The following is a 115,343-nucleotide window of genomic DNA, read 5'->3' as shown; positions in this document are numbered from 1 at the left end:
TTCCAGAAACCATTGCACCGTTAACGTTAAGCGCTGTACGGCCCATATCAATCAAGGCCTCGACAGAAATTAACAAACCAGCAAGTGCTACAGGCATATTCATGGACGATAGTACAATTAAAGCAGCAAATGTTGCTCCACCACCGACTCCAGCGATACCAAATGAACTAATACCTATAATTAACACAAGTTGCAGGATGAACATCGGATCTAGTGGATCGATTCCCACAGTCGGCGCAATCATAACAGCAAGCATGGCAGGGTATACACCAGCACAACCATTTTGCCCCATTGTTGCCCCGAAGGATGCCGACATGTTTGCTACCCCTTCATTTACACCAAGCGAGTTTCTTTGGGCCTGAATATTTAATGGAATCGTACCAGCACTTGAACGGGAAGTGAAGGCAAACCCTAATACAGGTATTACTTTTCGTAAATAAACCATAGGATTTAATCCAAATACACCAACAAGTACGAGGTGAATGATGAACATGACAGCTAATGCGACATATGAAGCTATAACAAATTTACCTAACTCTACTATGCCTGCAAAGTCTGTACTTGCCACCGTATTTGCCATTAATGCAAGAATACCAAATGGCGTAAGACGTAAAATCAATGTAACGATACGCATCACGACTGCGTAGAACGAATTAACAATTTTCGTAAATGTTTCAGCTTGCTCCGGATTCTTTCTTCTTACACCGAGCACCGCAATTCCTACAAGAAGCGAGAAGATTACCACAGCAATAACGGAAGTGGAACGTTCCCCTGTCATATCAAGGAAGATATTTGATGGGATAAAGTTAAGAATTTTATCTGGAGTTGACTGGGCCTCTACATCACCAAGTCTATCTTCAAGCATAGAACCACGTTCGCTCTCTGCCTGACCTGCTTCAATTTGTTCAGCACTAAGATCAAAAACTGTCGCTGTTAAAATTCCGACCAATGCTGCAACCATGGTTAAAGAAATTAAAGTCCCGATAATCCAAGCAGACATCTTACCAAGCTCTGCTGTTTTTTCCAGATTAATAATGGACTGAATGATGGAAACCATAACGAGTGGAACAACGATCATCATTAGTAATCGTACATATCCACTACCTACAATGCTGTACCAATTCGTTGTTTCGGTAAGTACCTCCGATCCAGCACCATAAATTAATTGCAACACCGTACCTAGCACTATTCCTAATCCCAAACCAGTAAATACACGCTTTGTAAAAGAAAAATGCTTTTTTTGCATCCAAATAAGTAAACCGATGATTGCTAATAACACGACAATGTTTAATACAATATATAAAACATCCATTTTATTGCCTCCTTTTTCTCCTTTTTTAGTGTCTACATTCTAGCCTGGTTTATCCCACACCAAAATAAGTCCATATATTTGGGTGACCACCTAACCTAGTCTATGCAACGACACTTTCTATCGTACGTTATATTATATATAATTCCGATAAAATTAGTATGCTTTAATAAGATACAATGCATCAATACAAAGTGTCAAGAAATTAATTTCACTGATAAAACGCATAAAGGGAGAGTGAGAAAAATATTGAACAAATAGTATTTTAATCAAGCAAAAACCGTACGAACAGTCGAATATTACGAGGTATTCGAAATCGTACGGTTTATATTTCATTTCTAACCTAACCTTGGTTCTACCTCTACGACTACATTCCCTTTTATTGCACGGGAGATCATACAGCTTTCTTCTGCTTTATTAACCAGCTTTTTAAGCTTAACGTGCTCTCTTTCTGTTGCATTCGTATTCAAACATACGGTTGGTTTATGTACAATTTTCTTATACGTTATCACACCATCCGTAACATCGACATGCCCAACAGACTCAAGCTCCATGTGTTCTAATGGAAGATGCGAGCGTTCTATCATGGCGGCGAGCGTTATAATATAGCAGGTAGACGCTGCACCTAATAGCATCTCATCAGGGTTGGTTCCAATTCCTGGGCCATCCATTTCCTTAGGTATTGAAATTTTTGTTTTTAGATTACCCGCTTCTATAAACCCTTCACTATTTCTTCCACCAGGCCAATCGGCTTTCAAGTTAAAAAGATGTGTTGCCATGTAATCACCTCATTCCCATACTACCAAATTAACATGTCGTAAATGCAATAATATGCTTATAGGATACCAAGTAACAACTCGCCACCTAGTACACCAATTAGTACAATTGCCCATGCAGGGACCTTCCAAAAATGAAGCATAGAAAATAAAATGATTGCTAAGGCAAAATGATTTCCACTTAAAATGGCACTTGTAAATACTGGGTCATATAAAGCTGCAAGTAATATTCCCACAACACTAGCATTTACACCGACTAATATTCCTTGAAACGCTTTTCTCCCTCTAAGCTCACTTAAAAATGGCAAAGCCCCGATAATAAGTAAAAAGGAGGGCAGAAATATGGCTACGGTCGCTATTGTTGCACCTAGAACTCCTTCCATCATCGCACCAATGTATGAAGAAAAAGTAAATAAAGGACCCGGAACCGCTTGAGCCATTCCATACCCTGCAAGAAATTCACTACTTGATAGAAATCCAGGTGGAACAATTTCTTGTTCTAATAGTGGTAATACGACATGTCCACCACCAAACACTAAGGACCCAACTCGGAAAAATGTATCAGCAATTTGGATATAGGTGTTTGATACAGTTTGAGCCAAGATTGGTAAGGAAACAAGTAGAAAACTCAGGAGTCCAAGGGATAGGATACCCTGTCTCTTCGTTATAGAGATAGAAAATGTAGAAAGTGAAGATTCCTGTCCTTTCCTAAACCATACATATCCAATGAATGCAGCGGCTAAAATGATACCTATTTGCACCCAAGCTGACGGAAAAAGTAGCATTATTAAAGACGCGCCTAGAGCGATAGCAATTCTTGGTCGATCTGGGGCCAGTTTTTTTCCTAAACCAATAACCGCATGGGCTACTACTGCTACTGCCACAACTTTCAGACTGGCAATCCACGTCATGTCACCTAGTTGGAAATTTTGGTAAAACATCGCAAATAAAACGAGAATGACAACAGATGGAAGGGTAAAACCTAGCCAGGAGATAATTCCACCAAGTAAGCCACCACGCATCATTCCAATTGCAATTCCTACTTGACTACTGGCAGGTCCAGGAAGAAACTGACATAACGCAATAATGTCCGCATATAGCTTTTCATTTAACCATTTACGCCTATCTATATACTCTGCTTTAAAATAAGCCAAATGCGCCACTGGACCACCAAAGGATGTTAATCCAAGTTTTAAAGAGGACCTCATTATTTCCCCGTATCGATTTTTCTTTAGCATACATACCTCCTGCAAAAATAGTTAGAATAAAAATAACATACTTTATTAGACAGATGAATAAAATTTACATTTTCTTTACACTACAGGTTTGTTGGCACTATAGAGTGGGTAATGTTATACTAAAAAATAGGGAAAGCAATATGATGTGTCTTCCTCTAAAAAGAAGGATGGAACGAATGGAAAAAACGTTAGAAACCACTTTAGCCAGCACAGCTGGCAAACTACTTCGTGATAACTTTGGGAAGGGACCTGGCTCGATATACGTTAGCATCGGCAACCCCTTTATTACGATGTATTTAAGAGATTTTTTAGCACCAATGGAAAAGGTTTTATTAGATCAAGGCAACCCATTACGTGTACAAGAAACACGTGATGCATTAATGAAAAAACTTATTCCAGAGATTCAAAACATTATTGTTTCGGAAACAAATGAACAAGTTAAAGGCATTTATTATGACTGGTGCTTAGATAAAAAGACTGGCGTTATCTTCGCAGAATTTGTTTCTAATGATTATGAACGTAATATACTTGAAGACTATCCAGAAAAGGATGACATACACGAAGAAATTAACAGATTTACAGAACAAGCACAGAAAACACCAGGCTTTATCCACTCTTATAAATTAAATACAAGAACAATTGTATCGAAACGTGATAAAATTTTCGTGGAAATTGAACAGGAGTTAATACGTTCTGGTTTCAATGAACAGCTTCGCTTAGCTAAAAGGAAGCTAGAAAAAAGCCTAATTAACAAACCATACTTGGAAGATGTGCTTGGTTTAACAATAGATGACATATTTGTCGATTGGGATTTTTCAGATGACGCAGGATACGTCATATTAATATTAAATCCAACTAAATAATGGTGGGAATGTCTGGACAATAGTGCCAAGAGATAAGCCGAAAAGGAATCTTTCTTCCTTCTCGGCTTTTTTATTTTCATTTAGATAGCAGTGATATACAGAAAAATATTCATCGGCGTCTGACTGAAAGTGCTTACGTGTTTTAGGAAGGACTAATCAGGAGGGATACAAAATGTTCAAAGTGATGGTAATTGGAAGAAACCGAATTCGTGCATACCTCGCAGAGAACGACAAAATCATAACATTCTCAAGTTATAAGACTGCCGAGAGTTATATGGAGAGTATATTACAAGCAAATATTTTACCAGAGAACTATTTCTTACAGATAGAGAAAATAAGTAGTTAGACGATCTAAAGTACAGACCAGAGTCCAGAGAATTAAAAAGAAGTACCAGTCTCAAAAAAGAGCAATCATCCCATTATAGAGGATGATTGCTCGTGCCACTAGCTATTTGTATTGTCCTTTACTCTTTTAACGGTTCGTCCAGAAACGAACCATCCAATAACCGCTATACCTACCAATACTATATAGAAAATTGCTTTCCAAAGGGTTGAATGAGGGAAATCATGTGGAATCCACGCAATATCTTCATGTGCAAGCACGATAAGTGCCAACTTTACTCCAACCCATCCAACAATAATGAATGCTGCAATTTCCAAGCCAGGACGCTTGTTGAGTAAATCCACAAAAATATTAGCGGCAAAACGCATGATGATGAGCCCAATCATCCCACCAGCAAATATCACAAAGAATTGGCCAGTGTCCAGACTCCCAATCGTTCCCAAGCCTGTCGGTGGAAGTGCTACAGCTAACGCAACTGCTGCCAGAATGGAATCCACAGCGAACGCCAAGTCAGCAAATTCTACTTTAAGAACCGTCATCCAGAACCCGCTGCCTTTTGCCTTTTCTGAATCTTCCTTTTCCTGAACCTCTCGCACTGGCTTCAGCTTGTCATAAAGATGTTTCGCTGACATAAACAATAGGTATAATGCACCTAGTGCTTGTACCTGCCAAACATCAACCAAAAATGAAATAACGAATAGTGAGCCAAACCGAAGAATAAACGCTCCAGCTAACCCATAAAATAATGCTTTTTTCCTTTGCTTTTCCGGAAGATGCTTAACCATAATTGCAAGCACCAATGCGTTATCGGCAGCTAATAACCCTTCAAGTCCAATCAAAACTACGAGTACCCATAAATATTCTAATAATAAATCTACCGGCATGCTTTTTCTCTCCTTTTTTTTATGATCCTTCTAACAGATAAGACCATAAAAAGACCTTTACCTGTTAGTGGTAAAGGTCTCGCAAACAACGTCCCGTTGCCAAAATAAGCCGGAGAATATTTCTCGTAATGACGACTTAAATTGTACAGCTACTCCCCTTTAGGAATATTACTTACTTTTATTAAAACGTTTTAAAACTAAAAAGTCAATATTAAGTGACCCTACCGTATCTAATTATGAAACTATATTAAGCAAGGCCTATCACCTGGCAGCCAACACTTAAAGGCTCTTCTACGATTTTAAGCGTTACATCTAACGACCACTTTAAGTTTTTAGTAATGGCAATAAAGGTATAAACCAGAGCTAGATATATAATAATGTGCCCTATTAGGCGCCCTCTATTCCATTTTACTCCGTATTTCCATCTAGAATGGCCTTTATTTTGTTGTCCATTGTTTCTTTTAATGCTGCTAATTTAGTTTCACTTTTTTCTTTACTGTCTGTACAAACACCATAATAACACTTAATTTTGGGCTCTGTCCCTGAAGGTCTTAGTGTTACCCAGCTATCGTTAGGAAGGATGAATTTAAGCATATTCTCTCTTGGAAGTTCGATTGTTTCTGTCTTCTTTTCACCTTCAAAAATGGTGCGCTCACTTACTAAATAGTCTTCTATCTTTTCAACTTTGAACGACGCAATTTCGTTCATTGAAGTTTTTCTAAAGCTTTCCATTATCGAAGCGATTTGGTCTGTACCTGCTTTTCCTTTCAAGGTCAGGGAAGACATGCCTTCAAGGAAATAACCATGCTGTTCGTAAAGGACATCCAATGCCTCTAACAACGTTTTTCCTTGTTGTTTCCAATAGGAAGCCATTTCACAAGCCATCACAGCTGCCTGCACCGCATCTTTATCCCTGCTTATACTGCTAATTAAATAGCCATAGCTCTCTTCATAACCAAAGATAAAAGTTTCCCCAGTTGCATCAAACTGATGAATCTTTTCTCCAATATATTTAAAGCCAGTCAGCGTATTAATTGTTTTTACACCATACGCATCAGCAACAGCTCTGCCAAGCTCTGAAGTTACTACAGTTTTGAGCATACGTGCACTCTTTAAAACTGTTGGATTACTGTGAGACAAAATGTAATCGAGAAGTAATGCTCCTAGTTGATTACCCGTTAATACTCGGTACTCTCCATCTGCTCCCTTAGCAGCCACACCTAGACGGTCTCCATCCGGGTCTGTCCCAAGTAAAATATCGGCGCCCATTTCCTTACCTTGAGCGATTGCCATCGTAAATGCCTGGTGTTCTTCTGGATTAGGTGAATCCACTGTGGAAAATTCCGGATCAGGAACCGCCTGCTCTTCCACCACCTCTAATTGATTAAAATGTAATTGTTGTAACCCATTGAGAACCAGGTCATTTGCTGCACCATGTAATGGCGTGAAGACGATCTTTAAATCTTTCTCCCTATCCTGTTCCTCTAAGCTTAATTTGGAAATAAGCTTTAATTGCTCCAAATAGGCATTATCCACTTCCTTGCCAATCCAATCTAACAATTCTTCCTGTTCTATGTATTCTTTTTCCAATACGGGAACAAGTAACTCATCCCCTGTCTGTTGGATTTCCTCAATAATTTGTTCAGCTTGTGAAGGTGTGATCTGCCCACCATCTTCATTATATACCTTAAATCCGTTATATTCTGGTGGGTTGTGACTTGCTGTTATCATCACACCACCTACTGTCCCAAGATAACGTACTGCATAAGAAAGTAGTGGTGTTGGTCTTAGTGATTCAAATACATATGTTTTAATCCCATATGCACCAAGCACCTTTGCCGTTTCAACAGCAAATTCCTGAGACATATAACGAGAATCATATGCTACTACAACACCGCGATCCTTTACATTTACAGTATTCTTTAAGAGGTAATTCGCAAGGCCATTTACCGCTTTACGTACTACATATATATTCATCCGATTTGTTCCAGGCCCTAAAACACCACGCATTCCGCCTGTGCCAAAGGTTAATTCTTTATAAAACGCATCCTCCAAGGCTACTGGATCGTCCTGCAATTTGGTTAGCTCCTCCTGCAAAGATGAATCTAGGCTTTGAAAAGAACGCCATTTTTGAAAACTTTTTTCCCAGTTAAACATGCACTTTTCCCCCAACATATGTATAGATGTTCAAATTCTAGCATACTTTTACCGATTATTCTATATCTATAAGCCGTGTGTTTAACCTTTGGAGAATAAGGTTAAACTAATACTTATATACCGCTTCCTATTTCATTTTAAAAACGGTAAACTAAAGCTATATATTAGATTAAGAGAGTAGGGTTAGATTTGGTAAATAAACGTTGGTTTCAGGTTTTGGTATTCTTCATATTAGTATTTCTCCTCATTCTTTTAATTTCCGAAACGAATTTTGTATTTGATCCTGTTATCAAATATTTGGGTGCTGTGGCATTACCTCTAATCGGGGCAGGAATTCTATATTACCTGACAAAACCTTTAATGCATTTGTTTGAACGGTTTCGTATTAATCGAATTGTATCTATCTTTCTAGTATTCATTGTTCTCATTTTACTGGGATATCTCGTGTGGATCTACATAGCTCCCATAGCGCAAAACCAGTTTAAGAACTTGATAGACAATATTCCAAAAATGGTAAATTGGGCACAAGACCTGATCACATATTGGCAATCCAACCAAACGATGATTCCTGAACAAGTGGATACAGCCATTAGCAATTTTACCGATAATCTTCAATCCCATATTGAAAATGTGTTAAATTATTTGTTTGGTTTTATCGGACAATTAATTTCGGTTATTGCAGCACTCGTATTGGTACCATTCTTCCTGTTCTTTATGCTAAAAGATGGGGATCGACTCGTACCATTCGTTACACAAATTTTTTCGAGGGAAAAAGCGAAGAATCTTCGTAGCCTGCTTGGTAAAATTGATGATACCTTGACCGCTTTTATCCAAGGTCAGCTGATAGTCAGCTTTGCTGTTGGTGTTCTATTATTTATCGGCTATCTCATTATTAGATTAGACTATTCCTTGACGCTTGCTTTATTCGCTATGGTGATGAACGTGATTCCGTTTATTGGTCCATTTATAGCAGTAGTGCCTGCCCTCATCGTTGGTGCTTTCCAGGATCCTTTTATGGTTGTTTGGGTTTCGATCGTGATGCTAGTAGTACAGCAATTTGAGAGTAACTTTATTTCTCCAAACGTTATGGGCCGTGCACTTGATTTGCATCCATTAACAGTTATTACGGTTATTCTTGCTGCAGGTAGTATTGCTGGATTTGTAGGCATTTTGTTCGCGGTACCTTTCTACGCGGTAATTAAAACGATCATCGTGCATTTCTACAAGACTTATCAACGCTCTAAGGATACAAAAGAAGACTCACTTATATAGAGTGAAACTTTAATCAGTGGGCGTTTTCATTCTCCCCCCATTGATTGTTAGTTGGTTGAACGAATCAGGGCACCGATAAAATTGACATTGCCTGTTTATCCAATCAAGAAAAACGTCTTCCTTCATTAGATTTCACCTTGTTATTTAGAGGGGAAATCAGCTACACTTGTATTAGAGGTGATTCGGAATGGGCAAACAAGCTTTAGAAGCTAAATTAGAGGAGTTAAAGTCCGATTACGTACGGATTCAAAGCGATTTGGACAAACTGGAGTATGTCCGTGGGCGTGTCTCATCTGCTGAGGAGCAACTAATCAGATTAGAAAAAGAAATAGCACAGCTTCGCAAGCAATTGGATGAAGCTTAGACAAAAGAAAGAGCGGGTACCTTTTTACGGCACCCGCTCTTTTCATTTAGCTTTAATTCCCATTATTAAGGTTGTTCGTACGGTTTGTTTCTATTTTAGCCTGTATTTTAGCTTTTTCTTTATTCGGAGGAGTTAAGCTTACAATGGTATCTCCCACTACTGGAACAGTACGCATCTCTTCTGAATAAAACTTAAGCTGGCCAGAAGGCTTTATTAAATATAGGAATACAGTAGACGGATCCTTATCCGCTACATACTGTTTATAATTATATTGTGCCGTTAATGTAGTCTGGCGGAAAATATAATGGTTATTCATTTTATCTGTGAGATCATCCATTGAGAATTTCTTATCGAACAGAATTCTCCCCCCTACCTTCGAAACAATCTCTGCGTTCGTACTTTTCCCTTCAACAAAAGGACTTACTTTAAAGACATTCGTCCTTCCATACTCAGGCATAAACGTGGTACAGATGAGAGAATTATATGCACGGTCGTCTGTGGCCGCAAGCAAATATTCATATGGTATGGTATCAAGGTTGTATTCCGTTTGCTCTGAAAGCATATTACCATGGTAGAAATTCAGTCCAGATTCTCTAACCTTACGTAATCTCTCCCATGAAGAGTCTACAATAATAACGGGTAGACCTGCTTTTTGTAATGACTTACCAAGCTCCACCGTAAACTTGTTGGCACCTACGATTAAAGTACCAGGCTTTCCTTCCATCGAAAGGTTGAGTTTCTTCGCAAGCCAGCCAATTGAAAAACCATGGGCCAGAACGGTAAAGAATACAAGACCAAAGGTGAGCGTTGTTAAAATTTCAGCATCTTGATACCCAGCTTCCTGTAAAACTCCCGCAAAGTAACCCGATACTGTAAGAGCCACAATCCCTCTTGGCGCAATCCAACCTACGAGCGCCTTCTCATTGAAGGATAATCCTGTACCAATGGTCGAGAGAAAGATTGATAATGGTCTAACAATAAACATCATAAGAATGACATACCCAATGATATTCGGGCTAAATATTTGCAGAAGTGTCTCCAACTGCAACGACGCTGTTAACATGATAAAAATCGTTGAAATTAATAAGATGGATATGTTCTCTTTAAAGTGACGCATATCCGAAATAGAGCTTATTCCCATATTTGCTAAGGTAATACCCATTGCTGTAACGGACAGTAAGCCCGTTTCATGCATGATTTCATCTGCTCCAGTGAAACAGAGAATAACGACAATGACGACAGCAGGTGACTTAAGGAATTCTGGAATATGTCCTGTCTCAAACATCCAGCCTATTCCTCGCCCACATGCCCAACCAAACAAAATAGCGAATATGGAAGCTGCAAAGAATAGTAGAAGTTTTGTGCCATCAGGATCAGCAGCAGTCATAAAGGATATAATCTCAAAGGCAAACACCGCCAGCAATGCACCGATTGGATCTACAATAATTCCTTCCCACTTGAGAATCTTCGCAGGCCGCGGTTTAAGTTTCGATTGACGGAGTAACGGCATAATAACTGTTGGACCTGTTACAATGAATAAGCCACCAATGACAAAAGCTACAGCCCAAGATAGCCCTGCTATATAATGCGCAGTTAGTGAACCGAGAATCCATGCAATAAATGCCCCAACAGTAGAAATGCGGAATACTGGTTTACCCAGATCCCGAAGCTCTTTAAAGCTAAGATTCAAACTACCTTCAAACAGGATGATTGCTACTGCCACGGAAATAATGGGACTATATAACGTGCCGAAATCTTCCTCAGGATTTAATATTCCAAATATCGGACCTGCTAGCAGGCCGGTAATAGACATGACTACGATTGCTGGCATGCGATAACGCCATGCAAGCCACTGTGATCCTATCCCGAGAAGACCTATCAGCATAACTTCAAATAATAGTGATGAAACCATTTCTTACCCCCCTATATGATAACGTGAATAATGTGTAATTTATTATTCCACATTAGGTATTCTATATTAATAAGGACATTTTATAGGTCTACTAGGAGAAAGTAAACAATTTTAAACTTATATTTATTCGCCAATACAATGTATGCGTTTCCATCCTTTCAGAAATAGTTGTCAAAACTAGCCATTGACAGCGGGTTTCCCTTCTTGTTACGATTAAGCTTGTTTTGCTATCCAAAGTCGGAGAGCATTTTTCGTTTAAAGTCTATTGGCATGAAATGACTTTTTTTGTCAGATAATACAGATTAGAAAAACTAGTGTTCAATCGCCTTTTTAGGGAGTGTTCACGTTTTTCTTCAGATTAGGATATCAATATTTTGATTCTTCCTTTATTGTTTCTAAGCTAGATTTTATACTTTCTTAAAGTAAAATAAAGACAAATTGAGTTCTTACTGGATGCCCTTTTCTCAGAGGTTCGATACTGTCCTCCTCTTGAGGACGGGGCAAAACCTATTTTTATCCCAAGGAGTTATTTTTAATGAATAAGGATAATATTATCATTGGTTTCATGTTGTTTGCTTTATTTTTTGGTGCGGGGAATTTAATTTACCCTCCTGTTCTCGGAATAGAAGCGGGCACATCTTATTTTATTGCCATGAGCGGATTTGTTATCACTGGGGTCGGACTTCCACTACTTGCTGTGACCGCCATATCCTATGTTAAAAATGATGCAAGGGAACTTGCAGACAAGGTACATCCCTTATTCGGTCTGATATTTACATCCTTAGTTTATTTAGCAATTGGACCCTTTTTTGGTATTCCTCGTGCTGCGACCGTAGGATATGAAATGTCTATCGAGCCATTTAATTCTAGCTCCCTTTCATTATTAATCTTTACTACTTTCTTTTTTATACTCGTATTTATATTTAGCCTTAACCCTTCGAAAGTGGTAGATCAGATTGGCAAATACCTTACACCACTGTTACTTTTGGTTATTACTGCTCTCATAGTTGGTGGGTTCTTTTTATTAAAAGAACCACTTGGCGAACCTAGTGTTAGTTATAAGAGCAATCCTTTTTTTAATGGGTTTGTAGAAGGTTACCTTACAATGGATGCTATCGCTGCACTTGCCTTTGGTATCATTGTGGTTAATGCTTACAGGGAAAGAGGGATCCATAGTAGTCAAGCAATTGTAAAGGAAACCTTGAAGTCTGGTTTGGTAACGGGAATTGGCTTAATAGCAGTTTACGGATCAATTGGCTGGGTAGGCGCTAAAGTGGGACAGCATGGTTCTTTTGAAAATGGCGGAGAAATCCTTTCTTTTGCTGCTAATACCATTTTCGGTGAATACGGTGTTATTCTTTTAGGTATTATTGTAACCTTAGCCTGCTTCACCACTTCAATAGGTTTAGTTGTTGCATGTGGCCAATTTTTTTCCAAGGTTACGACCATCCCTTACAAATGGCTTGTATTCATAGTAACGTTTGTTAGCTATATTATCGCCAACCAAGGATTAAACACGATTCTAAGTTTCTCTGTCCCAGTGTTGGTATTTATTTATCCAATTGCAATTGTGTTGATTATCCTTACTTTCTTAAATAAATTGTTTCACGGTTCTCCTTATGTGTATCGATTCGCCATTCTTTTTACAGCCTTCACAAGTCTTTACGATGGCTTGAAGGAGCTTGGTATCCCATTAACCTGGGCAAACACGTATGTTGCAAAACTACCCTTTTTCAGTATTGGACTGGGTTGGATATTACCGGCAATTGTTGGTGTAATCTTAGGCTTAATAATCACACAAGTTAAAAAGCAAAATCGCTAAAATAACAGGCTGCTTGATTAATTAAAACGCACAATTTGTCAATTGACCGAACGATCGGTCAATTTTATTATTTATTCACGAATATATGATAGGATATTTTTAGAGGAGGAGCGATATGATGGCAAAAGAACAAGAAATTCTGCAGTCTTATTTTGGTTATGAATTCTTTCGTCCTGGGCAAAAGGAAACGATCCAACATGTATTGCAGCAAAGTAGCACCCTGGCTGTCATGCCTACCGGCGGCGGGAAATCCCTTTGTTATCAGGTTCCCGGAATGGTTCTCAACGGGACAGCCATTATTATTTCCCCATTAATCTCTTTAATGAAGGACCAGGTAGATGCCCTCCAATCACTAGGGATCCCTGCTACATATATTAATAGCTCGTTAACCACTGAGGAACAGCAGCAACGCATGCGGGATATTGCTGCAAAGCGTTATAAATTTGTTTATGTGGCCCCAGAACGTTTTGAATCGTCCTTTTTCATCAATGTCATACAAAGAATTCCTTTATCCCTTATCGCCTTTGATGAAGCACATTGTATTTCCCAATGGGGGCACGACTTCAGGCCAAGCTATCGTTCCATTGTACCTAACCTTAGAAAGTTACATTCCGTCCCTGTTCTAATCGCCCTAACAGCCACCGCAACGGGCGAAGTGATTAAGGATATTCAGCAGTTGCTACAGATGGATCATGTTATTAATACAGGATTTGAACGAGCAAACCTGAACTTTCATATTATCAAAGGGAAGGACAAGGCTACCTATATACGCTCGTTTATTAAAAAACACGAGGACGAATCTGGAATTATTTATACGGCAACCCGAAAACAAGCAGACGCCCTATATGATCAATTGACCAAACGAGGCGTTTCTGTATCAAAATATCATGCAGGTTTAAGTGAGGCAGAGCGGAAACAAGCTCAGGCTGCCTTTATTCATGATGAAACAACCGTCATGATTGCGACAAATGCCTTTGGGATGGGTATTGATAAATCAAATGTCCGTTACGTTATTCACTATGCCATGCCTATGAATATAGAATCCTACTACCAAGAGGCAGGAAGAGCTGGACGGGATGGAGAGATGAGTGAGTGTATTCTACTCTTTTCCCCTCAAGACATTCAATTGCAGAAATTCCTGATTGAGCAGTCGCAAATGGAAGAAGCAGCAAAGCAAGGTGAATACAAAAAGCTACAGGCAATGATTAATTATTGTCACACTCACAGCTGCCTGACTAACTTTATATTAGACTACTTTTCCGATATGCCTTCACGCGAAGGATGTGGTCGCTGCAGTAATTGTTTAGAGCGCCAAGAGAAAAGTGATATTACAGAGGAAGCTCAAAAAATTCTATCTTGCGTAAAACGTATGGGAGAACGATTTGGTGTAGGGATGACTGCCAAAGTGTTAAAGGGATCCAAAGATAAAAAGATAAGCCAATTTCAACTTACCTCGATCTCAACTTATGGCATCCTTTCATCTTATACTGAAAAAGAACTGACCGAGTGGATCCACTTTTTGATTGCAGAGCAATTGCTTGCTACAGAAGAAGGGAAATTTCCGGTGTTAAAACTCAATCAGCAATCCGTTGAGGTGCTGAAAGGGAAACGACAGGTATGGATGTTTACTGCACCTATTCCTCAATCTGAGGAGACTGACTATCATGAAGATTTATTTACAGCGTTAAGAGCGCGACGGAAAGAATTAGCGGATGAAAAGAACGTTCCACCATACGTCCTCTTTTCTGATGCTACTCTGAAGGAACTAAGTCGTTACTTCCCTGTTACGAAAGAAGATATGCTAACCATTAAAGGAATTGGTGAGAAAAAATACGAGCAATATGGAGAAATCTTCCTCCAAGTTATACAGGAATGGCGCCAAGGAAATCAGGACGTAACAGAACGCGTACGCATTTCTGACACTCCTCGAGCAAAGCCACGCAAGGAGAGTGAGGAAGGCCCTAGTCATCTTGTTAGTTATAAATTGTTCCAATCTGGCAAATCTATAAAAGATATTGCCGCTATGAGAGACCTTTCTAAGCAAACTGTAGAAAGCCATTTATTTAAAGCTTACAAAGATGGGCACCCCCTCTTATGGCAAATATTTTTCAATGAAGAGGAAGAAGAAAAAGTCCTCGCAGCACATCAACAATTAGAAGACCCCAAACTTAAAGAGATAAAAGAAATGCTTGGAGATAGCTTCGACTATACCAAAATTAAAGCAGCCCTTGTAAAAAATGACAGAATGTAATCCTAAGAGAAAAAGGCCATACTTCGAATTAACGAAGTATGACCTCTTTTTTAAAATGAAAAAGGAAAGCATAGGATCTTGGTCTCATTGCCGTTCATTAACAGGAACAGCCACGTCCAGCTCCAGCACCCAGAAACGGGCGCTTGCGCTTTTGTTTACTATTTTACATTTAATGCCCATGTACCATTACGGAACACGGATTCTGTAGTTCCATCAGCAAGAACACCATCAATATCTAATTTTTCTGACCCGATCATAAAGTCAACATGTGTAAGGCTATCGTTTACACCATGCTTATCCAACTGCTCTTCGTCCATTGCAGAGCCTCCCTTCAGGTTTGTCGGATAGGCTTTACCTAACGCAATGTGACAAGACGCATTTTCATCAAACAGCGTGTTATAAAAAATTAGCCCAGACTGGGAAACTGGTGATTCATGTGGTACTAACGCAATCTCACCAAAACGCGTTGCCCCTTCATCTGTATCAAGTAAATGCTTTAGTGTGTCTTCCCCTTGTTCTGCTTTAAAGTCGACAACTTTTCCATCTTTTAATGTTAAGCTAAAATTATTGATCAGGCTACCACCATAGTTCAATGGCTTCGTGCTAGAAACTGTACCATTAACACCATATTTATGCGGCATAGAGAATACTTCTTCTGTTGGCATATTCGGATTGAACGTAGTTCCGCCTTCTGTTACAGCAGATCCACCCTTCCAAATGTGTCCTTCCGGAAGCTCCATTTCTAAGTCCGTTCCAGGCGCTCTAAATAAGAGTTTTTTATAATCCTTTTTATTTAGAATTTCTCTTGCTGTTCTCAAGGTTTCATTATGGGCATCCCAAGCGGCGGCTGGATCTTCTTGATCGACTCTAACAATCTTCACAATAGCATCCCAAAGGGCCTCTACGGCATCCTCTTTTGTTTTGTCAGGGAAGATTTTTTGAGCCCAATCGCCGGTTGGGATAGAGATAATAGACCAAGCAATTCGATCGTTCATTGTATATTTACGGAAGTTTTTCATAGCTTGTGCTGCAGCCTTATTTGCTTTTGCCACTCTTGTTGGATCAATATCTTTAAGTAGATCAGGATTAGTAGAACGGATGTTTAAAACTGCTGCTCCATCTTCAGCAAAACTGTCATGTAATTGAACCTTCCAATCAGGATAGGACGCAATTACTTCATCTGGTGCATTTTCATATTTTAACAAGGTCAGTTCATCATCTACCCAGTTAATATGTACATCTTTGGCACCCATTTCGTAGGCTTTACGGACAACAATTTTAGTGAAATCCGCTCCTTCTAGTGGTGCGTTGACCATTAACGCTTGGTTCTTTTGCAAATTGACTCCTTTACGAAGCGCAAGCTCTGCATACTTTTCTTTTGTTTGTTGACTAACCATCCTTATACCCCCAAAAAATAAATTTCGTATACCGTTATTATTTCACAAATTGAATGAAATTACCAAAATAACTTTTCAAATAGTGCGACTATATATCAGCGCTCGTGACGCTATTTACGGGTCATAGGACTTATGTTATGATAGAGAGAAGATAGTTACTTTTTGTAATTAATGGTGTCGTATAAGTTTTAGGCTTATTGTCATAGAGTGAGGTGATGATCATGGAGAAATTATGTCCACGTTTTGAAAAAGCAATGGGACTACTCAGCACGCGTTGGGTTGGTTTAATATTATCTGATTTGCTCGGTGGGACAAAGCGTTTCTCGGAGATGGAATCCGACTTGCCCATTAGCGGACGATTACTCTCTGATCGATTAAAAATGCTCGAAAAAGAAGGAATCGTAGAGCGCAATATTTATTCAGAATTCCCTGTTAGAATAGAGTATTCCCTTTCAGATAAAGGAAGAGCTCTTGAGCCAGTAATACAAGAAATTCAATGCTGGGCCGACAATCATGTTACCGAAGAAGAATTGAACACAGAATGTGAGTAAACTGGACGGCATACGCCGCCCTTTTTTTATGCATTATATGACTACTTCCTAAACATTTTTTAATACAAAAAAGAAAAAGCCAATTACCTTCGACTTTATTCGAAAGGCAATTGGCTCTTGCTTCATAAACTAACGGCTACTATTCTTCTTTATAGGCACTCTGATCTCTACCCCAGTAGTCAATCCCGTCTTCATCTTCAAGGGTATCTCGGTAAAAAACCGGGTCCTTGCCAGCTTTACGTTGCTGTACATAATCTTGAAGTACACGATTGGCGATTTTAAATAGACGGGTAATAGCATAAAGGTTAATTAATGCCATTACGGCCATTGCTAAATCTGCCATCGACCATACTAGGTCAAATGCGGCAACCGCTCCAAACACTACCATGGCTAGCACGGCAAAACGATAGAGAAGCATGATTACTCGACTATTTTTAATATAGGCGATATTACTTTCTCCATAATAATAATTCCCCAAAATCGAGCTATAACCAAACAACAGAATAGCGATGGCAATAAATGTACTTGCCCAATCACCAATATGGAAAGCAAAGGCATTCTGGGTCAACTGAATTCCATCAAGATCTCCCTGCCCCTCATAACCACCTGCTGTAATAAGAATAAAACCTGTAGCACTACAAATAAGGATGGTATCAACGAACACACCAAATGCTTGAATAAGTCCTTGCTTGGCCGGGTGTGTTACTTCTGCTGTGGCTGCTGCGTTTGGCACACTACCCATACCAGCTTCATTGGAGAATAGCCCCCTTTTGATACCCCACATAATAGCGGCACCAAATCCACCACCAGCAACTTCACGAATACCAAATGCATTAGTAAATATGAGCGAAATCATATCAGGTATTGCTGTAAAATTAGTTAAAAGTATATAGATAGAAATAAAAATATAAAGAATGGCCATTACTGGCACGATGACCTGCGTCACATTCGCAATCCTTTTAATACCCCCGAATATGACGATTGCTGTGAAAATGAACAATATAACTGCAAGCCAGCCTTTATTTAAATCGTATTGTTCTGAAAAGGCTAAACTGATCGTATTAGATTGTACCGAATTAAAAACAAGACCGTAAGTAATTGTAATAATAATTGCAAAAGCTACAGCCAGCTTACGATTTTTTAAGCCTTTTTCCATGTAATACGCTGGGCCACCCCGGTACTGATTTTTCTCCGGTGTCTTATAAACCTGTGCCAGCGTACTCTCCACAAATCCTGAGGCTGCCCCTAGCAGTGCGATAAGCCACATCCAAAACACCGCTCCTGGACCACCAGCAGCTACGGCAGTTGCTACACCGGCCATATTCCCTGTACCAACCCGTGATGCCGCACTAATAGCGAAAGCCTGGAATGCAGAAGTTCCTCTCTTACCCGATGCATTTATCGTACGCTTGTCAAAAAGCACTCGAATCATTTCTGGAAAATAACGAAACTGTACAAATCCTGTACGAATGGTAAACCATAGTCCCAGGCCGATTAAAACAATAATTAATATGTAGCTCCAAAGAACATCATTTACCTCGCCAATAATATTTTCTAATAACGCCACTTGTTTATCCTCCTTGTAATCATAGTATCTTAGGATACCTATTCCCCATTTTTCAACCAAGCAACCTACAAACCCTTAGAAAAATTCACCTTCCAGTTCAGCGCCTGTTTGCAAGTTTTTTAATACATATTATTCGAAATCTTTTACTATCCTGACGTGTAAATGGAAAAGAAGCCTTTATGTAAGGCTTCTTACCCCTCTCTATTCCATGGGAAGCTTGTGCCGAAATCCTCTGCTAATTCCTTGGAATGCTTTCTTCTCTCTTTACGATGTGCTGCCCTAACAGCTCCATTTTCATGAAGCTTTTTCTCATGTTCCGATACAGGGTAAACTTGAGGGACTGGTGTCGGACGGCCATCTTCATCGATTGCCACAAAGGTAAGAAATGCGGTCGTACATACCTTTCTATTTCCAGTCAATAAATCCTCTGTTACAGCCTTCACAAATACTTCCATGGACGTGTTATGTGTCCATGTTACAAAGGCTTCCAAACATATGGAATGGCCTTCCTTAACAGGCTGCAGGAAATCAACTGAATCCGTAGACGCGGTCACAACTGGCTGTCTAGCATGTCTCACAGCAGCGATGGCGGCTACATCATCTATATGAGCCATCAGTCTACCTCCAAATAAGGTACCGTGTGTGTTCGTATCTGGTGGTAATACATGCGATGTTTTTATTGTTAGCGAATCTGAGCATGGCTTTTTTTCCACAGCAATTTCTCCTTTTTCATTTTTCATTATAGTAATGATCCCTTTTTAGCGTATTGATATATACTACCACAAGTCATTGAATGGACAAAAGTGCCACCCTTATCTGCATATAGTATTTTACAAAACCGGTGATAATAATCGTGAAATTGATTCTTTAAAACGTATACCGAGTGAGCGCTGGTCGTATAGCTTTTTAGTCATTTGTGTTGAATGCTCTATATCATTGTTAAATGCTTGAACTAATCTTTCCGTTACTTCATTACTATAAATAAAAGCATTCACTTCAAAATTCAGACGAAAACTGCGCACATCAATGTTTGCCGTTCCAACAGAGGCGATTTTCCCATCGACAACAATCGTTTTAGCATGTAGAAATCCTTTCTGGTAAATGTAAATCTCTGCACCTGCATTTACCAAGTCACCAATATAGGAGAGTGTTGCCCAGTAAACAAATGGGTGGTCTGGTTTATTTGGTATCATTATCCTAACTTTAATCCCGGAAAGTGTAGCGATCCGTAAGGCGTCTCGCAGGCTGTCGTCTGGAATAAAGTAGGGGGTTTGAATATATATATATTCCTTCGCTGACATGATCATTTTAATATAACCATTTTTAATTTGTTCCCACTCAGAGTCTGGGCCACTCGATACAATCTGTATTCCCACATCCCCTTTGTGTTCAGTATTATAATATCGTTCATCATAAAGAATATGGTTTCTTGAAGCTTGGTTCCAATCCAGGATAAATCGGTTCTGCATATTTGTTACGGCATCTCCGCATATTCTTAAATGGGTATCGCGCCAATAACCGAACTTTTTATTTTTACCAAGGTATTCATCACCAATATTAAATCCGCCTGTATAGCCCACCCGCCCATCAATAATCGCTAATTTACGGTGGTTACGGTAATTAATCTTAAAGTTAATCTTAGGTATTTTTGGTGGGAAGAATGCTTCAACTAGAGCCCCTGCCTGCCTGAGTCTTCTTATGTATTTTGGTCTTAACGTTCTAGAACCCATATCATCATATAAGACTCGTACTTCTATTCCCTCGTTTGCTTTTTTAATTAATACCTCTGCAATTCTTTTCCCAAGTTCATCACTTCTTAGAATATAGTACAGGAGATGTATGTGATCAGTTGCCCTCTCCATATCTTGTAATAAAGCATCGAACTTTTCCTTACCGTCTGTAAAAATATCCACTACATTATCTTGCGTAAAAATGGCATCATCATTTCTTAAATGTAAATAAAGAAGATCCTCAAATTCGGCAATTTCTTCATGCTTAAAAACGAAACGATCCTCTTCCAATGCCCGTAACTGAGATTGAACAGCTGTTTTTACACCAAGACGACTCTTCGTATCCCATGTAAAAATTCTGCGCTTGCTAATCGGCTTTCCAAAAATCAAGTAAAGAAAAAACCCAATAATCGGAATGAACAATAATACCATTAACCATGCCCAGGTTGAAGTCGCATCCTTTCTTTCCAAAAAGATGATAGAGATGCCTAGCGCAATATTAAAAAAGATAGTTAGACCTAATAATAAGGATGTGAATTCCATATGTATGGCTCCTTCCAAAACTCTGTTCACGGACTAATACGGGTCACTCATAATATAGCACATATTTCTATGAACCGTCATATAGGTAACATACATCCTCCATCTTATATATTTACCCTCCAAGCTGTGAGAATATGCCATTGTTAAACAAAAGCGAAGAGCACACGTAATTAGGAAGGCCGACTAAGAACGCCCCGTCCTGGGGCAACGTCGGCATAACCCGGATCCTCCGGGCCCACATACGAACTGGGCCTGCGATTACTCGCCCCACCGAAAACCTTTTGGACTGAACCGTAGGAGATTAGATGAACTCGATTTTAACGAAGGTTAAAATCATAGTGAATATTATGCTTGGAAAGCGAAAAGAAAACATGCCCCTGCAAAAGGGGTATGTCGGCGTTGGCCGGCAAGGCTGGTTTTAGTCGACCTACCTAAATTAGCAGCCGATGTTGCCTTTCACCCTCCGGGTATAAGTGCGACTAAGCCTCTGGTTCACACCAGTCGGCAAGTCTTCTTTATTGTACGGAGGTGAAGGAAGTTGCGCTAGTCGCTGTGTGCTCGTAGCTAGCCGAAACAAAAGCGGAGAGTGCCTGCATAGAAACGTAGCGAGTGGAGCAAATCGACTGAAATAAAGGAATCACGGAGAGCTTGCGAAACGATGATGACTTATTGTAGGGAGATTAGCGAAGTCGCCTAGTTTCTGGCACTCGTAGCTAGCCGAAACAAAAGCGAAGAGCACACGTAATTAGGAAGGCCGACTAAGAACGCCCCGTCCTGGGGCAACGTCGGCATGACCCAGATCCTCCGGGCCCACATACGAACTGGACTGAATTAAAAAACCTCACAGAAGGACTCTGTAAGGGATAAACATTTTACATTTTATTAAGTGCCTGATTTAGATCTTTCCAAATATCTTCCCAAGCCTCCAGTCCTGCCGAAAGCCTAATAAGCTGCTCTGTAATTCCCATTTCAACACGCTTTTCCTCAGGAATTACAGCATGGGTCATTGTCGCAGGATGCTCAATTAATGTCTCAGCATCACCTAAGCTTACCGCAATTTTTATAAAGGCAAGTTGGTTAAGTAATGACTGCGCATCCTTTTTTGAGCCATCTATCTCAAATGAAATAACCCCGCCACCCCGTTTCATTTGCTGATCAATACCTTGCTCCGTTCTGTTACTTCTCGAAGGATAATAGACAGCTGTAACCTTGGGGTGCTGCTCTAGCTTTTCCGCGATTTTTTCTGCATTATCACAATGGCGATCCATTCTAATTGGCAATGTTTTCATCCCCCGAAGGAGCAGCCATGCATCAAATGGTGATATACCCCCGCCTATATCTTTCTGTGTGGTCATCGCAACATGATTAAGGAAATCATTCTTCCCTACTACTAGGCCCGCTATCACATCACCATGCCCCCCAATATACTTTGTTGCACTATGAATTACAATGTCACAACCAAGTTCAATCGGCCGTTGTAGATAAGGTGTGGAAAACGTATTATCAACTACCACTGGAATATTAAACTCCTTGGCTATTTTAGCAACTACTTCTAAGTTTATTAGCCGAATAGTTGGGTTTATTGGTGTTTCAACATAAATACAAGTTGTTTCTGGTTTAATTTTTTCTCGAATACTTTTTTCTGTGTCCATTACTGAGAAATCATGGGAAATCTGGTACTTCTCCTTCATCATGGATAAGAGTCCGTAGGTACAGCCATAAAGTCCTGAGGAGCAAAGGATATGATCATTCGCTTTTGTTAAAGCAATTAGGACAGCAGATACTGCCGCCATTCCTGATGAAAAAGCTAAGCCTCGTTCTCCCTTTTCCAATGCTGCGATTCTTTCTTCCAAAATCCTTACAGTAGGATTGCCAAGCCTTGAATAGATATAACCCTCTTCCTCCCCAGCAAAACGTCTTTCACCTTGTTCCGCTGTTGTAAAGGTATATGTTGATGTTTGGAAAATGGGTGGTGTTAGACTTCCCAGCATATCCTTTGCGTCATAACCCTGGTGAATAACTGTTGTTTCGATATGTTGATCATCTTTTTTCACAAAAAATCCCCCCTCTTTTGATTTCTTTACCTATTATTATCTTATTCTATTGAAGTACTTTTTGAAAGCGTTTTCTAAATTTCTTAGACAGGCTTTTTGCTTTTTCGATAAGACTCTTTTAAAATGAGTTTATTTGATAGAGTGAGACTTGATTTAGATGGCGTATTATTACAAGTTACGTGGGGGACAAAATTTGTACAGAAAAGAAGGGTTGGCATGAACGTAAAACATGAACAAACAGGTATTCTACTTACTGCAGGGGCATATTTGCTCTGGGGCTTTCTACCAATTTATTGGAAGTCAGTCAACCACATCTCTGCAGGTGAAATTCTCGCACACAGAATTATATGGTCTTTCGTTTTCATGCTTTTACTTGTAGCATTGTTGCGAAAGTGGCCATCTGTAATGGAAGAATGCAAAGCGATCTTAACAAACAAAAAACAGTTAATTGCAATTATTTTTGCATCCATTATGATTACACTGAACTGGTTAATCTTTATTTGGGCTGTAAATAGCGACCATGTCTTACAGGCAAGTCTAGGCTATTATATTAATCCATTGATCAGCATTTTACTTGGTATTCTCGTATTAAAAGAGTCGCTGACAAAAAGGCAGTTAGTATCTTTTATTCTTGCAGGTGCTGGGGTTCTCTTTTTAACAGTCAGCTATGGCGTTTTTCCATGGGTGTCCTTATTGCTAGCTATGAGCTTTGGTCTATATGGATTATTTAAAAAGAGGCTGGATGTGGGGGCTTTTGCCAGTTTGACAATTGAAACAATGTTCATTACGCCTTTAGCTATTATTTACTTATTAATCATACCAGAGAATGTCTTTCATTCTAATACCATCTTTGCACCTGTGACCTTGCTGCTGATAGGGGCAGGAATTGTTACAGCAGTTCCACTACTTTTATTCGCAGGTGGAGCTAGAAGAATCCCATTAGCCATGATTGGTTTCCTTCAATACATTGCTCCCACCATCATGCTAATTCTCGGTGTTTTTGTGTATAACGAAACATTTACTACTTCTCATCTTATTGCATTTGCACTTATCTGGGTAGCGCTGATTAACTATATGCTATCCACCTATTTTCCTTTTCGTAAAAGAGCAAAGGGATAGCTAAGGTCATAACATATCTGTGGTAACATTTAGACAAAAAAGAACCGAGCCCAAGGGCCCGGTACTTTTTTGTTTCTTACTCTTCAATATATGCTTGTTTGAATTGATAAATACCTTGTGCATCAATACCGAAATCTTTGACTTTGTCGCTTACACCAAGTAGGTACTCTTGGTGGTGAACATAAATCATTGGCGCTAGATCAACAAGCATCTCTTGTGCTTGAGTATAAAGGTCTTGACGCTCTTGAGTATCTGTTGCGCGACGTGCATCTTCTAATATAGAGTCAAGTTCTTCATCTTTTAAGAATGAACGGTTACCCGGTGAACCCACCTGTGAAGAGTGGAACAATGGATACATTCCATAGTCTGCGTCAGATGTAACAACTGACCAACCAAGAATAAACATGTCATGCTCCCCATTAGCTGTTCTTTCCAAATACGCGCCCCATTCTAATTCTTCGATATTAACAGTAATGCCAATCTCTTTAAGTTGAGACTGAATTGCTACTGCTGTATCTACACGTTGTTCGTTATCATTTGTCCAGATAGTCGTTTCGAACCCATCTTCATAACCTGCTTCTGCAAGTAGGTCACGAGCGGCATCTAGATCATATTCCAATCCACTAACAGACTCGTCATATCCAAATACAGGTGGTGCTAGTGGACCAATAGCTGGAATACCTACGCCATTGTACACACCATCAATAATTGTTTCTTTATTTACTGCCATTGAAATTGCCTGACGTACCTTTACATCATCAAATGGTTCTTTCTCTGCGTTAAATCCAACATAAGAAAGCGACACACTTGGTTCTTGCAATACACTAACTCCTTCAGAGCCATCTACACGGGAAACATTATTCGGACCGATAGCATCTGCTACATGAGAAGTCCCTGTTTCTAGTTCCGCAACGCGAGAACTTTGCTCTGAAACGACTTTAAATACAACAGTATCTAATTTCGCGTTCTCACCCCAATAGTCTTCATAACGACTTAATACTAGCTGAGAACCAGCATCCCAATTTTCAAGTTTGAATGGACCTGTACCAGCTGGATTTTGGTTTATGTAGGCATCTACATCTCCACCATCTTCTAGTTGAGCGTAATCTTCTTCAATTATATCCGGACTCATAATACCTGTTCCGCTATGTGCCAAGTTAGCTAGCAATGGCGCATACGGGTATTCTAGATTAATTCTAACCGTATAATCGTCCTGTACTTCTACACTTTCAACTGCTTCGAAAAGAAATGCACGTGGTGAAGCAATTTCTTCATCCATCAAACGATCGAAGTTCGCTTTAACAACCTCTGCGTTAAACTCTGCACCATCATGGAAAGTTACACCTTCCTGTAGGTGAAAATCCCAAGTTGTTTCATCAACTTCTTCCCAGTCTGTTGCAAGAAGTGGTTGAACCTCTTGGTTTTCATCTAATGTAGTTAATGTTTCATAGATGTTGTTTGCAGCATTACTTGAAGGTACATCATTGGAGCCATGAGTTGATAATGATACTACGTCTGAACCAATTGAAATGACTAGTTCGCCATCTGATCCTTCAGCAGATTCACCGTCTCCTTCTCCTTCTTCATTTGAACTTCCTTCTTCACCAGATTCCTCCGGTTCTCCATCACCTGCACAGGCTGCGAGAATCAAAGAAAGAAATAATACCAATGAAAATAAGAATAAAAACTTTTTTGATTTCATAGTTTTCTTAACCCCCTATTTTTATCTTGTGATTATTTAATATAATCTCTTAATAATATAAATCATATTTTACGAAATATCAAGAATATTTAAACGCAATATCCCTTTTTCTTTTTAAACCTTATAGATTAGGAGTTTTGAAAAGGAACAACTCACCCAACTAAATATATCGGAATATTTTATCATTTGATGAAGTGTATTTTTAATTGTAATATGAAATAGTGCGATTCTTTTACCAAAACTGAACGTTCTACCTTTTTGCAATGAAAACAAAATAGATTCAAGTTTGAATCTCAAAAAGACGAGGGGGAATAAAATGAGTGCTGAACAAGCTAATAGTACGGCTTTAAAGCCAAAAAAGGTAGATGGGCCATTGAAACGGTCTATTAAAGATTTCTATAAAAAGCTTGCTAAGAACAAAAGTGCATTAGTAGGTGGCTACCTTATCATCTTTTTATTTATTGTAGCGATTGTGGGTCCGTTTCTTACAACACAGGATCCCGACTTCATTGATTACGGTGTAAAGTTTGAAGGACCATCTGCAGAACATTGGTTGGGGACCGATCATCATGGCCGTGACATGTTTACACGAATTATTCATGGACTAGGTATTACCATGAGCATCGGTATTATCGCAACAATTATTGGGGGAATTGCAGGAGTCATAACCGGCCTTATCTCAGGATATTACGGGGGCAAATTGGATGCCGTTATTATGCGTTTAATTGATATTCTGCTAGCTTTCCCAGGAATTCTTCTAGCATTAGCCCTAATTAGTATCCTTGGTGCAAGTTTACAAAACGTTATGATTGCAATATCTATCTTCGCTATCCCAACCTTCGCTCGAATTGTCCGAGGCTCCACTTTATCAGTTAAAAACCTGGAGTACATAGATGCAATGAAGGCATTAGGAGCATCCGATTTCAGAATCATTTGCAAACATATACTACCTAATATTTTGTCACCAATTATTGTCCAGGCCAGCTTGTTTATAGCTAGTGCTGTACTTTCAGCCAGTGGGTTGTCCTTCTTAGGACTTGGTGTACAGCCACCATCTCCTGAGCTTGGTGCATTGTTAAGTGATGGAAGGGACTTCATGTGGGATGCAGGCCATATTGCTTTATATCCAGGCCTTGCCATTATGCTGATCGTATTAGCATTTAATATATTCGGTGATGGACTTCGGGATGCTTTAGATCCAAAAATTAATAAATAGGAAGTAGGTGCACATATGTTTCAGTTTATAGTACGTCGATTAATACAACTCATTCCTGTATTGTTAGGTGTAACAATCCTTGTTTTTTCCTTAATGCACCTATCTCCAGGGAATCCAGCACATATTATTGCCGGAGAAAATGCGCCAGCAAGTACGGTAGAACAAATTGAAAATCGTTTAGGTCTTAATGACCCAATAATCACCCAATATTTTCGTTTCGTAAAAGATGCAGCTTTGTTGGATTTTGGTAATTCTTGGAGAACAAGTCTTCCAGTGAGCAGTGAATTGTGGCCAAAATTCTGGGTCACTTTTGAGTTATCCATATACAGTACCATTTTCAGTATCTTCTTAGGATTATTTGCTGGAATAATTTCAGCAGTAAGGCAATACTCATTTGCAGATATTTCGATAATGTTAGTGGCATTATTCGGACTTTCTATGCCGAACTTCTGGCTTGGTCTTATGTTAATGCAGTGGTTTTCCATTCAATTAGGATGGCTACCACCGACCGGCTGGGGGACCCCACAACAGATCATCTTACCAGTTATCACTCTAGGTACGATGGGAGCAGCCGTTATAGCAAGAATGACGCGGTCCAGTATGCTTGATGTCATCTCCCAGGACTATATCCGAACAGCTAGAGCAAAAGGGTTAAAAGAGAAAGTTGTTATCTATCGCCACGCATTAAAAAATGCCTTAATACCTGTTGTTACAGTTGTGGGGCTGCAATTCGGTAGTTTACTTGCCGGGTCTGTTTTAACCGAGTCTGTCTTTGCCATTAATGGGATGGGGAAATTAATAGTAGACCGAATTCTGGCCAGGGACTTTCCTGTTGTTCAGGCTTCTGTACTAATTATCGCTGTAGTGTTCGTGTTCGTTAATTTAATTGTTGATATTTCCTATAAGTTCTTGAACAAGCGAATTAAACTAGATTAATAGATTGATGAGAGAGGTGAACTCGTTTGAGCGAAGAGATCATTTTAGATATTAAAGATTTGAAAACTTCATTTGAACTTGATGATTTTGAAGTAAAGGCCGTAGACGGGGTTTCTTTCAAACTACCAAAAGGGAAAACGATTGGAATTGTGGGAGAATCAGGGTCAGGTAAAAGTATTACAGCCCTTTCCATTCTCCGATTATTAGAAAAACCCGGGAGAATTAAAGGTGGGGAAATTAACTTTAAGGGTGAGGATCTTACAAAAATGAGCGACAAAAGGATCCGTGACATTCGTGGTAATGAAATATCCATGATATTTCAGGAGCCAATGACATCTTTAAACCCTGTTTATACTGTCGGTCAACAAATACGAGAAACGTTAAAGGTCCACCAGGGCCTTGGAAAAGAAAGTGGTACCAAAAAAGGGGTCGAGCTTTTAAAGCTAGTTGGTATCCCTTCACCAGAACAACGAATTAATCAATATCCACACGAATTATCAGGTGGAATGAGACAGCGTGTAATGATCGCAATGGCTTTAGCTTGTAATCCAGATTTGCTAATTGCCGATGAACCGACTACTGCACTGGATGTAACGATTCAGGCGCAAATTCTTGAATTAATAAACGACCTACAAAAAGATTTGGGAATGTCTGTACTTATGATCACCCATGATATGGGGGTTGTGGCAGAAACGTGTGACTATGTTGCGGTTATGTATGGCGGAAAGGTAGTAGAATACCAGGATGTCAAATCTTTATTTAAAAATCCAAAACACCCTTATACAGTTGGTCTGCTTAACTCAATTCCACGACATGATATTGATGTAGAGGAACTTGAACCTATAAAAGGGAATGTGCCGAATGCTTCGGAAATGCCAAAAGGTTGCCGTTTCGCACCGCGTTGTCCTTTTGCGACAGACCTTTGTGTTGAAGAGTTACCAACTTTAGATGAACAAAGTGACGGCGGCGAAGTACGCTGTTGGATTTATACAGATCGCTGGAATGGAGATCCGGAGGTGAAAGTAAATGCAAAAGAAAGAACTACTTAAAGTAAATAATTTAAAACAATACTTTCCAATCAAAGGCGGATTTCTAGGAAGAACAGTCAACAACGTTAAAGCAGTAGATGATGTATCCTTTGAAATCTATGAAGGAGAAACACTAAGCGTCGTTGGAGAGTCAGGTTGCGGAAAATCTACTACAGGCCGTGCTATCCTTCGCCTGGATGAGCCTACTGAGGGTGCAATCGAATTTGATGGAACAGACTTACTTTCTCTTAGCAAGAGCGAGATGCGTAAGAAACGAAAGGATCTACAGGTTATTTTCCAGGATCCTTATGCATCCTTAAACCCTAGACAAACTGTTGGAAAAATATTAATAGAGGCAATGGAAATTCAAAATGTTGTTCCACGAAAACAACGTCGCCAACGCGCCATCGAAATCCTCGAAACAGTTGGATTAAATGGTGGTCAAATTGACCGGTACCCACACGAGTTCTCTGGTGGACAACGTCAACGTATTGGGATCGCCCGGGCGCTATCAGTAGATCCAAAGCTAATTATCTGTGACGAAGCTGTATCTGCTCTTGATGTATCCGTGCAAGCACAGGTCTTAAACTTATTGAAGAAGCTGCAGAAAGAACTCAATCTAACGTTCTTCTTTATTGCCCATGACCTTGGTGTTGTACGTCATATCTCTGACCGAATCATCGTAATGTATTTAGGGAAAGTTGTAGAGATTGCAGATAAAAAGTCACTATTCGATAACCCACAGCATCCATACACGAAAGCGTTGCTGTCTGCTATCCCTGTACCAGATCCTGAAATCAAAAAAGAACGTATTATTCTAACAGGTGATGTACCTTCTCCAATTGATCCACCAGCTGGTTGCCGTTTCCATACAAGGTGTCCATTTGCAACAGAGCTTTGTAAAACGGATGTACCAGAGTTGCGTAATTTGGATCATATGCAAGAAGGGCATAGTGCAGCCTGTCACCACATGGAAAAGATCATGGCTGGAGAATTACAACCAGTATAAAATATTTTACTGGGCTTGATGCTAAACGTACCGTACTAAAATCAGAAACCCACCTAGCGATGTAAAAATTGCTAAAGGTGGGTTTCTTTTATCTGAAACCAAAAAACTGTTGACAATGCTGTAACACAGATTATATAATGTGAATAATTTAAAAATTTAATCTCTTATCAAGAGCGGTGGAGGGAATAGGCCCTGCGAAGCCCGGCAACCTGAAAGCAAACTTAGTTTGCTTCCGATGGTGCTAAATCCTACAGATCATGATGGATCTGGAAGATAAGAGGAGGAACGTGGATCTTACGCCCTCTTCTTAGGAAGAGGGCTTTTTATATTCTCCCCTCCTCCTCCAGACCAGTTACTGCAAACCTGCAGTCTTGCTTTTTAAAGCAGTTGACTGGCAGTTTACATTCAAAAGGAGGAATTCCCATGTCAACATTTAATTTCCAACAGGATGAAACAGTTTTACTTCACGGAGGGCAGGTGCCAGATCCAACTACTGGTGCTAGAGCCGTTCCCATTTATCAAACAACCTCTTATACATTTCGTGATACGGAGCATGCACAAAATTTATTCGGTTTAACAGAGGCCGGAAACATTTATTCACGGATTGGTAACCCAACGGTTGATGTGTTCGAACAACGAATCGCTCAATTAGAAGATGGTGTTGCTGCAGTGGCTACCTCATCAGGTATGGCTGCCATAACCTTTGCTATCTTAAATATTGCAGGTGCTGGTGATGAAATAATCGCAGACAGCAATCTATATGGAGGAACCTATAACTTATTCGCACACACGCTTCCGCGCTATGGTATAACAGTAAAGTTTGTTGACGGGACCAACATAGAAGAGATCGAGAATGCGATAACAGACAAGACAAAAGCCATTTTCGGAGAAACCATTACGAATCCGAGTCTAAATATTCTTGATGTAGAAGCTATCTCATCAATTGCCCATCAGCATGGAATTCCACTTATTATAGATAATACTTTTGCACCTTATCTAACCAAGCCTTTAACTTGGGGGGCTGATGTCGTTGTCCATTCTGCTACAAAATGGATCGGAGGTCACGGTACTACGATTGGTGGAGTTGTGGTAGATGGTGGACGCTTTGATTGGAACAATGAACGCTTTAATGACTTTACTGAACCGCAGGAAAGTTATAATGGGCTACGCTTTATTGATGTTGGGGCAGCTGCTTATGCAACAAAATTACGTGTTCAACTCTTACGTGATATCGGAGCTTGCTTAAGCCCTCAAAATGCCTTTTTGTTATTGCAAGGATTAGAGACATTGCACTTAAGGATAGAAAGACATACGAACAATGCAAAAGAAATTGCTACCTTTTTAGAAGATCATCCTGCTGTTGAATGGGTGAATTTTCCGGGATTACAAAACCACCCGTCCCACCAGCTCGCGAAGAAGTACCTAAAGGACGGTTTTGGATCCATTATTACGTTCGGCATTAAAGGCGGCCGTGAAGCTGGCCGTAAGCTGATTGACTCTATATCTCTTTGGTCTCATGTGGCAAACGTAGGAGATGCGAAATCTTTAATCATCCACCCTGCTTCGACTACACACCAACAGCTAAACCCAGAGGAGTTGGAGAGTGCTGGGGTGTCTGAGGGACTCATTCGTTTATCTATTGGCCTCGAAGCGCCATCTGACTTACTCAGCAGCCTGGATGATGCAATTAACCAAGCTGCTGGCAAGACAACGAGCCATCGCCCTACAGAAGATGATGCGATTGAATGGCTTGTACGATCCCCATTTGATCGAAGTAATGGAACTGTAAGACAGAAGGCAATCGCTGTATATAGGGCAGAAATCAATATAGAAACAGACAAGACAATTCAACAATTAAGATCTTTTGGTTTCCTAGTTGCAGTAATTCAAGATGAGGTAAACGAGGGAACACAATATTATACTCGTTTATCCGATGTACCATATCAGGTTGATGCTGTCTATGTTGATGACCACCGCCTCCCTTCTGATACCTTAGAACAACTTATCAACAAGCAAAGCGGTATCTTATGGGTCCGAGGATCTGAAGATAATACACAGCTTATTGAAAATGCTAAGGCCACTGGAATTGTTACAGTCTCTGGACGCCATCCATTTGAGGAAATAATCCGCTTACGAGAGGGTCTTCCGGAAACCGTGACTGCTGGCGCATGACGATAAAATTTGCTTAGAAGAAACAAATAAAGTTATTGAAAAACGGGGATTGTCGTGGGGGCCTAACTCCACAGATAGAAGGAGGATGTTTTATGACGAATTCACAAAAAACCATCCCCAAAACTGGGGAAATCGCCATAGGGACACTTCTCCTTACTTCTGGGGAGCTACTTGAAGATGTTTCTCTACACTACGAGATTTCTGGTCCAGAGGGCGCCCCAGTCATCCTTGTTTGCCATGCCTTAACAGGGAACCAGCATACCATTGGAACCGATCACCAACCCGGCTGGTGGAACGGGCTTATTGGCGAAGGAAATTATGTGGATACGGAAGCCTATCAAGTATTGACCTTTAATGTACTTGGAGGTTGTCATGGTTCTACAGGGCCTACTACGAATAATAAGAGAACCAATTTGCCATATCGGAGCCATTTCCCCCATATTACCGTAAGGGATATGGTGCACGCACAACAAAATGCTTTAAAGAAACTGGGTATACAACATCTAGCTGCTGTAATGGGCGGTTCTCTTGGTGGGATGCAAGCGATGGAGTGGGGAATTCTTTACCCAAATATAATGGATAAAATTATTGTTCTTGCTTCAACTCCTGTCTATTCAGATTACGGGATTGCTTACAACCATATTGCTGAAACGTCGATTATACAGGATAGCGCTTGGGATAATGGCAATTATATATCAAATACCGATTTAAAAGGATTGGAAATTGCTCGAATGGTTGGCATGGTCACCTATAGAAGTGCGGCGTTATTTAACGAGCGTTTTGAACGAAAAAGCAGTAAAAGTAAATATGACGTGAACGCCTATTTGGATCATCAGGGAAAAAAACTGACAGAAAGATTTGATGCAAATAGCTATCTTACATTGCTAAGAGCAATGAACGACCATGATATTGGAAAAGACAGGGGCGGATGGGAGGCTGCAGCACGTAACATTACACTGCCCATTCTTGCAATAAGCTACGATCGGGATTTAATTTTTGAACCTTCTTTTATGAAGAAATTCGCAGGAGAAGTAGTAAACGGAAGCTATGTACATGTAGAAACAGATTTTGGCCATGATGGTTTTCTAACAGAGTTCCCCAAATGGGGTCCAGAAGTGGAACAATTCTTAAATGGTTAAATAATATATTTAGCAGAAAAAACAGGTTTATCCCCAACCGAAGTTGGGAAAAATAAATATAACCTTTCCTTTCACATATCGCCTTTTTAAAAGGCGATTTTTCTTTGCTCGTTCAGAATGTAAAAATTCTTAGCAAGAGGACCTGAGTATAAGAAAGTTGACATGCACTAAAAAATGAACGAATGTGAGTTTATCTAAAAATCAATTGATCTTTTAACCTAGTACTCCTACATAAGGTATAAATAAAGTTGTACCCTTCCTAAATGACGGGATTCATGAGATAATTTGGGTTGATAATCTAGAAGTACGAGCCTGACAACATGTAATACAGGCCTGTGTTGCATAAGATAATATAAACCCAACAAACATTCTGGATTTTTCTTCCCCTTACAAGCGGAATAAACTAAAACAACTTAGGTGTGGGATATTCATGAAAAAACGAAACCTTATAATACTGATTTTGCTATGTATCCTTATTCTTGGTATTGGCATTTCGATACTGTATTCTTACCAACCAAACTCCCAGTTTAAAGATGTTACCATTATGGAAAACGAACCATCTGAGGACGAAACCGAGGAACTCGAAAAAGCACAAGAAGAAGAAGAAGAGCAAGCTGAACAAGAGTCAACTGATGAAGCAGAACAGAGACCCCTTACAGAGATTGTTGTTAATGTTGTAGAAAATACAATGGACTTCTTTTCCTTAAGAAAGTCCCAAGTAACAGCCATTGGAGATTCACTTACACAGGGGGTCGGCTCGAAAAACGAGCAAGGCGGTTATGTAGGCATCTTGGACCGTGCCATAAACCAGGAAGAGGAACTGGTATCCTTTGATAACCTTGGTATACGCGGCAACCGTTCGGACCAACTGCTTTCGAGATTGGAGGATCCTGAAGTAGTTGATTCCATTCATCAAGCAGACATCGTGCTCATTACGATCGGTGCAAATGATATTATGCAGGTGGTAAAAGAGAACTTTTCCAACCTAAAAATGGAAGATTTTGATGAAGCTCGCGCGACGTATGAAGATAGATTAAGGAAAATCTTTACAAGAATTCACGAGATAAGCCCTAAATCACAAGTATACTTGCTAGGCTTTTATGACCCTTTCAGCAAATACTTTCAAGAGATTAAAGAACTCAGTATGATTGTTGAAGAGTGGAATGAAACGAGCCAAATGATTGCAGAAGAGCAAGAAAATTCAACGTTTATCCCAACAACAGATCTATTCGAAGGTGATGAAGCCAATCTGTTTGCTGAAGATAATTTCCACCCTAACGACAGGGGGTACAAACTAATGGCGCAAAGGGTTCTTGATTATTTAACTAGAGAAGAAGGATGAATAACATGACAGATAGAAAAGAACGTCGAAAAATAAAAAGTAAATGGAAAAAGTTATTTTTCGGCTTATTGGTGTTGAATATTGCTGTGGTAATTATCTTCCTTGCTCTTATTTTCTGGCCAGTTCCAGATAATGTTTCCTACCCGGAAAATGAAGCTACTCCTCAGGATGAAAGTTCAGAGTTTGTAGTTAGAACCACGAAACAAAATTTAAATGATCTAGTGAATGCTTATACAGAACAGTTGCTGGAAGGTACAAGGCACCAATATCGAATTGAATTAGATGAGGATGTTCACCTTATAGGAGAGCTTCCAGTGTTTTCCTCAACAGTTCCTCTCTCTGCACATCTTGAGCCATTAGTACAGGAAAATGGAGACATTATACTAAAACAAAAATCAATATCTATTGGACTTCTTGAATTACCGAATAAAAAAATTATGGAATATATCGGGAAGTATCTCCCTATGCCTGACTGGGTTACCGTTAATCCAGCAGAGGAAGAGATTTATGTTGCTGTAACAGAAATGGATATCCGAAGTAATTTTGAAGTTGGTGTTGAACATATAGATCTTGAAGCAAATAATCTTGCTTTCCGTATTCGCATCCCTTATCGAACCTTAGGAATTGACTAACTTGCTTTCAGGGAAAGTTACAAGGGACTTTCCCTCCCCACTAAAAAAACGAGCCTAAGCCCGTTTTTATCTAATAACAAATCGTTTAACTTTAGAAGATAATAGAAAAATAAATGATTGCTTCTGTACTGTCTGTGTTCCAGTTACTAAGGTTTTATCCTGTTTCATTAAATGACGTGGATAATGTTCGAGCTTGCCTTGGTATATTAATTGCATTCCTTCCAGCGTTCGTAAGTCACCAGGTTTTATAAAATAGGATGGTTTCTCTACCTGGATTGTTTGTAGACCCTGTAGCACGTTCGCCACAAATTGAGAGCAAAACAGGGCATTTTTTCGATTTATTTTTATGCGAAGTAGTACACCAAATAGCCCAATGAAATTATAACGATAATCGTCTTTCTTCGCTTCAATTTCTTTTATATTTTCCCTAATTTGTTCGCACTCCTGTGCAGAAATATTGCAGCTATAAACCGCACAATGTGAGTTTTTTAGAAATTCACTGGTTATGTCTTCTTTAACAAACCCACCAATAAAAGGGTTTTTGGGCCGTTTTCTCCCAAAGCTATATACTTCATTCAGTTCTCCATCTAAAGAAATAGAAACATGATTTAATGATTGCCTTGTACAAAAGTTTATCGCCTTTGCCAGGTAAGTACCTGTGTCGGTAAACAGCAGATAAATCGTTTTCTCTTGCAAGTTAGTCCCCCCTTTCATACTCTTTTTCCTTTTTCTCTATATATATTAGGACACTTATTTTATTAACCCTTTTAATCTACTATTGCAAAAAACGAACAATTATACAAGTAAATTTTTTGAAAAGATTACTTCTTATTATAATATATGCTTGTTATACATTGACGAAACCACTTAAATACCGTAATCTAACTGTGACTGCAATTTCATTTTTATTGGAGGAATCGGTTATACATGATTAATGTAAATAATGTAAGTTTACGATATGGTGACAAAAAGTTGTTCGAGGATGTAAATTTAAAATTTACACCAGGCAATTGCTATGGTCTAATTGGGGCCAACGGTGCAGGTAAGTCAACGTTTTTGAAAGTTTTATCGGGTGAAGTTGAAGCCCAATCCGGTAATGTTAGTCTCTCACCAGGAGAAAGACTTGCCGTATTAAAACAGGATCACTTTGCTTATGAAGATCATCAGGTGTTAGAAACAGTTCTGATGGGCCATGAGGAACTATATGCTGTTAAACAAGAAAAAGACGCTATTTATATGAAGGGCGACTTTTCCGAGGAAGACGGGATGCGTGCAGCTGAACTAGAAGGCGAATTTGCTGAAATGAATGGTTGGGAAGCTGAATCTGATGCTGCAGTTTTATTAAAAGGGCTAGGCATTGATGAATCTCTTCACATGCTACAAATGGGTGACCTTGCTGCAGACCAAAAGATTAAAGTACTTCTAGCTCAAGCATTGTTCGGTAATCCAGATATTCTTCTACTGGATGAGCCAACAAACGGACTAGATATTCAAGCAATCCAATGGTTAGAAGAATTTCTAATCAACTTCGAGAATACTGTTATTGTGGTATCCCATGATCGTCACTTCCTAAACAAGGTATGTACACACATAGCAGATGTCGATTTTGGTAAAATTCAAATATATATCGGAAACTATGATTTCTGGTACGAATCCAGCCAGTTGGCTGCACAAATGGCACAAAATGATAACAAGAAAAAAGAAGAAAAAATTAAAGAACTACAGAGCTTTATTGCCAGGTTTAGCGCGAATGCCTCTAAATCTAAGCAAGCTACATCAAGAAAGAAAATGTTGGATAATATTACATTAGATGATATCAAGCCATCATCACGTAAGTATCCATACATTGCTTTCACGCCTGAACGCGAAATTGGTAACGATCTTTTACGTGTAGAAGGTTTAACCAAAACGATTAGTGGTGTAAAGGTTCTTGATAATATTAGCTTTACAATGAATAAAGATGATAAAATCGCCTTGGTCGGTAAAAATGACATTGCAAAAACAACGTTATTTAGAATCCTTGCAGGTGAAATAGAGCCAGATGAGGGTACGTATAAATGGGGTGTAACAACATCTCAGTCCTACTTCCCTAAAGATAATGCTGCTTATTTTGAAAACAATGACCTACCATTGGTTGATTGGCTTCGTCAATATTCACCAGAGGATGAAACAGAAACGTTCCTTCGGGGCTTCCTTGGAAGAATGCTGTTCTCAGGTGAGGAAGCACTTAAAAAAGCAAGTGTTCTTTCCGGTGGTGAAAAAGTGCGTTGTATGCTTTCTAAAATGATGCTGAGCAATGCAAATGTTCTAATGTTAGATGAGCCAACTAACCACCTTGATTTGGAATCCATTACATCTTTAAACAATGGACTAATTAAATTCAAAGGTTCAATCTTGTTCACTTCACATGACCATCAGTTCGTGCAAAGTATCGCCAATCGTCTAATTGAAATTACTCCAAGCGGAATCGTGGATAAAGAAATGAGCTATGACGAATATGTTTCAGATAAGAAGCTACAAAAAGAAATAGCTGCTATGTATGCTAGTTAATTGAATTTCTAAAAAGGCATTCAGTATTTTCTTAACTGATTACTTCATTTGATATGGGAAGCTAAACTAATTCGAACGGTTATCGTTTTAATTCGAATGGTTTAGCTTTTTTTATTTATATGTCACCTCTAAGGACCTATATCTTTTTAACTCCACCTCCCATTTGTCGTTATTTCCCTTTCCATTATGACGCTATTATAATATCTCAAATAAAAAAAGACCCTGAAAGTTAATGTCTAACTCTCAGGGTCTTGCTTAAATATATTATTATTTTACTAGCTTTTGTTCTACTTTTTCTAACATTTCCTTAGTCATTCTATCAATATCGTATTTTGCTTTAAAGCCCCATTCTTTTGTGGCAACAGAAGAATCTATGCTGTTAGGCCAACTGTTGGCAATATTTTGCCGAACCGGATCAACATCATAGCTTAATTTAAAATCTGGGATATGTTTTTGTATCGCTGTTTCAAAGTCTTCTGGCGCAGCAGATATTGCAGATATATTAAAGGCATTGCGATGCTCTAGGTTAACTGGATCTGCTTCCATTAGGTTAATAATTGCTTTTAAAGCATCCGGCATGTACATCATATCCATTTTTGTACCTTCACCTATATAAGAGCGATATGCTTTATTTTTAATTGCTTCATAGTAGATTTCCACAGCGTAATCAGTTGTACCACCACCAGGCGGGGTAACATAAGAAATCAACCCAGGAAAACGGACGCCGCGAGTATCTACTCCAAAACGGTGATAGTAGTAATCAGCTAACAACTCTCCTGCTACCTTATTAACTCCATACATCGTAGTTGGACGCTGAAGCGTGTCCTGCGGCGTATTATCTTTTGGTGTAGAAGGTCCAAATGCACCAATTGAACTTGGTGTGAAAAACTGTAAGTCTAGTTCACGCGCCACCTCAAGGGCATTAACTAGCCCTCCCATATTGATATCCCACGCCACTTTAGGATATACTTCAGCTTTCGCTGACAACAATGCAGCCAAATGCATAATCGTATCCACATTGTGAGCTTTTGCTACCTCATGGAGACGCTCTGCATTCGTTACATCAACGACCTCAAAAGGGCCGTCATTGTGGCTTCCTTCCGCTTCCCGAATATCTGTACCAATAACGTGATCGGTGCCATAGGTCGCACGTAATTCCCCTAAGAGCTCAGAGCCAATTTGGCCTAGAGCCCCTGTAACCAAAATCTTTTTCATATTCATAAACTCCTCATCTTCATTGAAGCTAAATTATGCCCATCTCTTTTCCTACTTTTTCGTAAATCTTTAGTGCATTATCCAGCATTTCTTTTGTATGTGCAGCTGTTGGCATGTTACGGACACGCCCAGTACCACGTGGAACTGTTGGAAATACAATTGATTTTGCATATACGCCTTCTTCATAAAGTCGTTTACTAAATTTTTGAGTATCATTTTCATCCCCAATTACGCACGGAGTAATTGGTGTTTCACTATTTCCAATATCGAATCCTAATTCTTTCAGTCCAGCTTTTAGGTAATTTGCATTTTCCCATAGTTTTTCATTAAGTTCTGTGCTCTCCATTAGTAATTCAATAGCTTTGGTACTTGCTACTGCATCAGCTGGAGAAACTGCTGTAGAAAATAGGAATGGACGAGAACGAACCTTCAGCCAATCGATTAAATTACTCTTTCCAGCAACATAACCACCAATAACACCAATAGCTTTAGAGAGTGTTCCCATTTGGAAATCAACTTTATCCTGTAAACCAAAGTGTTTCACGGTCCCTGCACCTTTACCAAGGACACCAGAACCATGTGCATCATCCACATAGGTAATAAGGTCAAACTCTTCGGCGATTTCCACAATCTCAGGAAGTTTCGCAATATCCCCATCCATGGAAAAAACGCCATCGGTTATAACCATTACTTTATTATATTGACCAGATTCTGTTGCTTCTTTTGCCTTCTGACGTAGATCTTCCATATCGGAGTGATTCACTCGAATAATTTTCGCCTTTGAAAGACGGCATCCATCAATAATTGATGCATGGTTTAGTTCATCTGATAAGATTGCGTCATTTTTATCCATAACAGCAGAGATCGCCGCCATGTTACAGTTAAAGCCAGATTGGAAAGAAATTGCTGCCTCTGTACCTTTAAACTCAGCTAGCTTTTTTTCTAAATTAAGGTGGAGATCCAATGTCCCATTAATTGTACGGACAGCGCCAGCTCCCACACCGTGTGAATCAACAGCATCCTTCGCAACCGCTTTCAGTCTTTCATCTGTTGCAAGACCAAGGTAGTTGTTTGATGACAGGTTTACTAGTTTCTTCCCATCAATGTTTATTTCAGGGCCATTTGCACCACTTACCGGATCGATTTCATTGTATAATCCACGCTCTTTAAGTTCAGCAATATTTTCATTTAAAAAGTCATTTAATACGTTACTACTCATTTACTTTTCCTCCTTATATGTGTATACACATGGATTCTTTTATAGTAGTTCTTTATTTTAAGTTTAACACAAAGGAACCCAAATGTTTAATGGAAGTAGGGCTATGTTAAATAGTCTAATTCTTCTAAAACTCTTACAAATTTGTAAGAATTACCTGTAAAAATGTAACGGAAAAGCATGGTTTGTACGATCAATCTCGATTATACTTTAGATATATTAATAAATTAAGGGAGGCATCTACATCATGAAAAAATTACTCGTGGCCTTAATCGCAGTGATTATCATTGGAATTAGTGTTATTGGATTCACCCAAATAAACGATGACGCAACAGAAATAATTGACGAAAACTCACATTCTATCACGATACAATCATAAAAATGATGTTTAGTATAAAAAAATAAAAGGAAAACATCTACTAAGCGATGCTTCCCTTTTACTTATAAATAGTATTTAATTTTAATATAGTTATTCAACTACAGTAACATCTACTGTACGTACGCCCCAGTCATAAGCGGCATCTTTAGTTGGTACGTGCAAGTCGATTTTATTACCTTTGATTGCACCACCGATGTCAGCAGCTGTTGCATAACCATAACCTTCCACATGAACTTTAGAACCAAGTGGAATTACATTAGGGTCAACAGCGATAACTTTAGCGTTAGGATTTTTATTTAGATCAACGCCTGTAGAAGTAACACCTGAGCAACCATCACATTTGGCAGTGTAAGCAGTTGCTGTTACAGAGATTGTTTTCCCTTCAGCCTTTTGATCTGAATTTGATGTTTGAGAAGCTTTTTGTTCAGTTTTAGCTTCTTTCTTTGGTTCTGCTTTTTGCTCTTTCTTTTCAGCTGGAGCATTGTTCTGTGTCGTTACTTCTTTTTCCTTTGTTTCTTTCTTTTCTACTTTTGCAGCTGGCTTATCTTCCTGCTTAACATTTACACCCTGGATTTCTAATTCTTGTCCAATTGTTAGTAAATCGGAATCAAGATCATTCCATTCTTTAATGTCTTCTACTGTAGTATCAAATTTATTTGAAATACCTATTAATGTATCTCCTTTTTCCACTTGATACAATTCATTAATAAATAATGATTGTTTAGGATGAATGACAGTGGATTTTAATTCGTTTATATCAACTAGATCGTCTACGGTTGTGTTATATTCGTCTGCAATTTCCCACAGGTTGTCTCCAGGTTGTACCTCGTACTCTTCTGCTGAAACAGTTGTTGCAGCAGCGCCGGCGATAATTATGCCTGTAGCGAATGAAGCTACTAATTTTTTCATTCGATAGTCCCTCCTTGAATTTCTGACATTGACTATAGTATCACAGGGGAAAGGCCAATGCAGTTACAAGACTTTTAAGAGTCTATTACAAGCATTACCAAAACTAGCCTTAAATATTACAAATATAATAGATTTGTGACAAAAAGCCTATTTTAACTAGTTTTATTACAACACATGGACAAAATAGCCTATATATTACAGTGTTATGGTGCTCAATCCACAAAAAAACCCTATAGATCAGTTTACAAAAACTGATCTATAGGGTTTTTTGATAGTTATTATAAAGCGAAACTTCAATCAGTGGGGGTTTTTCGTTCTTCCCCCCACTAATTGTTAGTTGCACCGGGATACATTAATTAAACAAACCTTTAATCATATTGCTAAGAGATTGGAAGATTTCTCGGAAAAAGTTTCCTACCTTCTCCCAAAAACCTTCATCCAGCCCAAGTTCATTAGCTTTATCTTTAATTGTAGAGGCAATGTCCTCCAATTGATTTCTAACCTGATCAAAATTAATATTAAGATCACGCATTCTATTAAAGAGATCAACAAGCATTTGTCTGTCTGCTTCACTTAGCGATATTTCTAGTTTATTTAACTGCTCTTGCACAATTTGTTCGACTTCCTCTTTGGTTGCGGGATTTTGTTCTGCAATCATCTTCTTAATTTCGGCCAATAATTCACTTACCTTCTCCTGATCCATTCCTTCTTTTTCCGCAAGGTCTGTTGCAACATCAAGTTCATCACTTGCCAGTTCCATTCTTTCCTTATCGAGTTCTTCTCCCTCAACATCATATGCTTTATAAATACCTGTCAAAGCTGAATGTCCACTAACCTTTACAGGGGAGGCAACATCTACTGTGGCATTCTCTACTCCAGCTGTTAGCAGAGCATTAGCATACATTTCCTTTGTTACTTTCGTTATGTTCTCTGGCGTTACAATGTTTATCGTCAGCCCATTTCCTTCCTCTTGTCGCACTATTTTAGCACTTGAATACATATTAGAGTGCACATCACCGTTAATATACTTTGCGATGTCCTCTCCTGTTACATTGTATTCTTGTACTGCTGTGGCATCTGCAACCTTAAGTAAGTTACGAACCTCTTCTCTTTGTGAATCTGATAAGGTATCACCATATACGACAATTGGAGCTCCAAGCTTTTCATTAATACTATCTGAATCACTGGCATCACTGTCTGCCATTATCTGTATCGAAGTTCCAAGCATGAATATCGCTATAAGCATTAAAGTAAATACTTTTTTAATCATATGTTTCCTCATTTTCGTTTCTCCTTTTTGTTGAAATATAAGAAAGGGATCTAAGCTTTTCTACAGCTTATGCTTGTCCATTCGTCATTATCCCTCTTTACTATAATACCTTTTTCAGTTATAAATGCATACTGTTGTTTTATTAAAAAAGGGGCAAATAACTTTAACCAAATGTAAATTTACGATATATTTAGGGTAGCGAAATACTTTTAGAAAGAAGGGCTTTATAATCATAGATCAGAATCAAAATAGCTTAGTAAAGCGAAACTTAGTAATCATGTGGTTGGCCAATTTTTTTATTGCCGGAAGTATCACAATGGTTCTGCCGTTTATTTCTTTATATATAGAATCGATGGGGAATTTCTCTGATTCTTATGTGCAAAATTGGTCAGGTTGGATTTTTGCAGTTACGTTTGTATCTGCTTTTCTCTTTTCACCGATTTGGGGGAGAATTGGTGATAAATATGGCAGAAAACGAATTCTCATTATATTAGCCATCGGTTTAGGTTTATCAGTATTTTTAATGGGCTATGCCACAACGGTTTGGCAGCTTTTTTTATTGCGTCTGTTTATGGGTATCGTAACCGGATTTATTCCCATGTCACAGGCATTCATATCTACACAGACACCAAAAGAGGTTGCAGGAAAAGTCTTAGGAACCCTACAGACGGGAAGTATTACTGGAACGTTGATGGGTCCATTACTCGGTGGGGTTCTAGCTGATGCTTTTGGTTATGCAAGCACATTTAAATGGGTGTCAGTAACCGTATTTCTTTCTGCTGTTATCGTTTTCTTTGGTATTAAAGAATTAAATGTAAAGCTTTCGGATGATGAATTAGACTATAAATCATATTCTAGTAAAGAAGTTATGCTGCACATTTTAAGAAAGCCGGTATTACTCATTGTAATGTTGGTCTCCGTTCTTGTGCAGATAGCACATTTTAGCATCCAACCAATACTTTCCTTGTTTGTTGCTGACATACATGGACCTGCAAGTATAGCCTTCTTTTCCGGTATGGCTTTTTCGGCTGCTGGTCTAGGAAACTTATTAATGGCAAGACGTTGGGGAAGATTGGGTGATCGAATTGGTTATATAAAAATTTTAATCATCCTATTATTTATGGCTGGAATAGTCTATTTACCTGGTGCATTTGTTACGAATATTTGGCAGCTTGTCGTATTAAGATTTTTGCTTGGAATCGCAATTGGCGGAATAATACCAGTACGCATTGCATATATAAGGCAGGAAGCACCACTTTCCATGCAAGGGGAAGTTCTTGGCTATAATACGAGCCTTCGATTTCTTGGCAACATTATCGGCCCTGCACTTGGTGGAGCACTTTCTGGGTATTTTGGATTTTCGTCTGTCTTCTTTGTAACAAGTGTATTGTTGCTCATTAGTGGTGTTATAATGTTAGTTACATGGTACAAATATGAATATAGCGGGAAACAAAGTAGTGCCTTATCTACTTCTCGCCACTAACGACAAATGAATTTAATTAATAAAGCATGGTGCTCTAAACACCTCAAGGAGCTTTTTCCTCTTTGAGGTGTTTTTCATTGTAACTGCGATAAAGTAAAACTTCAATCAGTGGGGGTTTTCAATATCCCCCACTGATTGTTAGTTGAACAAATCGGGCTGTTAGCGTTTGGTTACTCCGGGATAAAATTTTTATTTTAGAGAAGTTTTCCTAATCAAAATATAATATACTATTAACTTAACGAGTTATTTAGAAAGGAAAGAAGGAATTAAATGAAAGAAAATAATACAAAACAACTTACACTATTCGCTTTAACCTGGCCTATTTTCGTTGAGATTTTATTACATATGCTGATGGGAAATGCCGACACACTAATGCTCAGTCAGTATTCAGATAAAGCTGTAGCAGCTGTTGGGGTATCAAATCAAATACTTTCTGTCGTTATAGTAATGTTCGGTTTTGTCGCACAAGGTGCAGCAATCCTTATTGCACAAAATCTAGGAGCAAATCGGAGCAAGCAAGCTGGAGAAATTTCTGTTTTATCCATCAGCTTGAATCTCTGGTTTTCTCTTCTATTAAGTGTTGCATTATTCTTTGGCGCGAAAGGTATTTTACGTATCATGGACCTTCCTAGTGAAATTATGGGTGAAGCTACAGCCTATATGCAAATTGTCGGAGGGCTGATTTTTGTTCAAGCACTCATTATGACGACAGGCGCCATTTTACGAAGCTATGGACATACGAAAGATACGATGATGGTCACCATTGGAATGAATATTGTAAATGTTATAGGGAATTATTTCGTTATTTTTGGACCGTTCGGCCTTCCTGTTTTCGGCGTAGAAGGAGTCGCCTTCTCTACTGCCATCAGCCGTTTTTTCGGTTTCATTGTTTTATTACTGCTCCTTATTAAACGAACAAAAGGTGAGCTAGATTTTTCGCGTTTTCTTCATTATCCGAAACAGCATGTTAAAGGTTTACTTCAAATCGGTATACCATCAGCTGGTGAACAGCTTTCCTATAATGCCAGCCAGATGGTTATCACATACTTTGTGGCACAGATGGGCACCATTGCTATAACAACAAAGGTGTATGCCCAGAACATTATGATGTTTATCTTTCTCTTTTCCATTGCAATTGGTCAAGGGACACAGATATTAATTGGCCACATGATCGGGGCAGGTAAAATAGAGGATGCCTATGAACGGGCCATAAAAAGCTTACGAATTTCTATTTTTATTTCTCTCGGTACGGCGGGACTAGTCTATTTGTTACACGGCCAGTTACTCGGCATTTTTACAGACAATCCAACTATACTAGAAACGGGCGCCTTTTTATTACTCATGACTGTTATCCTGGAACCTGGAAGGGCATTTAATTTAGTGATGATCAGCTCATTAAGGGCTGCTGGAGATGTGAAATTCCCCGTTTATATCGGTATTGCTTCCATGTGGGGAATTAGCGTAACGTTTGCCTGGTTTTTCGGAATCTTTTTAGACCTTGGCCTTATCGGAATCTGGATTGCATTTATTGCAGATGAATGGCTAAGAGGCATTTTCATGTTAAGGAGATGGCGAAAACGCCACTGGGTTTCGATGAGTTTTGTCGATCGGACAGAGCAATAGAGCATGCATTACAAAACCAAAAGATTGATTTCTTTTAGAATATATGCTAAAACTAACAGAGTCCTATATTAGGATTGAATTTCAATAGAAAGTACGTGATCGTATGGGTATAGTCGTCGTCGAGGTATGTGACGGAAATGCAATCACTACAATTAATATAGAGGAAATCTTAGAAAAAGAATTTCCAGAAGTGGCCGTTTTGATGAACGAATGTTTATCTTTTTGCGGTTTGTGCAGAGTAAAACCATATGCACTTATTAATAACAGACGCATTTTCGGTAACACACCTGAAGAATGTTTAGATAAAATAAGAGTAGCAATAAAAGAAGAACTGGCTGTATATCAATAACAGCCAGTTCTTCTTTTTATTTCAAGGTATGTTCTTTCTAAAAACACATTCTGACAAATCAATTTCCCGGGAAATATTTCGTCGGATTTTATAAGCTAGCCTTATAAATTTCGACAGCATCCTCTTTTGTTAACTTTTTAAAGTTACCAAATTCCGGACTTGCCACAACGGTTTTTTCTGCCATATCCTGAACACTGCTTTCCTCAATGTCATAATCTGCAAGGGTTGATGGTGCTCCTATACTATTCCAAAAGGCTCTTAATTGATCAATACCTTCTAAAGCAATTTCCCTGTCAGACTTTCCATCTGTGTCTACATTAAACACCCGGACTGCTAACTGCTTGAAGCGGCCTTCGTTTTTCTCATCCATCACATGCTTCATCCAGTTTGGAAATAAGATAGCCAATCCACCTCCATGTGGAATGTCATGTACTGCTGACACGGCATGCTCAAGATTATGTGATGCCCAATCTCCCCGGAAGCCCATGCTCAACATATCGTTCAAAGCAAGTGTTCCACTTAGCATGATTGTTTCACGGTATTCATAATTATCCATGTCCTCTAACAGTTTCGGCGCAGTTTCAATTACTGTTAACAGTAACGATTCACAGAATCTGTCCTGAATTGGTGTGTTTTTTGTTTGATGGAAATAATGTTCAAGCACATGTGACATCATATCGACTATTCCATAAACAGTTTGGTCTCGCGGAACGGAATAAGTATGTGCTGGATCCAAAATAGAAAACTTCGGACTTGTATATGGAGAGCCCCAACCGTGTTTTTCGTTAGTCTCCCAATTGGTAATAACAGAACCACGATTCATTTCCGATCCTGTTGCTGCCAAAGTAAGAACTGTACCAAAAGGCAATGCATCTGTTGCATGTTCCTTTTTAGTCACAATATCCCACATATCGGTATCTGTTTTAGCACCTGTTGCAATAGCCTTTGTACAATCTATCGTGCTTCCACCACCAATTGCTAGTAGAAATTCTATTCCTTCTTCCTTACAAATTTCCACACCTTTGCGAACAGTAGAAATCCTTGGATTAGGCTCTACGCCAGGTAATTCAAATACTTCTGCATCAATCTCATCAAGCTTTGTTAAAACGTTGTCGTAGATTCCATTACGCTTAATGCTACCCCCACCATAGACAATTAGCACTTTTTTGCCATATTGTGCGACTTCGTTTGGTAGTACATCAAGCTGTCCTCTACCAAATATTAATTTCGTTGGGTTATGATACGTAAAGTTTTCCAAATTTATAACCTCCTATTTTTTGCTATAAACGACCGCATCCATCTCGACAAGAACGTCCTTTGGCAGACGACTAACCTCGACAGTAGCTCTTGCTGGATAAGGCTCAGTTAAATATTTTCCGTATATTTCATTTACCGTCGCAAAATCATCCATGCTTTGTAAATATATCGTGAATTTCACAACATCTTTGAATGTAGTCTCTGCTTCCTCTAGTATAGCGTTTAAGTTTTGCAAAACTTGTTCTGTTTGTTTCTCAATACCTTTTACTACTTCTCCTGTTGAAGGGTTAATTGGAATCTGACCTGAAATATAGATAAAGTCACCAGCTTCTATCGCCTGTGAATAAGGTCCGATTGCTTCAGGTGCCTTACTCGTAAATATAGCCTTCCCCATAAATATTGCCTCCTTAGAATACAAGTTTTTGTTCCTTGTCTGTTCATCATATCATGTTTTACTGGGCCTCTGCCTTTATGACGTCTCGATAACTCATAACGGCCTCCACATAATAAATGTCTCCATAGCATGCATCCAACTCACGCGAACCTTCACGTAAACACCTGTATTTTTCTTTATTTGGATCACGTTCATACATATATTGAGAGAAGTTAATGGCCGTTTCTTGAGAAAATTCACCTGACCGTTCCTCTACATAATCGATAAAACCCCTACCAAAGTTATAGGATTGAACAGCAAGCTTTACGTCTCCATCTGCTTTCTCTAATGTTTCGGAAAAATAAGAAACACCTTGTTCAATTGAGAGCTCTGGGTCCCCTATGCAATTCCTCTCTCCACAATAACTTTCAGAGGCCTGCATTGGGTCACGTCCTCTACCTCCGGATTCCTGCATCATGATTGCCAAAATCACTTCCATATAGCTTGCGACCCCATACTCTTCTGCATACATTTCAACCAATGGCTTATACTGTCTGACTTCCTCACTAACTTCAGGGCCATTACTAATTTCCGTTATATCGTTGTTCTCACTTGTTAATAAAGAGAGGATAATGAATACACCACTAAGCATGAGGAATAAAATTACCGTATTCTTAATCGCTGTTATATGGCGTTTTTTATTTTTCATAAAGTCGGCCTTCCTAGAAAGCGAAAGAGCATGCCTACTACCACTCCGTACAGCGCATGTCCGACCAGCCAATAAAATATTGCGGTCAAATCTATCAAGTCTGGTGTGCGCGAAGATAAAGCTGTAGTACCGTAAAGTAATAATCCAATAATAGTATTTGCAATAATATAAGGAAGCACGCTATATTGCATTTCCCACTTTTTGAAAATAGTGTACAAAACACAAACTAGAATAACGGACACGACGAGATGTAACAAAAATTCCGTTAAACCATGCATGTTCCATTCCTTCAATACCGGTATATAATCAACATTCATCAATAATGTATATACTTTTATAGCAGTTATTTTTTGTACGAGCCATAAAAATAATCCTAAAAAAATTCCAGGTATAATTCCAGTTAAAACGATAGATAGACGTTTCATATTTATCCTCCATGCTTTTTCTTAAACAATTCCTTCTTCCGCCATTTACCAAACCGATAGTATAAATAAGCAATTAGGCTACTGACTAGAAAACTGCTTCCCATTCCAATTGCAATACCAGTGTCTCCAAACAGCCCTGAAAAGATGGCTGTCAATGGATAGCGTAAAACCCAGAAGGATAAAATGTTTAATACTAGTACCTGATACATTGCGCCTGCCGCACGCACGATACCATTCAAAATAAAATTAATACCAAGAAATGGATAACAAAAGGCGATAATTTGTAAATACTTTGTACCAAAAGCAATTGACTGTTCGTCTTTAATAAATAAATGAATACCAAAATCAGCTAATAGAAATACAAAGAACCCTACTATAAGCATCACTGTGAAATTATATAAAACGCCGTACTTTGCAATTTGTTTCACTCTGTCCCAGTTGCCAGCGCCGATATTCTGCCCTGCCATACTACTAACAGACGTACCGAGCGCATGGGCAGGTAGCATAAGAAGACTATCGAGCCTTTGTGCAGCACTAAACCCTGCTACGACATTTGAGCTAAACCCTGTTACGACACTCATAATTGCTGCTACCCCAGCAGAAATAACCGCCATTTGTAACCCAGAAGGAATGCCCAAGTTTAAAATAAGCTTTATTTCTTGCCAGTTCGGAAATGTAGGGATTGTAAATGGCGCTAGCCTACGGTGTAAAATGAAAGCCATCCCGACAATAAAGGAAGTCCCTTGAGATATAATGGTTGCATATGCTGCCCCTTGAACACCAAAATTAAAAACACTAATAAATAATGGATCTAGAACAACATTCAGACATACTGCGGTTACGACAAACAATAGAGGCGTTTTACTATCCCCTAAAGAACGCAATACTGTACTGATAAAATTGTAGCCAAATAAAAACAGGATCCCAAGAAAATTAATTCGTAGATAGCTTGCAGCCAATTCCTTCATTTCTTCGGGAGTGCCCAAAATGGCAAGTAACCAATCTGTCAGGAAAAAGCCTGCAATTCCCAAACCCATTGATAGAAATGTTAATAACACAACAAAAGCATTGAGATACTTTTTTAAGCCTGTAGAATGACTCTTACCTTTTTGCTGAGATAAAATGGTTAGCGCAGCGTTATTCATCCCAATAACAAAGGATAATACCGTAAATACAATGGTACTGGATACTGCGACTGCCCCGAGCGCATTAGCTCCGAGTAAATTCCCTACCCATAAGCTGTCTACAACCTGATAAGATGTTTGTAGAAGATTTGTTAGCATGATAGGACCCGAGAAAAAAATGAGCTGTTTTAATATATTTCCACTTGTAAAATCATGCTGTTTCTTCATCCTTCTTCCTTCTTCCCAATTTGTTTCCGTCTTCTTTCCCATTTCGTATCTATTTTACTATAAATTGCGCAGCAACAGTAAAGTTAAAGGAACACGATAGCACAAAAAAGGCGACCGGTACATGCAACCGGCCACCTTTTCTATTTAAATACTGTTTGGTATAGATCAACCACTAACTTGCTCTTTTTCCCCTGACTGATTTCCTTTTTTCCAAACAAGCTGTAAGACAATCATGACAATAAATGCACCTAGTCCGAATAGGTCTGTATTCCCTTCTGGATAGATAAGAAATAACCCGATTGCTACAGATACAATTCGTAGCGTCCAATGCAATTTACGGTACCAGAAGCCTATTAAACCTGCCCCTATAGCAATCATTCCACTAATTGCGGTAAACAATATCCAGATAATTTCCCAGAAATGAGTGTCAATCATTAAGAGCTGTGGCTGTAGTACGAACATATACGGAATAATAAATGCACCTATTGCTAGCTTTGATGCATTTCCTCCTGTTCTAATTGGTTCCCCACCAGATATACCCGTTGCAGCAAAGGCTGCAAGTGCTACCGGCGGGGTGATATCAGCCACGATGCCGAAATAGAATACAAACATATGACCAGCTAAAACAGGAATTGCTACCTCGAGCTGATCATTCAACGCCAAGATTGCAGGCAATGCAATCGTGGAAGTGATGATATAGTTCGCTGTCGTTGGTGAGCCCATTCCTAAAATGATTGAAGCGATCATCGTAAAGAAAAGTGTCAACAACAATTGAGTGTTGGCTGAGCTTGCAATAGAACCCGCGACATCTACAAGGCTGTTTCCAAGCTTTAAACCAAGTCCTGTTTTGGTCACGACCCCAACAATAATCCCTGCGCACGCAGTCGCTGCAGCCACTCCTAGAGCTGTTCTAGCACCAGATGTCAGTGCAAGCACAAATTTTGCCGGGGTAATCCGAGTATCTGCTCTAAACAAACTTACAATAACGGTAATTAAAATTCCCAACAGAGCTGTTCGCTCTATACTATAACCTTGGAACAAAAGAAGAACAATTGCCACAATCGGCAAGAGCAAATGTATTTTTTTCAATACAGATCTCTTACTCGGAATCTGGTCTTTAGGCAACCCATGTAACCCCACTCGTTTTGCTTCCAAATGAGTCATAATCCAAATTCCGGAGAAATAAAGAATGGCTGGAATCGTTGCAGCCTTGGCAATTTCCCAATAGCCAACACCAGCAAACTCTATCATCAAGAATGCAGCTGCTCCCATTATAGGCGGCATAATTTGTCCACCAGTGGAAGATGCAGCTTCTACTGCTCCCGCAAAATTTGGTCGGTAACCAAGCTTTTTCATCATAGGTATCGTATAAGAACCTGTCGTAACAGTATTTGCTACAGAGCTCCCGGAAATCGTACCATTTAACGCACTGGAAAAGATGGCAACCTTCGCAGGTCCGCCTGTACGCCTTCCAGCTAAAGCAATGGCAAGGTCGTTAAAATAATTCCCTACACCTGTCTGCACTAGAAAGGCTCCAAATAATAGGAATAAGAAAATATACGTGGAGGATACCTGTAACGGGGTACCTAGTATACCTTCTGTTGTAAAGAACATCGAACCAATTAACTGTTCAAGTGATAGACCACGGTGCGCCAGTCCCCCTGGCATGTTTGGACCAATTAACGCATAGGAAAGAAATAGAATTGCAATGATGGTAATTGGGAGTCCTACAGCTCTTCTTGTCGCCTCTAACACAAGGAGTATAGCAATTCCACCAATTATAACTTGAACCTGATCTATGCCACCAATCTGCTGAACTAACGTGTCATAATAAACTGGCCAGTACCCACAAACAATAATGGATAATAAAATGAGTATATAATCATACCAAGCAACCTTCTTCTTATTTCCCTTTTTCTTACTGGCTGGAAACAGAAGAAAGATTAACGTTAGTGCAAAGCCTAAGTGAACGGTTCGCTGAATATAAGCCGTATATTGCCCGAATGCCCCTGTGTAAAGCTGAAATAGGGAGAATGCAAGCAGCCCAAAGAAAACAACTTTTGCTGCTACTCCAGTTAGTTTTCTAGTGTTTGATTCTGCGTCATATTTTTGCAACAATTCTTCTTGTCTTGCTGCTTCTGTTTGGTTTTCTTTCGTTGAATCACTCATGGATTCTCACTCCTTTCATAGATTGCCATAGTGAGAGGTTCTCAATCTTTAATTTAAACCATGCTCCCGGTTCAAAATACTTGTTAAAATAAACGAGGTGTTCGTCATTTTCTCCCCATACAAGGCGGTTTTCTGAAACCGTTTTACCATTTCTCACATTCAAAGAAGGAAAGAAGTTATCAAGCTCCGTTATATGGTACTTCCCGTCCTCATAACGAAACGTTTCCCCTTCTTGAGCATTGGATGGCATTCCAATTCCAAACTCTTCGTAAACAATTTCATATTGTTTGATATCATGGTTATTCGTAATAATGTATTTTTCAACAACATCGGTCAGGTGTATGGAGTGTGTAAAAATGATTTGAAAGGTGTCCCTTTCCTTTATGGGAAGAAAGGCTTCAATCTTGTCTGTATTTTCCTTATAAAATACAAGTGCTGTCCGGAAAGGAACGAATAGTAGTAGAAAAATAATTGTGAGAAAAATAATTAGAATTGAAACTTTTAATTTTTTGCGTTTCATCATGCCACCTGAAATCGCTATGAAAAGCTTAGAGCACTCCAAGCTAAACATCAGCTAAAATTTATCCCATATAACGTAAAAAGGGAGCGACCGACAGCAACTCCTGACTAAAGGACTCACAGTCGGCCACTCGTCATAAAGTAAACTTTATGAAATGCCTTACTCTGCACTTACTCCTACTTCATCAAAGTATTTCTGTGCACCTGGATGAATATCAATCCCAATACCATCTAGTGCGGAATCCGTTGTAATAAACTCAGCTTTAGCGTGAGCCATTCCATCTGAATTCTCGTAAATCGCTTTCGTAATATCGTAAACAGCATCCTCAGATAGAGAATCTGAAACTGCAAGCATTGCCAATACTGCTACGGTGTTAACATCTTCAGACTGTCCACTATATGTGTCAGCTGGAACTGTATCTGCAGCATAGTATGGATACTTTTCTACAAGTTCATCGACTTTATCTTGTGAAATTGTAACAATGCTAACATCAACAGTAGCTGCAAGTCCTTCTACAGCACCAGTCGGTGTTCCTGATGTAATAAATGCTGCATCGATGTTACCATCTTGAATTCCACCAGTGGATTCACCAAAGTCAAGGTTCTGTGCATCAATGTCATCAATTGTCATACCATGAATCTCAAGAATTTGTTCAGCATTTACGTACGTACCTGAACCAGGTGCCCCTACAGAAACAGTTTTACCTGCAAGGTCCTCAACAGACTCAATTCCAGAGTCAGCAGTTGTTACAATTTGAATCGTCTCAGGATATAAGGAACCGATTGCTTGAACGTTATCAACAGGGTTCCCGTCAAAAGAATTAATACCTTCAATTGCATTTGCAGCCACATCTGTTTGCGTAAAAGCAAGTTCAGAGTCGCCATTTTGAAGTGCAGCCATGTTGTCAGCAGAAGCGTTTGAAGTTACCGCATCTGTTTCCATACCTGTTTCGTCTGAGATGATCTTGGCCATCTCGCCACCAAGTGGGTAATATGTACCACTTGAGCCACCTGTTAGCATTTGTAAAAACTCAGGTGTTTCTCCACCTTCAGCGGAATCACCATCGCCATTTCCGCCTTCATCATCTCCACCACAAGCTGCTAAGAACAAGGCAAGTACTAAAAGCATAGCAAATGAAAATAGATAGTTTTTCTTTTTCATACAAAATCCCCCTTATACTCTATATTGAATTATATTTTACATTTGAATCTATAAAGTTGTCAAACTCTTCCCAACTCGGAGACTTTTTTCCTTACTTTACGATTGGCTTTCTAAGTAGGTTTGTCACCTTTCACGCCCCCTATTTCCTTCCAGTAATTTCTATTAAATTTTAAAACTAGAATTCACATTATTAGTACATTTGTACCTCACTACATATCTTTTCTTTATATAATTATTATTATTTTTATAATATTATGATATATTTAACGAAGTACTATAACACTTTTAAGGAGTTGATGAGAAATGATGCACGTCCCGATGACTGTTGGAGCTATGATGGAGCATGCAGAGAAATTTTTTCCTAACAAACTGGTGCACTCCCAGACACATGACAAGCTACATTCGTTAACTTACAGAGAGATTGGCGAAAGGGTAAGAAGATTAATGAGCGTCTTTACAGAACTTGGAGCTAAGAAAAGAGATAAAATTGGAACACTTGCCTGGAACCACCACCGTCACTTAGAAATTTACTTTGCTGCCCCTGGTATGAATGCAGTACTGCACACTATTAATATCCGCCTCACCCCAGAACATATCATCTACATCATTAATCATGCAGAGGACAAAATCTTATTAATTGATGAAGATATCCTTCCACTTATTGAACGAATAAAAGATCAGTTAACTACCGTAGAAGCCTTTATTGTAATGACTGATAAACAAGAACTTCCTGATTCATCCCTACACCCATTGTACTCCTATGAAGAATTACTCAGTACCGGCGATGCCACATTTCCTTTCTCGAAAGAAATCGATGAGAATGACCCTGCTGGCATGTGCTACACATCAGCAACAACTGGCAAGCCAAAAGGTGTCACTTATTCTCACAGAGGGATTGTGCTACACAGCTTAGCACTAGGTTTAGCAGACTCAGCAGCAATATCTGAATCTGATGTATCCATGCCTGTTGTACCACAATTTCATGTTAATGCATGGGGGACCCCATTCGCTTGTACCTGGTTCGGAGCAACACAGGTGCTGCCTGGCCCCCATTTCACACCAAAGAGATTAGCAACTTTTATAGAGAAGTTTCAGGTGACGATTTCAGCTGGTGTGCCAACAATTTGGATCGCCCTCCTACAAGAGTTAGAGGCTGGAAAATATGACACTTCCAGTTTAAGAGCAGTACTATGTGGAGGGTCTGCAGCGCCGTTTGGATTAATTCGTGCCTTTGAAGAGAAGTATAATATTCCTTTCTATCATGCATATGGAGCTACTGAGACAACACCGCTCGCTACCATTTCACGTTTAAAAAGCTACCAGCAAGAGCTTAGTCAGGAGGAGAAAATAAAAGAGCGATCAAGACAAGGTATTCTTGTCCCAGGTCTTGAAATGAAGGTAATAGGTAAAACAGGAGATATTGCATGGAATGACGAGGAAATGGGCGAATTGCTTTTACGCGGAAACTGGATAGCAAGTGAATATTATAAGGATAACCGCAGCGAACAAGCCTTTCGTGATGGCTGGTTCCACACAGGGGATGTCGTCACGGTTGATAAAGAAGGAACTATAAAAATAGTTGACCGTACGAAAGACTTAATTAAAAGTGGTGGAGAATGGATTTCTTCAGTTGAAATTGAAAACGCTATTATGAGTCACTCTGATGTTTTAGAAGCTAGTGTTATCGCGATTCCGGATCCAAAATGGCAGGAAAGACCAGTAGCTTGTGTGGTACTTAAGGATGGAATAAAAGAGGAAGGTACGAAGGAGAAATTACTTGCTTTCTTAGAACCACAATTCGCCAAATACTGGTTACCTGATGATATTTTATTTTTAAACGAAATCCCCAAAACTTCTGTCGGTAAATTCTTAAAACGCCAGCTTAGGGAACAGGTTAAAGAACATTACCAAATGAAGTAAAACTGCTATGATTCACACACTGCATAACTGTTTATTGTGGAGGGCCGAATGGTTATTCAACTCCTTATGTCTCATGGGTCGGATAATCTTTCGGCCTTTTTCTTCCTACGATTTTATTTCTACAAATCGACACCCTAAACGACAAAATAAATCCTTTTAGCTTTTCTTGACAATTTTTCGAAAATTCAATACTATATAACTACTTATTGATTATTGTCGCAGCTTTCATCATTTTACGTTGGCCTTAAATACCTTATATTTTTATAAAGGGTATGTTTAATAGGTAACGTTAACAGTATCGTTGTACACTTCTCTACCTGATTCAATAAAGTGAAACTTCAATCAGTGAGGGTTTCGTTCTTCCCCCACTGATTGTTAGTTAAACGAATCCGGGGTGTTAGCGTCCGTTTACTCCCTAAGACTTACGGTTTCCCTTCATGTTTTGAAGTAGGGGTCTTACGGATGGTTGCTCCGGGATAAATTTGGAAAGGATAATGATTATATGAATCTAGAAAAGCTTAAAGCATCTATCCAAAGAGAAATACACGAAGCACAGGCACAATACTCTATCTTGCTTACTTCAAGGGGGGAAAGCTTGGCTATTAATGGTGATAAAATACGTCCTGCCGCTAGTCTTGCAAAGATTCCTATTTTAATTGAGGTATGCCGCCAAATAGATAGTGGTAAGTTACATCCTGAGAAGCTCGTTTACATAGAAGAGGAACAAGTTGTAGGAGGTTCAGGTATAATCTCCTACCTTTCTAATTCCAATATATATAGTTATTTGAACTTAATTGAACTTATGATCATCGTTTCTGATAATACTGCTGCCAATATACTGCTTGATTCTGTTGGAATAGATACTGTTAACCACACCGTAGAGAAACTAGGTGCTAAAGACACTGTAATACAACGAAAATTTATGGATACAGAAGCACAGGGACTCGGACAAGAAAACTATACAACGGCTAAAGATATGATCACCTTATTGAAGGCAATAACTGAGGGACATAATTCATATATATCTAGTAAAAGCAGAGAATTTATGAAAAATATACTTGCCAAACAACAGCTAACGAATAAGCTTGCTAAGTATATACAGCCTAGTATGCCAGTATCCATTTTCCATAAGACTGGAGAACTGTGTGGTGTAGAACATGATGTCGCCCTTCTAGAGTCCAATAAAGAAAAAGTTTATATTGCCGTTCTTAGTGATCAATTACCATCTAACGCAGAAGGACAGCGCACAATAGCTCAAATAGGAAAACATGTAATCGATTACGTGATATCCAACTCAAAAACTACTCTAGCTAATTTTTAATAGGAGGGTTCGACATGAAAGCAAAAGTAGCGGTGTTTGGTCCAGCAAATACAGTCGTCAGAATCCAACATTTAAAACAAGAAGCCACCAACTACGAATTACTCCCATTTATCTATACAGAAGCAAATCAAACCCCCGACCTACTAGAGCAAGCTTTTCTATGTGATATCTTTCTTTTTACCGAGTCTATCGCCTTTCATTATGTAGAGAATAAAACAAAAAAGAGACGTCTTTCTACTATTGTAGTTCATTGCGATGAATACATTTTAACTACTGCACTTCTTCAAGCCCTATCTGAAAACCAAACTAGAAAGCGTATCTCACTAGATGGAACAACCCACGAAGTGGTTCAGCATGTCCTACCATCAATAAAAGAAGCGCAACTAGAGTTATTTCCTCTCTATGCGAAAGAATTAGCAGCTCGGAATGCTGAGAACATCCTGGAACATCACCGTAAACTTTGGGAGGAGGGCAGAATTGATTACGTGCTAACAGCATACTGCGAAATCGCGAAATGCCTCCAAAAAGAAAACATCCCGGTACGCCATATCACTATACCTGACCTTTGCTTTAAACATAATCTTGACAAGGTAGAAAAGCGTATATCATTCCACAATAATACGACTGTACAACATGTAATTGGATACTTTCGATTTAAACATCTTGAGCATTTGCCCGGTGCACTAAATGAGGTGGTTCTTTACAGAATGCAATCAAGCTTAGACGTTATCCTGCAAAAATTTGCCAAACAGCATGATGCCATTGCCTTACACAAAGATCAACATGGTTTGGTGTTAATTGGTTCCAAAAAGCTGTTACGCTATTTGAATAATCATTTTGGGAATTTCCCACTGCTTCGACAGATTGAAGAACAATTTCAGGAGCCAATTGAGATTGGCTTTGGACTTGGCTTAACACACCTTCAGGCCCAACAGAATGCCATGCTTGCATTAGAGATGACAGCTAAAGAGAAAGGAAGCGCATGCTACATCGTCAACGAAAGCCAGGTGAGTATAGGACCTGTAGGTGTAAAAAAACAAATTGACCCATCTTTCTTATATCAAGCCTTGATTCATAAAGCAAAATTGAACAATGAACTATCTTATAACTTTATTGAATTTATTAAGCTTCGAAATAATAAGCCATTTTCCTCACATGATGTGGCTAACCATTACAGCGTTACCAAGCGAAGTGCAGAACGGACTATAAATAAGTTATTAACCGCAGAGATAATTAAGGTAGCAGGAGCTGAGAAGCCATACCAAAAGGGACGTCCTAGAAAACTGTTTGCACTTTGTTAAGAGGCATTAAAGACTACGTTATTGACTTTCATAACCTTTACTCTCTGATAGTAGGGAAATTGCTTCATCGTAGTCTTCCTGCTCTACCTTGCCTTCCAATAAATGGGTGACTTCCCCATGTTCATCTCTGCTGTCCTCTGAGGTATTTATTATCCCCATTGCTCCTGCCCCTGTACTCATTGTCCCAGGAGTACCCATGCCCACGATCGGAATGAAAGCCTTACGCTTCTCCCCTTCAGGTACTTCATCAACCAACAAATTAGAAACTCGCAGTTTTTCTAGTTTAGCTTTAGCAGCTTCTGCATCGTTCTCCGATTTAAAGTATGCTACAAAGTTTTTAGTCATAGTGGCAACATCCTTTCATTTTTTATTTAACTATTCCCCCTTTTCGCCAATCTAATCAGACGTTTTAATCAACAACGCCGGATAATACGTTGTTTATTTAAAATCAAAAAAGCCAAATGATCTCGAATCCAATTCATTCGAAAAACCATTTGACTTCGGAAATACTTCCTATATGTTCAATAGTTCTCTGACATCTTGTTCACTAAGTCCAGAAAGCATTGTTTCACCAGGCTGAATCACCTGATCAATTAATTCTCGCTTCTTTTGCTGAAGATCATAAATCTTTTCTTCAATTGTGCCTTCTGCTAATAGACGGATAACCTGTACAACATTTTTTTGCCCAAACCGGTGTGCCCTACCTGTAGCTTGGTCTTCCACAGCAGGGTTCCACCACAAGTCATACAAAATAACCGTGTCAGCTCCTGTCAGGTTAAGACCCGTGCCTCCTGCTTTTAAGGAAATGAGGAATATACTTTTCTCACCATCATTAAAGCTTTCACTCATTTTCACACGTTCCTGCGAAGGGGTCTGCCCGTTTAAATAAAAGTAATCCAGGTTTTCTTTTTCTAATTGCTGAATAATAATCTCATGCATACTGGTAAATTGAGAGAATATCAGCATGCGCTTTCCATTTCCAATTGCGTTTCGAACGGTATCCATAAGTTGTTCAAGCTTTCCTGACTGCCCTTCATAGTTCTCAATAAACAAGGACGGATGACAGCATATTTGCCGTAAACGCGTTAGGCCAGCAAGGATTTTCATTCTGTTTTGCTGGAATCCATTTTCCTTCATAGACTGTGCCGCTTCGATTTGTAATTGTCTATGGTAACCGATATAGAGGTCCTTTTGTTCCTTAGTGAGCTCTGAAACGTGTACGGACTCTATTTTATCAGGCAATTCCTTTAATACATCTTTCTTTAACCTACGTAAGATAAACGGCCTTGTAATAAGGGCTATTTTATCATTAGAAAGCTGTTTAAATTCACGCTGCTTAGGCATAAGTCCTGGTAACACCACTTGAAAAATAGCCCACAACTCATCAATCGAGTTTTCAATTGGTGTCCCGCTTAACGCAAACCTTCTGCTCGCTTTGATTTCACGAATCGCTTGTGAAGTCTTGGTTACATAATTTTTAATATATTGTGCTTCATCAAGAATTAGTGTTTGGAAACTTAGATGTCTATAATACTCGATATCCTGCCGCAATGTTGCATAAGAGGTAATCCAAACATTCTTCTCTTTGTCCTCTTCCAATCGTTGTCTTCTCTCTGCTGGAGTTCCGGTTAACACAGCTACAGATAAGTTTGGCATGAATTTTTCACATTCATTTTTCCAATTGTAAACGACAGAGGAAGGTGCGACGATTAGATGTGGTACATCGCTAGGCTCTGAGGCAATATAAGCAATACTTTGTAACGTTTTACCCAAGCCCATATCATCGGCCAAAATCCCACCAAGGTGGTAATGACTAAGTGATTTAAACCATTGAAACCCTGTTTGCTGGTAGTTCCTCAGATTTGCTTGAAGTTCTTCTGGCAATGGGTAAACCTGCTCCTCTGGTGACTTAAGCTGATGTAGTAATTTTCTAAAGGAAGGATCATAGTTTTTATTTGTTTCAATTAATGCATCTACTTGAGTGCCTCTGTAAACAGGTACTTGTAAATTGCCATTATTCAAATCCCGTTTATCTACATCCATGTCTTGAAAGAATTGCTTCATGGAGCTAAATTCTTCCCCCTCTAAGGAGAGTAGCGCACCACTTTCTAACCGGTAATAACGTTTCTTTTCAATCACTGCTTGTAGAATACTTGAAACCTCGTCATCCTTGACTCCTTCTATATCAAATCCTATTTCCAAAAGATTTGAAGAGGACTCAAGCCTTACGCTTGTATTCGGCATCGGCTCACTATCCATAATAAAGCTACGGATTTCTGATGTCAGGAACAATTCCAATTGCTCATCAAGCAACGGCAAGATATAGTATAAAAACTCATAAATATCTTCTTCTGCTTCCGCCTCAATATAAAGCTCTTTACCATTATATTTAAAGTTGGCATATTCAATAAGCTGCATGATCTGCTGCTCTTTCTCCACATCCCGAATAATAATGATATCATGCTCTTCTCGGCCACCAAATGGGTCGATATAGTGGTCCCCGTAATGATATTCTAATTTACCCACAATCCAGTTGTCGTTCACTTCCAAATACATCTTCGCCCTTAATGGGACTTGAATGATTTCTTCTGTTACCTTTTCAGAGATTTCCACCTCTCCGACTTTTTTCAAGGAAGGTAATACTTCAGATAAGAAAGTATCCGCCTGCTGCTTCGTTATAGGTAATTGTAAATCAGATAATCCAAATTGGCTTACCTGCTCTACGACGGGAATTTGTTCCTTAGATGGGAAATAAAATACGCCATCCGAAAACAAGATGTGGTATCGGCGAAAGTATGTCCCACCTTGCAATTCAGGCATATTTAAAATTAATTCATTACGTTCGTTTTTTGACAAAGAAAACTCAAATGGTAACTTGCCTCGGGCTATCTCAACAGGGTGATAACTTTCCCTTCCTGTATCCACCGTAAAATCGCGATTAACTAGCTCTTCAAGCAAAGCTTTCGAGGCGAGTGGTGGAATCGTTATATATCGAACATCTTTATTACTATGACGGAGTGATATAAACTGGCTCTGTTCAGAATACATTTCCTCATTATTTATAATCTCTCGCAAAGTCTCAAAGATTGCTAAGTCCTCTTGAGGGAAGAAATGTTGATCAGGGCTGTAAGTAAACGTCTTTGTAAAATAATGTTCCTTTCCAGTCAGGACATTATTTATAAACTGATCCGCATCTTTCACAACATAAGTACGTTTTTCCCCCGCTTTCAACTCTAATTGCAGGCTATTTTCTAAGGTCCATTTACAAAAATATTGGACAAGCATCTCCTTTTTTTCCGGAAGTATGTCGTGTGTTGCTGTTGTCTGGGGCATACTCGTCAGTGCTTGTATAAAATGATTTGTTGTTTGGTAGTCATATTGCGGAATATCTGGCGGACTGTCCGTTTCTTTTTGAGAAATACTGATCAAGGTAGCTGCCACATGTTTACAGGATCCGAATGTATCAAAAGCTGGGCAATCACAATATGTATCAATTGACCCGTCTGCAAATTGGCTCATATTTATCTCTACAAAATAGTCTTCAGACCCTTTCACAGTAGCAGTCCAAACTTTGTAGTTAAGATCGTACAAGAGATCCATTACTTTTCCTTGTTTATAATATTCCAGTCCACGTTTGTATATAATGGCCGGAAAAAGCTTTTGGATGTTAATATCGCTGAAACTTTTCAAAATACTAGCAACCTACCTTCCAACGTTCTTCTTCTCTCCATTGTAAACGAGTTCCACTTGTTTTTAAACTATTCCCTTTCTTTAAGGATAGGATGACATCGCATAAACTATACCTTCTACGTTGTCTTTTTTACTCTAGCCTTCCTTACAAAACTGTAAGATACATGAAAGATAGATACATACCACCACACTTCCATTAACCTTACAATGAAATGTATAAAGATTAATGGAGGTAAGTGAAATGAATCAATCCGTACTTGATGTACATCAATTAAATAAAATTTACGGGAAAAAAAGTGAGAAACAATTCCATGCTTTAAACGGTGTTTCTTTTGCAATGACTGAGGGAGAATTTGTTGGCGTGATGGGGCCGTCTGGGGCTGGGAAAACGACACTACTTAATGTCATATCAACACTGGATACTGCCACAAACGGTTCTGTCAAAATTGCCGGAACAGACATCACTACGATGAAACAAGGGCAGTTGGCCGACTTTCGCTCAAGTCAGCTTGGCTTTATTTTTCAAGACTTTAACTTGTTGGAGAATTTAACAGTATACGAAAATATTGCCTTGCCTCTCTCCTTACAAGGTGTTTCCGTACGTAAAATCAAACCAGCTGTAGAGAGTGTCGTCGCAAAGCTGGGAATTGAGTCAATTTTGAATAAATATCCCGTCACTATCTCTGGTGGTCAAAAACAGCGTGTGGCGGCAGCTAGAGCACTGGTACATGAACCTGCGTTAATTCTAGCTGATGAACCAACTGGAGCACTTGATTCTAAAAATGCCCGGAGTCTGATGGAAACAATGGTGCACTTAAATGAGAACCATACAACTTCCATTATGCTTGTAACACATGATCCATTAAGCGCAAGTTATTGCGAACGAATCCTCTTTATACAAGACGGGAAGCTATACAAAGAAATCCACAGAAATGGAACAAGAGGCGAATTTCATCAGGACATTCTCGACGTGCTTGCACAATTTGCCTCCCCAGATTTGGGCTAAAGGGAGGAAATGACTATGCTACTAAAACTATCATTATCAAGTATGCGAAAGTTAGCAAAAGACTACATGGTTTTACTGTTTGGGCTGACCATTTCCATTGCCATTTTTTATATGTTTGAAACCCTTGCGCAAAACAAGGCATTTCTTGAAGCGAACTCCCTTATCAGTTCCATCATCTTTGTCTTTCATGTTGGTACATTTATTCTTGGGATTATAACCGTTTTCTACATTTTCTATGCTACATCTTTTCTCCTTTCTTTAAGGCAAAAGGAGTTAGGCATGTATATGACATTAGGTGCAAAGAAACACAAGATAACCCAATTGATGTTTATGGAAACCTTTTTTGTTGGCTTAACTGCCCTCATTATTGGAATTGTGGTAGGAGTTGGCCTGTCATATGGAATAGCCGAGCTACTCATGTGGCAACTTGATTTTCAAGGTGGAGGCTTTCAGCCACTATACCCTTCATCACTTGTTACAACAATTCTATTCTATATCGCTTTATTCTTCCTTACTTCCATTGTAAATGCCTGGAGAATTGGTAGAAAAAGTGTTTTGGATTTATTACATTCAGGTCAGCAACAGGATCAGGTGAAAACAAGCGGGTTACGTACCTTCTTGGGTGTCGTATTGTCTGTTATTCTTATCGCCGTAGGTTACTATGCAATGGTGAATATTGCAGAATTGATGGAGTTCGGTATCATACTCGCAACCGTGACCATCATACCGGGGACCTACCTTATTTTCATCTCCTTACTGCCATACTTGGTTAAAAAGCTGAAGCAGAATCGGAATTTAAATGAAAAAGGCATTAACTCCTTTACATTAGGACAGCTACGTTTTCGCATGCTGAACTTAATGATGGTGCTTGGTACGGTTGCTATGCTCATTGCACTGGGATTAGGAGCAATGACCGCTGGAACATCCTTTTACCACAATATCGGGATTCAGTCCTCTATGTTTCATGCCAATGATGTAATTCTATATGAACCAAACAATTCGGAAAAAGAGATGTTGGCAAGCATGGAAGTGACAAAGCAGCAAGAATATCGTTATAAAGTTACTAGTGAGGGAGTCTATTTCTTAAAGACAGACCTTGAATCAGACCCGCCCGAGGTCATGACATTTGAAGAAGGATCTGAAGGTTTTTCACCTACTACTCCTAATGCAACATTGTCTGAGGAGGAGTATACATTATATGGTGGAGAGGGTATGCCTGAATTGCCAGGAAACTGGTGGACAGCAATTAGTACAGAATTAGGGGCAGGCACCATGTTTGGAAACAGAAGCCTCTTTGTCTATGGGGCATCCAACTATCAAGAGGTAAACGGAGAAGAGCATCAAGTAATATTAGCACAGGTAGATGATTTCACAGCCCATCTAACACAATTGGAACTATTGAATGCAAGCCAAAAAACACTTGCTGAAAAGTATACTGGTAATCAAGTTGAACAACTAGGGGGTAAATACAGTAATTACGTAGCGCTTAAAGGATTTGCCAGTGGAACTATTTTTATGGGTATCTTTCTTGGAATTGCTTTTCTCATGATGATGGCAAGTGTTCTCATGTTTAAACTACTATCGAGCGCTGGAGCTGACGTGGATCGTTACAGCATGCTACGGAAAATTGGGGTTAGAAAAACACTACTCGTAAAATCGATCTATCGCGAGCTCTTCTTATTATTCCTATTCCCAGCTATCGTTGGAATTGTCCATGTAGTAATAGGTATGCAGATGTTTTCCTTTATTATTATCGAACCCTATACAAAAATATGGATCCCACTCACACTGTTTTTCGTAATCTATGGTATTTACTATTTCATTACAGTGCAAATGTACAAACGAATTGTACTGCCTAAGCAGGTTTAGAGGGGAAAACTGCTGGAGAAATTCTTATGTATTAATCATAAAAAACATACTAAGATTAGTGGGTAAGATTATCGACGGAAGACCTTACCCACTATTTTTTTAGAATAGGACATAAGAAAGTTAAACAAGAAAAAACCGGACGCTCAAACGAAATAATGTATTAAAAGTTCGGACACTTGCGGATATCCCCTAATCTTTTTATTAAACACACTTTAGCGAAGGAAATGCGGAGACTCCAGTGGGAACAGCACGAGTCCGAAGGCCCCACAAGAAGCGATCTTTGCTTCTGAGGAGACTGAGGCCGTGCCCACGGAAAGCGTAGTATTTCCGAAGCGGTCAAGAAGCAGTCCTTTTTATTTTATTGTTCGTGTTTCATAAAGGCTCGTTATGCCCCAGCCTCCCTAGTAACCATTAATTTTCAACATAACGCGCTCGTGCCTTTAACAGTAAGTAGATATATAGAATAATAGAAAGTAATACAGAAGCCGCTGCGGTTAAATAAATAATCGCATATCCAAATTGAAAAGCAAGCTGCCCAAATACAATTGCACCAAGGCCGACACCTAAATCAAAAAAGGAGAAAAACGTAGCATTCGCCATTCCTTTTCGGTTATCTGGAGCCTTATTTACTGCCCATGCCTGTAGTGCTGGCTGCACACTACCAAAACCAAGTCCATATAAACCTGCCGCGATAAGCAGCGCCGAGGTTCCAGGCAGCCAGGACAGCAAAAGCATGGCAATAAAAATTAATATTGTCCCAGGTAAAAACACATAAATATGGCCTCGTTTATCGTAAATTTTACCCGCGAAAGTCCGTGACAGCATGAGGAATATAGCAAACACGAGGAAGTACGTACCTATTCCACTAATTCCCTTCTCCTCAGCGTATAATGGTAGGAAGGAAGCAATACCTCCAAAGGTCACCGTGATAAAGAATAGCAAAACCGCTGGCTCTAACGCAGTCTTTTCAAATATATCAAATTTCACCGTAGTAGATTTGGCAGGCGCTTCTTCTACCTTTTTATATTTAATTTTTGCTGATAGTAAAAAGGCAACAAGCCCCAATCCAGAACAAATAAGAAACAACTGTGTAAAGGAAATGATCCCTGCCAGTTGTAAACCTAATGCAGGACCAAATGCTAAAGCTATGTTTCCGGATAGTCCAAAATATCCCATCCCCTCACCACGACGCTTTTCAGGAATTAAATCCGTGGCAATAGTACCTGTCGCAGTAGTAGAAAAACCCCATCCTACTCCCTGAACCACGCGCATAAGCAGCAACACTGCAATACTTGTAATAATAGAGAAAGAACCAACCGAAATAACGAAAATAGCAAGTCCTGTCATGTAAACAAATCGTCTCCCCTTAGACTCAAGCGCATGACCCGCATAAGGGCGGAACAACAAAGCAGAAAAAGTAAAAATACCTACAATAATGCCGATTAACTGATCACTTCCACCAAGCTCGTTAACAAACAGAGGAAGTGTCGGTAAAGTCATTTGAAAGCCAAGAAATATAAAAAAGTTTGCTAGGCATATTAGAAAAAAGTCCTTCGTCCAGATTTTTTCTGTACCAGACTGTGCGTTGGCCGCACTTTTTGTACCCATCATGATCGCCCTTTCTTCGATACTCGAAATATATTATACAGGAGTTGCTGGGCAAAAGGAAGAATACGAGAGACTCATTTTAGGGTCGAAACTCGTTAAGAGAAATGTAAAAGAGAAAAGTTTAATTCTACGTTTAAATGTTACGCAAACGGTGAAAAATGTTGGTAACATACGTGAGAAGGGAGCCATGATGAGTGAAGAAAAGAATCATACTGTTTTTAATAGCTGTATTGGTACTTTTATTAGCAGCATGCAACGGGAATGAAGATAGCCAGGACCAAGGCAGTAACGACGAAGAGAACTCTGGTGAAACGGAAAACAATGACTCAGAAGAGGTCGATAATGCAACAGCCGAAGACGAAGTATTGGTTTCCCTGAAAGATGCAGATGGGGTTGTCGTAGCAACAGCAACGCTCACACAAGAAAATAATTCTGTAAACATCCACCTGAAAGGAGACGGGCTTTCCCCTGGTGAACACGGCTTCCATATTCATGAAACTGGAGCATGCGATGCCCCTACTTTTGAATCGGCAGGCGGGCACTTCAATCCTCATGGCAATAATCACGGTACGGAAGATTCAGAGGGTCCCCACGCTGGTGATTTACCAAACATTGAAGTAACAGAGGATGGAACAGTAGATACAGAAGTTACAGCCGATATGGTTACGCTTGAAAAAGGGCAGGACCATTCGGTATATCAAGATGACGGAACAGCTTTAGTTATCCATGAAGGTGCAGATGATTATGAATCACAACCCTCTGGTGATGCTGGTGACCGAATTGCATGTGGGGTAATTGATTAATTATTTTTTCAAGAAGACATCCACCAAGGACAAAACCCGGGTATATTAGCCCGGGTTTTTCTTCTAATTTCACCTGTTCGTTTGTCCCTACTGTGATTTTATTATGCAACGACTAGTTGTTTTTTCTCTTTTTTATTTTTGCGTGGTGTATGGTTTTTCAAGAAAGGTTTGACCCATCTATCCAGGCCAAATCTGCCAGCATTATACCCTGCTACTAAGATGAATACGGTTAGTAAGACCATTTGTGCATTGGTGCTTACTGTTCCACTAAATAGAAAGGCAAAGTTCATGGTGATACCCATTAATGCTGCAAAGTTTGTGAAGATGCCTAAGATCAATGCTGCACCTACAAGAACCTCTCCCCACATAACCATAAAGCTGAACAAACCTGCGTTTGGAAGCGCGACTGTCTCTAAAAATGTTGCCCACCACCCTTGCACGGCAGGATGATCTCCCCCTGCACTGGCAATAGCTCCTTGTATAAAGCCAGTTGCATCAAATCCTCCACCTGTTATCTTACCCCAGCCACCCGTTAGCCACTGATACCCAAGATACACCCTCAATAATGTTAAGATAGCTGCTGCAATACTGTTTTTTCTAATAAAGTTGTTAATCATTTTTACCGACTCCTTTTTCGTTTATTTTTATAAAATAATGATTGCTCAGTGTTTCACAACATATTGTGTGTGTGTTTCCTTCTTACACTTATATCTTAGCATCTTTTTCCAAGAAAAAAAGGTTATTGCTCACCATTTCACAATTGAGACACAAAGTTATGACAAACCTGTGTCAACACTGTTTTTCAGAAGGTAGAAACGCACACTTATGCTCTCATCAACCAGATCAGTCTTTTTTATCTAACCATACAATATCAAGCTAACGGATTAGTGTGGTGTTATGTGTAAGTCAACTAAGTTCAAAAACTTTCTTGACTTCTCATTGGATAGTAACATATACTGTATATATAAACATACACAGTATAACAGTAAAGGAGTTTAGATTATGTCAGAATGGAAGCAAGCTTATCAAACTGCAGCATTGGAGTTACGTGCATCGAAACTCAATATTGTTTTTGGGTTTGTAATTACTATACTCGTAAGCTTCTTTCTTATTACAACCCTTTCTTCTTATTTAGATAACGGCTATGTCGGTTATGATTTCATCTACTTGATTTTATTCTCTATTGGTGGACTTTGGTGCAAACCAAAAGAATTTCAGATTCAAGTTAATGCGGATCTACTAGCATCACCAATCCTAATTATGCAGTTAGCACTTCCAGTGAAGCGATCTGTATTGGTAAAGAGTAGATTTATAATCCAGTTTTTTTATTCAGCACCACTGCAATTGTATTTCTTGATTGCTTTTTATCTCTTCTCTCCAATCGGTGACACTCTGGGATTAGCCAATTATCTTGCATTTAGTTTGTTATGGCTCTTAATTGGATTAGTTCTAGGGAGCTACTTTGTGACAGGAGATGCTGGAGATTCAAGTAAGCTTTCAAGGACGACTATCGGTAGTATTTTTGTTGGTATACTCATGCTTATTGTCGCGTTTACTGTACTTACTAGCGTTCACTTTCTAACAGGCGAAGGCCCTGTTTATTGGAGTATTGAAGCTGCAGAAAAGTGGCCTCTTGTGTCTCTTTGCATCACACTGCTACTTACCTTAGTGGCAACAAGATACTTACACTCCTACATGCAAAAGCGAATAACGAAACTGGATTACCTATAGAGGAAGGATGTCACCAATGGAGTTACCAATACGGCTTTCAAAAACTTCTCGTGAACCGATCTATCATCAAATCGAGAATCAGATAAAAGCACTCATTGCAGGTGGTTATCTACAGACAGGCTCTCCCCTCCCTTCTATTAGACTTTTGGCAAAGGATTTAGAAACGAGTGTTATTACAATACGTCGTGCCTACCAGAATTTAGAGTACCAAGGCTTTATTCAAACAGAACAAGGTAAGGGAACCTTCGTTGCCGAAATAGCTAAGGAGAAGAAACAGCAGGTTAAGATCACCTCTGTATACCAAGCTTTTGAAAATGCTCTAGATGTCGCAATTAGTTACGAGTATACCGTAGAGCAAATTAAGGAGATCTTTGAGGAAGTATTAGAATCTCGCAGTCATAAAGGAGATGCAAATAAATGAAGACTCTTGCAGAAATACGACAAATACAAAAGCAAGTGGATGAATTTACACTCGGGCCCCTCGATCTAACAGTCGAGGCAGGAACCATTACAGCTTTAGTTGGGAATAATGGTTCCGGAAAAAGCACGTTACTGAAATTAATGATGAATCTCGCAAAAGCTGATACCGGAAATATAAAAATAGCAAACACGTTGGTAAACGATCCTGAGGAAGAGTGGAAAACGCACATCGCCTACCAGCCACAGACAATGATTGGTTGGGATGCTTTTACAGGCAAAGCGTTAAGGGATTTCATTGCACCCTTATACCCAGCATGGGACGATGAGCTATTCAATCAACTCATACAAGCCTTTTCCATCCCATTAAACAAGCGGTTCGCTAAACTTTCCCAAGGTATGCAACGAAAGCTATCACTTGCCTTAACCATTTCCAGAAACACGTCCATCTTACTTCTTGATGAACCAACAGCTTTTATGGATATCTCCTCGAAGCAAAAACTAATGCAGTTTCTTACAGAATGGATGGAGTCTGGAGAACGTGCGATAGTCATGAGTACACATCAAGTTGACGATATAACGAAACTTGCTGACTACTTATGCGTATTACAAGATGGGAATTGGAAGGGCACTTATGAAAAAGAAACAATGCAACATATGTATTGGCAGTACTGGATGAGGGATGCGTTGCCTTCTGAACCTTTTCCTGGAGAAGTTTCCAGGGAAGGAAAGCAGTTTATTACTAACAAACCAGAGGCTACAGAAACATACCTAGACGAACATCAACTATCTATCGTTAACCAACAAACTTTGGATCTGGAAGCTACCCTCACCCTATTACTAAATAAATAGAAAAAGAAAGGAAGAGGAAAATGGAAAAAATGCTCTCTGTTTCAAACCTTGGAAAGGCATTTAAAGATAAACAAGTAATTTCCAACATCTCTTTTGACGTACACAAAGGGGAAATCATGGCAATCTTAGGCCCTAACGGTGCCGGTAAATCAACAACCATCCGTAATATTATGGGTATCATGTATCCTGATCAAGGAAATATCCATTTCCAAAGCACTAACGGGAAGGAGATTCCTAGACATAGAATTGGTTACCTTCCCGAGGAACGAGGTCTATATAAAAATGTGAAAGTGATGGATATTCTTCTATATTTAGCTGAGCTCAAAGATTATCCACTAGATAAGGCGCGTACAAGAGCACTTGAATACTTAAAGAAATTTGATCTAGAAGGGAAAGATAAAGTTTCTGTAGAGGAACTATCTAAAGGAATGGGGCAAAAAGTACAGTTTATTGCATCCATCCTCCACGAGCCGGAGTTACTTATTCTAGATGAACCGTTTTCTGGACTAGATCCTGTAAGCCAAGAGTTGTTTAAAGACGAAATTCGCAATTTAGCGAAGAATGGAACAGCTATTCTTCTTTCTTCACACCAAATGAACCTTGTTGAGGAAATGGCAGATCGTTTGTTCATGATTCATCGCGGTAAAAAAGTGATTTATGGAACAATGGATGATGTGAAGACGGAGTATGCTAACTTCAAATGCACCATCCATGGGAATAATGATCCTAAACAATTAGAGTTATTACCACAGGTTCAGCGAATTGAAGTAAATGAAGGAAGTACCATCCTCTATTTGGATAAAGAGGTTAATCCAAATCAATGGCTTAAACAGCTACCAGAAGATCTACAAATACTTGAATTAAAGATAAACAGAGTGTCCTTGCATGAAATCTTTATCGATATAGCATCAGATAAAAACCTCTTACAGGAAAAGAAGGCAGGTGAAGTATATGCGTAATACGATGAAAGTCGCCAAATGGGAAATTAAGCGTAACATGAAAAATAAATCCTATCTTATCGGTCTATTATTAACCCCTCTCATTATTATTGGATTTATGGTAATAGGTAGTTTTTTTGATGACTCTGATGAAGAATCGTCCGAATCGACTGTAGTGTTTGTGAACGATGAACTTGGTGTTTATGATGACATGGTAAGTACGATAGAACAGACGGGTATCAATTGGGAGCTCATGCAAACAGATTTAACAGAAGCAGAGGCGCAAGAAGAACTAGAAGACAGTGAAGAAACGGCCTATGTCTTTGTTGATGAGGAAGGTCTAGAAAATGGTTCGTTAGCCGTATACACTTCTGACGATATAGATTCTTTCTTTATGAGCGAGGTTCAAGTTTTAACAGGACCTGTACAAGCGAAGCAAATGGAGGAACTTGGGCTTACTGAGGAGCAGCTTGCTGGGATCTCCCAAGGTGTCCAATTTGTGGAGGCCGGCAGTATCAATGAGGCTGCAGAGTCCGGTGAAGAAGGCATGGGAAGTATGGAAGAAAACCCACTCCAAACCTTAGTACCTGGAATCTTTGGTGGATTTGTGCTATTATCTGTTGTCTTTACAGGAATGGCGATTTTCCAAAGTGCCTCTCAGGAGAAAAAGGATAAGATTGCAGAAATCATCCTTTCTTCTTTAACGCCATCGGAATTAATGCAAGGAAAAATTATTGGCTATTTTGCCCTTGGTCTTATTCAAACACTTGTATCAACGGTGTTATTATTACCTGTACTTATGTGGCGATTTGATCAGCCACTTTTGGAGTACTTACTTGTTCCAGAGCTTGCGCTATACGTATTCATCGCCATTTTAGGCTACCTTTTGTTTGCTTCCATATTTGTAGGGGTCGGAGCTACAATGGCAGATGTTACGACTGCAGGGAATTTCCAAGGCTTTGTTATGATGCTACCATTTTTACCATTTGTCTTTATCGGACCTGTATTAAGTGATCCGAATGGCCTAATGGCACAAATTGGTACGTATATTCCATTCACATCACCTGCCGTCCTATTGCTTCGGTTAACTTCACTGGAACAATGGCCTTGGATTGAGATTGGTATCTCGTTAGCAATCCTTGTGATAAGTGTTTGGGCATTTATGAAACTAGCAGGAAAAATATTTAAAGTTGGTATCTTGATGTACGGAAAAAATGCCACTCCGGGAGAGATCTGGAAATGGCTTAAAGCATAATACTATATTACGAGAGCGGCTCCCGCTCTCGTTTTTATTTGTAAGCCTGCTGATAAAGTGAACCTTCATTTGGTGGATGATTCCCAACCTTCCCCACTTAGAATGCTTCATTACAATTAAGTTACTTATATTGGGAACATACTGCCAGTTTGGGCACGGTAAAAAGTCATGAAACGATCTAGGTTCTTCCCTATCTCACCATGCAGATTTCCTAAGCGAATACCTAAGTCCTTTCTTGTAAGATCTTTGCTTTGTTGGATAGAAACAATGTCGTCCTCCAAAGCTAAAGCAGCATCCACCGCCTCTTTTAAATACATTTTCGTCTCCTCATCGTAAGATTCGCTGAAAACAAGCGTTAAGAGCATATCCCTGTATGAAACTACATGAAAAAGTAAGTCTTCCAAAGTATCTTTTGTCACTCTCCATTGCGCTTTATCTCCAACTATTGATTGTTCAAACATTTCAAAGACTTCTAATGCTGTAACATACGTTTTTGTTTGCTCTTCATTTTCATCTAGCATTCTCTTCCATTCATCCAGCATCTCGACATACTGTTCGACCACCAAAGGATCCTTTTTTAGTGTATAGGCTTTTTCGAAGCTAAGACTCGCATAGGGGAATGACCATGTTATTATAATAATAGATAAGAAGAAAATGGCTAAAATAATACTTAACCGTTTTATATTTTGTTTTTTAGAATATTTCATTTGAATAATAACCCCCAATATAAATGAACTTTACTTCTAAATGTATTTTTGCTGAATAAACTTAAACAGACCGCTACTATATACTTCAACCCATGGCTCTTATCCTCCAACCACTGTTATGGTAGAATTGCACGCAGCAAAGCTGTTAAAAAGGAGGGTATAGAATGAAAATCGCTGTGTTTCACGGTTCAACAAGAGAAAACGGAAATACGGAATACCTAGCCTATCAGGCGTTACCAAAGGATAAGGCTACCCATATCTACTTAAGGGATTATGACATTCAGCCTATAACAGATTTTCGCCATTCACCTGAGGGCTTCCCTGAGATACACGATGACCAGTTGCACCTGGTTGATCAAATGCTCGAACATGACATCCTGGTTTTCGCTACCCCTATTTACTGGTATGGAATGGCTGGCCCATTAAAGGTTTTTATTGATCGTTGGTCTCAGGTTATGAGAGATTCTAATTATGGCCATTTTCGAGAACAACTTGGTAAAAAGAAAGCATACTTTGTCCTAGTTGGTGGGGATCAGCCGACAGTTAAAGGATTACCCCTTATACAACAATTGACGTATATCTGCCAATTTTATGGCACAGAAGTAGGAGGCTATGTCATTGGTGAAGCCCGGAAGCCTGGATCCATAGTAAACGACCACCGTGCTCTAAAAGCTGCTTCCACACTAATTAGTGAACTTCAATAATTTTACTTAAAAACAGCTGCCCACTCCGGACAGCTGTTTTAAAATTCCCTACTGCTTCCACCCTAGTAAACAATTCCATTAGAAATCCACTGTAATTCCACTTGTACTTTTCACCTAAACTTTCTTCTTTCCTACAAACATTCTGGAAAAGATTTCTTTTTCCTTCTTTTTTCTCACTCTTTACTATTTTCTAGTCCTTCTGATTTGTTTTATTTCGTACACGTTTATTTTCTAGCAATCTAGGAAAGAACTATGACATAATATAAACTAGTTTAATAGAAGGAGGAAATCATGAAAATCAGTAAAGCACTTATAATTCTTCTTGTCTTACTCGGAACCTTATTCGCACTACCAGAATACGGGAAAGCTGAAAGTGGTGTTGTCTATGAGGTTGGGGACATCGTTTTAAATGTAAGAAGTGAGCCATCTAGTGGAGGTACTGTTATTGGCAAATTACAAAGGGGTGATCAGGTCATCGCCTTTAAGGAGGAGCATGGCTGGATTCAAACCTATTATGCTGGAAAGGAAGCATGGGTCGCCGCGCATTACCTAATTATGAAAGATCGGCCAAACAAAATATCAAAAGCTGAAAATCAGGAACTTAAGGTGACAGGTCAGAGTGTTTATGTCCGATCAGGCCCAGGCACAAACTATTCTGTTATCGGATCTACTACCGTAGGTGATACATACAACATTGTAGCAAAAGATAATGGTTGGTATAAAATTAAACTTCACGATGGTTCGGCTGGATGGATTGCCTCCTGGTTAACTAATAAACCTAGTAACACAAATAATTCTAAGGATCAAAATAATAAGGTAACAGCGACAGTTCCAGATAAAGTGAAAGGGATTTCCACTAGCAATCCCCTAAAAGGGTATACTATCGTACTAGATGCTGGACATGGTGGCAAAGACCCTGGCGCCATCGGGTTAGAAGGGATAAAAGAAAAGACATTAAACAGTCAAACGGCCGAACAGGTGGCTAACGTCTTACGTGCTAAAGGAGCAACTGTAGTTGAAACGAGGACATCAGACAGATTTCTTTCCCTTGACCAGCGAGCCGAGATCAGTAATGCATATAATACGGATGCTTTCATCAGTATTCATTATAATGCTTTTCCTATCCAGACAGTTAGCGGTATAGGGGCTTATTATTCCTCGAAAAGTAAGGATTTTGCTTTAGCAGAGGATGTACAAGATAGTCTATCCAATACGCTTCCCCTTTTTAATAGAGGGTTATATCAAGAAGAATTTCGCGTTTTAAGGAAAAACAATGCACCAGCTGTATTGCTAGAGTTAGGTTATTTAACAAATCCAAGTGACCTTTCAATTATACAAACAACAGGCTATCAGGAACAGGCAGCTCATGCTATAGCAGATGGTCTAGTGAATTATTTCGATTAAAACAGACAAGCTGTCCCTTAAAGGGCAGCTTGTCTTAGTTTATATACTTAGAAAAGATATATTGTTCTCCTGATCTACCATCAATTCGTCTTCCCGTATCTCGGAATCCTGCTTTTTTATATAATTGCTGTGCAACTTCATTAGTATGATTTACTGCCAAAATAACTTCTTCTATTTGAGGAAAGGATTCTGCGATAAATGATGGGAGCAATTGAATCGATTTTTTAGCAATACCTTCCCCCTGATAGGCACTTTGTACAGAATAGGCACGTAATAGAATAGCTTTAGGATTTTTCGAATATGGCTGTACCCCTTCCTTTTCATGAAGTACGAAAAATCCCGCAGGACTGGTTCCTGTTAAAATCAATACAGGGTACCGGGTTGTATCTTCATCACATTTTTTCAGGGCATCGATTGGATGCGCGGTATAATCTAATTGCTGTTTCGTTAGATGATACGATTGCACCAGAGCCTTATTTTCAGCTGAATAAAACTGTAATGATACTTTTTCCATTGCTTCACTTTTCATTTTCAGCATGCTTCCTTGCATAGATCATACTTAAAATAGAGTTAAACTGATGCGTTTCCACAGTGTAATCATGTTTCTGCAACCAATCGATTAAGCGCGAACGATCTGCATAATACTCATCTTCTATCGCGCCGATTGCTTCGTCATTGCCTTGTTCCCGAAAGCCCTGTATGACTTCCCTTCTATGGGCTTCATTCAAAAACATTAAGTCTGCAATACAGATCTCTCCATTCTTTTTCAGAACGCGGTCCATTTCTTCCAATGCTAACAGCTTTTCGTCATCGGTTAAATGGTGTAAGGCATAACTGGAAACAATTGCATCTACCTGCATATTCATTACTGGAAGAGCTAGAAAATGACCCTTCCTCGTTTCGATTCCCGGATGCTTCTCTTTACAGACAGCAAGCATCTCCTCAGATTGATCTACACCAATCACCTTTGCCCCAGATCCTGTAAACTGTGAACCCAAGTTTCCCGTCCCAATTCCAATATCAAGGCAAACATCACCCGGATTTAGGTGAACAGTCTCAACTACTTTATTTAACGCTGTTTCATAATCTTGATGGACGTTAAATTTATACCCATGCATTTTAATACTTTGATCATAGTCATGGGCTTGACTATCAAAGTTCCATTTATCATGCCAATTTTTCCGCATTGATTTCAGTGTTTTCAATTGTTTTGCCAATCCAAATAAGTCGCCGGTCACGTTATCCCCTTTTCCAGCGCGTTCTGTCATTAGATTAAGGGTCTCGATCATGTCTTTCAGCTCTAACCATTGCTCATAAAGCACGCCTCGTTGCACATTTAAATAGTCTTCCATCCGCATATTCGGCTCTTTTAAAAGATTACGAATCACTTCAACAGGAAGACCGACCTCACGTAATGAGAGAATTGTACTTAATCTTACTAAATCTTCTTCTTCAAAGAATCGATATTGATTGCTTTCTTCCTTAGTTGGATCAATAAGTCCTTTTTCCTCATAATACCGTATTGTTCGAGTTGACGTCTCTAGTTTTTTGGCTACTTCGTTTATATACACAAGTCTCACAACCTTTCGTCTATTATGATAAACGTTAACGTAACGGAAAGGTAAAGCATTTTCTTTTTACCCTGTTTGCACCGTGTTATACTTAAGAAAATTGTTAGCAAAGTGAGGATTTAAAATGAATGAATTATTAAAGAAGATTGCTGACTCCTGCCAAAAAGATTTTGGCCTTGAAAACTATTACTTAGAAAGATACCATCTTTTCCGTGATGACAATAGTAGCTTAGAAAATAATTATCTTTTTTCTATGGAATGGTTTCCTAGAGTTGTAGAAGGAGAAATAGAGGAAGGGCTGAATCCTCCTGGTACGGCTGTAGTAGATGTGGAACTTCAGTCGAAGAAGCTGCGACACTTCACTTTCGTGAATGGAGTCAATTTAGCGGAGGAGCAGGTCTTTCCAAAGTTAGCGGACGGTAGTGAGACAATTATCGAATGGGTTGAAGAGAAAACCGGCTTAGAGTTCGGAAGGCAGTTCCAATTAGCAGAGGAAGCCGATGACGGAGTTCGTTTTCTTGCCGCAGCTGATAATATCCCCGTTTTCCCTGTCGGCTCCATCGAAGTAACGTTTAATGAAGAAGGCATGCTTTCCCACTACTCCATTGATGGAAGCTTTCCAGAAGAGGAGCAGATTAAGTGGGAGCCATTTGCACTCACTCCCACTATTGTAGATCCAATTATCCTTGATCAATTTCAATTACTTGAAATCCCAGTCGAAGAAGAGGAACGTTGGCTGGCGGTTTACGGCACAACCACTACATTTCTAACAAATGACAAGCAGCATATTATACCATTTGAAAAAGCAGAAATGCGGGATAGCTATGAAGTATTAGACAGGAATATAGAATGGGACAGTGAGGCTACGGAAAATACGTTCGTAGCTAAAGAGATCGACTTATCACATGAAGTTTCTTTAGAGGACGCCTTAGCAAATAAGCCAGACGAAAACAAGCATCCTTTAACATCAGAAGATTTACAACAAAGTTTTGAAGCAGTTACGGTGTTCATGCAACAAAAATATCCAGGTGAAAGTGGAAAATGGAACCTACACGCATTGTCCCGCGAACGTGGTTATCTACTTGCAGAACTACGACCTAAAGTACAGGACAAAAAAGTGATTCAGCATAAGATAAAGCTGTTTATTGATCCAGTAACATACATGCCACTCAATTTTACAGATAATCAGTTTATCCTAGAGATGTTTGACCATTTTGAAGAAGCGAAATCTCCTGTGTTAACAAAAGACGAAGCATTTGAAAAACTACACAGCTATATTGAGATTACTCCTGTTTACGTTTATGACCCTAACCGCGAGACATATCAGCTTTGTGGTAAAGTTGATTGCTCTTACGGAGTAGATGCAGCTACTGGTGACGTAATCTTACTAGACGAATTATAAGGATAGATAAGCAAAAGACCAAATCGTTTTGATTTGGTCTTTTGACTTATAGTAATTAATTAAGATACGAGCTTTAATCCGATCACCGCACCTAGAATCATTGTGATAAATACTATCCGTTTCCAATCCTTCGATTCACCGTAGAGAATCATTCCTATTATTGCACCACCGGAAGCACCTATTCCTGTCCAAATGGCATAGGAAACCCCCATTGGAAGTGACCCCATTGCATAGGCCAGAAAACCAAAACTTGCAGCAAAGCTAATAATTAACAGAATCAAGGCCTGTAGATTACGATCCTTGTGCAACTTGTTAATCATGGTAACGCCTAGCATTTCAAATATGCCTGCGACAACTAAAGCGACCCAAGCCATTATGATTCCACTCCTTCTTTAACGTTGTCCTCTGTGACCAGCTTCAGTCCTATAACGCCCGCTAATAAAATGACTATCAAAACGACTTTTGCTAATTGAAGTGGTACACCGAAAAAGGCAAAATCCGCAAATACCGTACCTACAGTTCCTAATCCCACAAAAACTGCATAGACAGTTCCCACAGGAAGTTGTTTACTAGCCATAATCATGAGATAGAAGCTAATATAAATAGCGATTATGGTGCCAATCCACTCCCAAAAGCCGTCAGCATGTTTTAATCCAATAACCCATAAAACTTCAAATAACGCTGCGACCAATACTTTAACCCAGTTTTTATCCATATATATTATACCTCCCTTAACATTGTAAAAAGGAAAAAGCCTGAGAGAAATGTAAAATCGTTTCTCCCAGGCTTTTATCCCTCCGTGACACAGCAAAGCTGTGAGTTTTCTCTCGGACCAGACCAACGTTTTTCGTTGCGGAACCCTAGAAAACTTATCTCATATGCTATTACCCATTATTATATATCCCATAAAGTGAAACTTCAATCAGGGGAGATTATTCTTCCCCCACTGATTGTTAGTTGAACGAATCGGGGTGTTAGCGTCCGTTTACTCCGACATCACTGTTTCACTACATGTTTTGAAATGGGAGTCTTACGGACGGTTGCTCCGGAATAAAAAATTAGTCCCTTTTACTACTTATATCACCCCACCCTCTCCCAGCTAATTGGTAGACCACTGGTACTATATAGAAGGAATCTAGGATGTTTTAGTTGAAATAGTATATAAAAGTTCTAATTAAGATTTTAATACTCTCCGTATGTATGTATGAAGGAGGAACAAATGAAAAGATTAGTTATCATGACTGTTGGTAAAACACATAGTGGCAAAACTACATTTGCTAGAGCCTTAGAAAAAGAATTGGATAACTCTTTCGTAATGGACCAAGACATTCAAGCAGAGTTCTTAAATACTTTTTATGCTAAATTGCAGCCAAAACAAGGGCCAAACATACTTAAACACAGTCTCACTCAGTTAATCGTTAATTATGCTATAGAAAATACAGATTTACATCTTATTGTTTGTAACTCAAACCGAAGTCAAAAGGGTCGATTGAGTTTACTAGACGGACTCTTAAATAAAAAACAATTTGTTCGTATTCTTGTTCATTTTGACATCCCAGATGATGTTCTCATGGAAAGAGTTCTCCGAAGCAAGCGGAGCACAAATGTATTTAGAGGGGCTTTTAGTAATTTTAAGGAAGTGCTTCTAAGGCAACAAGCTGAATCCCAATTAGAAGACATCGTAGACCCTAAAGAAGGGGAAGCAGACTACCTACTTGTAATAAAGCATACCGAAGAAGTAGATTCCGTGATAAAAAGGATTGTACGAATATCTAAGGGCTTATAATCTTCTTTTAGAATAATATTTATAAGCTTTCAAGACTTTATAAAAAACAAAGGAGATACACAATGAAGAAGATATTGAGAAAGTGGTGGTTATACGTGTTAATTGGGATAGTTTTGTTAATCGTATTCTTTTATTATCAAAACAATTCTATTGTAATCAGCGAACATACTAAACAATCGGATAACCTGCCAGAAGTGTTTGATGGATATAAAATTGTGCAACTATCTGATTTACATAACAAGTCTTTTGGGGATGATCAAAGCTACCTAGTTAAAAAAATTAAAAATGCAGAGCCAGATGTCATTGTATTTACAGGAGATTTAATAGATTCAAGGCGTTATGACGAGAAACCTAGTCTCAAGTTAATGGAAAAGTTAGTTGAAATTGCTCCAGTATATTATGTAACAGGAAATCATGAATGGCGATCTGGTAAATTTGAAGTATTAGAAGATAAGCTCGTAAAAATGGGTGTACAGGTTATGCGAAATACATCACAGGAAATCAGTCTAGGGTCAGAGAAAATTAGACTAATAGGAGTGGATGATCCATCAAAGAATGAAGAATACGTGTCTGACATCGTAACAACTAGAGATGATATTGAACGTTCCTTAGAGAAAGTTGACGATGAAGATACATTTCAAGTCTTACTAGCACATAGACCTGAATTGTTATCGCATTATAGTGAATATGGATTTGATTTGGTATTTTCCGGACACGCTCACGGAGGACAGTTTAGGATTCCATTTATAGGCGGGGTAATTGCTCCCCACCAAGGTTTATTTCCGAAATATACTTCAGGGAAACATGAATCAAGCAGCACGACCATGATTGTAAATAGAGGACTTGGTAACAGTCTTTTCCCGTTAAGGGTATTTAATCGACCTGAAATAGTCGTTGTTACATTAAATGCAGAATAAGAAGTCGGCTCACTGTTGATTTATAAAGGAGGATATCATGAATGGAGCAACTCAAAGATCCATGGTTTACAGTTAGTGAAATAGATAACACTACTTTTGCCATAAGTGAATATGGCCACTGGGAAAAGGTGCATTCTTATTTATTAATTGGTGAGGAAAAAGCAGCCTTAATTGATACTGGGCTTGGAATTGATAATATAAAGAGAATTACGGACCAGCTTACAGAGTTGCCAATTATTGTACTAACAACACACGTACACTGGGACCATATAGGTAGTCACGGAGAATTTAAAGATATATTTGTACATAAAGACGAGGAAGATTGGATTGTAAATGGTATTAAAGGCCTTCCCATCCAGCAAATTAGAAAAGATGTTAGTCGTGATATAACAATCCCTACCCCTAGAGATTTTAATCCGGAGACGTACACGCCCTATACCGGCAAACCAACTGGTTTGTTGGAAGATGGAGATAAAGTAGAGATAGGAAATAGAACATTGACCATATTTCATACTCCTGGACATTCCCCAGGACATATTTCAATTTTAGATGAAAGTACAGGCTATTTGTTTACAGGGGATTTACTTTATGACACTACTCCTATATATGCTTTTTTTCCAACTACAGATCCTATAATATTAGTCGAATCTTTAAAAAGAATATCTAATATACCGAATGTGACAAAGATTTATGGTGGACATAATACACTAGGGTTAGAAACAAGTATATTAGAAGATGTTAGAAATGCAGTTGAAGACCTTGAAGAAAAGAAACTAGTAAGCTTTGGAACCGGAATACATCGATTCAAGAGCTTTAGCGTGAAATTTTAATAACTAATTCAGCTAACAACACGCTTGGAGATTAAACCCCAAGCGTGTTGTTAATGGTCACCCTTTTTTACAAATCATCAAATCCATTAAGGTCACTTGTCTTCGTATACTGTCTTGATTTTTGCTCAAAGAAGTCGGTCTTTGTACCATCAAAGTTATCCACATAAGCGCGAATCCACTTCATTGGATTTTCCAGATTATCTGGATATATCTCGCTTAATCCAAGCATCCGAAGCATTTTGTTAGCACGATATTTAACATAGCCTGCCATCTCGTCCAAATCGATTCCTTCTACATCTTTTAGGACATAAGTGGACCATTCGATTTCTAAGTCAACAGATTCTTTAAATTGCTCATATACCCATTCCGTGAACTCTGGAGTATTGTGAGAAGGATTTTCATCCAATGAAGCCCGGAATAATTCCGCGATAAACTTGCCATGTTCTAGCTCATCCCGATTAATATAACTAATCATCGTGGAGGTTCCAACCATTTTATTATGTCTTGCCAAATTGTAGAAAAAGGCAAAGCCAGAATAGAAGAACATCCCTTCAAGTAATGAAGTGTAAACAATCGTCTTTAAGATATTCTCTATCGTTGGGTTTTCCACAAATTCGTTATACTGCTTAACAAGATTTTCGTTTCGTTTCAAAAGGATTGGATCTTTTCGCCCTAACTGAAATGCTTCATTTTGGTCATCCAATGAAACGACAGAGGACAGTACGTAAGAATAACTTTCATTATGCACTGCTTCCTGTTGAGCAATAACCGCCATAATCGATTGTACGGAAGCATCACTCGCATACAAAGAAAGCAATAACGCTGTCCGTGTTTGTGGCGCATCCAATGTTGACAAGAGGCCAATGATTTTTAAGTAGGCATCTTGCTCAGACTTATCTAGTGAAGCAAACTGTTTTACATCACTGGACATATTTACTTCGTCTGCTTGCCAATAGTTTCCGATCAATCGTTTGTACATCTTGTACCAGTGTGGATAGGCAATGTCATTCCAGTTTAAAATACCACTTGATTTCCCACCAAAAATACCGGTCGATTTATTTGGGTTTAACGGCTCTAATGTTTTGGCCTTTTTAAGCATAGCTTCTTGCATAATTAAGTACTCCTTCCACCCAGTTCTTTACTTTTTGTTCTTGACTGCCACGGGGGGATTGTTCAATTTTTAGCCCGGCCCATTTACTGTGATAAAATGTTGTGAGCTTATCTACTGCTTTACAGAACAGCTCATCGCCCCCAAACTGGGTATCCCCTGTACCAAAGACAGCTACATTTTCAGGCTTGTAGCCAACTTCGAGCACAAAGTCCTTCACTTCGTCAGGGGTGGAACCCATGTCCCATGTAAAAGTCCCAAGAAAAATGAAATCATACTGTTGCGCATCTATGGGCGAATCGATACCAATTCGGTGAATATCCAGCTGAAGGCCTTCAGCCTCCAGCTGTTCTCCAATAAGTTCGGCTACCTCTTTTGTATTACTACTATAAGAAAGATACGCTATTAGTGCATTCAACTTTCACACCACTCACATTCTTCGACATCGTTGGATGTAGAACGGACATAATAAGTTGTTTTCAATCCTTCGCTCCAAGCACGCATATGAAGATCAAGTAAAACAGATGCTTTTATCGTATTTGGCACATAAAAGTTAAATGAGATACTTTGATCAATATGTTTTTGTCTTGCAGCATTTTGCTTAATAGACCAGCGCTGGTCTACGATATATGCAGAACGACGATAGATATCGTACGTATTATGATCTAAGTCAGGTGCCGTTGTAGGAATTTTAAAGTCCTTCTTCTCTTCATTGTAGAAGGCTTTGAAAATCGGATCAATACTCGCTGTTGAACCTGCAATCATAGCTGTAGTAGAGTTCGGTGCAACAGCCATCAAATAACCATTACGCATTCCGTTTTCTGCTACCTCGTCCTTTAATGCAGTCCATTTGTCATCGGTATATCCCTTTTTCGTGAAATAGCTTCCTGTTTCCCAGTTACTTCCGGCAAACGCTGGGTAGCTGCCTTTTTCCTTACTTAATTCCATGCTGTTTTTCACCGTTAGATAGGCAACCTGTTCATAAAGCTCATCTGCAAATTGGACAGCTTCCTCTGTTTCCCACTGCATATTTTTTAATGCAAGGAGGTGATGCCAACCAAAGGTCCCAAGCCCAATAGCGCGATATTTTTGGTTTGTCATTTGTGTTTGCTTGATTGGCAATGTGTTTATATCAATAACATTATCAAGCATGCGAACCTGTATTTTAATTAAACGATCTAATACACCATCAGGAACAGCTTTCCCTAGGTTAATAGAGCTTAGATTACATACTACATAGTCGCCCGCTTTATATTTCTTAACAATCGTATCTTCATTTTCCACATATTCTTCCAGAAATTCAGTTGGTGACTGATTCTGCGTTATTTCAGTACATAGGTTTGAACAGTAAATCATGCCATTATGTTCGTTACTGTTCTGTCTGTTTACTTCGTCACGGTAGAACATGAATGGTGTACCTGATTCTAATTGTGACTTCATGATGCGTTTCATAATGGAAATAGCAGGCACTTGTTTCTTTGTAAGAAGCTCTGACTGTACACACTCTTCATACTTCCTGCGCCACTCACCATCGCCTTTTTCTTCATCATAGAAATCTTCAAGGGAATATCCCATTACTTCACGTACTTCATGTGGATCAAATAGATACCAGTCACCTCTGTTTTCTACCTGCTCCATGAAATAGTCTGGAAGGCAGACACCAGTGAAGATATCATGTGCGCGCATTCTGTCATCCCCATTGTTTAGTTTGAGGTCAAGGAATGCTTCAATGTCATGATGCCAAACGTCAAGGTAAATCGCGATCGCACCTTTTCTAGTACCAAGCTGGTCGACATTCACTGCTGTATTATTTAATTGCTTAATCCAAGGTACGACACCGCTTGACATGCCTTTATAGCCTTTGATTGAGCTGCCACGGCCACGGATTTTACCCATATATACACCAATTCCGCCACCATTTTTGGATAGCTTGGCAATATCTGTATTACTATCATAAATAGATTGTAGACTATCATCCACTGTATCAATAAAACAGCTGGATAATTGACCATGTGTTTTCCCTGCATTTGTTAGCGTTGGTGTTGCCACTGTCATATATAGGTTACTTAATGCCCAATACGCTTCTGTAACAAGTTGCTCTCTTTGGGAGGATTTCTCATCTTGCATAAGATACATCGCAATAACCATCCAACGTTCCTGAGGCAACTCATATATATTCTTTTCATGATCTGTTGCAAGGTAACGAGTTGCAATAGTGTGCAGACCTAGATAATTAAATAACAAGTCTCTTTCGGGGGCGATCATGTTAGCAAACTGATCAATTTCAGCCTTGCTGTATTTATCTAGTAAGTTTGATGCATAAACACCTTCATTCGTCAGTGTCTGGATCAGTTCATACAAATCACCGTACTTTTTCTCTGGAGCGTAATGACGGTTCTCTGCTGCAAGACGGTAAAGACGATTCAGATAGATTCTACTTGCTAGATATGTCCATGCTGGTGCTGCTTCATCAATATTTTCTAATGCATTTTTAACAAGTGTATCCGTTACTTTTTCATCTGACATCTCAGCATGAATCGCTTTTACTGCTTTTGTCTTATAAGCCTCTGTATTCAGATTCAAACCTTGTGCTGCCTCGTCAATTAGCTGCATTATTTTTTCTTCATTGGATAGAATTACGGTATTCAAAATGAATCCTCCTCTTAATCTATGTAATTACTTCCCCTAGTTTTCTCAATATAAAACCGCTCATCAGACTAAAAATGAACGGTTTCTAACCGAGAGTACACACGGAAATTCAAAACGTTAAGCAAAAATTGTGTTCAATAAAATTTAACTATCTTCTCTTCGGTGTTTTATGGTAAAGTAGAACGTGCGCTATTATGCTTTTTAGCGCCGTTATCGATGTTTTTAATCATGTTGCCAACATAGTATAAACTATAAAAAACACTATATATAGTGTTTTTTTCTTTACAATCACCAATATCTTGTATTTAAAGACTATCATAATGACTAAATGAAATCAAGCAAATAAACCAACGAATGAACTTCATAAAAACCATTAATTTATCTATTTTTCCTTCCGAAATCTTTGTTTTTCAGCCATTTTTTAGCCAGTATCTTTCTACAAAATATTTTTTAACCATCAAAATTTTACTAGATAATTGGGAGAGACAATTCTATCAAATTTGCCGAATAGATCAATGCTCTGTATGCTTCGAATCCATTCGGCATATTTTCCTGATTTTTTATTTATCATCCTCTACATAACGCCCCGAATTCGGAACGGCTATCTCCTTAAAGTTATCAGCTAAATGGGTTAACCCTTCATGCAACTTGTCACCCGAAACAGGTACACCGTGACCTGTTACACCATGAAGAGGCCTCAACTGTACTAATTTTTTCACAGACGCTTCAGCAGCCTCCCAATCAGGCGTAAAATACCTTGGGGGTCCATGAATCTCCATTTTCTGTTGCACAACCTCCAACATATCTTCCTGTTTTACTGTAGTAAAGGCGTCCCCCGCAATTAACGTTCTATCAGTAAAACGAAATGCAGAAATATGTCCTGGTGTATGCCCAGGGGTATGGATCCATTGCCAACCAGGCATGAACGGTATCGTCCCATCATGTGGCAGATTGTGGATGTGGCCTGATAGATCTACTGGTCTATTCGGGAAAAATGCAGATAGCTTTGCCACCATGCCACCTGACACGCTTGGATCGGGAGCATTGTAACGCGTTTCACCTGTTAGGTATGGAACTTCTAACGGATGAGCATAAACGGGTACACCCCACTCCTCTACAAGTTCTACTACAGAACCTACATGGTCAAAGTGTCCATGTGTTAAGATGATTGCCTTTGGCTTTGCTCCTTCTCCAAACAACTGCTCTGCTTCCGCCTTTATTTTTGCAGCTGAACCTGGCATGCCCGCATCAACTAGCACCCATTCCTCTTTATCACCTACAAAACATACATTAACAATTTGGTTTGTATAACAATGCACCTTTTCAGCTACTAATTGTACATTTCCACTCCCGACAGATGTTAAGGGCATTTTTCTCCCTTCATTCTTGTGGTTCATATGTCCTCTCCTCCTCATTTACTGTTGTTTATCACTTCCCTTTGCTTCCACCCAGATAAACACGTCTTGTCTCATAGGGCTTTTGGATTATTTTTCATATTCCTGCCTAGATTATTGGGATAATTTGCTATACTAACTATAGAAAATTATGGGAGAGGTATTCGATGAAAAAAGTGGATGAGGTATACCAACTCGAGCGATTCGCAAAATCGGAGAAAGAATTTGATGTGTATTATGAAGAAAATTTAAGAAGTGAGGTAGAGCGATTAGAAGAGGAAAGATTAAATACGATGGATCTAATAAAGAAGCAAGCAATGAAACTGTTGCCAGGGATCGTCCTTCTTATATTGTGCTATCTTCTTTTACCTGAAGTGAGTGCCTATCTATTTGCGGCCACCATTCTTTATGCTGGTTACCTCTTCAAGGAGGTAAAAAGGAAGCGAAGGGAGTTAGCTAAAAAGATAAAAGAAGAGATTGTCACAGACATCGTTACATTTTTGAACAAAAATTTCACCTACACTCCTAGAAAATACATATCACAGCAGGTTTTTATGCGTTCTAATATCTTTGGTATTAATCCAAACCGATATACAGGAGAGGACTTGATTAAAGGGACTGTCGGCAGTGAATCTGAAGACAGTGAGAGGCTAGAGAAAAATCCACCCAAGACAGATTTATCATTTTGCGAGATTAGTGCTTCTCATGCTGTACGTTATAAAGATAAGGATGGAAAAACGAAACAACGTATTCAACCAATATTTAATGGCTTATTCTTTGTTGCTGAATTCAACAAAGATTTTGATGGCCTCACGATTATTGGGCCCAAAAAAGATAGAACATTTGCCAAAAGAGAAAAATCGCAAGAAAGGGGAAAGCTGGAGGATGTGGAACTGGAAGACATTCAATTTATGGATGAATTTCTTGTTCGTACAACCGATCAGATTACAGCAAGATATATCCTGACCCCAAATTTCATGAACAGGCTTCTTTCCTTTACAACAAAGGACCGTACTAGCAATAGCCCGGCACCTACTACAGCTAAAGAAGCATTTCAAATGGGGCTAAATATAAAAAACTCACCACAAGCAACATTTTCAAAAACGCCTTATTTTGCTTTTAAAAACGGCAAAATGTATTTCATGCTTCCGACGGAGAGAAAACATTTTGATTTTAACTTATATTTGCCATTAAACAAAGAAGTCATGAAGGGTTACTTTCACGATATAAATATTGCATTAGAGTTAGTAGATGAACTGAATTTAAATCTTAGAATCTGGAATAAAGCATAACAAGGAGGAAATAAAATGGAGACTAGTATGATTTTTTTAATTGTTGCTGCAATGGTAGTTATCTTATTTTTCGTCTTAAGCTATAATAAGATGAAAAAACAAGCTGTAAACGTAGAGAATGCTTTCGGAGACCTCGACGCCTTCTTAATGAAACGAGTTGATCAACTTGATAACCTAATTCAAACAGCACGTATCGCGACAGATAAGGAAATTGAGGTATTAGAAAATGTAACGGGGTTAAGAACTGGTATTATTGATGCACATAATATGGATGATAAAATTAAAGCCCACAACAACCTTCAACGAGAAATACCTACAATTATGGTCAATATGGAACGTTACCCAGAAGTGAAGTTTAATGAAAATTACTTGCACATCCAGCGTTCCATTAATAATATTGAAGAACAAATCCAAGCTGCACGCCGTAATTTCAATGCACATACAGGGAAGTATAATCAGCTCATTTCTACCTTCCCCCGAAATTTAATTGCAGGTGCTTTTCGTTTCACTAAAAAACCGATGTTTGAGACACCACCCGAAAAAAGAGAAAATGTAGATGTAAAAGCCCTTTTTAATCGTTAACGAATTAGAGGCTCCCATTCCAAGGTGGGAGCCTTTCTATTATGGCAAGATGTTATTCTAAAGGGAAGTGCTTTTACTGCAACCTCTTCGGCGGAGTATTCTCATGCTGTTTATATTGTACTTCTTGAAATAATCCCTCTGAATTCGTGTTAGATTGAATCTGAGCTGTCAACGTCTGTAATTGATTATTCAGCTGTTCGACCTGTTGCGTCGGCGCCATCGTTTGTAAATAAGCTTTTATATCATCAGCCAGCTGCTGAAACTCCTTCTTTGTTACAGGCTGAGAATCGGGCTTTAATGTAAAACCAACCTGCCCATTTGGTTCAAGTGTTGCCCACTGTACATCATTAATACGCTGCACATTCTTCTGACGTAGGTTCATCTCCAATTGATCCACAGTTAACCGTAGCTTTTTTAAATTCTCTTCTTGAATAACACCATCTTTTATTAGCACCTTTGATTTACCTGTAATAAGGTTTTCAAAAAAGTCACCTTTAATTTGAATGAACTCCATTGCAATCAATGTTAATACTAGTACTGCACCAACACTAAGCGTGACCCAAATACTCTCTCCAGCTAGTGGTTGAATGAGAAGGGAACCAATCCCAATCATAATTACAGTCTGAGCTAACGTCATTTGGGAGATCGATTTTCTACCTGCTAACCGTAATAGAAAGGTTCCACCCAGTACAATGATAATAGATTTCCATATCCAATCAAACTCCATCCTAACAACTCCCATACCCTTCAGTTATTAGAGTTAGTTTGACACACTTCTCTAATTATTATGCTGGTTTATTAGGATGTCACTCTTGCCCGTTGCTTCACTTGATTAAATGGGGATACATCATATTCTTGTTCAACGTAGATTTGATGCCATTGCATAAACATTAGAATTGTCCAAAGTTTACGTGAGTAGTCTCTTTTTCCAATTGCATGACTAGCTAGCAATTCCCTGGCAATCTGCTTATCGATCACATAATTGGTTTCGCTTTGATTTATTAGATTTTCAGCCCAAGAATACAGCTCATTTCGTAACCAGCTCTTAATTGGCACAGGGAACCCTAACTTCCTCCGATTTATAACGTGTTCAGGCACAATTCCTTCTGCTGCTTTTCTTAGAATTGCCTTGGTGGTACCTGAAGTAAAGTTACTCTCCACTTCCAGCTTCCTTGCAACCTCAAACACTTCCTTATCCAAGAAAGGGACTCTTAGTTCAAGTGAATGCGCCATCGTCATCTTATCTGCCTTTAACAAAATATCGCCAGGTAGCCATGTGTGTATATCAATATACTGCATTTGGTGAACCTTGTGGCATGACTGTACGTTTTTATAAAGGTTTGAAGTCCAGTTCAGGTACTTGGCATCCTTATCATAATGTTGCAATAGTTGCGCTTTCTCCTTTTCCTCAAACATTTTGGCATTCCCAATATACCTTTGTTGAAGTGGTGTGGTTCCACGTTCTAGGAAGCTTTTCCCTTTCATCCCTTCTGGAAAAATAGCTGCCAGCTTATTTAATAGGCGAAGTAACATATTTGGCATATACTCAAAAAACTTTAAAGAAGTTGGTTCTCGGTAGATTGTATACCCACCAAATAGTTCATCTGCCCCTTCACCGGAAAGGACCACCTTCACTTGCTTACCTGCCTCCTGTGCAACAAAATAAAGTGGTATAGAAGCAGGATCTGCCAAGGGGTCATCCATATGCCACATAATCTTAGGCAATGCATTTACGTAGTCTTCAGCTGAGATATTTCGGGTGAAATTTTGCACTCCCATTACTTCCGCGCTTTTTTCTGCAACCGATATCTCTGAATAGCCATCCACCTCAAAGCCTACGGAAAATGTTTTGATGTGGGGGTCAACTTCTTTTGCCAATCCAACAATAAAGGTTGAATCAATTCCACCAGATAAAAAAGCTCCTAGTGGTGCGTCGCTTTGCATATGTTTTTCTACAGAATCAAGCATTACATCACGAACACACCGAATAATCTGTTGTTCATTACCTTTAACAGGTTCAAAAGTTGCATGGAAATAGCGCTGTTTTCTTATTGGTTTGTTCCATTTTTTCACAAAATAATGCCCCGGTTCTAGACGTTGCACCCCTTCCGTTAGACTCATTGGATCTGGCACATACTGAAAAGACATATAGTACTGTAACGCCACTTCATGTACTTTTTTCCGTTGTGTTAAATACGTAATACTTTTCTTCTCCGATGCCATGATAAGCTCGCTGTCACTCTCAGAATAGTAGAATGGCTTTATGCCAAATGCATCTCTTGCGCCGTATAAGGCCTTCTCTTGCCTATCCCAAATGATGATCGCAAACATCCCTCGTAATTCTGTAAAAGCTTCTACGCCCTTCTCTAAAAACATGGCACCAATTACTTCTGTATCAGAAGTTGTGTAAAAAGCATGCCCTTTCTCCTCTAATTGGCTTCGCAGTTGTTTGAAATTATATATTTCTCCATTAAACACCATCCGATAGCGATCATCGCCAAACAACCATGGTTGCTGACCACCAGCATGGTCAATTATGCTTAACCTTTTAAATGAAAGAGCGATGGATGAATCATTAAAAAACCCTTCCTCATCTGGACCTCTATGATTAATGAGATTGCTGCTCTCTTTAATGTCTTCTAAATGATCTGTACTAAATTGTAATGCTTTCTCTTTTAATAAAACACCAACAAAACCACACATGGTATATCCCCCCTTTTAATCCACTATCTCAAAGCTCTCAAGCATATAATGAAAACGGGCCCCATGCCCTTCTTCTGCCTCTAAGAAATATGCTTGTTTAATAACGAACACTTGGTTTTCTTTTGTTTCTGTCACGTAGTATCTATGAATCGGTGTATCCCATTGATGTCCTGTCTTACCTGCTTCGTTCGTCGTTTCCTCACCCATCCCCTGAACTACCTCTGCTTCTATTGGTTCTGTAACACTCTCCTGTCTTGCTACTTCTAAACCATCCTTTTTTATTTCACGTTTAATGTCTCGTAACACTTTCTCTGTGGTGGTATTCTCTCTCCTGCTTATTTCCATAAAGACATCTGGATATCTTTCACCGAGTGGCTCCTTTGTTTCAATTCGATCCACTTCCTCACCTTGGACCATTTTGTATCTGTCTTCATCCACGTAGATGACATAACGCAAAGCTTCATTTGCTTCCAATTGTGTATCGCTCTCTTCCTTTTGGCCTTCTATTTCTATCTCTTCCTGCTTTTCTTCGACAAACATATCTTTAAGATTCTGAATCATAGCTTGACCTGTATTCGTCATAAGTCCAAGCGTAAGGATCAGGATTGCTGCTACAGTGCCTAGTGCCGCAATAGCGCTCTTTTTCTTGCTACGGGGTTTACGTTCAGCACGGAATAATTCTTGTTGAATCTTATCCCATGTTTCTTGTTTAAGTTGGGAATCAACTTCAGTATGTTTATGCAATTCCTCGTGCAATTTATTATCAAAATCATGTTTATTCCTCATCCGCAGCACCCCCCATTATCATTTTTAGCTTCCTCCGCGCTTTAAATAATCTGGATTTCACCGTATTTAGATTTAGTTCAAGAATTTCTGCTATTTCTTTTTCTGTAAAGTCGTTTAAATATTTTAATATAATTACAGTGCGATGATTTTCCTCTAATTGCTCCATCGCTATATCCAGCTCGTCAAAGTTTAATTCACCATCTGAAGTTGTATGCAAATAATCAAGCAATTCTTCGGATTCAATACTGATCGCCTGCTTTGAAACCTTTCCTATATAGCGTCTTGCCTCATTAATTAATAGTCGATAAAACCATGGTTTAAATGCTCTATTCATATCAAATAAATGAATGTTTCGGTATAGTTTTATAAATGTTTCCTGGACAATATCTGCTGAATCAGCTTGATTTCTCGTAATGCCATACGCTGTCCGATAAGAATAATCAGCATATATATCGTACAATTTTTTAAAAGCTCGCTGATCGCCTTTTTTTACTTTCTTGATGAGCTTATTTTCTCGATCCATCAATAGAGCCAATCCTCCTTCTGAAAAACGTTCTACTCTATATACCTTAGAAATGCTTAAAAAGTTTTTGCTCACGCAAATTTATTGTTGAAAAGTTTTTTATATACAACTCCTAATTCAGACTCATCCACAGATATGTACCTTATTGTTTAATACCATGTGCTTATCCACATAAAAAAAACTGCCATAATAAGTATGCTCACTTATCATGACAGTTGTTTATTTATTCATACTGGCAAAGAAATCACCTAACGGATCTTCCTCTTGCGGCTCTTGCTTCACACTCTCTGTTGTTTCTATCTCCAAGCCATCTATATCGACATCATCTAAGTCAATCTCCAAGTTCTTTGGTACATGGCTTTCCTTTTCTTCTGTCTTCATTGTCTCCACTGGCTCATCATGCTCTGTATGCAGTGCCGGCTCATCCTCTAAATGATAGGCATCCCGATTGAGTGAAGCGAGCAAGGTTGTGGCCCGCATTGGATCACTTAATAGTTGATACACAAGACTTCCGATTAATGCCTCAGAATGTTCGTGTTTCAGCCAGCTTTTTTGTTCTTTCGTTAATCTTTGGGGTAAGGGAACGGTAATCGATTCCCGTTCCCTTGTAGGATTCTCATTTAACCCCTTTAAAACAAATTGTGCAATTTCACTTGAAAAGTTTCTGCGAGCTGTTTCTTTTAGCTGTTGCAGCTGTTTTAAAAGATAATCAGGTGTATCTGAAGGCACTCGAAATGTGATGGACTGCCCTCTTTCAATTGTTTTCTTTGTCATGCCCTCACCCTATTTAGCTTTTGTAGTGGTCGTTGTCTCTTCTTTCGCACTCTCTTTTTCTGTTTTTCTTGCAAAGTCTGTTATTAGCTTATAGTAAGCATTAGCCATCATCCAGATACTTTCATTCTCATCCTCAAAGAACTCAATATTGTACCCATCAAGCTTATTATTTAACGCTTTTAGGTAATCTTTAAGAACAGCAGAGCCGCCTCCAACAAAATAGCAAATCTCTGATTGAGAGTTTTTTGCCCAAACATTGCGAAGGAATCTATATTCCTTTTTGGCAAGTTCTAGCAGAATATGATCAGTAATATCGTGTACATTCGTTCTGCTTCCCTTCACCATAATATGGTGTCTGTCATTATTTCTCGTTATAATGTCAACAACATCTCTACGACTATCAAGCTCTACACCATGCTTAATGCGTATTTCTTCACGAATTTGTTCCAATGATTCGGAAACCCCAAGATTAAACCCTTGTGCCTTATCATCATCCACATTGCGGTTACGGATAACTGCAATATCTGTTGATAACCCACCAATATCCTGAATAAGTATTTGCTTATCAATTAGTTCCTTGTTGATAACATTAAGATCATTATCCATGATGAGGTTAACATACGCCGCAAAGCCTTCTGGATATACCTTTACTTCATCAAATTTAATGTTTATCTTCTTTCCTTGATGTTTTGGTGTAATTAAAAATTCAATTTGATGAACAGAACCTAGAAGTTGGGATCTGTAACCAACATCCTTTCCTTCTTTCACTTCACGTAATGGCAACCCTGTACCTAGCGTATAGTTCGCATCAATTACATCGTTCTTTCCTGCTTTAAAGGCCCCTGACTCTACTGCATCCAATGCTAAGGAAGCAAATAGCATGACAAGAGTCTGGTCCTCTTCGGATTTATTGCTTCCAATGTCAAGTTCTGTTGAGTTATTCGTTTTTGTAGCTAAATTACCAACACGATAAACGACGTTGTTCTCCTCTAGGGCAGGGGAGTGTACGCGTATATGTAAATTATCTAATACACTTTTATCATCCAGTTCTTCAATCCCGATAACTGGTCGGTCCTCCATGTCCTGTGCAACCACATTTGGAATATAGACTTCATTCTCCATTTTTCCAAAGTTTGCTTTCAAGGCATCATTTCCTACATCCACTGCTGCAATTCTTGATTTTGTCATAATAGAAAAATCTCCTTCTTTAATAGATAGGAAAATTCAATAATAGTGAGGGCTCTAGTCTGCATTACGTAACACGACCGATACCACTTTTCTCATTAATTTTCCGTATCTACTAGATTAATAGTTTTGTTCAAAAATAGCAATCCTTCTAAAGTCGTATTCTTTCACGTATACATGTGTGCAATTTTGCATTCGTTGTTATATCAACTTGCAATCGGATTTGTACACATGTATTCAAAAATGTTTTCTTTTTGTATACGTAATTGTTTGCAAGTGTACGAAAATCGTATACAAAAATCCCCTCCTAAATTAATGACTAACTTTTTATCTGAGCGGGTATCAAAGAAAAATAAAATAAAAAATTGGAGCTGACAACATGGCAGGATTTGAAAACTTAATCGCAAGCATATCCGATTTCTTTTGGACTTATGTATTATCCATTCTATTAATTGCAACGGGGATATTGTATACTTTCCGTTTGAAATTCTTTCAGTTTCGGATGTTTGGACACATACTAAAGAAGACAGTTGGACAAATATTTAAAAAGAACAAAGAGAAAGGGACAATTACCCCCTTCCAAGCATTTACTTCTGCTCTTGCCTCAACGGCCGGAGCAACGAACATTGTTGGTGTACCAGTGGCTATCTCACTCGGTGGACCAGGCGCCCTTTTCTGGATGTGGATGGTCGCTTTAATAGGCATGGCAACAAGGTATAGTGAAATTGTGCTCGGTATGAAGTACAGAGAGAAAAATGAAAATGGTGAGTGGGTTGGTGGTCCTCAGTACTATATACGCAAAGCTCTGGGCTGGAAAGTAATTGCCACCTTATTTGCTGTCTTTTTAATGCTTGAAGCTATTCCAAGTGTAATGGTGCAATCTAACTCGATCGCCACACAGCTTCAGGGAGCTTTTGACTGGTCTGTACATGTGACGGGGATTGGAATTCTCATTGTGATCGGATTCATTATATTTGGTGGGATAAAACGTATTGCAAATGTGACCGATAAGCTGGTACCATTTATGGTTTTAACCTACCTTACCCTTTCGTTAATTGTAATTTTCGCTAATGTAGATCAATTAGGGACTGTATTTAGTTTAATCTTTACACATGCTTTCACACCTATCTCAGCAACAGGAGGCTTCGCAGGTGCAGCAATTGCACAGGCTATTCGTTGGGGTATCGCCAGAGGGTTATATTCCAATGAAGCTGGACTAGGTACAGGACCTATCGCTCATGCACCGGCACAAACTGACCATCCTTCAAAACAAGCTTTCTGGGGAGTCTTCAGTGTATTTATTGATACCATCGTGATTTGTACGGTATCTGGAATTCTTGTTCTTGTTACAGGTGCATGGACAAAAGTAGAATCAGCGAATGCATCAAGCATGATTACCGTTGCCTTTTCTGATTTTTATGGTTCAACATTTGGTGGTATATTTGTTGCTATATTCCTTCTATTTTTCGTTATTACGACAATTGGAATTCTCATATTCTTTGGGGAAAAACAGGCAGAGTTCTTGTCAGGCTTAACTGCTGCAAAATCAATGCGTATGGTATATCTTATTGCAATATATGTTGGTGCAATTGGTGGCTTACAATTCGTTTGGCAATTCCTAGATCTGATGCTTGCCTTTGTCGTCATCTTTAATGTAATCCCTATGTTATTCCTCAGTAAAGAGGTTAAGGCTATTACAGATGACTACGTATATCGCTTATACAAGAAGAATGGTGGAGAACCAAGCGTTACGCTATTTACAGAAAAAGATTAATTACTAAACTAATAACAAAGCACCCATTTACTTTGCGGTTCGTTAACATTTTGAGCATTTACGTAATGAAACACAACTTTGATACAATAAAAAAATCCAGTTATTATAATTTGATAACTGGATTTTTTTATTGTTTTTTAAAACGAATGGCGTCGCTTGCCCTTAGTTTATATTCATCATTAACCTACATCTCTTTCCCAAAAACGATGTTGCTTAACAGCTTCTGTAAACCGAGAAACAAAATCATCTGAATCTCCCTCTGTTATAACACCTGCAGCGAGGGAAGTAACACCAAAGTCCTGTAACAATTTCTCCCCTTCGTGTGTTGCACCAATCGGTTTAAAGTGAGAAAAAGCCTCTTTTGTAAAGTTCCCTGCCTTACCTTGGAAACTCTCATTTTGATGGGCCCCACCCACTACATATACAGCGTCGTATAGTACAGAATCTACCGTCAGAAACGTGTTATCTACTTCGAGTTGAGGACCTTTTTCCGTTTTAATTGTTCCTAGCTTTGAGGCAACGATTTCTGGCTGCATACCTTGCTTTTTAAATTGATCCACGATATCGCTTACCGCATCTCCGTCATAACCTTCATCTAACAATACAGCAATCTTTCTTGTTGCAACAGACTTTGTACTGTTTTCCTGACTTAATGCTGGGGACACCTTTGTAATAGTTTGTCCACCCTCAGAAGGTGCCACTACTCCTATACTATCTGCAATTTGTTGAGCCATCTCCAAGTTAACATTTGCAAACATATCTACTACCTGTTGCTGTATATCCTTGTTTTGAACCTTGCCTAGCTCAAAACAAAATGCCTGTATGATGTGTTCTTTTTCCGCTATACTCATACTATTCCAAAACAGTGTAGCTTGTGAGAAGTGATCTTTGAAACTATCGCTTCTCGTTTTAACTTTTCTACCATCCACCTTTTCCTGATAGTGTTCGTAACCTCCCTCGCTTGGAGTTGCAGGCTCTGGAGTGTTACGAGCAAGGCTGTTTTTATGGTAGCTTACTTGTCCTTTATTAATAGTATGCCTGCCATAACCATCACGCTGATTATTATGGAATGGGCAAACTGGCCGATTAATAGGCAACTCGTGGAAGTTAGGACCACCTAGACGGATCAGTTGTGTATCCGTATAGGAGAATAACCTGCCCTGAAGTAATGGGTCGTTGGTAAAATCTATCCCCGGCACGACATGACCTGGATGGAAAGCAACTTGTTCTGTCTCAGCAAAAACATTATCTACATTTCGGTTTAATGTCATCTTGCCGATGATCTTAACTGGTACATCTTCCTCCGGCCAGATTTTGGTTGGATCTAGAATATCGAAATCAAATATAAATTCATCTTCTTCTGGAATGACTTGAACACCAAACTCAAATTCTGGATAGTCTCCGTTCTCAATTGCATCGTAAAGGTCAGCACGGTGGAAATCAGGGTTTTTACCGTTAATCTTTTGCGCCTCATCCCATACAGTTGAATGAATTCCTAGCTTCGGCTTCCAGTGAAACTTTACAAAATGTGCTTTTCCTTCCTCATTCACAAAGCGGAATGTATGTACCCCAAACCCTTCCATCATGCGAAAGCTTCTCGGAATTGCTCGATCTGATAAATGCCACATAATCATATGTGCTGATTCCTGGTTGTTTGCCACAAAGTCCCAAAAAGTATCGTGGGCAGAAGCAGCTTGTGGTATGCCGTTATGTGGCTCCGGTTTTACAGCGTGTATTAAGTCGGGAAACTTTACTGCGTCTTGAATGAAAAATACAGGTATGTTATTACCGACAAGGTCATAATTACCTTCTTCTGTATAAAATTTAGTTGCAAAACCACGAACGTCTCTTGCTAGCTCACCAGAACCTTTAGATCCAGCTACCGTTGAGTATCTCACAAATACTGGCGTCTTAGACCCAGGTTCCTGTAAGAACTTAGCTTTAGTATAGGGTTTCATAGATTCATATAATTCAAACTCCCCATGTGCCGCATACCCTCTTGCATGAACAATCCGCTCTGGTATACGCTCATGATCAAAATGAGTCATCTTTTCACGAAAATGAAAGTCTTCCATTAGGGTTGGTCCTCTTTCTCCCGCTTTTAAAGAAAACTCATCCTCAGATACTCTTAATCCTTGATTTGTTGTTAACTTTTTGCCACTGTCATCGACTCGATAAGCTTCCAGCTGCTCATTTTTACTGTTGCCATCAACTTTACGTTCATCCGACATGTTAGCCCTCCTTATTGTTAGTTGCGTAATGTCATAACTTCCCTAAATCAATACCCGCGTACTGGAAATGTTAAACAGTGGGGAAACTAGACCTTAGCTGAAAATTACTAGACAGAACCTTTGTCAATCAACAAACAGAATAAATATAAAATATTTTGAACAAACAGGAAAAAACTGTGCTAAAATTGAGTTGAAAGTAGGAATTTTTGCCTATGTTCAAGAGAGGAAGATCACCCATGCGACTGATAGTATTTATCATAAGTATTTTCATCGTTTCGCTGACTGTCGCAGTCTTTTATGGTGAAATTTTGGTAGATTCATCATTATTTTTTAAAGCAATCCTATTATACTGGCTTTTTTCCACCCTTTATTCGCACTTAACCATTGTTGTGAAAAAAGGAAAATTAAACATGGATTATGGAATATCTTATGGTCTTTCGTTTGGGTTGTTGGCTGGTCCCCTTGGCTTATTTATTTTTGAATTTGTTCAACGTTTTATTGTTTACTTTAATCGAAAATATTCCAACACAGCTGACCCAGACGAATTTCTACATACTTTTTATAATATCGGAGCCTTTACATTAAATAACTCTATCGCCTTCTTTTTATTTCAAATGTTATACCCTGGGTTTCAGAACCTACCTTTTGGCTTTTGGCTATTAATCATTATATTGGTTATCACTGTTTCACTACTTTCAGATCTCTATCTCATCACTATATTTACGATTAGCAAAGATATTATGTCTATAAAGGAAGCGATAGACTTCATCAAAAGCAGGAGTATCCTTGACATGGGAAAGACTGCATTCTCTAATGGTCTTCTGTTTCTTCTTCTTATGGAACAGCAATGGGAGATGGTTATTGCACTCTTCCTCCTAAATTATCTTGTAAGTCGTTCTTTCCTTTTTAAGTCACAGACAATTCAACACAAACTGGAGCGAGATAGATTCGAACAGATGGCTTATACAGATTTTTTAACAACAGTGTACAACAGAACCTACATGGATAAAATTATGCAGGAGCTTAATAATAGTGGAGAATGTATTGGGGTGATTGTTTCTGATATTGATACCTTTAAGCGGATTAATGATACGTATAATCACGCAGTCGGAGACTATGTAATTCAGCACTATGCTGCTACATTGCAGAACAACCTTCAGGAAAAAGACTGCTTAATCCGAAGTGGTGGCGAAGAATTCACCATATTTCTCAGACATCGATCATTTCAGCAATGTGTGGAGCTTTTGGAGAAAATAAGGGTGGAAGTTGAATGCAGTCCTGTCCCAACTGAATATAAATCTGATCATGTGGCCATCAACTATACCGCTTCATTTGGATTGTATTACTATAAAACGGGTGGAGAAACAGAGATTAAACGGGCATACGTTTACGCGGATGAGCTCCTTTTACAGGCGAAAGAATCAGGGAAGAATCGAGTCACGGCAAAGAACGGTACAATGAACCTTCCACTAACTTCACGATTTAAGTAAGAGCTAAGACTCATCCTCTCCTAGCGTATAAAAAAGAGCCTGAACGGGTGAAAACCCGCTCAGACTCTTTTGTTTTAATCAGTATTTAGCTCTAGTTAGTGTTCCCTAACCCGAAGGCTTTTCGCTGTTATTAGACTTTACTTGTTTTCTTGATTTGCTTGCTTCGTAACTGTCCGCATGCTGCATCAATATCTGCACCATTTTCCCAACGAACGCCACAGTTAATGCCTTTTGCTTTCAAGGTCTCAAAGAAAGCTTGAATAGAAGCAGATTCACTGCGCTGATACTGATTGTGCTCATCCACGGAATTATACGGAATTAAGTTCACATAAGCTAGATGGCGATGGTTATACAGTAATTTTGCTAACTGCTCTGCCTCTTCCTTATGGTCATTGACATCCCGTAACATAATATACTCGTAAGTTATACGACGATTCGTCTTTTCCAAGTAATAATCTACAGACTGCATCAGCTTTTCAATTGGGAATGCCTTGTTAATCTTCATAATTCTCGTTCTTAGCTCATTGTTTGGAGCGTGAATCGAGATAGCAAGGTTAACTTGAATTCCTGTGTCGGCAAATTCATATATTTTATGGGCAAGACCACTGGTGGATACAGTGATGTGACGTGCACCAATGTTAAGTCCTCTATCGTCGTTTACAACATATAGGAAATCCATTAAATTGGTGAAATTATCGAATGGCTCACCAATCCCCATTACCACGATATGGCTAACCCTTTCATCGTCACCACGTTCATCCAAGTGCTTTTGTACATTCATAATTTGCTCTACAATTTCCCCACTTGATAGGTCTCTGTTTTTCCTCAGCAATCCGCTTGCACAAAAGGTGCAACCGATATTACAGCCAACCTGTGTCGTAACACAAACAGACAAGCCATAATTGAACCGCATTAAAACAGTTTCGATTAAATTGCCGTCCGCAAGTTTAAATAGAAATTTAATTGTTCCATCCTGCGATTCTTGCTTAATTTCCTCATCCAAAGTGTGAAGCACAAAATTTTCTTCTAAAAGCTCAATCGTCTGTTTGTTGACGTTTTTCATTTCAGAAAACTGGCCAACACGTTTTTTATAAAGCCAGTTCCAAACCTGGTCAATTCGAAATCGTTGTTGTCCGCGTTCCATCAACCAATCAGATAATTGATCATATGTCAGTCCATAAATGGATTGTTTACTCATTTTTTTATTAACCCTCATTTCCAGTAAGTCCTTTTCCTAAGAAAGAATTCACTTAAAAAGCATTGCATATTTCCTACTATACTATATTACTTCATGTCACTATCTCTTGCAAACCCAATTGAAGGAATGTTACTCCTTATATTACAACTTGTCAAGTTAGAACTAAAAACCACAACCCTGTAAGGCTGTGGTTTTCTGTTCTTTTTATGGTAAAACGGTTTCTCCCATTAGGTAACGATCACATTCTCGAGCAACTTCTCTGCCTTCGTTGATCGCCCAAACAATTAGGCTTTGTCCACGGCGCATGTCACCTGCAGCAAAAACACCTTCTACGTTCGTAGTGTATTCCCCATACGTTGCTTTCACTGTAGATCTAGATGTTGTCTCAACTTCCATTTGACTAATAAGGTCTTGCTCTGGACCCTTAAAGCCAATGGCAATTAATACAAGGTCTGCTGGCCAAACTTTCTCTGTACCTGGGATTTCTTCTCGTACCTTATTGCCATTTTCGTCAAAACGAAGCTTAACATTGACTGTATGCACTTCTTTAACATGACCCGTTTCATCACCAACAAATTTCTTTGTCATAACAGCATAGGCACGAGGATCCTCCCCAAGAACACTTGAAGCCTCTTTATGGCCATATTCAACACGGTGGATCGTAGGGTACTGTGGCCATGGGTTTGTCTCTATATCTCTGACCAAACCTTTCTTATCATAAATATCAAATTGGGTAAGGCTTTTACAATTATGTCTAACAGAGGTTGCCAGGCAATCTGTTCCTGTGTCCCCGCCACCGATTACAATCACATTTTTATCTTCAGCTGAAATATAGTTTCCATCTTCCAAATTAGAGTCAAGGAGGCTTTTCGTATTAGCATGTAGGAAATCCATTGCTGGATGTACTCCCTTTAACGAACCTCCTTCTATCTGGATATCACGGTGCACAGTTGCTCCACCGCAAAGAATAGTGGAATCAAAAGATTCCTTGAGCTCTTCTACTGATATGTCTTTTCCTACCTCTGTATTGGTAATAAACGTAATCCCTTCTTCTTCTAGAATAGAGACACGGCGTTTCACTACATCATAGGAAAGCTTCATTTCCGGAATACCATAAGTCAATAATCCGCCGACACGATCATTTCTTTCAAATACGGTTACCGTGTGACCTGCCTTGTTAAGTTGCGCTGCAGCAGCCAGCCCGGCTGGACCTGAACCGATTACAGCCACCTTTTTTCCAGTACGCTTTTCAGGCGGAGTAGCTACAACCCATCCCTCTTCAAAGCCTTTTTCAATAATGGATCGTTCGATCGTCCTAATTGCAACTGGAGGTTCATTTATCCCTAGTACACAAGCTCCTTCACAAGGTGCTGGGCACGCCATTCCAGTAAACTCAGGGAAATTATTCATTTCATGCTCTCTTTCAAGTGCTTCCTTCCATTTCCCTTCATACACCAGGTTATTCCACTCAGGGATAAGGTGGTAAACTGGACATCCTGATGTGACCCCATTTAGCTCTAACCCCACATGGCAGGTAGGGACGCCACAATCCATGCAACGCGCCCCCTGTATTTGTACTTCTTTTTCTGTCATGGGTATCGTGTAATCGTTCCAATCTTTGATTCGGGTTCCAGGATCTCTTTCATCCCGGACCTTTCTTTCATATTCCATAAATGCGGTTTGTTTCCCCATCGGTAGGCCCTCCCTCTCTAATACTTGGAACATTTATGTTAACGTGCAACAAGTTTTATTGCAGAGCGACTGCTTCTGTTCTCTCTTTTTCTACTGGTTTTTTACTTTCCTCGAAAGCTGTCATTTCTGCTTCAAATTTAGTTAACCCGTTATCTAGTAACTCTTTTATACGATCCTGAACTTTTACATAAGCTTTTGGAATAACCCGAACAAATTGCGGTATATACTTTTCCCAATAAGTTAGGATACGTTCGGCGTGCGAACTGTTCGTGTAAAAAACATGCTGTTGAATATGCTGGTACAGTGCCTGCAGCTCTTCTGAATCTTTCACTGGCTCTACGTTAACAAGCTCTGCGTTCACTTTAGAATGGAAGGTATCATCTTCATCGAGAATATAGGCAACCCCGCCTGACATCCCAGCAGCAAAGTTCCTGCCTGTCGTACCTAGCACAACAACCTTTCCACCTGTCATATACTCACAACCATGATCGCCGACACCTTCTACAACGATATTTGCCCCACTATTTCTTACAGCAAATCGTTCCCCCGCAATACCACGGATGTACGCTTCACCGCGAGATGCACCGTAAAATGCTACATTTCCAATAATGGTATTTTTCTCTGGCGGGAATGTCACAATTGGATCTGGATGGACGATGATTTTTCCACCAGATAAGCCTTTTCCAACAAAATCATTGGCATCCCCAATTAATCTCAACGTCATTCCAGGCGGGATGAAAGCTCCAAAGCTTTGTCCGGCAGATCCATTAAAATTCAGCTTCACTGTATCTTCTGGTAATCCTTCTTCTCCGTATAGCTTGGTAATTTCACTACCAAGTAACGTACCGGTAACCCGGTTAATGTTTCTGATTGCGGTAGTAAACTCCACAGGGCTTTTTTCTTCTATCGCTTTTCTGCAATGAGGAAGCAACTCTTGATAGTCCAATGTTCTCTCTATTCCATGGTCTTGCTTTATAGTGGCATATCTACCTACTTTTGCTGGAAGATCTGGTTGATAGAGTAGTGGGCTAAGGTCGATTCCTTTCGCTTTCCAGTGATCAACTGCATCATTTACTTCAAGTACATCTGTACGGCCAATCATCTCATTTATTGTTCTGAAGCCGAGCTCTGCCATTAATTCACGAGCTTCCCTTGCAATAAACCGCATGAAATTAGCAACATGCTCTGGGTCCCCCATAAATTTCTTTCTAAGCTCAGGGTTTTGTGTCGCAATTCCAACTGGACATGTATCCATATGGCAAACACGCATCATGACACAACCTAACACCACAAGTGGAGCTGTAGAAAAACCATACTCTTCTGCTCCAAGCAAGGCGGCGAGGACAACATCGCGCCCTGTCATCATCTTCCCATCTGTCTCTACCACGATGCGATCACGTAAACCATTTAGCAACAAGGTTTGATGCGTTTCAGCAAGGCCAATCTCCCACGGAAGACCAGTATGCTTCAAACTCGTTCGTGGAGCTGCGCCTGTTCCACCATCATAACCACTAATTAAAACTAAATCTGCTCTTCCCTTTGCAACACCTGCAGCTATAGTACCTACACCGACAGCAGAAACAAGCTTCACACTTATCCTTGCGTTTGGATTCGTGTTTTTTAAGTTATGGATTAGCTCTGCTAGGTCTTCGATAGAATAAATATCGTGATGTGGTGGTGGAGAAATCAACTCAACTCCCGGTGTAGAACCGCGGACTTCAGCAACCCATGGATATACCTTTTTGCCAGGAAGGTGACCACCTTCACCTGGTTTTGCCCCTTGGGCTATTTTTATTTGAATCTCGTCAGCATTCACAAGATAATGACTATTTACGCCAAACCTGCCTGAAGCTACCTGTTTAATCGAACTTCTTCTGGAATCGCCATTTTCATCGGGTGTAAAACGGTCAGCAGACTCTCCGCCTTCCCCAGTATTACTTCGTCCGCCAATTCGATTCATTGCAATAGCCAATGCTTCATGTGCTTCCTGGCTTATGGAGCCATAAGACATGGCACCAGTTTTGAAACGTGCACAGATTTCTTCCACTGTTTCGACTTCTTCAATTGGTACAGGTGTGCGCTTTTTGAAAGCTAATAAACCACGTAATGATTGAAGATTGTTCGTTTCGTCTGTCAAAAGATTTGTATATTCCTTAAACACATCATAATTATTGGTACGACAAGCATGCTGAAGGGTATGAATGGTTTTAGGGTTGTATTGGTGATCTTCACCATTTCCTCTATATTGAAATTCATCTCCTGCTTCGAGCGCATAATTTGAACCACGTGCTTCCTGGAACGCTTTCTCGTGACGCATAACCGTTTCTTTTTCAATCATATCCATCCCGATGCCGCCTAAACGAGAAGCTGTACCGGTAAAATACTTATCAATTACATCTGTTTGGATGCCAACTGCTTCAAAAATCTGAGCACCACGGTAACTCTGAATGGTGGAAATTCCCATTTTAGATAGAATTTTAATTATGCCATCAGTCACTGAGTTCACATACTGATCTACCGCTTGATTTGGTGTAATTGCCTCTAATTCCTGGTTATCTACTAACTCATGAATGGTATCAAAGGCCAGATATGGATTAATTCCTTCCGCACCATAACCAATTAGCGTGGCAAAGTGGTGCACTTCTCTAGGTTCCCCAGATTCTACAAGCAGGCTAACTTTTGTACGAATCCCTCTTCGGATCAAATGGTGATGCAATCCAGATACAGCCAGCAATGCAGGGATGGCGACCTTTCCCTTACTTACTCCACGGTCTGATAGAACAATAAGGGTTGCGCCTTCTTCTATCGCCTTATCTGCCTTAATAAACAGCTTTTCCATTGCCTGCACAAGATTTCCTTCTGGTTTACTACGTTTAAATAAAGTGGAAATGGTTGCAGTCTGAAATCCTTCAATTTGACGTACACGTAGTTTCTCCAGCTGGTCATTGGTCATAATTGGCGTTTCAAGTCGGATATGCATACAACTATCCGCTTTGGGTGCCACAAGGTTTCCTTCAGCGCCAATTGTTGTCTCGACCATCGTAATAATCTGCTCACGAATAGCATCAATAGGTGGATTTGTCACCTGGGCAAACAATTGTTTGAAATAATTATATAGAAGCTGGGGCTTTTTCGATAGCACTGCCAGTGGTGAATCATATCCCATTGAACCTATTGGATCCTTCCCATCTTCTACGAGTGGCTTAATTATTTTGTTCAATTCTTCTCTTGTATAGCCAAAAGCGAATTGCTGTTCAAGTAATTCCTTGCCCCTATAGGATGGCTGGTCATTCCTAACATCAGGAATATCATTAAGGTCAATCTTATTTTTGAGCCATTCTTTATAAGGTTGCTCTGAAGCAACCTGCATCTTAATATCCTCATCCGGAACGATAATGCCCTTTTCCAAATCTACAAGGAGCATCTTCCCAGGTTGAAGTCTGTCCTTATACAGGATGTCATCAGCAAAGATATCAAGTGCTCCAACTTCTGAACCTAGCACGATCATTCCACTCTTTGTGACGTAATAGCGAGCTGGACGTAAACCATTACGGTCAAGGCAAGCACCTATCTGGTTCCCATCTGTAAACACTAGTGCTGCCGGGCCATCCCATGGTTCCATTAATGTACTATGATATTCGTAGAAATCGCGTTTTTCTTCCTTGATGGACGCATCGTTCGCCCATGGTTCAGGCACCATCATCATAGCAGTATGTGCTAGTGATCGCCCCGATAAGTGAAGAAATTCAAATGTATTGTCAAAAATGGAAGAGTCACTGCCGTCCGCGTCAATTACAGGAAGAATTTTTTCCATATCTTCTTCAGAAAAATGCTCTGAAGCGCAAAGTTGTTCACGGGCGCGCATCCAGTTCACATTTCCTCTTAATGTATTAAACTCCCCATTATGAATGGTGAATCTGTTTGGATGAGATCTTTTCCAGCTTGGAAATGTATTCGTACTAAAGCGAGAGTGGACAAGAGCCAATGCAGATTTAAAATCAGGGTGATTCAAATCAATATAAAATGCATCTAACTGTTCAGGAATTAGCATTCCTTTATAAACAATCGTACTGGAAGACAGACTGCTAATATATACATCTTCATACTCCGGAACTTTTGCCATTTCTTGTTCTATGCGCTTCCGAATCACATACATCTTTCTTTCAAACGCTATTTGATCTTTTATATCTTCAGACTTCTTAATAAAAATTTGTCTAATTGTAGGTTTACTTTTAGAAGCCACCTTGCCAATAAACGATTCATTCGTTGGTACAGGCCTCCAGCCAAGGAACGTTTGCCCCTCTTGTTCTATGATTTCTTCAAACACTTCTTTGCTGCGCATTCTTACCTCATGATCACGTGGAAGAAACACCATACCAACGCCATACTCCCCCTGTTTAGGTAAAGTGATGTTCTCCTTGGCACATTGCTTTTGAAAGAAGCGATCTGGAATCTGAGTTAGAATTCCTGCTCCATCACCTGTGCTTGTATCGGCAGATTGTCCTCCCCGATGTTCCAAATTACATAAAATATTAACTGCATTCTGAACAATATTATGTGTTGGTTTTCCATTTATATTTGCAATCATTCCAATTCCACATGCTTCGTGTTCAAAATCTGGATGATAGAGTCCCTGCCTTTGCGGGAAGCCATTTCTCGTCATCATTACATCTCCCTTCTATCATTAAACATTCTTGGTATCTCCTACCTTAAAACGAATTGGAGATCAAACCAGAACAGTTTAGGAAATCTACGTCCGCTCATCTTTTAGCGAATCTAGAACATTTAAGATTTAGCAATAAGAAATGTTCCACAAAACTAAAAATATACACTTTTCTAAATATAAAAAAGGATAGTAGAAATATCATATCATAAATCACTTTTTAACTCAAAATTCAGATAAGTCATGTTCATGCATTTTTATAAAAATCCAGTAAATGAAAACGCTACCAAATATGCGTTCTTTATTTTTTGTATGCGTTTTTATTGCATAAAAGACAAGGTTTATAGGGTTGTTTAATTTAAATCCAAAAGAAACGATAATTTTACGACATTTTTTTCTTTTTTGAAAAATACATTAACCATGTTTTTCCTTCTATCCCAGTTAAAGGCCAGATTCCAATGCAGCGTTTTACCATATAATTGGTAAGCTAATTAGTGGACGTTTGGACTGTTTAGACGTAATATTTCTTAGTAAGCAAATCGTGAGGAGTGAATACGATGACAATGAATACAAAAACATTTAAACATATACCATTATCTGTTCTTGACCTAGCAGCAGTGAAGGAAGGCAGTACTCCCAGAGAGTCATTTCAAAACAGTGTACAGTTAGCACAACATGTGGAAAAGCTTGGTTTTAATCGCTATTGGCTTGCGGAGCATCATAATATGCCTGGTATTGCCAGTTCTGCAACCTCAGTCATTATGGGGCATATTGCTGAGAAGACAGAACGTATTCGTGTTGGCGCAGGCGGAATCATGCTGCCTAATCATGCAACTATTGTAATTGCCGAACAATTTGGCACATTGGAATCCCTCTTCCCTGGTCGGATCGATTTAGGATTGGGACGTGCGCCTGGTAGTGACCAAGCCACAGCCTATGCGCTTAGAAGAACACTTGGAATGAGTGTAGAGGATTTCCCTATGCAAGTAAATGAATTGCAGGACTACTTCTCAGAGGAGCCTGTTTCACGCGTAAAAGCTGTCCCAGGCCAAGGGCTTGACATTCCAATCTGGCTACTTGGATCAAGTGACTTTAGTGCACGCCTTGCAGCAGAAAAAGGACTCGCGTTCTCATTCGCAAGCCATTTTGCACCTGCATACACAATACCAGCATTACGACTTTACCGGGAGAATTTCCAGCCAACGGAGAAGATGGAAAAGCCGTACGCAATGGTAGGAGTAAATGTAATTGCAGCTGATACAGATGAAAAGGCTCAGTATATTGCCACTTCACAGCAACAGCAATTTCTAAGTATCCGTAAAGGGAAACCGACAAAACTTCAGCCACCAGTAGAAAATATGGATGACATTTGGACGCCAATGGAGCGAGCAGCTGTGGAGCAATCGCTTGACCCTCGTACGACAATTATCGGTAGCAAAGAGACTGTCAAAAAAGGCATCGAAGCATTCCTTGAAGAAACACAGGCAGATGAAATGATTATTAGCGGGCAAATTTACCATATGGAAGACCGCCTTCGCTCTTATGAGATCGTCGCAGAGCTTATGGATGAAGCATAATTACGTTTAAGCAAATAAAAAAGCCGGACAAGCATGCGCAAAAATGTGCGAAGCTTCCCGGCTTTTTATTTTTTATATCCTTACTTGAGATTAGTACGTTATCAGCTGCTCCTTTTTCAATAGTGACTTAATCTCGGCCAATTCCTTTTGTACCTCTGCAAGCTTAATGTCTGTTGGGGATGGCGTCTCTTCCCTGTGTGCCTCCTCGACGTTATTCACGATAACACCAACGAAAAGATTCACAATAACAAATGCTCCAATTAGAATGAACGTGACAAAATACCACCATGAAGATGGATCTTCTGCCAATATTGGCCGCATTACACCACTCGCCCATGACTCAAGCGTAATCACCTGGAACAAAGTTAATAATGAATCATGCAATGTTCCAAAGTATTCTGGCGCAATTGAATGGAAAAGCGTTGTACCAATTACCCCATATACATAGAAAAACATACCAAGTAATAACATAATGGTTCCCATGGAAGGGATCGTAAGTAGCAACGCATTTACTATCTTTCGTAAGGAGGGAATAATAGATATAGCTCTCAGAACCCGTAAGACCCGTACAATTCGTAGGACCGTTATATAATGTGAGCCTACCAGCACGACACTAAGCAAAACAATGATAAAATCAAATACATTCCAGAAGTCTTTAAAGAAGGCCCCAAAGGACTTTGCCCCAAGTATTCGAATTATAATTTCGACTGTAAAAGTAAAAATCAATATCATATCTACTATGTATATCCACTCTTCATCAGCAAAGAAGCTATATGTCGCTAATCCAGCAAGCATAGCGTTAAAAACAATTAATGTAATAATCACTCTTGAAAACAAAGGGTGAGCCGCAATACGAGCACAGGTTTGTTTTATTTTCTTCATTTATGGTATTCCTCCTCTTAATCCTATTTTACTTAGCCAGGCTTTATTTGTCACTTCTAGTTTTAAATATGTATAAACGGGAATTGAAAAGGAAAATCGATGGAAAGGAAAGATGAAAGTGGGATCTTATTTTCAAAAAGACTATGAAACTTCCAGAGCCGTTTTCCGAAATCACTTAGACAAAGTCAAATCAATCTGGCCTAACGCTTCACTTGAAACAGTACACATCGGAAAGGAAGAGAATGATAATACAATTGATATCATTCGTGCGGACGCTACAAGTGAAAAAGACAAGGTTGCACTACTTTCATCAGGAGAGCATGGGATAGAGGGCTATGCCGGGGCAGCGTGTATTCACCTATTTGTCGAAGAATATATACAGCAGTTACAACCTGAAACGACTGGTATTTGCCTTGTACATGCCATCAATCCATGGGGGATGAGAAACTTCCGTCGAGTTACGGAAAACAACATTGACCTTAATCGAAATTATATTGAAGAAGAAGGACCTTTACCTATAGATGTAAATAAAAAGTACGAAAAAGAAAAAGAACTTTTCCTTCCAAACGGGAAGATTAAAGATATAACCAGTGAGCAGAGCAGATTATTTAAAACTTTAACAAAGGCATTGGCTAAAGAAGGCTATGCTAACATGAAACACGCTAAAAGCATGGGTCAATATGAATTTGAACGCGGCGTATATTATGGTGGAAAAGCATTAGAGGAAAATGCACAATACGTAAGATCATTACAAAAAGACCTGCTTGAACAATATAATCAAATCGTCCACATGGACTGGCATACTGCTTTAGGACCCAGTAACGAATTGACGATGGTTGTCCCACCATATGAAGAACAGAGCGAGGATGAATTAAAGTCACGTTATCCACTGAAAAATATCATGAAGTTTTCAGATAAGAAAGTTGTGGGGGATTCCAATCAACATTTCTACCAAATACAAGAGAAGCATTATCCGGATAAAAAGCTTTTCTCTGCTTTATTTGAATTTGGAACCTTTGGTGATGATAAAAAAGCAGAATTAAGAGAACTTATGACCATCGTGCTAGAAAACCAACTTTACTGGGAAGGCGCTGAAAAGAATTCTAATAGGAACTTTATTTTAAATGAATTTCGAGAAATGTTTTACCCAAATGACGAGGTATGGCAATCAGATGTCATGAAGGAAGCAAGAAAGGCAATGAGGGTGGTTCTCGGAGCAGAAAAAGTACTTCCTTCTTCTGTGGTATAACTGCTTTACAACTGTTAATAGATGATGCTGCCTTACGACAGCATCATCTATTTTGTTTTAATACAGTAGTAAATTACATTTAAAAAGCCTAGGAGACATGCAACTGTTGCTTGTCCCCTAGGCTTTTTATAATTTTTATTTAAATCTAATGTTTTCCATTACAAAGTTGCTTTTGGGATGTGTTGGAATTCGCCTCATGCTATACGAAAGGTCTTGAGCAGGAACCCCATACGCGATATCCTGCGTAAGGAAGGCTAGACTTGTTTGCATTAATTCAATGGTTAACCATTCACCCGCACAACGATGTCCTTTATCATACTCTCCGCCACCCTGTGGGATAAAGTCAAACGGACTTCCTTCCCAATCTTCAAATCGTTCTGGTTTAAAGCGATTCGGCTCTGACCAAAGTTCAGGACTATGATTTGTTCCGTATATATCGAGGATGACCAAGGTATCTTTTTTAAAATGATACCCCTGCCAGTCAAAGGCTTTTGCTGTCAAAGCTCCTGTAAAAGGTGCAAAAGGATAGTATCGACGAACTTCCTGTACAAACCATTTAACGTAATCCCCTTTATTGTCTGCCATCTTAGCTTTTGTTTTAGGGAAATCGTGAATTGCTAAGGCACCAAATGTGACAAAACGGGCGATCGCTACAATTGGACGTAATAGATTTAGAATTTCTACAGCCGCAGTGTGCGTATCAAGCAGGTTCCCGTCCAAATCTTTATGCCATGAAACGATATATAATGGCTTTGCCTCCTCTATGCGCAGTTCACCATTCCGGACACGTTCCACAATATCTTCAATCCATTTTTCAGCACGATTCCTGGCTACCCGCCCCTTCCAATGGCGAGGCCCCGAAGCACCAAAGGCATCTATCATATCACTTAAGTCTTGCGTTCTAATGGAGAGGTCTTTAGCCCATAATGGCACACCAACCCACTCACAAGCTGTTCGACACATTATTTTTTCTGCCTCAGGGAACAGTTCAATGTTGTCTTTTGTTACCCATTCTGTGGCAGACTGTTGCCATTTTTCTCGGCAAATTGTTGCGATTTCCTTTAGACTATCCCGAGTCATCAGGGACATAAACAGATGCTTTCGATGCTGATGTGCATCTCCATCCATGCCTTGGACGCCGCCGACACCAAACAAGCTTTCCTTAATCCGTTTGGGTGCAGCTCCTTCGCGCTTAAAGCACTCCTTATCATAAAACAGTTCTGTGGCTTCCTTACCACTGATGCAAATGACCTTTTTTCCAGCCATCATACGAGTCTGAAATATACGGGAACGATACTGCTGAAGGCGATTTGGCACAAAACGATAGCCTTCTTTAAGCAGCGCCATACTATGATCCAAGCCTTTTTCTTGCGGTATTTGCTTACCTGAATTCACCTACTACACTCCCCTTCTAAAATAAATTTTTCTAATAGTTTAAGTTTACCCATGTCTGATATTCTGAAACGGATAGTGTGGGATACAGTAGGAAAAGGGGTATGCGACGACCGCTTTCGTGGTGAACGGGACGGCCTTTGATTCTCACTAACTTTTGGTTGATTCCAACCCATGCTTGGTTGATTTAGCTGAGCTAAAAAACAAACTCAAAATGAGGCTGGGACATAAGAAAATCAAACAAGAAAAAATCGTACATTCAAACGGAGCAATGCAGAAAAAGTTCGAACACATCCGGATCCCCCCCTAATTTTTGGATATCTGAATCACACTTTAGCGAAGGATAAATACGGAGACTCCTTGAAAATGCATTCGCATTTTCTGCGTGCGATGAATCGCTGACGAAGCCTTACTTGTCCAGTGGGAACAGCACGAGTCCGAAGGCCCCGCAAGAAGCGATTTTTGCTTCTGAGGAGACTAAGGCCGTGCCCACGGAAAGCGGAGTATTTTCCTGAGCGGTAATTAAGCACTTGTTTATTATTGTTCGTTTTTTAAAAAGGCTGGGACGTTATGTCCCAGCCCTTTTCATTATTCGATTTAAGCGTTTAGTTTTGCAGCAACCTCAACCGTACGTTTCACCTGATGCTTCACAGCAGGCTCCACATTTTCAACCATTTTTCCATCTTGTCCCTGTGTCACGCTTGTTCCGTATGGATTTCCACCCGCTGCGGGAATAGAGTCATCAGTATAACCAGGCGCTACGATAATGGCACCCCAGTGCATCATAGTAGTATAGAAAGAAAGTGCTGTTGCTTCTTGTCCACCATGTGCGTTTGATGCAGAAACCATTACACTGACAGCTTTGTTAACTGTTTTTCCAGTTGCCCAAAGTCCGCCCTGTGAATCTATATATTGTTTCATTTGAGATGGGACATTACCAAAACGTGTTGGCATGCTGAAAATAATTGCATCAGCCCACTCTATATCATCAGAAGTTGCTTCTGGTACATCCTTTGTTGCTTCATAATGTTCCTTCCAAGCTGGGTTTGAAGCGATCGCTGCTTCAGGCGCTAATTCAGGTGCTTTTACTACACGTACTTCTGCACCTGCTTCCTTTCCTGCTTCTTCCGCCCATTTTGCCATTTGATAATTCGTTCCTGTAGAGCTATAGTAAATTACTGCTAATTTTACGTCTGCCATTGTTCTGTCTCCTTCTGCCTTAAAAATATGTTGTGTTTGTAAGGTACTCAGCCTATATTTTTCACATGCCATTGCATTTTATGCAAGGTAGTCTCACCCATATAATCTGCTTACATTACGTCACTATGCTAATAAAGATAAATGGTGATGTCAAATAACAAGCTTATAATAAGTAAGTATGTAGGGTTTAGATTGATAAGTAGCCTGTTAAAAGGTATAATGTATTATGTGAATAGTTCACAAATTTTGACGAACAAAGACAATAAAAATAAAGTATAGAGGGTGAGTACGTGGGTAAACGGATTTTTTACTTTTTACTAACGAACATTTTGGTATTAGCAACAATTTCAATTATTTTTATGCTAATACCGGGCACATGGAACTATATTGGGCCAGATGGCACAATTCAATTTGGTACATTACTTATATTTAGTGCAATTATCGGTTTTACAGGATCTTTTATTTCACTAGCTATGTCCAGATGGATGGCTAAGAAAATGATGGGCGTACGTGTACTGGACCCTAGTGGGAATTTATCTCAATCTGAGCGAGAAGTTGTAGAAAAGGTACACCGCCTTTCAAGAGCAGCTGGTCTTATGCACATGCCTGAAGTAGGGATGTATGATTCTCGTGAGGTAAACGCTTTTGCTACAGGACCTTCTAAAAAGCGTTCTCTCGT

96 protein-coding genes and 2 riboswitches (2 of these 98 only partly in view) are annotated in these 115,343 nt (G+C 39.3%); of the genes, 45 read left to right on the top strand and 51 right to left on the bottom strand.

Annotated elements, in window-relative coordinates; genetic code table 11:
- From BN985_RS04390 to chrA, 3 genes are all read right to left on the bottom strand, one after another.
- Window positions 1–1,312, bottom strand: the 5' portion of a protein-coding gene (locus BN985_RS04390; protein WP_042221336.1) for an L-cystine transporter. It extends 83 nt beyond the left edge of the window; 1,312 of the gene's 1,395 nt are visible here — the first part of the coding sequence; its start codon is at window positions 1,310–1,312; the stop codon falls past the left edge of the window.
- 335 nt (window positions 1,313–1,647) lie between these two features.
- Window positions 1,648–2,088: an OsmC family protein gene (locus BN985_RS04385; protein ID WP_042221335.1), complete on the bottom strand. Its 441-nt coding sequence runs from the start codon at window positions 2,086–2,088 to the stop codon at window positions 1,648–1,650.
- A gap of 56 nt (window positions 2,089–2,144) precedes the next feature.
- Window positions 2,145–3,323, bottom strand: coding sequence for a chromate efflux transporter (gene chrA / locus BN985_RS04380; protein WP_042221334.1), 1,179 nt, complete (start codon window positions 3,321–3,323; stop codon window positions 2,145–2,147).
- Window positions 3,324–3,499: 176 nt separating this feature from the next.
- Between chrA and BN985_RS04375 the strand changes: the two genes are divergently transcribed.
- Together BN985_RS04375 and BN985_RS18935 are read left to right on the top strand one after the other, a co-directional pair.
- Window positions 3,500–4,186: a DUF2294 domain-containing protein gene (locus BN985_RS04375; protein ID WP_042221333.1), complete on the top strand. Its 687-nt coding sequence runs from the start codon at window positions 3,500–3,502 to the stop codon at window positions 4,184–4,186.
- 172 nt (window positions 4,187–4,358) lie between these two features.
- Entirely contained in the window at window positions 4,359–4,532 is a 174-nt protein-coding gene (locus BN985_RS18935; protein WP_156960072.1) for a hypothetical protein, read from the top strand.
- A gap of 98 nt (window positions 4,533–4,630) precedes the next feature.
- Here the strand turns inward: BN985_RS18935 and BN985_RS04370 are convergent, their stop codons facing one another.
- Window positions 4,631–5,413, bottom strand: a complete 783-nt coding sequence (locus BN985_RS04370) for a TerC family protein (protein ID WP_042221332.1) — start codon at window positions 5,411–5,413, stop codon at window positions 4,631–4,633.
- Between the two features lie 408 nt (window positions 5,414–5,821).
- Entirely contained in the window at window positions 5,822–7,570 is a 1,749-nt protein-coding gene (locus BN985_RS04365; RefSeq protein ID WP_042221331.1) for a phospho-sugar mutase, read from the bottom strand.
- Window positions 7,571–7,759: 189 nt separating this feature from the next.
- On the opposite strand from BN985_RS04365, the gene BN985_RS04360 reads away from it, so the two are divergent.
- Both BN985_RS04360 and BN985_RS19185 read left to right on the top strand, forming a co-directional pair.
- On the top strand, window positions 7,760–8,842 hold the full coding sequence (locus BN985_RS04360) for an AI-2E family transporter (RefSeq protein WP_042221330.1): 1,083 nt from the start codon (window positions 7,760–7,762) through the stop codon (window positions 8,840–8,842).
- A 187-nt stretch (window positions 8,843–9,029) separates the two neighbouring features.
- Window positions 9,030–9,206 carry an SE1832 family protein gene (locus tag BN985_RS19185; protein ID WP_198029965.1) on the top strand — a complete coding sequence of 59 codons (177 nt, stop codon included), beginning with the start codon at window positions 9,030–9,032 and terminating at the stop codon, window positions 9,204–9,206.
- A 52-nt stretch (window positions 9,207–9,258) separates the two neighbouring features.
- Here BN985_RS19185 and BN985_RS04355 read toward each other — a convergent pair whose 3' ends face one another.
- Window positions 9,259–11,118, bottom strand: coding sequence for a cation:proton antiporter (locus BN985_RS04355; RefSeq protein ID WP_042221329.1), 1,860 nt, complete (start codon window positions 11,116–11,118; stop codon window positions 9,259–9,261).
- A 535-nt stretch (window positions 11,119–11,653) separates the two neighbouring features.
- Here BN985_RS04355 and brnQ point away from each other — a divergent pair.
- On the top strand, window positions 11,654–12,940 hold the full coding sequence (brnQ, locus tag BN985_RS04350) for a branched-chain amino acid transport system II carrier protein (protein WP_042221328.1): 1,287 nt from the start codon (window positions 11,654–11,656) through the stop codon (window positions 12,938–12,940).
- Between the two features lie 115 nt (window positions 12,941–13,055).
- A complete protein-coding gene (recQ, locus tag BN985_RS04345; RefSeq protein ID WP_042221327.1) occupies window positions 13,056–15,191 on the top strand; it encodes a DNA helicase RecQ in 2,136 nt (711 codons plus the stop codon).
- A gap of 158 nt (window positions 15,192–15,349) precedes the next feature.
- Here recQ and BN985_RS04340 read toward each other — a convergent pair whose 3' ends face one another.
- Complete coding sequence (locus BN985_RS04340; protein ID WP_042221326.1) at window positions 15,350–16,588, bottom strand: aminopeptidase; 1,239 nt, start codon at window positions 16,586–16,588, stop codon at window positions 15,350–15,352.
- Window positions 16,589–16,809: 221 nt separating this feature from the next.
- Between BN985_RS04340 and BN985_RS04335 the strand changes: the two genes are divergently transcribed.
- Window positions 16,810–17,139 (top strand): winged helix-turn-helix transcriptional regulator, encoded by a 330-nt coding sequence (locus BN985_RS04335; RefSeq protein ID WP_269635257.1) that lies wholly within the window; start codon window positions 16,810–16,812, stop codon window positions 17,137–17,139.
- A 139-nt stretch (window positions 17,140–17,278) separates the two neighbouring features.
- Here BN985_RS04335 and BN985_RS04330 read toward each other — a convergent pair whose 3' ends face one another.
- The 4 genes from BN985_RS04330 to megL all read right to left on the bottom strand — a co-directional run bounded on the left by BN985_RS04330 (window position 17,279) and on the right by megL (window position 22,970).
- A complete protein-coding gene (locus BN985_RS04330) occupies window positions 17,279–18,706 on the bottom strand; it encodes an alanine/glycine:cation symporter family protein (RefSeq protein WP_042221323.1) in 1,428 nt (475 codons plus the stop codon).
- A gap of 191 nt (window positions 18,707–18,897) precedes the next feature.
- Window positions 18,898–19,419 (bottom strand): acyl-CoA thioesterase, encoded by a 522-nt coding sequence (locus tag BN985_RS04325; RefSeq protein WP_042222908.1) that lies wholly within the window; start codon window positions 19,417–19,419, stop codon window positions 18,898–18,900.
- Window positions 19,420–19,536: 117 nt separating this feature from the next.
- Window positions 19,537–20,979: a cardiolipin synthase gene (gene cls / locus BN985_RS04320; RefSeq protein WP_042221322.1), complete on the bottom strand. Its 1,443-nt coding sequence runs from the start codon at window positions 20,977–20,979 to the stop codon at window positions 19,537–19,539.
- Between the two features lie 872 nt (window positions 20,980–21,851).
- Window positions 21,852–22,970 carry a methionine gamma-lyase gene (gene megL / locus BN985_RS04315; protein ID WP_408634671.1) on the bottom strand — a complete coding sequence of 373 codons (1,119 nt, stop codon included), beginning with the start codon at window positions 22,968–22,970 and terminating at the stop codon, window positions 21,852–21,854.
- 279 nt (window positions 22,971–23,249) lie between these two features.
- On the opposite strand from megL, the gene rarD reads away from it, so the two are divergent.
- Window positions 23,250–24,152: an EamA family transporter RarD gene (rarD, locus tag BN985_RS04310; RefSeq protein WP_042221319.1), complete on the top strand. Its 903-nt coding sequence runs from the start codon at window positions 23,250–23,252 to the stop codon at window positions 24,150–24,152.
- A gap of 76 nt (window positions 24,153–24,228) precedes the next feature.
- Here rarD and BN985_RS04305 read toward each other — a convergent pair whose 3' ends face one another.
- Window positions 24,229–25,854, bottom strand: coding sequence for a glutathione ABC transporter substrate-binding protein (locus BN985_RS04305; RefSeq protein ID WP_042221318.1), 1,626 nt, complete (start codon window positions 25,852–25,854; stop codon window positions 24,229–24,231).
- Window positions 25,855–26,170: 316 nt separating this feature from the next.
- Between BN985_RS04305 and BN985_RS04300 the strand changes: the two genes are divergently transcribed.
- From BN985_RS04300 to BN985_RS04265, 8 genes are all read left to right on the top strand, one after another.
- Window positions 26,171–27,070, top strand: a complete 900-nt coding sequence (locus tag BN985_RS04300; RefSeq protein ID WP_052360604.1) for an ABC transporter permease — start codon at window positions 26,171–26,173, stop codon at window positions 27,068–27,070.
- Window positions 27,071–27,085: 15 nt separating this feature from the next.
- Window positions 27,086–28,006 carry an ABC transporter permease gene (locus BN985_RS04295; protein WP_042221316.1) on the top strand — a complete coding sequence of 307 codons (921 nt, stop codon included), beginning with the start codon at window positions 27,086–27,088 and terminating at the stop codon, window positions 28,004–28,006.
- A 26-nt stretch (window positions 28,007–28,032) separates the two neighbouring features.
- Entirely contained in the window at window positions 28,033–29,055 is a 1,023-nt protein-coding gene (locus BN985_RS04290) for an ABC transporter ATP-binding protein (RefSeq protein WP_042221315.1), read from the top strand.
- Window positions 29,033–30,043, top strand: coding sequence for an ABC transporter ATP-binding protein (locus BN985_RS04285; RefSeq protein ID WP_042221314.1), 1,011 nt, complete (start codon window positions 29,033–29,035; stop codon window positions 30,041–30,043). The genes BN985_RS04290 and BN985_RS04285 overlap by 23 nt, the downstream gene beginning before the upstream one ends.
- A gap of 161 nt (window positions 30,044–30,204) precedes the next feature.
- A riboswitch (SAM riboswitch) is annotated at window positions 30,205–30,323 on the top strand.
- 143 nt (window positions 30,324–30,466) lie between these two features.
- Complete coding sequence (locus BN985_RS04280; RefSeq protein ID WP_042221312.1) at window positions 30,467–32,215, top strand: O-acetylhomoserine aminocarboxypropyltransferase/cysteine synthase family protein; 1,749 nt, start codon at window positions 30,467–30,469, stop codon at window positions 32,213–32,215.
- 92 nt (window positions 32,216–32,307) lie between these two features.
- The gene (gene metX / locus BN985_RS04275; RefSeq protein ID WP_042221311.1) at window positions 32,308–33,354 is read left to right on the top strand and encodes a homoserine O-acetyltransferase MetX; all 1,047 of its coding nucleotides are present in this window, start codon (window positions 32,308–32,310) and stop codon (window positions 33,352–33,354) included.
- A gap of 430 nt (window positions 33,355–33,784) precedes the next feature.
- Entirely contained in the window at window positions 33,785–34,696 is a 912-nt protein-coding gene (locus BN985_RS04270) for an SGNH/GDSL hydrolase family protein (protein ID WP_042221309.1), read from the top strand.
- A gap of 5 nt (window positions 34,697–34,701) precedes the next feature.
- Window positions 34,702–35,328: a YpmS family protein gene (locus tag BN985_RS04265; protein ID WP_042221308.1), complete on the top strand. Its 627-nt coding sequence runs from the start codon at window positions 34,702–34,704 to the stop codon at window positions 35,326–35,328.
- A 66-nt stretch (window positions 35,329–35,394) separates the two neighbouring features.
- On the opposite strand, the gene BN985_RS04260 is transcribed toward BN985_RS04265, so the two are convergent.
- Window positions 35,395–36,024, bottom strand: coding sequence for a hypothetical protein (locus BN985_RS04260; protein ID WP_042221307.1), 630 nt, complete (start codon window positions 36,022–36,024; stop codon window positions 35,395–35,397).
- A gap of 231 nt (window positions 36,025–36,255) precedes the next feature.
- Here BN985_RS04260 and BN985_RS04255 point away from each other — a divergent pair, with 231 nt between their 5' ends.
- A complete protein-coding gene (locus tag BN985_RS04255; RefSeq protein WP_042221306.1) occupies window positions 36,256–37,878 on the top strand; it encodes an ABC-F family ATP-binding cassette domain-containing protein in 1,623 nt (540 codons plus the stop codon).
- 267 nt (window positions 37,879–38,145) lie between these two features.
- On the opposite strand, the gene BN985_RS04250 is transcribed toward BN985_RS04255, so the two are convergent.
- On the bottom strand, window positions 38,146–39,093 hold the full coding sequence (locus tag BN985_RS04250) for an NAD-dependent epimerase/dehydratase family protein (RefSeq protein ID WP_042221304.1): 948 nt from the start codon (window positions 39,091–39,093) through the stop codon (window positions 38,146–38,148).
- 28 nt (window positions 39,094–39,121) lie between these two features.
- Complete coding sequence (locus BN985_RS04245; protein ID WP_042221303.1) at window positions 39,122–40,312, bottom strand: glycine C-acetyltransferase; 1,191 nt, start codon at window positions 40,310–40,312, stop codon at window positions 39,122–39,124.
- Between the two features lie 244 nt (window positions 40,313–40,556).
- Between BN985_RS04245 and BN985_RS19460 the strand changes: the two genes are divergently transcribed.
- On the top strand, window positions 40,557–40,688 hold the full coding sequence (locus BN985_RS19460; RefSeq protein ID WP_269635256.1) for a hypothetical protein: 132 nt from the start codon (window positions 40,557–40,559) through the stop codon (window positions 40,686–40,688).
- Window positions 40,689–40,778: 90 nt separating this feature from the next.
- On the opposite strand, the gene BN985_RS04240 is transcribed toward BN985_RS19460, so the two are convergent.
- Both BN985_RS04240 and BN985_RS04235 read right to left on the bottom strand, forming a co-directional pair.
- Window positions 40,779–41,597, bottom strand: a complete 819-nt coding sequence (locus tag BN985_RS04240) for a 3D domain-containing protein (RefSeq protein WP_042221300.1) — start codon at window positions 41,595–41,597, stop codon at window positions 40,779–40,781.
- Window positions 41,598–41,949: 352 nt separating this feature from the next.
- Window positions 41,950–42,879 carry a DUF1002 domain-containing protein gene (locus BN985_RS04235; protein ID WP_042221299.1) on the bottom strand — a complete coding sequence of 310 codons (930 nt, stop codon included), beginning with the start codon at window positions 42,877–42,879 and terminating at the stop codon, window positions 41,950–41,952.
- A gap of 265 nt (window positions 42,880–43,144) precedes the next feature.
- On the opposite strand from BN985_RS04235, the gene BN985_RS04230 reads away from it, so the two are divergent.
- The 3 genes from BN985_RS04230 (at window position 43,145) to BN985_RS04220 (ending at window position 46,322) form a co-directional block, all read left to right on the top strand.
- On the top strand, window positions 43,145–44,350 hold the full coding sequence (locus tag BN985_RS04230; protein WP_042221298.1) for an MFS transporter: 1,206 nt from the start codon (window positions 43,145–43,147) through the stop codon (window positions 44,348–44,350).
- Window positions 44,351–44,620: 270 nt separating this feature from the next.
- Entirely contained in the window at window positions 44,621–45,973 is a 1,353-nt protein-coding gene (locus tag BN985_RS04225; RefSeq protein WP_042221297.1) for an MATE family efflux transporter, read from the top strand.
- Between the two features lie 103 nt (window positions 45,974–46,076).
- Window positions 46,077–46,322 carry a DUF1450 domain-containing protein gene (locus BN985_RS04220; RefSeq protein WP_042221296.1) on the top strand — a complete coding sequence of 82 codons (246 nt, stop codon included), beginning with the start codon at window positions 46,077–46,079 and terminating at the stop codon, window positions 46,320–46,322.
- 88 nt (window positions 46,323–46,410) lie between these two features.
- Here BN985_RS04220 and BN985_RS04215 read toward each other — a convergent pair whose 3' ends face one another.
- The 8 genes from BN985_RS04215 to BN985_RS04180 form a co-directional block, all read right to left on the bottom strand.
- Complete coding sequence (locus tag BN985_RS04215; RefSeq protein ID WP_042221294.1) at window positions 46,411–47,580, bottom strand: iron-containing alcohol dehydrogenase; 1,170 nt, start codon at window positions 47,578–47,580, stop codon at window positions 46,411–46,413.
- A gap of 12 nt (window positions 47,581–47,592) precedes the next feature.
- On the bottom strand, window positions 47,593–47,973 hold the full coding sequence (locus BN985_RS04210) for a RidA family protein (protein WP_042221293.1): 381 nt from the start codon (window positions 47,971–47,973) through the stop codon (window positions 47,593–47,595).
- A 58-nt stretch (window positions 47,974–48,031) separates the two neighbouring features.
- Window positions 48,032–48,661: a lysozyme family protein gene (locus tag BN985_RS04205; protein WP_042221292.1), complete on the bottom strand. Its 630-nt coding sequence runs from the start codon at window positions 48,659–48,661 to the stop codon at window positions 48,032–48,034.
- Window positions 48,658–49,086: a hypothetical protein gene (locus tag BN985_RS04200; protein WP_042221290.1), complete on the bottom strand. Its 429-nt coding sequence runs from the start codon at window positions 49,084–49,086 to the stop codon at window positions 48,658–48,660. Before BN985_RS04200 ends, BN985_RS04205 begins: the two co-directional genes overlap by 4 nt.
- Window positions 49,087–49,088: 2 nt before the next feature.
- A complete protein-coding gene (locus BN985_RS04195) occupies window positions 49,089–50,438 on the bottom strand; it encodes an MATE family efflux transporter (RefSeq protein WP_042221289.1) in 1,350 nt (449 codons plus the stop codon).
- 165 nt (window positions 50,439–50,603) lie between these two features.
- Window positions 50,604–52,607, bottom strand: coding sequence for a TRAP transporter permease (locus tag BN985_RS04190; protein WP_042221288.1), 2,004 nt, complete (start codon window positions 52,605–52,607; stop codon window positions 50,604–50,606).
- Window positions 52,600–53,127, bottom strand: a complete 528-nt coding sequence (locus BN985_RS04185; RefSeq protein WP_052360603.1) for a DUF1850 domain-containing protein — start codon at window positions 53,125–53,127, stop codon at window positions 52,600–52,602. The genes BN985_RS04190 and BN985_RS04185 overlap by 8 nt, the downstream gene beginning before the upstream one ends.
- A 159-nt stretch (window positions 53,128–53,286) precedes the next feature.
- Entirely contained in the window at window positions 53,287–54,288 is a 1,002-nt protein-coding gene (locus BN985_RS04180) for a TAXI family TRAP transporter solute-binding subunit (protein ID WP_042221285.1), read from the bottom strand.
- Between the two features lie 303 nt (window positions 54,289–54,591).
- On the opposite strand from BN985_RS04180, the gene BN985_RS04175 reads away from it, so the two are divergent.
- From BN985_RS04175 to BN985_RS04165, 3 genes are all read left to right on the top strand, one after another.
- Complete coding sequence (locus tag BN985_RS04175) at window positions 54,592–56,208, top strand: long-chain fatty acid--CoA ligase (RefSeq protein WP_042221284.1); 1,617 nt, start codon at window positions 54,592–54,594, stop codon at window positions 56,206–56,208.
- A 502-nt stretch (window positions 56,209–56,710) separates the two neighbouring features.
- A complete protein-coding gene (locus BN985_RS04170) occupies window positions 56,711–57,529 on the top strand; it encodes a serine hydrolase (protein ID WP_156960071.1) in 819 nt (272 codons plus the stop codon).
- 14 nt (window positions 57,530–57,543) lie between these two features.
- Window positions 57,544–58,830 carry a hypothetical protein gene (locus BN985_RS04165; protein ID WP_042221282.1) on the top strand — a complete coding sequence of 429 codons (1,287 nt, stop codon included), beginning with the start codon at window positions 57,544–57,546 and terminating at the stop codon, window positions 58,828–58,830.
- Between the two features lie 18 nt (window positions 58,831–58,848).
- Here the strand turns inward: BN985_RS04165 and BN985_RS04160 are convergent, their stop codons facing one another.
- A complete protein-coding gene (locus BN985_RS04160) occupies window positions 58,849–59,175 on the bottom strand; it encodes a hypothetical protein (RefSeq protein ID WP_042221281.1) in 327 nt (108 codons plus the stop codon).
- A gap of 168 nt (window positions 59,176–59,343) precedes the next feature.
- Window positions 59,344–62,520 carry a DEAD/DEAH box helicase gene (locus BN985_RS04155; RefSeq protein ID WP_042221280.1) on the bottom strand — a complete coding sequence of 1,059 codons (3,177 nt, stop codon included), beginning with the start codon at window positions 62,518–62,520 and terminating at the stop codon, window positions 59,344–59,346.
- 241 nt (window positions 62,521–62,761) lie between these two features.
- Here BN985_RS04155 and BN985_RS04150 point away from each other — a divergent pair, with 241 nt between their 5' ends.
- Window positions 62,762–63,526, top strand: coding sequence for an ABC transporter ATP-binding protein (locus BN985_RS04150; protein ID WP_042221279.1), 765 nt, complete (start codon window positions 62,762–62,764; stop codon window positions 63,524–63,526).
- Between the two features lie 15 nt (window positions 63,527–63,541).
- Window positions 63,542–65,395, top strand: a complete 1,854-nt coding sequence (locus BN985_RS04145) for an ABC transporter permease (protein ID WP_042221278.1) — start codon at window positions 63,542–63,544, stop codon at window positions 65,393–65,395.
- Between the two features lie 411 nt (window positions 65,396–65,806).
- On the opposite strand, the gene BN985_RS04140 is transcribed toward BN985_RS04145, so the two are convergent.
- Window positions 65,807–67,003, bottom strand: a complete 1,197-nt coding sequence (locus tag BN985_RS04140) for an MFS transporter (protein ID WP_042222904.1) — start codon at window positions 67,001–67,003, stop codon at window positions 65,807–65,809.
- 194 nt (window positions 67,004–67,197) lie between these two features.
- Here BN985_RS04140 and BN985_RS04135 point away from each other — a divergent pair, with 194 nt between their 5' ends.
- On the top strand, window positions 67,198–67,806 hold the full coding sequence (locus BN985_RS04135) for a superoxide dismutase family protein (protein ID WP_042221276.1): 609 nt from the start codon (window positions 67,198–67,200) through the stop codon (window positions 67,804–67,806).
- A 101-nt stretch (window positions 67,807–67,907) separates the two neighbouring features.
- Here the strand turns inward: BN985_RS04135 and BN985_RS04130 are convergent, their stop codons facing one another.
- Window positions 67,908–68,423, bottom strand: coding sequence for a DoxX family protein (locus BN985_RS04130; protein ID WP_042221275.1), 516 nt, complete (start codon window positions 68,421–68,423; stop codon window positions 67,908–67,910).
- Window positions 68,424–68,808: 385 nt separating this feature from the next.
- On the opposite strand from BN985_RS04130, the gene BN985_RS04125 reads away from it, so the two are divergent.
- From BN985_RS04125 to BN985_RS04105, 5 genes are read left to right on the top strand one after another with little or no spacing between them, the layout of a single operon-like run.
- On the top strand, window positions 68,809–69,537 hold the full coding sequence (locus tag BN985_RS04125; RefSeq protein ID WP_042221273.1) for a hypothetical protein: 729 nt from the start codon (window positions 68,809–68,811) through the stop codon (window positions 69,535–69,537).
- A 16-nt stretch (window positions 69,538–69,553) separates the two neighbouring features.
- Window positions 69,554–69,958 carry a GntR family transcriptional regulator gene (locus BN985_RS04120; protein WP_042221272.1) on the top strand — a complete coding sequence of 135 codons (405 nt, stop codon included), beginning with the start codon at window positions 69,554–69,556 and terminating at the stop codon, window positions 69,956–69,958.
- Window positions 69,955–70,806, top strand: coding sequence for an ATP-binding cassette domain-containing protein (locus tag BN985_RS04115; protein WP_042221271.1), 852 nt, complete (start codon window positions 69,955–69,957; stop codon window positions 70,804–70,806). The genes BN985_RS04120 and BN985_RS04115 overlap by 4 nt, the downstream gene beginning before the upstream one ends.
- A gap of 20 nt (window positions 70,807–70,826) precedes the next feature.
- Window positions 70,827–71,765: an ABC transporter ATP-binding protein gene (locus tag BN985_RS04110; RefSeq protein ID WP_042221270.1), complete on the top strand. Its 939-nt coding sequence runs from the start codon at window positions 70,827–70,829 to the stop codon at window positions 71,763–71,765.
- Window positions 71,758–72,999: an ABC transporter permease gene (locus BN985_RS04105; RefSeq protein ID WP_042221269.1), complete on the top strand. Its 1,242-nt coding sequence runs from the start codon at window positions 71,758–71,760 to the stop codon at window positions 72,997–72,999. The genes BN985_RS04110 and BN985_RS04105 overlap by 8 nt, the downstream gene beginning before the upstream one ends.
- Before the next feature lie 125 nt (window positions 73,000–73,124).
- On the opposite strand, the gene BN985_RS04100 is transcribed toward BN985_RS04105, so the two are convergent.
- Window positions 73,125–73,706 carry a hypothetical protein gene (locus BN985_RS04100; RefSeq protein WP_042221268.1) on the bottom strand — a complete coding sequence of 194 codons (582 nt, stop codon included), beginning with the start codon at window positions 73,704–73,706 and terminating at the stop codon, window positions 73,125–73,127.
- A 164-nt stretch (window positions 73,707–73,870) separates the two neighbouring features.
- On the opposite strand from BN985_RS04100, the gene BN985_RS04095 reads away from it, so the two are divergent.
- Window positions 73,871–74,410 carry a flavodoxin family protein gene (locus BN985_RS04095; protein WP_042221266.1) on the top strand — a complete coding sequence of 180 codons (540 nt, stop codon included), beginning with the start codon at window positions 73,871–73,873 and terminating at the stop codon, window positions 74,408–74,410.
- 291 nt (window positions 74,411–74,701) lie between these two features.
- Window positions 74,702–75,814 (top strand): N-acetylmuramoyl-L-alanine amidase, encoded by a 1,113-nt coding sequence (locus tag BN985_RS04090; RefSeq protein WP_042221265.1) that lies wholly within the window; start codon window positions 74,702–74,704, stop codon window positions 75,812–75,814.
- A gap of 34 nt (window positions 75,815–75,848) precedes the next feature.
- Here the strand turns inward: BN985_RS04090 and BN985_RS04085 are convergent, their stop codons facing one another.
- Both BN985_RS04085 and BN985_RS04080 read right to left on the bottom strand, forming a co-directional pair.
- Window positions 75,849–76,343, bottom strand: coding sequence for a GNAT family N-acetyltransferase (locus tag BN985_RS04085; protein WP_042221263.1), 495 nt, complete (start codon window positions 76,341–76,343; stop codon window positions 75,849–75,851).
- Window positions 76,333–77,385 carry a MerR family transcriptional regulator gene (locus tag BN985_RS04080; protein ID WP_042221261.1) on the bottom strand — a complete coding sequence of 351 codons (1,053 nt, stop codon included), beginning with the start codon at window positions 77,383–77,385 and terminating at the stop codon, window positions 76,333–76,335. The genes BN985_RS04085 and BN985_RS04080 overlap by 11 nt, the downstream gene beginning before the upstream one ends.
- Window positions 77,386–77,509: 124 nt before the next feature.
- Between BN985_RS04080 and BN985_RS04075 the strand changes: the two genes are divergently transcribed.
- Window positions 77,510–78,787, top strand: a complete 1,278-nt coding sequence (locus BN985_RS04075; RefSeq protein WP_042221260.1) for a hypothetical protein — start codon at window positions 77,510–77,512, stop codon at window positions 78,785–78,787.
- A 59-nt stretch (window positions 78,788–78,846) separates the two neighbouring features.
- Here the strand turns inward: BN985_RS04075 and BN985_RS04070 are convergent, their stop codons facing one another.
- Window positions 78,847–79,161 (bottom strand): DMT family transporter, encoded by a 315-nt coding sequence (locus BN985_RS04070; protein WP_042221259.1) that lies wholly within the window; start codon window positions 79,159–79,161, stop codon window positions 78,847–78,849.
- Window positions 79,161–79,502, bottom strand: coding sequence for a DMT family transporter (locus BN985_RS04065; RefSeq protein ID WP_042221258.1), 342 nt, complete (start codon window positions 79,500–79,502; stop codon window positions 79,161–79,163). The genes BN985_RS04070 and BN985_RS04065 overlap by 1 nt, the downstream gene beginning before the upstream one ends.
- A 61-nt stretch (window positions 79,503–79,563) precedes the next feature.
- Window positions 79,564–79,662, bottom strand: a riboswitch (guanidine-I (ykkC/yxkD leader).
- Between the two features lie 344 nt (window positions 79,663–80,006).
- Between BN985_RS04065 and BN985_RS04060 the strand changes: the two genes are divergently transcribed.
- The 3 genes from BN985_RS04060 (at window position 80,007) to BN985_RS04050 (ending at window position 82,320) form a co-directional block, all read left to right on the top strand.
- Window positions 80,007–80,573: an AAA family ATPase gene (locus BN985_RS04060; protein WP_042221257.1), complete on the top strand. Its 567-nt coding sequence runs from the start codon at window positions 80,007–80,009 to the stop codon at window positions 80,571–80,573.
- A 62-nt stretch (window positions 80,574–80,635) separates the two neighbouring features.
- Window positions 80,636–81,490, top strand: a complete 855-nt coding sequence (locus tag BN985_RS04055) for a metallophosphoesterase (protein WP_042221256.1) — start codon at window positions 80,636–80,638, stop codon at window positions 81,488–81,490.
- Between the two features lie 41 nt (window positions 81,491–81,531).
- Entirely contained in the window at window positions 81,532–82,320 is a 789-nt protein-coding gene (locus tag BN985_RS04050) for an MBL fold metallo-hydrolase (protein WP_042221255.1), read from the top strand.
- Between the two features lie 67 nt (window positions 82,321–82,387).
- Here BN985_RS04050 and BN985_RS04045 read toward each other — a convergent pair whose 3' ends face one another.
- The 4 genes from BN985_RS04045 to BN985_RS04030 form a co-directional block, all read right to left on the bottom strand.
- Complete coding sequence (locus BN985_RS04045) at window positions 82,388–83,431, bottom strand: ribonucleotide-diphosphate reductase subunit beta (protein WP_042221254.1); 1,044 nt, start codon at window positions 83,429–83,431, stop codon at window positions 82,388–82,390.
- Complete coding sequence (locus BN985_RS04040; protein ID WP_042221253.1) at window positions 83,412–83,846, bottom strand: flavodoxin; 435 nt, start codon at window positions 83,844–83,846, stop codon at window positions 83,412–83,414. The genes BN985_RS04045 and BN985_RS04040 overlap by 20 nt, the downstream gene beginning before the upstream one ends.
- Window positions 83,843–86,041, bottom strand: a complete 2,199-nt coding sequence (locus BN985_RS04035) for a ribonucleoside-diphosphate reductase subunit alpha (RefSeq protein WP_042222903.1) — start codon at window positions 86,039–86,041, stop codon at window positions 83,843–83,845. Before BN985_RS04035 ends, BN985_RS04040 begins: the two co-directional genes overlap by 4 nt.
- Window positions 86,042–86,637: 596 nt before the next feature.
- On the bottom strand, window positions 86,638–87,474 hold the full coding sequence (locus tag BN985_RS04030) for an MBL fold metallo-hydrolase (protein WP_042221252.1): 837 nt from the start codon (window positions 87,472–87,474) through the stop codon (window positions 86,638–86,640).
- Between the two features lie 164 nt (window positions 87,475–87,638).
- Between BN985_RS04030 and BN985_RS04025 the strand changes: the two genes are divergently transcribed.
- Together BN985_RS04025 and BN985_RS04020 are read left to right on the top strand one after the other, a co-directional pair.
- Window positions 87,639–88,763 carry a DUF3137 domain-containing protein gene (locus tag BN985_RS04025; protein WP_042221251.1) on the top strand — a complete coding sequence of 375 codons (1,125 nt, stop codon included), beginning with the start codon at window positions 87,639–87,641 and terminating at the stop codon, window positions 88,761–88,763.
- A 15-nt stretch (window positions 88,764–88,778) separates the two neighbouring features.
- On the top strand, window positions 88,779–89,345 hold the full coding sequence (locus BN985_RS04020) for a LemA family protein (protein WP_042221249.1): 567 nt from the start codon (window positions 88,779–88,781) through the stop codon (window positions 89,343–89,345).
- 73 nt (window positions 89,346–89,418) lie between these two features.
- On the opposite strand, the gene BN985_RS04015 is transcribed toward BN985_RS04020, so the two are convergent.
- The 6 genes from BN985_RS04015 to BN985_RS03990 form a co-directional block, all read right to left on the bottom strand.
- Entirely contained in the window at window positions 89,419–90,072 is a 654-nt protein-coding gene (locus tag BN985_RS04015; RefSeq protein WP_042221248.1) for a DUF421 domain-containing protein, read from the bottom strand.
- 71 nt (window positions 90,073–90,143) lie between these two features.
- Window positions 90,144–92,048, bottom strand: a complete 1,905-nt coding sequence (gene asnB, locus BN985_RS04010; RefSeq protein WP_042221246.1) for an asparagine synthase (glutamine-hydrolyzing) — start codon at window positions 92,046–92,048, stop codon at window positions 90,144–90,146.
- Window positions 92,049–92,063: 15 nt separating this feature from the next.
- Window positions 92,064–92,834: a hypothetical protein gene (locus BN985_RS04005; RefSeq protein WP_042221245.1), complete on the bottom strand. Its 771-nt coding sequence runs from the start codon at window positions 92,832–92,834 to the stop codon at window positions 92,064–92,066.
- Entirely contained in the window at window positions 92,824–93,357 is a 534-nt protein-coding gene (locus BN985_RS04000; RefSeq protein WP_042221243.1) for an RNA polymerase sigma factor, read from the bottom strand. Before BN985_RS04000 ends, BN985_RS04005 begins: the two co-directional genes overlap by 11 nt.
- A 219-nt stretch (window positions 93,358–93,576) precedes the next feature.
- Entirely contained in the window at window positions 93,577–94,131 is a 555-nt protein-coding gene (locus tag BN985_RS03995) for a hypothetical protein (protein WP_042221242.1), read from the bottom strand.
- Between the two features lie 9 nt (window positions 94,132–94,140).
- Window positions 94,141–95,319, bottom strand: coding sequence for a ParM/StbA family protein (locus tag BN985_RS03990; protein ID WP_042221241.1), 1,179 nt, complete (start codon window positions 95,317–95,319; stop codon window positions 94,141–94,143).
- A 376-nt stretch (window positions 95,320–95,695) separates the two neighbouring features.
- Between BN985_RS03990 and BN985_RS03985 the strand changes: the two genes are divergently transcribed.
- A complete protein-coding gene (locus BN985_RS03985) occupies window positions 95,696–97,090 on the top strand; it encodes an alanine/glycine:cation symporter family protein (RefSeq protein WP_042221240.1) in 1,395 nt (464 codons plus the stop codon).
- Between the two features lie 179 nt (window positions 97,091–97,269).
- Here the strand turns inward: BN985_RS03985 and BN985_RS03980 are convergent, their stop codons facing one another.
- Complete coding sequence (locus BN985_RS03980) at window positions 97,270–99,321, bottom strand: catalase (protein ID WP_042221239.1); 2,052 nt, start codon at window positions 99,319–99,321, stop codon at window positions 97,270–97,272.
- A 236-nt stretch (window positions 99,322–99,557) separates the two neighbouring features.
- Between BN985_RS03980 and BN985_RS03975 the strand changes: the two genes are divergently transcribed.
- The gene (locus BN985_RS03975) at window positions 99,558–100,811 is read left to right on the top strand and encodes a GGDEF domain-containing protein (RefSeq protein WP_042221238.1); all 1,254 of its coding nucleotides are present in this window, start codon (window positions 99,558–99,560) and stop codon (window positions 100,809–100,811) included.
- Window positions 100,812–100,941: 130 nt separating this feature from the next.
- Here the strand turns inward: BN985_RS03975 and rlmN are convergent, their stop codons facing one another.
- From rlmN to gltB, 3 genes are all read right to left on the bottom strand, one after another.
- Window positions 100,942–102,009: a 23S rRNA (adenine(2503)-C(2))-methyltransferase RlmN gene (rlmN, locus tag BN985_RS03970; RefSeq protein WP_042221236.1), complete on the bottom strand. Its 1,068-nt coding sequence runs from the start codon at window positions 102,007–102,009 to the stop codon at window positions 100,942–100,944.
- Window positions 102,010–102,213: 204 nt separating this feature from the next.
- Window positions 102,214–103,701: a glutamate synthase subunit beta gene (locus tag BN985_RS03965; protein WP_042221235.1), complete on the bottom strand. Its 1,488-nt coding sequence runs from the start codon at window positions 103,699–103,701 to the stop codon at window positions 102,214–102,216.
- Window positions 103,702–103,756: 55 nt separating this feature from the next.
- On the bottom strand, window positions 103,757–108,364 hold the full coding sequence (gene gltB, locus BN985_RS03960) for a glutamate synthase large subunit (RefSeq protein ID WP_042221234.1): 4,608 nt from the start codon (window positions 108,362–108,364) through the stop codon (window positions 103,757–103,759).
- Window positions 108,365–108,927: 563 nt separating this feature from the next.
- Here gltB and BN985_RS03955 point away from each other — a divergent pair.
- Window positions 108,928–109,941 (top strand): LLM class flavin-dependent oxidoreductase, encoded by a 1,014-nt coding sequence (locus BN985_RS03955; protein ID WP_156960111.1) that lies wholly within the window; start codon window positions 108,928–108,930, stop codon window positions 109,939–109,941.
- Window positions 109,942–110,031: 90 nt separating this feature from the next.
- Here the strand turns inward: BN985_RS03955 and BN985_RS03950 are convergent, their stop codons facing one another.
- A complete protein-coding gene (locus tag BN985_RS03950) occupies window positions 110,032–110,823 on the bottom strand; it encodes an ion transporter (protein WP_042221232.1) in 792 nt (263 codons plus the stop codon).
- A gap of 118 nt (window positions 110,824–110,941) precedes the next feature.
- On the opposite strand from BN985_RS03950, the gene BN985_RS03945 reads away from it, so the two are divergent.
- The gene (locus tag BN985_RS03945) at window positions 110,942–112,072 is read left to right on the top strand and encodes a M14 family metallopeptidase (protein WP_232225529.1); all 1,131 of its coding nucleotides are present in this window, start codon (window positions 110,942–110,944) and stop codon (window positions 112,070–112,072) included.
- 135 nt (window positions 112,073–112,207) lie between these two features.
- On the opposite strand, the gene BN985_RS03940 is transcribed toward BN985_RS03945, so the two are convergent.
- Complete coding sequence (locus tag BN985_RS03940; RefSeq protein WP_042221230.1) at window positions 112,208–113,467, bottom strand: cytochrome P450; 1,260 nt, start codon at window positions 113,465–113,467, stop codon at window positions 112,208–112,210.
- 594 nt (window positions 113,468–114,061) lie between these two features.
- Entirely contained in the window at window positions 114,062–114,664 is a 603-nt protein-coding gene (gene wrbA, locus BN985_RS03935; RefSeq protein ID WP_042221229.1) for an NAD(P)H:quinone oxidoreductase, read from the bottom strand.
- Between the two features lie 290 nt (window positions 114,665–114,954).
- On the opposite strand from wrbA, the gene htpX reads away from it, so the two are divergent.
- Window positions 114,955–115,343: the start of a protease HtpX gene (gene htpX / locus BN985_RS03930; RefSeq protein ID WP_042221228.1), read on the top strand. 487 nt of this gene lie beyond the right edge of the window; only the first 389 of its 876 coding nucleotides appear in the window; its start codon is at window positions 114,955–114,957; its stop codon lies beyond the right edge, outside the window.

The sequence above is a fragment of the Oceanobacillus manasiensis genome (assembly GCF_000724085.1).
GTDB classification, from domain to species: Bacteria; Bacillota; Bacilli; order Bacillales; family Amphibacillaceae; genus Oceanobacillus_B; species Oceanobacillus_B manasiensis.
The sequence above is the reverse complement of the archived record's forward strand: the minus strand, read 5'-3'. Positions and strand labels throughout refer to the sequence as shown.

What these genes read in the sequence shown, in the direction of transcription:
- BN985_RS03980 (WP_042221239.1), bottom strand. Translation starts at nt 99,321, where the DNA reads ATGTCGGATGAACGTAAAGTTGATGGCAACAGTAAAAATGAGCAGCTG.
- metX (WP_042221311.1), top strand. Translation starts at nt 32,308, where the DNA reads ATGACGAATTCACAAAAAACCATCCCCAAAACTGGGGAAATCGCCATA.
- BN985_RS04100 (WP_042221268.1), bottom strand. Translation starts at nt 73,706, where the DNA reads ATGAAATATTCTAAAAAACAAAATATAAAACGGTTAAGTATTATTTTA.
- BN985_RS04230 (WP_042221298.1), top strand. Translation starts at nt 43,145, where the DNA reads ATGTGGTTGGCCAATTTTTTTATTGCCGGAAGTATCACAATGGTTCTG.
- brnQ (WP_042221328.1), top strand. Translation starts at nt 11,654, where the DNA reads ATGAATAAGGATAATATTATCATTGGTTTCATGTTGTTTGCTTTATTT.
- BN985_RS04355 (WP_042221329.1), bottom strand. Translation starts at nt 11,118, where the DNA reads ATGGTTTCATCACTATTATTTGAAGTTATGCTGATAGGTCTTCTCGGG.
- BN985_RS04045 (WP_042221254.1), bottom strand. Translation starts at nt 83,431, where the DNA reads ATGCAAGAAGCTATGCTTAAAAAGGCCAAAACATTAGAGCCGTTAAAC.
- BN985_RS04110 (WP_042221270.1), top strand. Translation starts at nt 70,827, where the DNA reads ATGGAAAAAATGCTCTCTGTTTCAAACCTTGGAAAGGCATTTAAAGAT.
- BN985_RS03950 (WP_042221232.1), bottom strand. Translation starts at nt 110,823, where the DNA reads ATGAAGAAAATAAAACAAACCTGTGCTCGTATTGCGGCTCACCCTTTG.
- BN985_RS19460 (WP_269635256.1), top strand. Translation starts at nt 40,557, where the DNA reads ATGAAAAAATTACTCGTGGCCTTAATCGCAGTGATTATCATTGGAATT.
- BN985_RS04240 (WP_042221300.1), bottom strand. Translation starts at nt 41,597, where the DNA reads ATGAAAAAATTAGTAGCTTCATTCGCTACAGGCATAATTATCGCCGGC.
- BN985_RS04210 (WP_042221293.1), bottom strand. Translation starts at nt 47,973, where the DNA reads ATGGGGAAGGCTATATTTACGAGTAAGGCACCTGAAGCAATCGGACCT.
- BN985_RS04185 (WP_052360603.1), bottom strand. Translation starts at nt 53,127, where the DNA reads ATGAAACGCAAAAAATTAAAAGTTTCAATTCTAATTATTTTTCTCACA.
- BN985_RS04070 (WP_042221259.1), bottom strand. Translation starts at nt 79,161, where the DNA reads ATGGCTTGGGTCGCTTTAGTTGTCGCAGGCATATTTGAAATGCTAGGC.
- BN985_RS04255 (WP_042221306.1), top strand. Translation starts at nt 36,256, where the DNA reads ATGATTAATGTAAATAATGTAAGTTTACGATATGGTGACAAAAAGTTG.
- BN985_RS04165 (WP_042221282.1), top strand. Translation starts at nt 57,544, where the DNA reads ATGAAAGCAAAAGTAGCGGTGTTTGGTCCAGCAAATACAGTCGTCAGA.
- rarD (WP_042221319.1), top strand. Translation starts at nt 23,250, where the DNA reads ATGAACGTAAAACATGAACAAACAGGTATTCTACTTACTGCAGGGGCA.
- BN985_RS04370 (WP_042221332.1), bottom strand. Translation starts at nt 5,413, where the DNA reads ATGCCGGTAGATTTATTATTAGAATATTTATGGGTACTCGTAGTTTTG.
- BN985_RS04115 (WP_042221271.1), top strand. Translation starts at nt 69,955, where the DNA reads ATGAAGACTCTTGCAGAAATACGACAAATACAAAAGCAAGTGGATGAA.
- BN985_RS03990 (WP_042221241.1), bottom strand. Translation starts at nt 95,319, where the DNA reads ATGACAAAATCAAGAATTGCAGCAGTGGATGTAGGAAATGATGCCTTG.
- BN985_RS03955 (WP_156960111.1), top strand. Translation starts at nt 108,928, where the DNA reads ATGAATACAAAAACATTTAAACATATACCATTATCTGTTCTTGACCTA.
- BN985_RS04195 (WP_042221289.1), bottom strand. Translation starts at nt 50,438, where the DNA reads ATGAAGAAACAGCATGATTTTACAAGTGGAAATATATTAAAACAGCTC.
- BN985_RS04235 (WP_042221299.1), bottom strand. Translation starts at nt 42,879, where the DNA reads ATGAGGAAACATATGATTAAAAAAGTATTTACTTTAATGCTTATAGCG.
- BN985_RS04095 (WP_042221266.1), top strand. Translation starts at nt 73,871, where the DNA reads ATGAAAATCGCTGTGTTTCACGGTTCAACAAGAGAAAACGGAAATACG.
- BN985_RS04340 (WP_042221326.1), bottom strand. Translation starts at nt 16,588, where the DNA reads ATGGTTAGTCAACAAACAAAAGAAAAGTATGCAGAGCTTGCGCTTCGT.
- BN985_RS04335 (WP_269635257.1), top strand. Translation starts at nt 16,810, where the DNA reads ATGGAGAAATTATGTCCACGTTTTGAAAAAGCAATGGGACTACTCAGC.
- BN985_RS04245 (WP_042221303.1), bottom strand. Translation starts at nt 40,312, where the DNA reads ATGAGTAGTAACGTATTAAATGACTTTTTAAATGAAAATATTGCTGAA.
- BN985_RS04050 (WP_042221255.1), top strand. Translation starts at nt 81,532, where the DNA reads ATGGAGCAACTCAAAGATCCATGGTTTACAGTTAGTGAAATAGATAAC.
- BN985_RS04180 (WP_042221285.1), bottom strand. Translation starts at nt 54,288, where the DNA reads ATGAAAAAGAAAAACTATCTATTTTCATTTGCTATGCTTTTAGTACTT.
- BN985_RS03975 (WP_042221238.1), top strand. Translation starts at nt 99,558, where the DNA reads ATGCGACTGATAGTATTTATCATAAGTATTTTCATCGTTTCGCTGACT.
- wrbA (WP_042221229.1), bottom strand. Translation starts at nt 114,664, where the DNA reads ATGGCAGACGTAAAATTAGCAGTAATTTACTATAGCTCTACAGGAACG.
- BN985_RS18935 (WP_156960072.1), top strand. Translation starts at nt 4,359, where the DNA reads ATGTTCAAAGTGATGGTAATTGGAAGAAACCGAATTCGTGCATACCTC.
- BN985_RS04150 (WP_042221279.1), top strand. Translation starts at nt 62,762, where the DNA reads ATGAATCAATCCGTACTTGATGTACATCAATTAAATAAAATTTACGGG.
- BN985_RS04375 (WP_042221333.1), top strand. Translation starts at nt 3,500, where the DNA reads ATGGAAAAAACGTTAGAAACCACTTTAGCCAGCACAGCTGGCAAACTA.
- asnB (WP_042221246.1), bottom strand. Translation starts at nt 92,048, where the DNA reads ATGTGTGGTTTTGTTGGTGTTTTATTAAAAGAGAAAGCATTACAATTT.
- BN985_RS04090 (WP_042221265.1), top strand. Translation starts at nt 74,702, where the DNA reads ATGAAAATCAGTAAAGCACTTATAATTCTTCTTGTCTTACTCGGAACC.
- BN985_RS04075 (WP_042221260.1), top strand. Translation starts at nt 77,510, where the DNA reads ATGAATGAATTATTAAAGAAGATTGCTGACTCCTGCCAAAAAGATTTT.
- BN985_RS04120 (WP_042221272.1), top strand. Translation starts at nt 69,554, where the DNA reads ATGGAGTTACCAATACGGCTTTCAAAAACTTCTCGTGAACCGATCTAT.
- gltB (WP_042221234.1), bottom strand. Translation starts at nt 108,364, where the DNA reads ATGACGAGAAATGGCTTCCCGCAAAGGCAGGGACTCTATCATCCAGAT.
- BN985_RS04295 (WP_042221316.1), top strand. Translation starts at nt 27,086, where the DNA reads ATGTTTCAGTTTATAGTACGTCGATTAATACAACTCATTCCTGTATTG.
- BN985_RS19185 (WP_198029965.1), top strand. Translation starts at nt 9,030, where the DNA reads ATGGGCAAACAAGCTTTAGAAGCTAAATTAGAGGAGTTAAAGTCCGAT.
- BN985_RS04170 (WP_156960071.1), top strand. Translation starts at nt 56,711, where the DNA reads ATGAATCTAGAAAAGCTTAAAGCATCTATCCAAAGAGAAATACACGAA.
- BN985_RS04300 (WP_052360604.1), top strand. Translation starts at nt 26,171, where the DNA reads ATGAGTGCTGAACAAGCTAATAGTACGGCTTTAAAGCCAAAAAAGGTA.
- BN985_RS04055 (WP_042221256.1), top strand. Translation starts at nt 80,636, where the DNA reads ATGAAGAAGATATTGAGAAAGTGGTGGTTATACGTGTTAATTGGGATA.
- megL (WP_408634671.1), bottom strand. Translation starts at nt 22,970, where the DNA reads ATGCTGGGAAGTCTAACACCACCCATTTTCCAAACATCAACATATACC.
- BN985_RS04130 (WP_042221275.1), bottom strand. Translation starts at nt 68,423, where the DNA reads ATGATTAACAACTTTATTAGAAAAAACAGTATTGCAGCAGCTATCTTA.
- BN985_RS04145 (WP_042221278.1), top strand. Translation starts at nt 63,542, where the DNA reads ATGCTACTAAAACTATCATTATCAAGTATGCGAAAGTTAGCAAAAGAC.
- BN985_RS04305 (WP_042221318.1), bottom strand. Translation starts at nt 25,854, where the DNA reads ATGAAATCAAAAAAGTTTTTATTCTTATTTTCATTGGTATTATTTCTT.
- BN985_RS04250 (WP_042221304.1), bottom strand. Translation starts at nt 39,093, where the DNA reads ATGAAAAAGATTTTGGTTACAGGGGCTCTAGGCCAAATTGGCTCTGAG.
- BN985_RS04205 (WP_042221292.1), bottom strand. Translation starts at nt 48,661, where the DNA reads ATGAAAAATAAAAAACGCCATATAACAGCGATTAAGAATACGGTAATT.
- BN985_RS04270 (WP_042221309.1), top strand. Translation starts at nt 33,785, where the DNA reads ATGAAAAAACGAAACCTTATAATACTGATTTTGCTATGTATCCTTATT.
- BN985_RS04005 (WP_042221245.1), bottom strand. Translation starts at nt 92,834, where the DNA reads ATGAGGAATAAACATGATTTTGATAATAAATTGCACGAGGAATTGCAT.
- BN985_RS04385 (WP_042221335.1), bottom strand. Translation starts at nt 2,088, where the DNA reads ATGGCAACACATCTTTTTAACTTGAAAGCCGATTGGCCTGGTGGAAGA.
- BN985_RS04105 (WP_042221269.1), top strand. Translation starts at nt 71,758, where the DNA reads ATGCGTAATACGATGAAAGTCGCCAAATGGGAAATTAAGCGTAACATG.
- BN985_RS04000 (WP_042221243.1), bottom strand. Translation starts at nt 93,357, where the DNA reads ATGGATCGAGAAAATAAGCTCATCAAGAAAGTAAAAAAAGGCGATCAG.
- BN985_RS03985 (WP_042221240.1), top strand. Translation starts at nt 95,696, where the DNA reads ATGGCAGGATTTGAAAACTTAATCGCAAGCATATCCGATTTCTTTTGG.
- BN985_RS04030 (WP_042221252.1), bottom strand. Translation starts at nt 87,474, where the DNA reads ATGAACCACAAGAATGAAGGGAGAAAAATGCCCTTAACATCTGTCGGG.
- BN985_RS04140 (WP_042222904.1), bottom strand. Translation starts at nt 67,003, where the DNA reads ATGGGTACAAAAAGTGCGGCCAACGCACAGTCTGGTACAGAAAAAATC.
- BN985_RS04025 (WP_042221251.1), top strand. Translation starts at nt 87,639, where the DNA reads ATGAAAAAAGTGGATGAGGTATACCAACTCGAGCGATTCGCAAAATCG.
- BN985_RS03995 (WP_042221242.1), bottom strand. Translation starts at nt 94,131, where the DNA reads ATGACAAAGAAAACAATTGAAAGAGGGCAGTCCATCACATTTCGAGTG.
- BN985_RS04280 (WP_042221312.1), top strand. Translation starts at nt 30,467, where the DNA reads ATGTCAACATTTAATTTCCAACAGGATGAAACAGTTTTACTTCACGGA.
- rlmN (WP_042221236.1), bottom strand. Translation starts at nt 102,009, where the DNA reads ATGAGTAAACAATCCATTTATGGACTGACATATGATCAATTATCTGAT.
- BN985_RS03965 (WP_042221235.1), bottom strand. Translation starts at nt 103,701, where the DNA reads ATGGGGAAACAAACCGCATTTATGGAATATGAAAGAAAGGTCCGGGAT.
- BN985_RS04285 (WP_042221314.1), top strand. Translation starts at nt 29,033, where the DNA reads ATGCAAAAGAAAGAACTACTTAAAGTAAATAATTTAAAACAATACTTT.
- BN985_RS04190 (WP_042221288.1), bottom strand. Translation starts at nt 52,607, where the DNA reads ATGAGTGATTCAACGAAAGAAAACCAAACAGAAGCAGCAAGACAAGAA.
- BN985_RS04365 (WP_042221331.1), bottom strand. Translation starts at nt 7,570, where the DNA reads ATGTTTAACTGGGAAAAAAGTTTTCAAAAATGGCGTTCTTTTCAAAGC.
- chrA (WP_042221334.1), bottom strand. Translation starts at nt 3,323, where the DNA reads ATGCTAAAGAAAAATCGATACGGGGAAATAATGAGGTCCTCTTTAAAA.
- BN985_RS04015 (WP_042221248.1), bottom strand. Translation starts at nt 90,072, where the DNA reads ATGGAGTTTGATTGGATATGGAAATCTATTATCATTGTACTGGGTGGA.
- BN985_RS04265 (WP_042221308.1), top strand. Translation starts at nt 34,702, where the DNA reads ATGACAGATAGAAAAGAACGTCGAAAAATAAAAAGTAAATGGAAAAAG.
- BN985_RS04060 (WP_042221257.1), top strand. Translation starts at nt 80,007, where the DNA reads ATGAAAAGATTAGTTATCATGACTGTTGGTAAAACACATAGTGGCAAA.
- BN985_RS04225 (WP_042221297.1), top strand. Translation starts at nt 44,621, where the DNA reads ATGAAAGAAAATAATACAAAACAACTTACACTATTCGCTTTAACCTGG.
- BN985_RS04085 (WP_042221263.1), bottom strand. Translation starts at nt 76,343, where the DNA reads ATGAAAAGTGAAGCAATGGAAAAAGTATCATTACAGTTTTATTCAGCT.
- cls (WP_042221322.1), bottom strand. Translation starts at nt 20,979, where the DNA reads ATGGAATTCACATCCTTATTATTAGGTCTAACTATCTTTTTTAATATT.
- BN985_RS04175 (WP_042221284.1), top strand. Translation starts at nt 54,592, where the DNA reads ATGATGCACGTCCCGATGACTGTTGGAGCTATGATGGAGCATGCAGAG.
- BN985_RS04125 (WP_042221273.1), top strand. Translation starts at nt 68,809, where the DNA reads ATGTCAGAATGGAAGCAAGCTTATCAAACTGCAGCATTGGAGTTACGT.
- recQ (WP_042221327.1), top strand. Translation starts at nt 13,056, where the DNA reads ATGATGGCAAAAGAACAAGAAATTCTGCAGTCTTATTTTGGTTATGAA.
- BN985_RS04220 (WP_042221296.1), top strand. Translation starts at nt 46,077, where the DNA reads ATGGGTATAGTCGTCGTCGAGGTATGTGACGGAAATGCAATCACTACA.
- BN985_RS04020 (WP_042221249.1), top strand. Translation starts at nt 88,779, where the DNA reads ATGGAGACTAGTATGATTTTTTTAATTGTTGCTGCAATGGTAGTTATC.
- BN985_RS04160 (WP_042221281.1), bottom strand. Translation starts at nt 59,175, where the DNA reads ATGACTAAAAACTTTGTAGCATACTTTAAATCGGAGAACGATGCAGAA.
- BN985_RS04065 (WP_042221258.1), bottom strand. Translation starts at nt 79,502, where the DNA reads ATGGATAAAAACTGGGTTAAAGTATTGGTCGCAGCGTTATTTGAAGTT.
- BN985_RS04035 (WP_042222903.1), bottom strand. Translation starts at nt 86,041, where the DNA reads ATGCAGCTAATTGACGAGGCAGCACAAGGTTTGAATCTGAATACAGAG.
- BN985_RS04200 (WP_042221290.1), bottom strand. Translation starts at nt 49,086, where the DNA reads ATGAAACGTCTATCTATCGTTTTAACTGGAATTATACCTGGAATTTTT.